This is a genomic window from Enterobacter sp. EGD-HP1 (assembly GCF_000733275.2).
Lineage (GTDB): Bacteria > Pseudomonadota > Gammaproteobacteria > Enterobacterales > Enterobacteriaceae > Enterobacter.
In genome coordinates this window covers 113,286-228,628 of record NZ_AVOP01000032.1, presented here as the reverse complement: position 1 = coordinate 228,628, position 115,343 = coordinate 113,286, and the positions used below count along the sequence as shown (strand labels likewise).

At 55.0% G+C, this 115,343-nt stretch carries 109 protein-coding genes, 2 tRNA genes and 2 pseudogenes (2 of these 113 cut by a window edge); 79 read left to right on the top strand and 34 right to left on the bottom strand.

All coding sequences use genetic code 11. The features are described from left to right. Window positions 1-600: the 3' portion of an MFS transporter gene (locus N037_RS16695; protein WP_023336046.1), read on the top strand. Its footprint begins 588 nt before the window's first position; the window shows 600 of its 1,188 coding nt (coding positions 589-1,188); its start codon lies beyond the left edge, outside the window; its stop codon occupies window positions 598-600. Window positions 601-746: 146 nt separating this feature from the next. On the opposite strand, the pseudogene N037_RS25425 reads toward N037_RS16695, so the two are convergent. The 5 genes and pseudogenes from N037_RS25425 to N037_RS16670 form a co-directional block, all read right to left on the bottom strand. Next, a pseudogene (locus N037_RS25425) lies at window positions 747-976 on the bottom strand (GlxA family transcriptional regulator); the annotation flags it as partial. Between the two features lie 188 nt (window positions 977-1,164). After that, the gene (locus N037_RS24225) at window positions 1,165-1,680 is read right to left on the bottom strand and encodes a YrhA family protein (RefSeq protein ID WP_156369739.1); all 516 of its coding nucleotides are present in this window, start codon (window positions 1,678-1,680) and stop codon (window positions 1,165-1,167) included. A gap of 233 nt (window positions 1,681-1,913) precedes the next feature. Continuing rightward, window positions 1,914-2,837, bottom strand: coding sequence for an HNH endonuclease (locus N037_RS24930; RefSeq protein WP_156369738.1), 924 nt, complete (start codon window positions 2,835-2,837; stop codon window positions 1,914-1,916). Window positions 2,838-3,475: 638 nt separating this feature from the next. Further along, window positions 3,476-4,486, bottom strand: a complete 1,011-nt coding sequence (gene gap, locus N037_RS16675) for a type I glyceraldehyde-3-phosphate dehydrogenase (protein WP_032642305.1) — start codon at window positions 4,484-4,486, stop codon at window positions 3,476-3,478. A 79-nt stretch (window positions 4,487-4,565) separates the two neighbouring features. Beyond that, on the bottom strand, window positions 4,566-5,546 hold the full coding sequence (locus N037_RS16670) for a GlxA family transcriptional regulator (protein ID WP_032642303.1): 981 nt from the start codon (window positions 5,544-5,546) through the stop codon (window positions 4,566-4,568). Window positions 5,547-5,695: 149 nt separating this feature from the next. Here N037_RS16670 and N037_RS16665 point away from each other — a divergent pair, with 149 nt between their 5' ends. Both N037_RS16665 and N037_RS16660 read left to right on the top strand, forming a co-directional pair. Beyond that, window positions 5,696-6,667: a fatty acid desaturase gene (locus tag N037_RS16665; protein ID WP_032642442.1), complete on the top strand. Its 972-nt coding sequence runs from the start codon at window positions 5,696-5,698 to the stop codon at window positions 6,665-6,667. Continuing rightward, window positions 6,660-7,418 (top strand): phosphate/phosphite/phosphonate ABC transporter substrate-binding protein, encoded by a 759-nt coding sequence (locus N037_RS16660; protein WP_032642301.1) that lies wholly within the window; start codon window positions 6,660-6,662, stop codon window positions 7,416-7,418. Before N037_RS16665 ends, N037_RS16660 begins: the two co-directional genes overlap by 8 nt. On the opposite strand, the gene N037_RS16655 is transcribed toward N037_RS16660, so the two are convergent. Both N037_RS16655 and N037_RS16650 read right to left on the bottom strand, forming a co-directional pair. Further along, window positions 7,397-8,293 (bottom strand): LysR family transcriptional regulator, encoded by an 897-nt coding sequence (locus N037_RS16655; RefSeq protein ID WP_032642440.1) that lies wholly within the window; start codon window positions 8,291-8,293, stop codon window positions 7,397-7,399. The genes N037_RS16660 and N037_RS16655 overlap by 22 nt on opposite strands. Before the next feature lie 22 nt (window positions 8,294-8,315). Continuing rightward, window positions 8,316-10,604, bottom strand: a complete 2,289-nt coding sequence (locus tag N037_RS16650; RefSeq protein WP_032642299.1) for an FdhF/YdeP family oxidoreductase — start codon at window positions 10,602-10,604, stop codon at window positions 8,316-8,318. Between the two features lie 1,001 nt (window positions 10,605-11,605). Here N037_RS16650 and N037_RS16645 point away from each other — a divergent pair. The 41 genes from N037_RS16645 (at window position 11,606) to N037_RS16455 (ending at window position 55,911) form a co-directional block, all read left to right on the top strand. Next, entirely contained in the window at window positions 11,606-12,100 is a 495-nt protein-coding gene (locus N037_RS16645) for a hypothetical protein (RefSeq protein WP_023336035.1), read from the top strand. 23 nt (window positions 12,101-12,123) lie between these two features. Next, complete coding sequence (tssJ, locus tag N037_RS16640; RefSeq protein WP_023336034.1) at window positions 12,124-12,627, top strand: type VI secretion system lipoprotein TssJ; 504 nt, start codon at window positions 12,124-12,126, stop codon at window positions 12,625-12,627. Window positions 12,628-12,655: 28 nt separating this feature from the next. Continuing rightward, window positions 12,656-13,999 carry a type VI secretion system baseplate subunit TssK gene (gene tssK / locus N037_RS16635; protein WP_023336033.1) on the top strand — a complete coding sequence of 448 codons (1,344 nt, stop codon included), beginning with the start codon at window positions 12,656-12,658 and terminating at the stop codon, window positions 13,997-13,999. 17 nt (window positions 14,000-14,016) lie between these two features. Beyond that, complete coding sequence (locus N037_RS16630; protein ID WP_023336032.1) at window positions 14,017-15,255, top strand: DotU family type VI secretion system protein; 1,239 nt, start codon at window positions 14,017-14,019, stop codon at window positions 15,253-15,255. Between the two features lie 3 nt (window positions 15,256-15,258). After that, window positions 15,259-18,879, top strand: coding sequence for a type VI secretion system membrane subunit TssM (gene tssM, locus N037_RS16625; protein WP_032642297.1), 3,621 nt, complete (start codon window positions 15,259-15,261; stop codon window positions 18,877-18,879). Between the two features lie 16 nt (window positions 18,880-18,895). Continuing rightward, a complete protein-coding gene (gene tagF / locus N037_RS16620) occupies window positions 18,896-19,612 on the top strand; it encodes a type VI secretion system-associated protein TagF (protein WP_032642295.1) in 717 nt (238 codons plus the stop codon). An 11-nt stretch (window positions 19,613-19,623) separates the two neighbouring features. Continuing rightward, a complete protein-coding gene (tssA, locus tag N037_RS16615) occupies window positions 19,624-20,640 on the top strand; it encodes a type VI secretion system protein TssA (RefSeq protein ID WP_023336029.1) in 1,017 nt (338 codons plus the stop codon). 75 nt (window positions 20,641-20,715) lie between these two features. Continuing rightward, window positions 20,716-21,240 (top strand): type VI secretion system contractile sheath small subunit, encoded by a 525-nt coding sequence (gene tssB / locus N037_RS16610; protein ID WP_008502644.1) that lies wholly within the window; start codon window positions 20,716-20,718, stop codon window positions 21,238-21,240. A 3-nt stretch (window positions 21,241-21,243) separates the two neighbouring features. Continuing rightward, entirely contained in the window at window positions 21,244-22,743 is a 1,500-nt protein-coding gene (gene tssC, locus N037_RS16605) for a type VI secretion system contractile sheath large subunit (protein ID WP_023336028.1), read from the top strand. 65 nt (window positions 22,744-22,808) lie between these two features. Then, entirely contained in the window at window positions 22,809-23,315 is a 507-nt protein-coding gene (locus N037_RS16600) for a type VI secretion system amidase effector protein Tae4 (RefSeq protein ID WP_032642293.1), read from the top strand. Further along, the gene (locus N037_RS16595) at window positions 23,312-23,737 is read left to right on the top strand and encodes a T6SS amidase immunity protein Tai4 family protein (RefSeq protein WP_032642291.1); all 426 of its coding nucleotides are present in this window, start codon (window positions 23,312-23,314) and stop codon (window positions 23,735-23,737) included. Before N037_RS16600 ends, N037_RS16595 begins: the two co-directional genes overlap by 4 nt. Before the next feature lie 180 nt (window positions 23,738-23,917). Continuing rightward, complete coding sequence (locus tag N037_RS16590) at window positions 23,918-24,400, top strand: Hcp family type VI secretion system effector (protein ID WP_010432842.1); 483 nt, start codon at window positions 23,918-23,920, stop codon at window positions 24,398-24,400. 67 nt (window positions 24,401-24,467) lie between these two features. After that, the gene (locus N037_RS16585) at window positions 24,468-24,875 is read left to right on the top strand and encodes a putative T6SS immunity periplasmic lipoprotein (RefSeq protein ID WP_032642289.1); all 408 of its coding nucleotides are present in this window, start codon (window positions 24,468-24,470) and stop codon (window positions 24,873-24,875) included. 80 nt (window positions 24,876-24,955) lie between these two features. Beyond that, a complete protein-coding gene (gene tagH, locus N037_RS16580) occupies window positions 24,956-26,719 on the top strand; it encodes a type VI secretion system-associated FHA domain protein TagH (RefSeq protein ID WP_032642286.1) in 1,764 nt (587 codons plus the stop codon). Further along, complete coding sequence (locus tag N037_RS16575; protein WP_023336024.1) at window positions 26,716-27,513, top strand: PP2C family protein-serine/threonine phosphatase; 798 nt, start codon at window positions 26,716-26,718, stop codon at window positions 27,511-27,513. Before tagH ends, N037_RS16575 begins: the two co-directional genes overlap by 4 nt. Window positions 27,514-27,529: 16 nt before the next feature. After that, on the top strand, window positions 27,530-28,528 hold the full coding sequence (locus N037_RS16570) for a hypothetical protein (RefSeq protein ID WP_023336023.1): 999 nt from the start codon (window positions 27,530-27,532) through the stop codon (window positions 28,526-28,528). A gap of 9 nt (window positions 28,529-28,537) precedes the next feature. After that, window positions 28,538-29,350 carry a type VI secretion system accessory protein TagJ gene (locus N037_RS16565; protein ID WP_032642284.1) on the top strand — a complete coding sequence of 271 codons (813 nt, stop codon included), beginning with the start codon at window positions 28,538-28,540 and terminating at the stop codon, window positions 29,348-29,350. Next, the gene (gene tssE, locus N037_RS16560; protein ID WP_010432861.1) at window positions 29,343-29,906 is read left to right on the top strand and encodes a type VI secretion system baseplate subunit TssE; all 564 of its coding nucleotides are present in this window, start codon (window positions 29,343-29,345) and stop codon (window positions 29,904-29,906) included. The genes N037_RS16565 and tssE overlap by 8 nt, the downstream gene beginning before the upstream one ends. A gap of 2 nt (window positions 29,907-29,908) precedes the next feature. Beyond that, a complete protein-coding gene (gene tssF / locus N037_RS16555; RefSeq protein ID WP_032642282.1) occupies window positions 29,909-31,780 on the top strand; it encodes a type VI secretion system baseplate subunit TssF in 1,872 nt (623 codons plus the stop codon). Next, entirely contained in the window at window positions 31,777-32,847 is a 1,071-nt protein-coding gene (gene tssG / locus N037_RS16550) for a type VI secretion system baseplate subunit TssG (RefSeq protein WP_032642280.1), read from the top strand. Before tssF ends, tssG begins: the two co-directional genes overlap by 4 nt. Window positions 32,848-32,858: 11 nt before the next feature. Next, the gene (gene tssH / locus N037_RS16545) at window positions 32,859-35,474 is read left to right on the top strand and encodes a type VI secretion system ATPase TssH (protein WP_032642279.1); all 2,616 of its coding nucleotides are present in this window, start codon (window positions 32,859-32,861) and stop codon (window positions 35,472-35,474) included. Between the two features lie 24 nt (window positions 35,475-35,498). Then, window positions 35,499-36,920, top strand: coding sequence for a serine/threonine protein kinase (locus N037_RS16540; protein WP_032642277.1), 1,422 nt, complete (start codon window positions 35,499-35,501; stop codon window positions 36,918-36,920). A 21-nt stretch (window positions 36,921-36,941) separates the two neighbouring features. Further along, a complete protein-coding gene (locus tag N037_RS16535) occupies window positions 36,942-37,745 on the top strand; it encodes a hypothetical protein (RefSeq protein WP_050511264.1) in 804 nt (267 codons plus the stop codon). Then, complete coding sequence (locus tag N037_RS24215; protein ID WP_071787465.1) at window positions 37,729-38,181, top strand: hypothetical protein; 453 nt, start codon at window positions 37,729-37,731, stop codon at window positions 38,179-38,181. The genes N037_RS16535 and N037_RS24215 overlap by 17 nt, the downstream gene beginning before the upstream one ends. A 71-nt stretch (window positions 38,182-38,252) precedes the next feature. Continuing rightward, complete coding sequence (locus N037_RS16530) at window positions 38,253-40,211, top strand: type VI secretion system Vgr family protein (protein WP_032642275.1); 1,959 nt, start codon at window positions 38,253-38,255, stop codon at window positions 40,209-40,211. Between the two features lie 21 nt (window positions 40,212-40,232). Further along, window positions 40,233-41,303 carry a PAAR domain-containing protein gene (locus tag N037_RS16525; protein ID WP_032642272.1) on the top strand — a complete coding sequence of 357 codons (1,071 nt, stop codon included), beginning with the start codon at window positions 40,233-40,235 and terminating at the stop codon, window positions 41,301-41,303. Window positions 41,304-41,327: 24 nt separating this feature from the next. Further along, a complete protein-coding gene (locus tag N037_RS16520) occupies window positions 41,328-41,774 on the top strand; it encodes a hypothetical protein (RefSeq protein WP_032642270.1) in 447 nt (148 codons plus the stop codon). Between the two features lie 14 nt (window positions 41,775-41,788). Continuing rightward, window positions 41,789-42,862, top strand: a complete 1,074-nt coding sequence (locus N037_RS16515) for a hypothetical protein (RefSeq protein ID WP_032642268.1) — start codon at window positions 41,789-41,791, stop codon at window positions 42,860-42,862. A 293-nt stretch (window positions 42,863-43,155) separates the two neighbouring features. Then, complete coding sequence (locus tag N037_RS16510; protein WP_032642266.1) at window positions 43,156-43,503, top strand: immunity protein Tsi6 family protein; 348 nt, start codon at window positions 43,156-43,158, stop codon at window positions 43,501-43,503. Window positions 43,504-43,613: 110 nt separating this feature from the next. Continuing rightward, window positions 43,614-44,048 (top strand): hypothetical protein, encoded by a 435-nt coding sequence (locus N037_RS16505; RefSeq protein WP_032642263.1) that lies wholly within the window; start codon window positions 43,614-43,616, stop codon window positions 44,046-44,048. 169 nt (window positions 44,049-44,217) lie between these two features. Continuing rightward, a complete protein-coding gene (locus N037_RS16500; protein WP_032642261.1) occupies window positions 44,218-46,140 on the top strand; it encodes a type VI secretion system Vgr family protein in 1,923 nt (640 codons plus the stop codon). Then, entirely contained in the window at window positions 46,133-46,627 is a 495-nt protein-coding gene (locus N037_RS16495) for a hypothetical protein (RefSeq protein ID WP_231686695.1), read from the top strand. Before N037_RS16500 ends, N037_RS16495 begins: the two co-directional genes overlap by 8 nt. A gap of 76 nt (window positions 46,628-46,703) precedes the next feature. Further along, on the top strand, window positions 46,704-47,258 hold the full coding sequence (locus tag N037_RS16490; protein ID WP_231686694.1) for a hypothetical protein: 555 nt from the start codon (window positions 46,704-46,706) through the stop codon (window positions 47,256-47,258). Between the two features lie 3 nt (window positions 47,259-47,261). After that, window positions 47,262-48,338 carry a hypothetical protein gene (locus N037_RS16485; RefSeq protein ID WP_032642254.1) on the top strand — a complete coding sequence of 359 codons (1,077 nt, stop codon included), beginning with the start codon at window positions 47,262-47,264 and terminating at the stop codon, window positions 48,336-48,338. A 74-nt stretch (window positions 48,339-48,412) separates the two neighbouring features. After that, entirely contained in the window at window positions 48,413-48,853 is a 441-nt protein-coding gene (locus N037_RS16480) for a DcrB-related protein (protein ID WP_023330599.1), read from the top strand. 3 nt (window positions 48,854-48,856) lie between these two features. Next, entirely contained in the window at window positions 48,857-53,311 is a 4,455-nt protein-coding gene (locus tag N037_RS16475; protein ID WP_032642251.1) for a glycohydrolase toxin TNT-related protein, read from the top strand. Further along, window positions 53,308-53,679: a hypothetical protein gene (locus N037_RS24205; protein ID WP_072164000.1), complete on the top strand. Its 372-nt coding sequence runs from the start codon at window positions 53,308-53,310 to the stop codon at window positions 53,677-53,679. Before N037_RS16475 ends, N037_RS24205 begins: the two co-directional genes overlap by 4 nt. Window positions 53,680-53,882: 203 nt before the next feature. Continuing rightward, window positions 53,883-54,155: a hypothetical protein gene (locus N037_RS16470; RefSeq protein ID WP_050511263.1), complete on the top strand. Its 273-nt coding sequence runs from the start codon at window positions 53,883-53,885 to the stop codon at window positions 54,153-54,155. Between the two features lie 488 nt (window positions 54,156-54,643). Next, window positions 54,644-54,871, top strand: coding sequence for a hypothetical protein (locus N037_RS16465; protein ID WP_032642249.1), 228 nt, complete (start codon window positions 54,644-54,646; stop codon window positions 54,869-54,871). 281 nt (window positions 54,872-55,152) lie between these two features. Beyond that, complete coding sequence (locus N037_RS16460; RefSeq protein WP_032642247.1) at window positions 55,153-55,518, top strand: hypothetical protein; 366 nt, start codon at window positions 55,153-55,155, stop codon at window positions 55,516-55,518. 99 nt (window positions 55,519-55,617) lie between these two features. After that, the gene (locus N037_RS16455) at window positions 55,618-55,911 is read left to right on the top strand and encodes a YciI family protein (RefSeq protein WP_032642245.1); all 294 of its coding nucleotides are present in this window, start codon (window positions 55,618-55,620) and stop codon (window positions 55,909-55,911) included. Window positions 55,912-55,965: 54 nt separating this feature from the next. Here the strand turns inward: N037_RS16455 and ychF are convergent, their stop codons facing one another. Both ychF and pth read right to left on the bottom strand, forming a co-directional pair. After that, the gene (gene ychF / locus N037_RS16450; RefSeq protein WP_010432886.1) at window positions 55,966-57,060 is read right to left on the bottom strand and encodes a redox-regulated ATPase YchF; all 1,095 of its coding nucleotides are present in this window, start codon (window positions 57,058-57,060) and stop codon (window positions 55,966-55,968) included. A 126-nt stretch (window positions 57,061-57,186) separates the two neighbouring features. After that, window positions 57,187-57,771, bottom strand: a complete 585-nt coding sequence (pth, locus tag N037_RS16445; RefSeq protein ID WP_023336005.1) for an aminoacyl-tRNA hydrolase — start codon at window positions 57,769-57,771, stop codon at window positions 57,187-57,189. Window positions 57,772-58,045: 274 nt separating this feature from the next. Here pth and ychH point away from each other — a divergent pair, with 274 nt between their 5' ends. After that, on the top strand, window positions 58,046-58,321 hold the full coding sequence (gene ychH / locus N037_RS16440; RefSeq protein WP_023336004.1) for a stress-induced protein YchH: 276 nt from the start codon (window positions 58,046-58,048) through the stop codon (window positions 58,319-58,321). 121 nt (window positions 58,322-58,442) lie between these two features. Beyond that, on the top strand, window positions 58,443-59,501 hold the full coding sequence (locus tag N037_RS16435) for a MerR family transcriptional regulator (RefSeq protein ID WP_032642243.1): 1,059 nt from the start codon (window positions 58,443-58,445) through the stop codon (window positions 59,499-59,501). Here the strand turns inward: N037_RS16435 and dauA are convergent. The 4 genes from dauA to lolB form a co-directional block, all read right to left on the bottom strand. Then, the gene (gene dauA / locus N037_RS16430; protein ID WP_032642242.1) at window positions 59,487-61,166 is read right to left on the bottom strand and encodes a C4-dicarboxylic acid transporter DauA; all 1,680 of its coding nucleotides are present in this window, start codon (window positions 61,164-61,166) and stop codon (window positions 59,487-59,489) included. The two genes, N037_RS16435 and dauA, sit on opposite strands and share 15 nt — an antisense overlap. 124 nt (window positions 61,167-61,290) lie before the next feature. Next, window positions 61,291-62,238, bottom strand: coding sequence for a ribose-phosphate diphosphokinase (prs, locus tag N037_RS16425; RefSeq protein ID WP_003856663.1), 948 nt, complete (start codon window positions 62,236-62,238; stop codon window positions 61,291-61,293). Between the two features lie 125 nt (window positions 62,239-62,363). Further along, window positions 62,364-63,233 carry a 4-(cytidine 5'-diphospho)-2-C-methyl-D-erythritol kinase gene (gene ispE, locus N037_RS16420; protein WP_023336001.1) on the bottom strand — a complete coding sequence of 290 codons (870 nt, stop codon included), beginning with the start codon at window positions 63,231-63,233 and terminating at the stop codon, window positions 62,364-62,366. Continuing rightward, the gene (lolB, locus tag N037_RS16415; RefSeq protein ID WP_023336000.1) at window positions 63,230-63,841 is read right to left on the bottom strand and encodes a lipoprotein insertase outer membrane protein LolB; all 612 of its coding nucleotides are present in this window, start codon (window positions 63,839-63,841) and stop codon (window positions 63,230-63,232) included. The genes ispE and lolB overlap by 4 nt, the downstream gene beginning before the upstream one ends. 201 nt (window positions 63,842-64,042) lie before the next feature. Here lolB and hemA point away from each other — a divergent pair, with 201 nt between their 5' ends. The 6 genes and pseudogenes from hemA to kdsA all read left to right on the top strand — a co-directional run bounded on the left by hemA (window position 64,043) and on the right by kdsA (window position 69,087). Next, entirely contained in the window at window positions 64,043-65,299 is a 1,257-nt protein-coding gene (gene hemA / locus N037_RS16410; protein ID WP_023335999.1) for a glutamyl-tRNA reductase, read from the top strand. Window positions 65,300-65,340: 41 nt separating this feature from the next. Further along, a complete protein-coding gene (gene prfA / locus N037_RS16405; RefSeq protein ID WP_023335998.1) occupies window positions 65,341-66,423 on the top strand; it encodes a peptide chain release factor 1 in 1,083 nt (360 codons plus the stop codon). Next, entirely contained in the window at window positions 66,423-67,253 is an 831-nt protein-coding gene (gene prmC, locus N037_RS16400; RefSeq protein ID WP_032642239.1) for a peptide chain release factor N(5)-glutamine methyltransferase, read from the top strand. Before prfA ends, prmC begins: the two co-directional genes overlap by 1 nt. Beyond that, a pseudogene (locus N037_RS25270) lies at window positions 67,235-67,345 on the top strand (siroheme synthase); the annotation flags it as partial. The gene prmC and the pseudogene N037_RS25270, both read left to right, overlap by 19 nt. 41 nt (window positions 67,346-67,386) lie before the next feature. Beyond that, window positions 67,387-68,196 (top strand): invasion regulator SirB1, encoded by an 810-nt coding sequence (gene sirB1 / locus N037_RS16395; RefSeq protein ID WP_023312124.1) that lies wholly within the window; start codon window positions 67,387-67,389, stop codon window positions 68,194-68,196. A gap of 36 nt (window positions 68,197-68,232) precedes the next feature. After that, the gene (kdsA, locus tag N037_RS16390) at window positions 68,233-69,087 is read left to right on the top strand and encodes a 3-deoxy-8-phosphooctulonate synthase (RefSeq protein WP_023335996.1); all 855 of its coding nucleotides are present in this window, start codon (window positions 68,233-68,235) and stop codon (window positions 69,085-69,087) included. Between the two features lie 114 nt (window positions 69,088-69,201). On the opposite strand, the gene chaA is transcribed toward kdsA, so the two are convergent. Beyond that, complete coding sequence (gene chaA / locus N037_RS16385; protein WP_023312122.1) at window positions 69,202-70,302, bottom strand: sodium-potassium/proton antiporter ChaA; 1,101 nt, start codon at window positions 70,300-70,302, stop codon at window positions 69,202-69,204. A 270-nt stretch (window positions 70,303-70,572) separates the two neighbouring features. Between chaA and chaB the strand changes: the two genes are divergently transcribed. Together chaB and N037_RS16375 are read left to right on the top strand one after the other, a co-directional pair. Next, the gene (gene chaB, locus N037_RS16380) at window positions 70,573-70,803 is read left to right on the top strand and encodes a putative cation transport regulator ChaB (RefSeq protein ID WP_008499518.1); all 231 of its coding nucleotides are present in this window, start codon (window positions 70,573-70,575) and stop codon (window positions 70,801-70,803) included. Between the two features lie 302 nt (window positions 70,804-71,105). Continuing rightward, window positions 71,106-71,801, top strand: coding sequence for a gamma-glutamylcyclotransferase (locus tag N037_RS16375; RefSeq protein WP_032642434.1), 696 nt, complete (start codon window positions 71,106-71,108; stop codon window positions 71,799-71,801). Window positions 71,802-71,831: 30 nt separating this feature from the next. Here the strand turns inward: N037_RS16375 and N037_RS16370 are convergent, their stop codons facing one another. From N037_RS16370 to N037_RS16360, 3 genes are all read right to left on the bottom strand, one after another. Further along, window positions 71,832-72,071, bottom strand: a complete 240-nt coding sequence (locus tag N037_RS16370) for a DUF1883 domain-containing protein (protein ID WP_013096243.1) — start codon at window positions 72,069-72,071, stop codon at window positions 71,832-71,834. A gap of 195 nt (window positions 72,072-72,266) precedes the next feature. After that, window positions 72,267-74,051 (bottom strand): methyl-accepting chemotaxis protein, encoded by a 1,785-nt coding sequence (locus N037_RS16365; RefSeq protein ID WP_023335994.1) that lies wholly within the window; start codon window positions 74,049-74,051, stop codon window positions 72,267-72,269. A 106-nt stretch (window positions 74,052-74,157) separates the two neighbouring features. Then, window positions 74,158-74,511, bottom strand: a complete 354-nt coding sequence (locus N037_RS16360; RefSeq protein ID WP_008499522.1) for a DsrE/DsrF/TusD sulfur relay family protein — start codon at window positions 74,509-74,511, stop codon at window positions 74,158-74,160. 177 nt (window positions 74,512-74,688) lie between these two features. Between N037_RS16360 and N037_RS16355 the strand changes: the two genes are divergently transcribed. Then, window positions 74,689-76,095: a YchO/YchP family invasin gene (locus N037_RS16355; RefSeq protein ID WP_050511262.1), complete on the top strand. Its 1,407-nt coding sequence runs from the start codon at window positions 74,689-74,691 to the stop codon at window positions 76,093-76,095. 3 nt (window positions 76,096-76,098) lie between these two features. Here N037_RS16355 and narL read toward each other — a convergent pair whose 3' ends face one another. After that, window positions 76,099-76,749, bottom strand: coding sequence for a two-component system response regulator NarL (narL, locus tag N037_RS16350; protein WP_008499531.1), 651 nt, complete (start codon window positions 76,747-76,749; stop codon window positions 76,099-76,101). Then, window positions 76,742-78,538 carry a nitrate/nitrite two-component system sensor histidine kinase NarX gene (narX, locus tag N037_RS16345; RefSeq protein ID WP_032642234.1) on the bottom strand — a complete coding sequence of 599 codons (1,797 nt, stop codon included), beginning with the start codon at window positions 78,536-78,538 and terminating at the stop codon, window positions 76,742-76,744. Before narX ends, narL begins: the two co-directional genes overlap by 8 nt. A gap of 309 nt (window positions 78,539-78,847) precedes the next feature. Here narX and N037_RS16340 point away from each other — a divergent pair, with 309 nt between their 5' ends. The 5 genes from N037_RS16340 to narI all read left to right on the top strand — a co-directional run bounded on the left by N037_RS16340 (window position 78,848) and on the right by narI (window position 87,286). After that, complete coding sequence (locus N037_RS16340) at window positions 78,848-80,245, top strand: NarK family nitrate/nitrite MFS transporter (RefSeq protein WP_032642232.1); 1,398 nt, start codon at window positions 78,848-78,850, stop codon at window positions 80,243-80,245. A gap of 381 nt (window positions 80,246-80,626) precedes the next feature. Continuing rightward, on the top strand, window positions 80,627-84,370 hold the full coding sequence (locus N037_RS16335; protein ID WP_032642230.1) for a nitrate reductase subunit alpha: 3,744 nt from the start codon (window positions 80,627-80,629) through the stop codon (window positions 84,368-84,370). Next, window positions 84,367-85,902: a nitrate reductase subunit beta gene (gene narH / locus N037_RS16330; protein ID WP_023335987.1), complete on the top strand. Its 1,536-nt coding sequence runs from the start codon at window positions 84,367-84,369 to the stop codon at window positions 85,900-85,902. Before N037_RS16335 ends, narH begins: the two co-directional genes overlap by 4 nt. Continuing rightward, window positions 85,899-86,609 carry a nitrate reductase molybdenum cofactor assembly chaperone gene (gene narJ / locus N037_RS16325; protein WP_032642228.1) on the top strand — a complete coding sequence of 237 codons (711 nt, stop codon included), beginning with the start codon at window positions 85,899-85,901 and terminating at the stop codon, window positions 86,607-86,609. Before narH ends, narJ begins: the two co-directional genes overlap by 4 nt. Continuing rightward, window positions 86,609-87,286, top strand: a complete 678-nt coding sequence (gene narI, locus N037_RS16320) for a respiratory nitrate reductase subunit gamma (protein WP_032642226.1) — start codon at window positions 86,609-86,611, stop codon at window positions 87,284-87,286. Before narJ ends, narI begins: the two co-directional genes overlap by 1 nt. On the opposite strand, the gene N037_RS16315 is transcribed toward narI, so the two are convergent. Beyond that, on the bottom strand, window positions 87,283-88,179 hold the full coding sequence (locus N037_RS16315; protein WP_032642223.1) for a DMT family transporter: 897 nt from the start codon (window positions 88,177-88,179) through the stop codon (window positions 87,283-87,285). The genes narI and N037_RS16315 overlap by 4 nt on opposite strands. Window positions 88,180-88,286: 107 nt before the next feature. On the opposite strand from N037_RS16315, the gene N037_RS16310 reads away from it, so the two are divergent. Then, complete coding sequence (locus N037_RS16310) at window positions 88,287-88,730, top strand: Lrp/AsnC family transcriptional regulator (RefSeq protein WP_032642432.1); 444 nt, start codon at window positions 88,287-88,289, stop codon at window positions 88,728-88,730. A gap of 102 nt (window positions 88,731-88,832) precedes the next feature. On the opposite strand, the gene N037_RS16305 is transcribed toward N037_RS16310, so the two are convergent. The 4 genes from N037_RS16305 to N037_RS16290 form a co-directional block, all read right to left on the bottom strand. Further along, window positions 88,833-88,917: transfer RNA gene (locus N037_RS16305), tRNA-Tyr, on the bottom strand. A gap of 35 nt (window positions 88,918-88,952) precedes the next feature. Next, window positions 88,953-89,037 (bottom strand) — tRNA-Tyr (locus tag N037_RS16300). A gap of 158 nt (window positions 89,038-89,195) precedes the next feature. After that, on the bottom strand, window positions 89,196-90,038 hold the full coding sequence (gene purU / locus N037_RS16295; RefSeq protein ID WP_023335983.1) for a formyltetrahydrofolate deformylase: 843 nt from the start codon (window positions 90,036-90,038) through the stop codon (window positions 89,196-89,198). 46 nt (window positions 90,039-90,084) lie between these two features. Beyond that, window positions 90,085-90,543 carry a YchJ family protein gene (locus N037_RS16290; RefSeq protein WP_032642221.1) on the bottom strand — a complete coding sequence of 153 codons (459 nt, stop codon included), beginning with the start codon at window positions 90,541-90,543 and terminating at the stop codon, window positions 90,085-90,087. Between the two features lie 114 nt (window positions 90,544-90,657). Here N037_RS16290 and rssA point away from each other — a divergent pair, with 114 nt between their 5' ends. The 4 genes from rssA (at window position 90,658) to N037_RS24925 (ending at window position 93,931) form a co-directional block, all read left to right on the top strand. Further along, window positions 90,658-91,560, top strand: coding sequence for a patatin-like phospholipase RssA (gene rssA, locus N037_RS16285; protein WP_032642219.1), 903 nt, complete (start codon window positions 90,658-90,660; stop codon window positions 91,558-91,560). A 91-nt stretch (window positions 91,561-91,651) separates the two neighbouring features. Then, complete coding sequence (gene rssB, locus N037_RS16280) at window positions 91,652-92,665, top strand: two-component system response regulator RssB (RefSeq protein ID WP_023335980.1); 1,014 nt, start codon at window positions 91,652-91,654, stop codon at window positions 92,663-92,665. Window positions 92,666-92,865: 200 nt separating this feature from the next. After that, entirely contained in the window at window positions 92,866-93,774 is a 909-nt protein-coding gene (galU, locus tag N037_RS16275) for a UTP--glucose-1-phosphate uridylyltransferase GalU (RefSeq protein WP_023335979.1), read from the top strand. 13 nt (window positions 93,775-93,787) lie between these two features. Beyond that, window positions 93,788-93,931: a hypothetical protein gene (locus N037_RS24925; protein ID WP_023335978.1), complete on the top strand. Its 144-nt coding sequence runs from the start codon at window positions 93,788-93,790 to the stop codon at window positions 93,929-93,931. 43 nt (window positions 93,932-93,974) lie between these two features. Here the strand turns inward: N037_RS24925 and hns are convergent, their stop codons facing one another. Next, entirely contained in the window at window positions 93,975-94,388 is a 414-nt protein-coding gene (gene hns, locus N037_RS16270) for a histone-like nucleoid-structuring protein H-NS (RefSeq protein WP_008502781.1), read from the bottom strand. 549 nt (window positions 94,389-94,937) lie between these two features. On the opposite strand from hns, the gene tdk reads away from it, so the two are divergent. After that, window positions 94,938-95,552 carry a thymidine kinase gene (tdk, locus tag N037_RS16265; protein ID WP_032642217.1) on the top strand — a complete coding sequence of 205 codons (615 nt, stop codon included), beginning with the start codon at window positions 94,938-94,940 and terminating at the stop codon, window positions 95,550-95,552. Between the two features lie 65 nt (window positions 95,553-95,617). Here the strand turns inward: tdk and adhE are convergent, their stop codons facing one another. Beyond that, window positions 95,618-98,296, bottom strand: coding sequence for a bifunctional acetaldehyde-CoA/alcohol dehydrogenase (gene adhE / locus N037_RS16260; RefSeq protein ID WP_032642215.1), 2,679 nt, complete (start codon window positions 98,294-98,296; stop codon window positions 95,618-95,620). 478 nt (window positions 98,297-98,774) lie between these two features. Here adhE and N037_RS16255 point away from each other — a divergent pair, with 478 nt between their 5' ends. The 7 genes from N037_RS16255 to N037_RS16225 all read left to right on the top strand — a co-directional run bounded on the left by N037_RS16255 (window position 98,775) and on the right by N037_RS16225 (window position 106,662). Then, window positions 98,775-99,422, top strand: coding sequence for a YchE family NAAT transporter (locus tag N037_RS16255; RefSeq protein ID WP_023335975.1), 648 nt, complete (start codon window positions 98,775-98,777; stop codon window positions 99,420-99,422). A 770-nt stretch (window positions 99,423-100,192) separates the two neighbouring features. Next, window positions 100,193-101,824, top strand: coding sequence for an oligopeptide ABC transporter substrate-binding protein OppA (oppA, locus tag N037_RS16250; RefSeq protein WP_023335974.1), 1,632 nt, complete (start codon window positions 100,193-100,195; stop codon window positions 101,822-101,824). Window positions 101,825-101,908: 84 nt separating this feature from the next. Further along, the gene (oppB, locus tag N037_RS16245) at window positions 101,909-102,829 is read left to right on the top strand and encodes an oligopeptide ABC transporter permease OppB (protein WP_008502786.1); all 921 of its coding nucleotides are present in this window, start codon (window positions 101,909-101,911) and stop codon (window positions 102,827-102,829) included. A 14-nt stretch (window positions 102,830-102,843) separates the two neighbouring features. Continuing rightward, window positions 102,844-103,752 (top strand): oligopeptide ABC transporter permease OppC, encoded by a 909-nt coding sequence (gene oppC, locus N037_RS16240; protein ID WP_032642213.1) that lies wholly within the window; start codon window positions 102,844-102,846, stop codon window positions 103,750-103,752. Window positions 103,753-103,763: 11 nt separating this feature from the next. Then, window positions 103,764-104,777, top strand: a complete 1,014-nt coding sequence (locus tag N037_RS16235; RefSeq protein WP_023335973.1) for an ABC transporter ATP-binding protein — start codon at window positions 103,764-103,766, stop codon at window positions 104,775-104,777. Further along, window positions 104,774-105,778 (top strand): murein tripeptide/oligopeptide ABC transporter ATP-binding protein OppF, encoded by a 1,005-nt coding sequence (oppF, locus tag N037_RS16230; RefSeq protein WP_032642210.1) that lies wholly within the window; start codon window positions 104,774-104,776, stop codon window positions 105,776-105,778. Before N037_RS16235 ends, oppF begins: the two co-directional genes overlap by 4 nt. A gap of 14 nt (window positions 105,779-105,792) precedes the next feature. Beyond that, the gene (locus tag N037_RS16225; RefSeq protein WP_032642208.1) at window positions 105,793-106,662 is read left to right on the top strand and encodes an ion transporter; all 870 of its coding nucleotides are present in this window, start codon (window positions 105,793-105,795) and stop codon (window positions 106,660-106,662) included. Window positions 106,663-106,693: 31 nt separating this feature from the next. Here N037_RS16225 and N037_RS16220 read toward each other — a convergent pair whose 3' ends face one another. Both N037_RS16220 and cls read right to left on the bottom strand, forming a co-directional pair. Continuing rightward, window positions 106,694-107,023, bottom strand: a complete 330-nt coding sequence (locus tag N037_RS16220) for an HI1450 family dsDNA-mimic protein (protein ID WP_006810881.1) — start codon at window positions 107,021-107,023, stop codon at window positions 106,694-106,696. 33 nt (window positions 107,024-107,056) lie between these two features. Continuing rightward, window positions 107,057-108,517: a cardiolipin synthase gene (gene cls, locus N037_RS16215; RefSeq protein WP_023335970.1), complete on the bottom strand. Its 1,461-nt coding sequence runs from the start codon at window positions 108,515-108,517 to the stop codon at window positions 107,057-107,059. 158 nt (window positions 108,518-108,675) lie between these two features. Here cls and N037_RS24920 point away from each other — a divergent pair, with 158 nt between their 5' ends. From N037_RS24920 to N037_RS16205, 3 genes are all read left to right on the top strand, one after another. Beyond that, complete coding sequence (locus N037_RS24920) at window positions 108,676-108,849, top strand: YciY family protein (RefSeq protein ID WP_086379783.1); 174 nt, start codon at window positions 108,676-108,678, stop codon at window positions 108,847-108,849. Between the two features lie 107 nt (window positions 108,850-108,956). Next, window positions 108,957-109,592 carry a leucine efflux protein LeuE gene (leuE, locus tag N037_RS16210; RefSeq protein ID WP_032642206.1) on the top strand — a complete coding sequence of 212 codons (636 nt, stop codon included), beginning with the start codon at window positions 108,957-108,959 and terminating at the stop codon, window positions 109,590-109,592. A 90-nt stretch (window positions 109,593-109,682) separates the two neighbouring features. Further along, a complete protein-coding gene (locus N037_RS16205) occupies window positions 109,683-110,636 on the top strand; it encodes a bifunctional helix-turn-helix transcriptional regulator/GNAT family N-acetyltransferase (protein ID WP_032642204.1) in 954 nt (317 codons plus the stop codon). 41 nt (window positions 110,637-110,677) lie between these two features. Here the strand turns inward: N037_RS16205 and N037_RS16200 are convergent, their stop codons facing one another. After that, a complete protein-coding gene (locus N037_RS16200) occupies window positions 110,678-110,974 on the bottom strand; it encodes a YciI family protein (RefSeq protein WP_023327637.1) in 297 nt (98 codons plus the stop codon). 220 nt (window positions 110,975-111,194) lie between these two features. On the opposite strand from N037_RS16200, the gene tonB reads away from it, so the two are divergent. Continuing rightward, complete coding sequence (gene tonB / locus N037_RS16195) at window positions 111,195-111,917, top strand: TonB system transport protein TonB (RefSeq protein ID WP_032642203.1); 723 nt, start codon at window positions 111,195-111,197, stop codon at window positions 111,915-111,917. Window positions 111,918-111,955: 38 nt separating this feature from the next. On the opposite strand, the gene yciA is transcribed toward tonB, so the two are convergent. From yciA to N037_RS24190, 4 genes are all read right to left on the bottom strand, one after another. After that, the gene (gene yciA / locus N037_RS16190; protein WP_023335966.1) at window positions 111,956-112,351 is read right to left on the bottom strand and encodes an acyl-CoA thioester hydrolase YciA; all 396 of its coding nucleotides are present in this window, start codon (window positions 112,349-112,351) and stop codon (window positions 111,956-111,958) included. 104 nt (window positions 112,352-112,455) lie between these two features. Beyond that, window positions 112,456-112,995: a septation protein A gene (locus N037_RS16185; RefSeq protein ID WP_023312088.1), complete on the bottom strand. Its 540-nt coding sequence runs from the start codon at window positions 112,993-112,995 to the stop codon at window positions 112,456-112,458. Window positions 112,996-113,051: 56 nt separating this feature from the next. Next, complete coding sequence (locus N037_RS16180) at window positions 113,052-113,795, bottom strand: YciC family protein (protein ID WP_032642202.1); 744 nt, start codon at window positions 113,793-113,795, stop codon at window positions 113,052-113,054. 25 nt (window positions 113,796-113,820) lie between these two features. After that, window positions 113,821-114,225, bottom strand: a complete 405-nt coding sequence (locus N037_RS24190) for a YkgJ family cysteine cluster protein (protein WP_032642201.1) — start codon at window positions 114,223-114,225, stop codon at window positions 113,821-113,823. On the opposite strand from N037_RS24190, the gene N037_RS25110 reads away from it, so the two are divergent. Beyond that, on the top strand, window positions 114,118-114,393 hold the full coding sequence (locus N037_RS25110; RefSeq protein WP_197278584.1) for a hypothetical protein: 276 nt from the start codon (window positions 114,118-114,120) through the stop codon (window positions 114,391-114,393). The two genes, N037_RS24190 and N037_RS25110, sit on opposite strands and share 108 nt — an antisense overlap. A 114-nt stretch (window positions 114,394-114,507) precedes the next feature. Continuing rightward, window positions 114,508-115,140, top strand: coding sequence for an outer membrane protein OmpW (ompW, locus tag N037_RS16175; protein WP_023335963.1), 633 nt, complete (start codon window positions 114,508-114,510; stop codon window positions 115,138-115,140). 46 nt (window positions 115,141-115,186) lie between these two features. On the opposite strand, the gene N037_RS16170 is transcribed toward ompW, so the two are convergent. Next, window positions 115,187-115,343, bottom strand: partial view of a hypothetical protein gene (locus N037_RS16170; RefSeq protein ID WP_032642200.1) — the final stretch only. The gene runs 182 nt beyond the window's last position; the window shows 157 of its 339 coding nt (coding positions 183-339); its start codon lies beyond the right edge, outside the window; the stop codon is at window positions 115,187-115,189.

The window sequence follows — 115,343 nt, the reverse complement described above, 5'->3', positions numbered from 1 at the left end:
ATGAAGCCCGAGAGCAGCGGCAGCCTGAGTACGCTGTTCCGCGTGCTGCGTCGTCCGGGGATGATCGGCGGCATGCTGGCGACCATCCTGATCTTCAGCGGCCATTTCGCCTTCTTTACCTACCTGCGTCCGTTCCTGGAAACGGTGGGGCAGGCGAGCGTTGAGACCATTTCGCTGATCCTGCTCGGCTTTGGGCTGGCCAACTTTGTCGGCACCTCCGTTGCCGGGCATCTGCTGGCACGCAATCTGCGCCTGACGCTGGCGCTGGTGCCGTTCGCGATGGGCGTTCTCGCGCTCACGATGGTGGCGTTTGGTCATCTGGCGATGCTGGACGGGTTCCTGGTCGCGCTGTGGGGCTTTGCATTTGGTCTGGTTCCGGTGGGCTGGTCAACCTGGCTTGCTACCACCGTTCCGGATGAAGCGGAAAGTGCAGGCGGGCTGCTGGTGGCCTCAATTCAGCTGGCCATCAGTGCCGGTGCGGCAGGTGGCGGGGCGGTATTTGACCTCAACGGCGCCAGCGGCGTATTCGCGGGAAGCGGTTTCCTGCTGGTGATGGCGATGGTGATTGTGTTTATGGGTGTGAAGGTTAAGGCGGAGTGATGCATTTGCCGGGTGAGCGTTAACGCCACCCGGCACAAGACTTACAGCCCTTTCTTATCCATAAATATAGCCAAATCCACCAGGCGGTTAGAGAAGCCCCACTCGTTGTCGTACCACGCCAGGATCTTCACTATGTTCCCGCTAATCACCAGCGTCGCGCCGCCGCAGATGGAGGCAATACGCCGCGCATGGGACGCAGCAGGATGCAGCCAGTCCACCACGGCGGTGCTCTCCAGCTCATTCATGCTGCGTGGATCACCTGATGGGGCTGCGTGGTGGCGATGATGATGCGGTAACACGCCTGAGGCAGACCTTCCGGGTGCAGCCGGTTGGCTTGCATCAGAATGTCGGCTATACCGGCGGCTTCAAACAGCATACTACCGTCAGGAACGATAATCAGGATTTCTTCATGTCCTGAAAAGTAGCTTCATTACAAAATAAGTCATGAGGAAACAGTTGCGTAAACGCAATTTCTGGTTCCAGTTATTCGCTTTAAGTAAGTAAGAGGATTGTTATAGAATAGGCAGTGTTTAGAAGAGGGGGCTGTTAAGCCCCAATGACAGACTATGCTACCGTATCAAGGATCTCCCTTAAGAAATCAGAGAAGTTATCAAACGAACCAAATATCTTTTCTGTACCTACATTGTCTCTAATTTGATACACATTTTCCTTGAGATCATATGTGAAAAAAGAAATGCTATCCTGACCAATAACAACGCGTTCAGATAAATCAGTATTAACAAAGATGTCATTATTTCTAAAGTTATCGTTGTAAAGGAAAATATTATTGACAGGTACATTATTTTCTTCAAGCTGAAGTGCAAAACTATAAAGTATTACTCCATCGAACTCAAAGCCATCCATTTTATTCAAAAAATAAAAATAATCCGGTTGCTTTTTCAAAAAAGACAAAATGTCATTATTTATATCCTCAAGAACAGGCGGTAAATCAGTGCTTGAAGAATTAGCTTTGGTCATTGATTCCAAAAAATTAGTGCTAACTGGCGGATAGATTCTATATCCATAATCTTCCATGAGTTTAGAAAGTTCATTCACCATCATGTCTATAACATTTTCCATAATATCACCCTCACTTTGGATAAATTGTACCTTGAGGTTTAACCCATGGGACTATTCTACTTTCACCGACAATCATGTCTCTTGTCATATTAAATTGATAATTAGTCAATGCTTGGTGATATGGAACATTTTTCATTAGTATTAAGTTATGAAAAGTATTTGTGCCGCTATCATCTAAAGGTAGCTTATGATGTACTTGCCATCCATCTGGATTTCTACCGATACTCATCCGTTCAAGCATTTCGGGGGGGGAATTTATTCATTGCCTCAGGGGTATTAGATAGATCTTTAAGAAAAGACTTCTTTACCGTGCCATTGAACTCCTTTCTTAATATTGCAGTTTCTTCTGCCGTTCTTTTAACATAATTAATTTGGGTTACTTCAACATTCTGTAGTAATACAGAATCCCCTCGAACTTTTCCTACAAATTTAGTTATATCTTGAACATCACCAAGCTTAATAGGTCGTTTAGATAACAGAATTGATGCCACTGCAATAGCTGTACCTGCTGTTTGTTCATTCAATACTTGATCATAGCCCTGTACAGCTTCACTACCTAATTGTTCTGCTGTTTTCCTGAGTCCTTCAATGTTTCCATTATAAATCCCGCCAGCGGCTAATAAACAACCTGCTGCTTTGCTATTGATGGTTTTAGCTGATTGAGCATGTTGTATAGGGGCGTTTGAATAATGAGTTTTTTGTGTAGGTGCTGGTTTTCTGCCCGGATGATCATTTAAACACTTTTCGTATGCTTCCCTAACTTCCATTTCAAACCATGAATGCCAATGTTCCATAAAGCAATCATAAACAAGATCACCGTTTTCATCAAAATAAAATGGATGCTTAAAATAATCCCATTGTTCAGATTCATCTATTCCAATAAACCAGCCAATGTCTATATTATGCTGCGTATGATCATAGGCACCGTCGTACATACCATTACATTTACGATCATACTTAGCTGAAAAGGGGTTGATAAATCCATTGTTTCTATTTGGCATTTGCTGGAGGCTAAAATAAGAATAGTTGTCAGAATCAAGATCGTAGTAAATTCTTGTTCTTTCAAAAGCGACTTCTGGGCTCAGTATGTATTGAAAATCTTCGGGGTTAAGCTCTCTTGCTGCATCCCATATCATTATCAATCTGAAATCGTGCATGTAGGTCCCTCACAATATAAAAGGTTTATGTTACCACTAAATATTACATAATTAATAATTTATGCAGCGAATAGTTCTTGAAAATTCATTCATTGGATTGATGTGAAACGCAAGCTATAAGTAATGATAAAAGAATTCAATATAATGGAAGAGCATAAAAAAACAATAACGGAAAAGATGATTATCTACTTCTAAATTTCTCCGAGCATGGAGCTGCAAAAGTGTAGCGCTATTCGGCACAGTTATTTAAATATTCTATGACACTATCCTTTACCCCCGCGGTGGCGCGATCAAGCCTCAACGCGGGTTCTTTATTGGAACCTGTTTTTTCTAAAATTGATTTGCTGTAATACATAGCATATCCCTGTGGTATCCTGGGCTTGTCATGGTTTTTGTCACCGCCTAAAGACAGTGACCGTACCCGCACTTTTAAAAAAGTAAAATAAAGAAGAACCACTAATTTATTATCTAAGTAAATCGGTGCTGTTATATAATTGACACGATGAATTTAAAGACGTTGAATAGAATTAAAATTATATTGAATTATATATTCTGCGAGGGGTGGGGAGATATTACTTAATGAAGACAAAATTTGTAGGCCGGGTAAGCGCAAGCGCCACCCGGCATCACGGTAAAACTTACAGCCCTTTCTTATCCATAAATACCGCCAAATCCACCAGGCGGTTAGAGAAGCCCCACTCGTTGTCGTACCACGCCAGGATCTTCACCATGTTCCCGCCAATCACCAGCGTGGAAAGCCCGTCGATAATCGAGGAGCGCGGGTCGCCCTGGTAATCGCTGGAGACCAGAGGTTCATCGCTATAGCCCAGAATACCTTTCAGGGGCCCGCTGGCGGCCGCGTTGCGGAACGCCTCGTTCACCTCTTCGGCGGTTACGTTACGGCTCAGCGTGACCGTTAAATCCACAATCGACACCACCGGCACCGGCACGCGCAGGGAGTACCCGGTCAGTTTGCCGTCCAGAGAGGGGATCACTTTCCCCAGCGCTTTCGCCGCGCCGCTGGAATAAGGCACAATCGACAGCGCCGCCGCGCGCGCGCCGCGCAGATCTTTCTCCGGCTGGTCATGCAGCGCCTGGCTGTTGGTGTAGGCATGAGTGGTATTCATCAGGCCATGCTCAATCCCGAACTGCTGATGCAGCACCTGAGCGGCCGGCGCCAGACCGTTCGTGGTGCAACTCCCGTTACTCACCACCGCGTGTCGGGCGGGATCGTACTGCTCATGGTTAACCCCCATCACAATCGTCAGGTCGTCGTTCTTCCCGGGGGCGGAAATGATGACGCGCTTAGCGCCGCCGTGGGTGATATGCACCGCCGCTTTTTCCCGTTCGGTAAAGAAGCCGGTGGCCTCAATCACCACGTCAACGCCGACGTCGCGCCACGGGATATTCGCCGGATCGCGTTCGCTAAATACGGCGATCCGCTGCCCGTCTACCTGCAGCGCGCCGTCTGCCGCTTCAACGGGTGCGGGCAGCTTGCCCAGAAGGGAGTCATGCTTCAGCAGGTGGGCGAGGGTTTTACTGTCCGTCAGATCGTTAATGGCCACAATCTGCAGATCCGGGTTACCCAGCGCCGCGCGCAGGAAATTACGTCCGATACGGCCGAAACCGTTAATACCGACCTTAACCATGGTGCACTCCTTATCTTTCGTTGTCTGGAGCCACTGTAGGCGTCAGGGAGAATGGCGTAAACGACAAAAAAGGATCAGATTACGCCATCTTGCGGCAGTGGAATCGCTGGCGGTACTCGCCGGGCGTGAGGTGAAGCTGTTTCTCGAACACGCGTCGCAAATTAATACTGGTGCCAAACCCGCTTTGCTCGGCAATGCGCTCAAGGGAATCGCTGGTCTGCTCAAGCAGCTGGCGAGCGGCGGCCAGACGCGCTTCGGTCACGTAGCGGGCAGGGGAGACGCCAGTTTCACGGGTAAACACGCGGGTAAAATTACGCGGGCTCATCGCCGCTTTCTCGGCCAGATTTTCCACGCACAGGTCGGCGGTGAGGTTCTGCAGGATCCAGGCTTGCAGCTCGCTTAACGGACCGGATGTGCCGGGCTGCTGCAGGCTGTAACGGCTGAACTGAAGCTGACCGCCGGGACGGCGCAGATACATCACCATATCCTGCGCCACGTCGCGGGAGAGGGTAAATCCGTAGTCGTCTTCCACCAGTGCCAGTGTCAGATCGAACCCGGAGCTCACGCCGCCGGAGGTCCAGATGGGGCCATCCTGAATATACAGCGGACCGCTTTCGACGCGGATAGCCGGATACTGGGTTTGCATCGTCTCCAGCAGCCGCCAGTGGGTGGTCGCACGGCGACCGTCCAGCAAGCCGGTCTGGGCCAGCAGCATCGCGCCGCCGCAGATAGAGGCTACCCGGCGGGCATGCGGCGCAGCGAGGTGCAGCCAGTCAACCACCGCCGTGCTCTCCTGCTCGTTCATGCCGCGTCCGGTGATTATAATGGTGTCCAGCGGTTCACGCGGATCCAGCTCCGGCAGGCGATAGTCCGCCAGCAGATTCAGGCCGGACTGGCCGTGGATCACCTGGTGAGGCTGCGTGGTGGCGATGATAATCCGGTAGCGCGGCTGCGCAAGCCCTTCCGGATGCAGCCGGTTGGCCTGCATCAGAATGTCGGCGATACCGGCGGCTTCAAACAGCATGCCGCCGTCGGGAACAATAATCAGGATCTTCTTCATGTCCTGAAAAGTACCTTTATCACAGAATAAGTCAAGCGGCGCGTGCGTCCCACGTTTCTGGCAAAGCAATGCGATTTAAGTTCTTTGTTATTTCAGGCGTTATCCCCGATCGTCAGAGAATTATCTCTGGCGAAACGGCGTCTGAAGGGATGAGTCAACGAAGCACCCTCTATTTACATCCGCAACAACGCGAACACATCCGCCATCTTGCATCGGGTTTTTTATGGCGAAGCGAATTGCCCACGTGGCTGTTGATTATCACTATTTATGCCGGCTGGTTTGCCACGCTGGCGTTCTGGCAAACGCTCGGCCTGCTGCCCGCCACGCTGCTGCTGATCGGGTTCACCGCCTGGTACATGTCCCTGCAGCATGAGCTTATCCACGGGCACCCCACGCGTTTTGCCTGGCTTAACCAGCTGTTTGGCACGCTCCCGCTGGCGGTCTGGTATCCGTATGGCCTGTACCGGGACTCCCATCTTGCCCATCATCGCCACCATAGCCTGACACATCCGGTAGATGACCCGGAGTCGTACTATTTTACCGACGAGAGCTGGGCGCGATTTTCGCCGTGGCAGAAACGCGCGATCCGCGCCCGGAATACCTTCGCCGGGCGGCTGATGCTGGCGCCGCTACTGGATATCCTGCAGACGCTGGGCAGCGCCGCGGCGGCGTTTCGTCACCTTCACCTGCGGGCAATGGCGATGTGGCTGGTTCACGCTTTGCTGCTGGTGGCACTCTTCGCCTGGATGACGCATGCCGGTTTTTCACCTATCTGGTTCGTGCTGGCGGTCAGCTATCCGGCGCTGGCGCTGACCAAGATCCGATCGTTTTTCGAACATCGGGCGGCGGACGATCCGCTGGCGCGCTCCGTTATTAATGAGGCGGGGCTGTTCTGGCGGGGGCTGTTTTTGAATCTCAACTACCATTCAGTACATCATGATTTGCCGGGCGTTCCCTGGTACGGGCTGAAGGCGATCTACGAGCAAAACCGGGAGGCGTACCAGCAGCGAAACCACGGTTTTCTCGTCAGGGGCTACGGTGAATGGCTGCGTCAGTTCTGGGTCAGGCCCGTTGACGTCACCGTTCACCCCACAAAACGACAGGGAGAAGGGTATGAGTAAGCTGCTCGCATTTCCCATGTATGCCGTGGATCGCGCCGACACGCGCGCGCTCTGGCTGGCGGTAAAGGGGCTGCTGGCCGCGCGCGGCGTGTTCGTCGATCGCGATCCCGGCTGGCCGGAGTCCGATCTGCTGACCCACTGGCAGCAGCCTGCGCTTATCCTTAGCCAGACATGCGGTTATCCGCTGGTCACGCAGCTCCCGGACGTGCAGGTGGTCGGCTGTTTTCACTACACGGCACCGGGCTGCGAAGGGAGCCAGTACCGCAGCTTTCTGGCGGTGCGCGAGGAGGATCGGCACCTCACGCTGGCGGATTTTCGCGGACGTCGCGTGGTCTGTAATTCACCGGACTCGCAGTCCGGCTACAATGCGCTGCGAAAAAAAGTGGCTCCCCTGTTGAGTGGCGGTCCATTTTTCGCGCAAACGTCCTTTAGCGGCAGCCATCGCCAGTCGCTGATTGATGTGAAACGCGGTGCAGGGGATATCGCAGCCATCGACTGCGTGACCTGGGCACTGCTGCAGCGCCATGAGCCTGAACGGCTTGCGGGGCTGGCGGTCATTGACCGTACCCCGCTGACGCCGGGACTGCCGCTGATTACCTCGCATAACACCTCACCCGAAACGCTTAACGCCATTCGCGATGCGCTCCGCGCGCTGGTCAGTTCACCGGAACATCGGGAGATTTGCGACGCGGTGCTGATCGACGGTTTTAGCGTGGTGACGCGCGAGGCCTACGCTTCATTGTCCGCGTGATAAATCTCCTGCGCGTCGGTAAAACAGCGCAGCGCCAGCGAGGAGACGGGCTTTTGCCTGCGCATAATCAGTCCGACGGGCGCTTCAATGTTCGCGTCGGCGATGGGGACAATCCTGAAATTGCCGTTCAGTGCCTCCAGCCCGTTGTTCAGCGGCATGACGGCGCAGCACACGCCGCTCTGAACGGCCTGAATGATCTGGAACGTGGAGTCGCTCTCGAAAACGGAAGTCGGTTGGATGCCGGCCGCGTTAAAACTGGCCTCCATATGCGCCCGGTAGTGCATCCCCTTGGTCAGGAACCCCAGCGGAAAATCCGTCAGTTCGTGCCAGGTCAGCGTTGCCTGGCCGAGCTGGAAGTGGCGGACGTCGTGCAGCAGGCCCATCTTCGTGGTTGGCAGCTGAATAATGTCAAACAGGCTGGTGTCGATGCTGTTGAGGTAGCAAATTCCCAGCTCAAGCTGGTTGCGGCCGACGCCGTCGGCAATCTGCGCTGAGGACATGGAATAGAGGCTATAGGTCAGCTCCGGGTATTTTTGCGTCAGCAGGCGAATAAAAATCATCGGATCCACGCTCGCCAGCGGCACCATCCCCAGACGTAATTCGCCCACCACCTGGCCTTTGCACAGCGCGGCTTCCGCCTGCAGCCCGTCGTGCGCGGCCAGCAGGGCGCGGGCCCACGCGAGGATGCGTTCACCCTCCGGCGTAAACCCTTCAAAGCGCTGTCCGCGGACAATCAGCACCAGCCCCAGCTCCTCTTCCAGGCTGCGGATGCGCATGGAGAGGGTCGGCTGGGTAACGTTGCACTGCGAGGCCGCTTTACTAAAGTGCCGGGTCTCGTCGAGTGCGATTAAATATTTTAACTGTTTAATATCCATCATATTCTCTGCGCGAGCAGCCTTACAGCATGCGGATCTCTTTTGAGCGCAGGGTGATGCGAACCGGAACGGATTTATACGACGGCGTTCCGCTGTCCTTGTCCAGATAGTCGAGCGGTACCAGCACGTTGGCCTCCGGGTAATAGGCGCCGACGGTGCCCGGCGCGATGTTGTACGCCACCACGGTGATATCTTCCAGACGCTGAACGCTGCCGGGGAGGGCGGTTTCGATATCCACGCGGTCGCCGTGTTCCAGGCCTGACTGCGCCATATCGTCTTCGTTCATAAACAGCACGTCGCGGCGGCCGAACACGCCGCGGTAGCGGTCATCCAGGGCGTAAATGGTGGTGTTGTACTGGTCGTGGCTGCGCAGGGTGATCAGGCGCAGAACGTGCTCACCTTCGCCGCTGGCGTTCTCGTGAACACCGTCGAACACCGAGAACATCGCTTTCCCCGTCGCCGTTGGCCAGATACGCTGCGTTGGCGGCAGCGGCATGCGGAAGCCGCCGGGAACGCGGATCCGCGCGTTGTAGTTCTCAAAGCCCGGAATGGTCTGCTCGATCAGATCGCGGATACGGTCGTAATCCTCAACCAGCGTCAGCCAGTCCACGCGGGTTTCCGGCAGCGTGGCTTTCGCCATGCCGGCGACGATAGCCGGTTCCGAGAGGAGTAACGGCGAGGCGGGCTTCAGCTTGCCGGATGAGGCATGCACCATCGACATGGAGTCTTCGACGGTAATGGACTGACGGCCGGTGGCCTGGAGATCCAGCTCCGTACGGCCGAGGCACGGAAAAATAAAGGTCTCTTTGCCCACCAGCAGATGGGTACGGTTGAGCTTGGTCCCGACGTGCACGCTCAAATCCAGGTTACCCATCGCCGGAAAACCCCGCTCGTGATCGGGCATCGCGACGGCAAAATTACCGCCGAGGCAGATGAGCGCTTTCGCACGACCGTCGATCATCGCCTGCGTGGCCTGCACCGCATCGTGTCCGTGGTGAGACGGCGGCTCAAAGCCGAATACGTCCTTCAGACGGTTCAGGAAGGCCGGCGTGGGTTTCTCGCTAATGCCGACGGTACGGTTCCCCTGCACGTTTGAGTGGCCGCGCAGGGGACATATTCCCGCGCCGGGCTTGCCGATATTCCCGCGCAGCAGCAGAAGGTCAGCAATCAGGCGGACGTTCGCCGTGCCTTTATTGTGCTGGGTAATGCCCATCCCGTAGGTAATGATGGTGGCATTTGATTTCGCATAGGCGTCGGCCACCTTCCCGAGCGCCGCCCGGTTCAGGCCCGACTCGCGCTCGATCTCGTCCCAGCGGGTTTGCGCGATATCGGCGGCGAAGTCCTCAATGCCCTGGGTGTGTTCGGCAATAAACGCGCGATCGAGCACGTCACCGCGTTCGGCCTCCATTTCCAGCAGGTGTTTAGCAATGCCTTTCAGCGCGGCGGCATCGCCCCCGGCCTTCACCTGGAAATAGGTCGAGGCGATATCCGTTGAGCCGTAGGTCGCCATTTCAATCACGCTTTGCGGGTCGGCGAAGCGTTCGAGGGCGCGCTCGCGCAGCGGGTTAAAGACGATAATCGGCACGTTGCGGCGGGCCAGCTCATGGAGAGTACCCATCATTCGCGGATGGTTGGTGCCTGGGTTGTGGCCGATGGAGATCACCAGCTCGGTCTTATCAAAGTCGTCCAGCGAGACGGTGCCCTTACCGATGCCAATCGAGCGGGGCAAACCGACGCTGGTGGCCTCGTGACACATATTGGAGCAGTCGGGGAAGTTATTGGTACCGTATTCGCGAGCGAACAGCTGGAACAGATACGCCGCTTCGTTAGAGGCGCGTCCGGAGGTATAAAACTCGACCTGGTCCGGTTCGAGCCCGCGCAATACTTCGCCGATGCGTCGAAATGCCTCGTCCCAGTCGACGGGGCGGAAGGTATCGCTTGCCTGGTCATAGCGCAGAGGATGCGTGAGTCGACCGTAGCCTTCCAGCTCAAAGTCTGATTTTGCCAGCAGCGAGGAGACGCTGTTTTCTGCCAGAAACGCGGGGGTAACGCGTTTGCTGGTCGCTTCCCAGGTTACCGCTTTGGCGCCGTTCTCGCAGAACTGGAACGTTGATTTGTGTTCTTTATCGGGCCACGCGCAGCCCGGGCAGTCAAAACCGTCAGGCTGGTTTGTGCGCAGCAGCGTCGCGGGGGCATCAAAGGTATCCATCTGGGTACGTACCGCGATGGCCGTGGCTTTTAACGCGCCCCAGCCTCCGGCAGGACCATCATAGTGTCTGATACCGGGCACTGCGCGTCTTTTACTGTTCATACCAACTCCTGATTCGTTCGGTCTTACGGCGCCTGAGCCAATAAATCCCTGAAGAAAACAATAAGCGAAAGCAATGACGGCCGGAGGGAGGCACCCATACGGCATAGCAAAATGCCTTATCTTAAATTGTTTTTATTACAGTGATTTATGATCTATGACGGGTAAATATTTAAAGAAATTATAACGAAATTTTATCATTTTAATAATAAATCTTATCTATCACACGGTAGGTGGGGTAGATGGTGGCAAGCACAGAAGGATGTAGCACCCGTTAAACTTCGAATGAAGCTTACGAGCGGCGAAAAAGACAATATCCGCGCCTGGCAGGCGGTCTGGCGCATTGGGCAACGCAAGAGTGACAGGAATGTTTACTCAGGCTTAATGATTAATGGATGTAATTTATGTCCTGGAAGGTAATTATCACAACGTGAAATATAAAGTTATTTTGTGGCGTGAAATTAACGCCGGGCTGCGTAAGTGAAATATTCCCATTTTGACTATTCATTGCGACGACTATTAAAGATAACCTGTTAGTGCAACAAATAATTCATCGTTGATATATTCTGCTGACCTCACCAATACGCGAATTCTACTAATTATGGTAGTGGCGATAATAGCGTTATTGCGTTAATGAAAGTGGTTCTCTTTTATGTTTTGTCCTTTTAAAACAGCGTGTTATACCTTGTTAGGGTGGGGAAATAAGAAGGTGTAGGCCGTGTCGGTTTTTTTTCATCAGATTAATCCTATAATTTTCCGAATGCTTCATTTACCATCAGTTGCGCAGCGGTAAATATTGAATTGATACGAAGCTCATGTAAACTTGTTTACCGTTTGTCAAAATATGTCAGGAAGACGCTGGGCCTTATTCTGAAGGGCTCGTGCGGTAGCTATGCCCTTAAAATAGTAACGCCCCGAAAATATCCTGGCTATTTTAACAATAGCACTTAAGTCAAACTTCACTCCCTTATCTTCATCATCGAAATATCGCTACGGAAAAGCATATGAAAATGCGCGTACTGTTTTCACTTCTGTTTGTAATGGCGGTGGCGGGCTGTAAAGCGCCGCAGAAACCTGTGATCAACGACGATACGATCGAGACCAGCCAGGTCAACGGCGTAACCTTGACCCACCGTCACGCCGTTACGCCGCCGGCGGAGTTCAACCCGGTCAACGAGCCGTATCGTGCCATGTATCCGGCCTCCCTGATGAGCCGTCCTGACTTCGGCGGCAAAGTTATCCGTAATCTCGACACCGGGAAAACGTACGTGGTGCTGGGTCAGGTTGAACACTACTGGATGGCGCTTGCCGATGAAGGTAACGATCAGCTGATTGGTTACGTCCCGATGCGCGCCGTGATCAAGGCCGACCAGTATGACGCCGCCGTGCGTAAACAGGCCATTCGTCCGAAGGCGCGTAAAAAAGCGACCTGTGTCGATGTCGATGGCAACAGCAAAGCCTGCAAAGACAGCGCTAACGGTACCTGGATCCTGAACTAAACGGCTTTCATGAGCGCATTTTTATGAATCATAAAAATTTTCATAAGCTGTGGTTATTCTTTTACGCGGTGGTTTTCGCCCTCGTCAGTGGTTGTACGTCGTCTTCACACAGCGACCCCTCCCGCTACAATCTGCAGTTTCAAGCTCATCCACAAATCAATGAATCTGCGCCGCTTAAGGTTCGGGTGCTGCTGCTGAAATCCGATGCGGATTTCATGTCCAGCGACTTCTACTCCCTGCAGAACAACGCGTCAGCCACGCTTGGCGCGAATCTGCTGAACAGCGACGTGTTCTTCCTGATGCCGGGACAGCTGTCCAAAACCCTCAGTGGGCAAAGCTCTCCGGAGGCCCGCTACATCGGTGTGATGGCGGAGTATCAGGTGCTGGATGGCAAAAAATGGCGCGTTTCACTCCCTCTGCCCGTGCCTGGCGAAAATCATATCTACCAGTTCTGGAAAGGGTCCGCAGATGAACTTCAGGCCAACGTTTTTCTCGACGTGAACGGCATTCGGGTCATCAGCCAGTAACGCGCTTTAACACAGGAAACACATCATCATGACGAAAGCAGAAAAGGTCGTCTGGACCGAAGGCATGTTCCTGCGTCCACACCATTTTCAGCGGACTGAAAGCTATCTGCTCAACCATGTTCGTGAATGGGGCGCGCTACAGCGATCGTATCTCTGGGGCTTTCTTGACGTTGAACTGGATGAAGCGATGCTTCGTCAGGGATGCATTGCCCTGAGCTACTGCAGCGGCTTGCTGCCGGACGGCACCTTTTTCCAGGTGCGTAACGGGCGCAACGGTCCTGCACCGCTGAAAATTCCTGACAATCTCACCAACGAAAAGGTGGTGCTCGCACTGCCGGTCCGTCGTGGCGAGAGAGAAGAGGTGATTTTTAGCGAAGAGCCGGCCTCGCTGGCGCGCTTCATCGCTTTCGAGCAAGAGGTGGAAGATGACAACGCCATGTCGGTGGGGGATGCCACCGTCCAGTTTGGCCGTCTGCGTCTGACCCTGATGCTGGAAAAAGACCTCACGGCAGAATGGACCGCTATCGGCGTGGCGTTTGTGACGGAGAAACGTAACGACAACCACGTGCGGCTCGACAACAGCTACATCCCGCCGATGCTCAACGCCAACAACAGCCCGCAGATCTACAGCATGATCAACGATCTGCACGGTCTGCTGGTGCAGCGCAGCCAGCAGATTGGCGGCCGTTTGCGCCAGCCCGGCCGCTTTAACACCTCCGAACTGATTGAGTTCACGCTGCTGTCGCTGGTTAACCGTCATCTGGGCGAGGTGTCTCATTTAAAAACCCTCCCGCTGCTGCATCCGGAAACGCTCTGGCGCAGCTGGCTGCCGTTTGCCACCGAGCTCGCCACCTGGACGTCGCAGCGTAACGCTGAGAGCGTGCTGCCGATTTACGATCATGACGATCTGGCAAACTGCTTTAGCAAGCTGATGCTGATGCTGCGCCAGGGGCTGTCGCTGGTGATGGAAGACCACGCGATCCAGCTGCCGCTTAACGAACGCTCTCACGGCCTGAACATCGCCACGGTGCCTGAAACCAGCATGGTACGTGAGTTCGGCTTCGTGCTGGCGGTCAAAGCCAATGTGCCAGGCGAACATCTGCAAACCCATTTCCCGGCGCAGATGAAGGTCGCGCCGGTCTCGAAAATCCGCGATCTGGTTCAGCTTCAGCTGCCGGGCATTATGCTGCGCGCCATGCCCGTTGCGCCGCCGCAGATCCCGTGGCATGCCGGCTACAGCTACTTTGAACTGGAGAAGGGCAGCGAGCTCTGGCACGAGATGGATAAGTCCGGCGCATTCGCCCTGCATCTTGCAGGGGAGTTCCCGGGGCTGGATATGGAGTTTTGGGCCATCCGTAGCCCGACAGAATAATAAAGCGAGCGCTTAATATGCAGGAACGACAGGACACCGGCAGCGATGCCGGGTTTACCGGAGCCAGTAGTAACAATCAGCTGGTGGCGGCCGCCAATCCGCTGCTCAACGCGATTCCGCAGATCCGTCATTCGGTCTCCCATGACGATCAGGTGGCGTTACGCCAGCGCCTGATCGATGAGATTCGCCGTTTCGAAGTCCGCTGCCAGCAGGCGGGGCTGCCTTACGAAGTGATCGTCGGGGCGCGTTACTGCCTGTGTACGGCGCTCGATGAGGCCGCCGCGCTCACCCCCTGGGGCAGCAGCGGCGTCTGGTCAAGCAACGGTCTGCTGGTGACGTTCCACAACGAAACCTGGGGCGGCGAGAAGTTCTTCCAGCTGCTGGCGCGCCTGTCGCAGAACCCGCGCGAGCACATTCTGCTGCTGGAGATGATCAACTACTGCCTGCTGCTGGGCTTCGAAGGACGCTATCGGGTGCTGGATAATGGCCGCACCCAGCTTGAAACCATCAAGCAGCGCCTGTGGCAGATGATCCGCGGGGTGCGCGGCAGCTATCCGCCACCGCTTTCTCCCCATCCGGAAGATCGTCCGGTGCTGCGCAAGCTCTGGCGGCCGATGGTTCCCCTGTGGGCCTGCGTGGCGCTGGCCGGGTTTATCGCCTGTCTGTTTTATATCGTACTTAACTGGCGTCTTGGCGATAACACCAGCCCGGTGCTGGCGAAGATTTATCAGTCCCAGCTGCCGGAAACCACTATTCAGCAACCGGCCCGTCAGCTACCGGCGGTGCTGAACCTGCGCGGCTTCCTGAAGCCTGAAATCGAGGCTGGCCTGGTCGCGGTTAAAGACGAAGCGGATCGCAGCGTCGTTATCCTGAAGGGCGACGGGCTGTTTGCCTCTGCCTCTACCGTCGTGCGCGACCGCTATGAACCGGTCATCAACCGCATTGCGCAGGCGATGAATAACGTCAGCGGCAAAATTCTGGTGGTGGGCTACAGCGACAACGTGCCAATTCGCAGCGCGCGCTTTGCCTCTAACTATGAACTCTCTCTGGAACGCGCCCGCTCGGTACAGAAAATGCTGCAGGGAAGCCTCTCTCAGCCTGGCCGCGTGAAAGCGGAAGGGCGGGGCGAGATTAACCCGGTGGCACCGAACACGACGCCTGAAAATCGCGCCCGTAACCGCCGTGTGGAAATTACTCTGCTGGTGTCGCCTGAAAACACTCAGGCCGAGCTGAACGGATTGCCGCAAGGAAACTAAGGAATGCTGACTACACTTCTTTCCATTTTGACCAACCGCATTCTGTGGAGCTTCCTCGGCGTAACGGCGCTTGCGGCGGTGATCTGGATGATTGGTCCCCTGTTGTCCATCGTGGACACCCGACCGCTTGAGTCTGAACAGAACCGTATTATCAGCATCGCCGTGGTCTATCTGCTCTGGGCACAGGGCCACATTCTGCCGCGCCTGTACAATGCCTGGCTGAACCGCAAGCTGATGGACAAGCTCAAAGAGAATACCGCCAGCCCGGAAGCCGCGGATCCGCAGAAGCGGCTGAACAGCGAGGAGCAGATCCTCGCCAGCCGCTTTGATGAAGCCGCGCAGATGCTTAAAAAAGCGCACTTCAGCAAAGCGGGTCAGGGCGCCCAGTGGACGCAGCGCTTCAGCACGCAATATCTCTATCAGCTGCCGTGGTACGTCATTATCGGCGCGCCGGGCTCCGGTAAAACCACGGCGCTGGTTAACTCCGGGCTGCAGTTCCCGCTGGCCGATCGCTTCGGTAAAACCGCGCTGCGGGGCATCGGCGGCACGCGCAACTGCGACTGGTGGTTCACCAATGAGGCGGTGCTGCTGGACACGGCGGGCCGCTATACCACCCAGGAGAGCGAGCAGGTGCAGGACGCCGGCGAATGGCTGGAGTTCATGGGGTTACTGCGTAAGTATCGCCGCCGCCAGCCGATCAACGGCGTTATCATCACCATCAGCATTTCTGACCTGCTCACCCAGTCCGCCGAGGCGTCCCGCCAGCAGGCGGTGAACCTGCGCCAGCGTCTGTCCGAGCTGCATGAACAGCTGGGTATCCGCTTCCCGGTGTACGTGATGGTGACCAAGGCCGACCTGCTTAAAGGCTTCCGCGCCTGGTTTGCCGACTACGATAAAGCGCAGCGCGAGCAGATCTGGGGCTTTACGCTGCCGTGGGAGCAAACAAAACATGCCGATTACGACCTGATGGGCAACTTCCAGCAGGAGTTTTCTCTGCTCCAGCAGCGCCTCGATGCCGGGCTGCCGGAAACCATGCTGAAAGAGCACGACGCGAAAACCCGCGCGGAAGCGTATCTTTTCCCGCAGGAGTTCGCCGCGCTGCGTCCGCTGCTGGCGGACTACCTGAGCACGGTCTTCGCCCGCTCTAACTTCGAAACCGAATTCTCTCCGCGCGGGATCTACTTCGCCAGCGGGACGCAGGAAGGCATGCCGTTCGACCGCGTAATGGGCGAACTGAACCGCGCGCTGTCGCTGCCGGAAGGGGGAGAGGCGGATAACTGGGATTCGGTCAGCAAAGAAGCGCCTATTCCGGGCGCTAAAGGTCAGAGTTTCTTCATTAAGAACCTGCTGCAAAACGTCATCTTCCAGGAAGCCGGGATCGCGGGTGAAAACCGCTGGTGGGAACTGCGCAACCGGGCGGTGATCTGGTCCGGCTACGCGGCGCTGCTGGCCCTGCTGGCGATCCTCGGCGGGCTGTGGTTGACCAGCTATGCCAAAAACAAGGCCTATCTGGAAGAGGTGGATGCGAAGGTGCCGCTGATCGACCAGCAGAGCAAGGCGTTGCAGAACCAGACCCAGCGTGACCTGTTCGATCTGCTGCCGCTGCTGAACGGTCTGGTTGACCTGCCGAAAAGCGACGCGTTTGATGTGAACGATCCGCCCGTAACCCGCCGTATGGGGCTCTATCGCGGGGATGACGTCAGCGATGCCTCGCAGTCGCTGTACCAGAAAGCGCTGGATCAGATGCTGCTGCCTGCCGTCGCCATGCACATTACCACCTGGCTTCGTAACGACAACGGTAGCGATGTGGAATACAGCTATGAAGCGCTGAAAGCCTATCAGATGCTGTATCAGCCGAAGCACTACGACGGTAAATTCCTGCATTCGTGGGTGATGCTCAACCTGCAGCGCAACCTGCCGCAGAACGTCACGAAGGCGCAGCTGGAGCAGCTTGAATGGCACCTGACGCAGCTTCTGGAGCCGAAAATTCAGGCCTCGCCGTATGCCCAGGATGAATCGCTGGTTGCCCGCGAAAGAGCGTTGATCGGCCAGCAGCCGCTCTCCACGCGCGTGTACGGTCGTCTCAAGCGCCTGCTGGAACATGATGACAACCTGAAGCCGGTCTCCCTTTCCGACCTGGGCGGACCGCAGAGCGAGCTGGTGTTTTCCCGCAAAAGCGGCAAGCCGGTGAGCGAAGGCGTGCCGGGGCTGTATACCCCGGACGGTTACTGGAAAAGCTTTAACGGCCAGATTGACAGCGTAACCACCGCCCTGCACGAGGACGACGCCTGGGTGCTGGGGGCAGCTACGGCGCAGGAGGATAAACAGCAGATCGATAACGCCGTGCGCCAGCTCTACATGCGCGACTTTATCGCTAACTGGGATCGCTTCCTCGCCGACATTCAGCTCAATAACAGCGCCGATCTTTCCCAGCGCATCAACACCGCCCGCCTGCTCTCCGGCGCAAACTCGCCGCTGCGCCGTCTGGTGCAGAACCTGAGCCAGGTCCTGACGCTGTCACGCAATACGCCAGCCCCGGAAGATGCGGATAAAGCGCAGGCGCAGAGCAACCGAGCCACCCGTACGCTGGAAGCGCTGTTCAGCAACAATGACGCTGCCCCGTCTCAGGCCGCCGTGGTCACCCAGGCGCCGGAGCAGCTGGTTACCGACCACTACGCGCCGATGATTGAGCTGGCGCAGCCGCTGGAGAAGGGCGGAAAGACCATCGTGTTTGATGATTTTCTCAAGCAGGTGGATGAGCTCTATCGCTACCTGACCGCCGTCCAGGACGCCGCCAACAGCGGCATGCCGGCACCGGGCGGCGAGGCGATCAGCCGTCTGCAGGCCAGCGCCGGTCGTCTGCCGGGCGGTCTGCAAACCATGTTCAGCAATATGGCGGTGGGCGCCAGCAGCGATACCCAGCGCCGTGACCTGGAAAACGTGCGTAAGCGGATTAACGTTGAGGTGGGCGGTTTCTGCCGTCAGGCGATTGCCGGTCGCTACCCGCTGGTGCGCAGCGCCAGCACCGAGGTCACCCCCGACGATCTCGCGCGTATGTTTGCGCCGGGGACCGGGCTGATGGACGCTTTCTTCCGCGACAATCTGACCAATAAAGTGGATACCACGCAGGCAAACTGGCGCTTTATGCCGGGCATCGACGGTAAAACGCTGCCGGGAAGTGAAGGACTGCTGAGACCGTTCCAGCAGGCCCAGTCGATTCGCGACGCCTTCTTTGCTAATGGCGCAACCACGCCGTCCTTCAAGGTGACGGTACGCACCGTGCGGATGGATAACACCATTCTGAACCTGACGCTGGACGTTGACGGCCAGATACTGCGCTACAGCCACGGTCCGCAGGCCGTACAGATCATGAACTGGCCGGGGCCGGGCGGCACCAACCAGGTACGCATGCAGCTGGGGCTGGCTAACGGCAGCACGGCGACGCTGGTCACCAACGGCGCCTGGGCGCTCAACCGCTTCTTCGATAAAGCGAGCACCAGCCCGGGCGCGGGGAGCCTGAGCCGTCAGGCCACCTTCAGCGTTGACGGACATCAGGTCACGCTGGAGTTTGCGCCGAACAGCATTCGTAACCCGTTCCAGCTTCCCCGTTTCTCATGCCCATAACCGCAAGGACAGCCGTATGACGAATACCCCTGCGATGAACCGCTACAGCTGGTATGGCAAATTACCCAGCGCCGGAGATTTTTTGCAGCGTCGCTTTCCTGACACTTTACAGCGCCAGTGGTCACACTGGTTCCAGGTTGGTCTGCTGGCCTGGCAGCAGGAAGAGCAGCGCAGCGGCGAGCGCCAGTTTCACAAAGCGCCAGTGTGGAATTTTGTGGTACCGCCGATGCTGGGCAGCCAGATGATCCAGATGGGCTGTCTGCTGCCTGGCCGCGACAGCGTTGGCCGACAATACCCGGTTTGCCTTCAGCTGAGCTTCACCCCGTCAGAGTGGTCGACCAGCCTGCTCAGCCAGGCCGAAAGCTGGTATCAGCAGATTGGGCGTCTGGGGCTGCACGCGGTGCGCAACAGTTTTTCCGCCTCGCAGCTCGATGAGATGCTGATGACCATTCCGGCGCCGCAGCCCGTCGAGCCGCAAAAGCGTTCCGACATCCTTGATGTAATTGGCTATGACGAGGATGGCCAGAGCACGCTGGGCTGGCCTCAGGCGGCGGAGTGTTTTGATCCGCTGCGTCAGACCAGCTACTGGTGGACCAACCGCTGCGACGGCTACCCGCTGTACACCCACGTGCACAGCGGTAACTTTACCGGGCAGCTTTTCACCCTGCTGTTCGACCCGGCAGGGGGCGCCCGTCCGGGGCGTCACGGTCTCTATCCGCCCATGTTTGATTAAGCAGGGATCTCATGAATATCGAAGAATTTCTTGCGCCAATAAGCCCCGAAAAACCCTGCGGCGAAAACCTGGAGTACGACGCCGACTTCCAGATCATGAATCAGGCCAGTCAGGGGAAAGCGGAACAGCAGTTTGGCGACACCATTATCCCGGCAGAGCCCGCTGACTGGAACACGGTAGAAAAATACGCCACCAGCCTGCTGACCCGCACCAAAGACCTTCGCGTACTGCTGGCGTTAACCCATGCCTGGACGCGCCGCCGCGGGCTTGCGGGCTACGCGGACGGATTATTGCTGGTTCAGGAGGCGATCGCCCGTTACTGGGAGCCGCTCTATCCGCTGCTGGAAGAGTATGGCGAAACCGACCCGTTCTATCGCATTAACGCTCTGGCAGGGCTGAGCGATAAATCTGACCTCACCGTCGCCGTGCGAAACGCCTCGCTTCTGCGTTCAAACGGCGATGAAATTTCGCTCCGGGATGCCCAGGCCCTGCTGGACGGCAGCAAGACGGAATGTCCGGACTATCCCGGCGGCCGTCCTCGGCTGATTGACGAGCTGGCCCGCGGCGACCAGCCGGGAACCGCAGCGGTTATCGTCATCAACGAACGTCTGCTGGCGATTCGCGAACTGCTCACCGGGCATCTCGGTGAAAGCGGCGTGCCCGAGATGGAACAGCTGCTGAAAACCGTGGGGCTGGTGGCCAGCGCCTGTCAGGTGACCGACATCAGCAAGCTGCTGCCGAACCGCGAGGCGCAGGCAGAACCACAGGCCGAGCAGCAGTCGGCGGCAGCGCAGCCCGTTCAGCCGGTCACCGACTGGCGCAGCGTGCAGGTCACCAGCCGCGCCGACGCGCAGCTGATGCTGGAAAAAGCGAAGCAGTATTTTGCGCAGTACGAACCGAGCCACCCCGCACCGCTGATGATTGAACGGGTGCAGCGGCTGTCAGAACTTAACTTTATGGACATTATTCGCGACCTGGCGCCAGACGGCGTTAACCAACTGGAAAACATCTTTGGGCGCCGCGAATAACGCGTCCAGGCATTATGACGACAGGCATGGAGCCTGCCGTTTCACCTTCACCGCGCATCTTTGATGGAGAACATCATGGCAATGAGTAACAGTGGGCAGAAATTCATCGCACGTAACCGTGCCCCCCGCGTGCAGATCGAGTACGACGTAGAGATCTACGGTGCAGAACGCAAGATTCAGCTGCCGTTTGTGATGGGCGTCATGGCCGATCTGGTCGGCAAACCGGTTGAAAACCTGCCGGCCGTCGACGAGCGTAAATTCCTCGAAATCGACATCGACAACTTTGACGAACGCATGAAGGCGCTGAAGCCGCGCGTGGCGTTCCAGGTGGATAACACCCTGACCGGCGAAGGTAAGCTCAACGTCGATCTGACCTTCGACAGCATGGACGACTTCCTGCCGGATGCGGTGGCCCGCAAGGTTGAGCCGCTGAACAAGCTGCTGGAGGCGCGTACCCAGCTTTCCAACCTGCTGACCTATATGGACGGCAAAAACGGTGCGGAAGAGCTGATCGCTAAAATTCTGCAGGATCCGACGCTGCTCAAATCCCTGAGCCAGTTGCCGAAAAATGACGAAAGTGCGAAAGGTAGCGAGGAATAATCAATGAGCAACCAGACTCAACAACATGAGCAGCAGGCGGGTCAGGCGTTCAGCCAGGATGAATTCAGCGCGCTGCTGAACAAAGAGTTCCGCCCGAAAACCGATCAGGCGCGTTCAGCCGTAGAGAGCGCGGTCAAAACGCTGGCGCAGCAGGCGCTGGAAAATACCGTCACTTTCTCCAACGACACCTACCGCACCATTCAGAACCTGATTGCCGGTATCGACGAGCAGCTGTCGCAGCAGGTGAACCAGATCATTCACCACGACGAGTTTCAGAAGCTGGAGAGCGCCTGGCGCGGTCTGAGCTACCTGGTGAACAACACTGAAACTGACGAGATGCTGAAGATCCGCTTTATGAGCATCTCCAAGCAGGAGCTGGGCCGCACCCTGAAGCGCTTCAAGGGCGTGGGCTGGGACCAGAGCCCGATCTTCAAGAAAATCTACGAGCAGGAGTACGGTCAGTTCGGCGGCGAGCCGTTTGGCTGCATCGTGGGCGACTACTACTTCGACCACAGCCCGCAGGACGTTGAGCTGCTGGGTGAAATGGCGCGCATCGGCTCTGCGGCGCACTGTCCGTTTATCACCGGTACCGCACCGGGCGTGATGCAGATGGAGTCATGGCAGGAGCTGGCTAACCCGCGCGACCTGACCAAGATCTTCCAGAACACCGAATACGCGGCCTGGCGTTCACTGCGTGAATCCGAAGATGCCCGCTATCTGGGTCTGGTGATGCCGCGCTTCCTGTCGCGTCTGCCGTACGGCATTCGCACCAACCCGGTGGACAGCTTTGATTTTGAAGAGCAGACCGACGGCGCAAACCACAACAGCTATTCCTGGGCGAACGCCGCCTATGCGATGGCCGCCAACATCAACCGCTCTTTCAAAGAGTACGGCTGGTGCACCTCGATTCGCGGCGTGGAGTCCGGCGGGGCGGTGGAAAACCTGCCGTGCCACACCTTCCCGAGCGATGACGGCGGCGTGGACATGAAGTGCCCGACCGAGATCGCCATCAGCGATCGTCGTGAAGCCGAGCTGGCGAAAAACGGCTTTATGCCGCTGGTTCACCGCAAAAACTCCGACTTTGCCGCCTTCATCGGCGCGCAGTCGCTGCAAAAACCGGCGGAGTATCACGACCCGGATGCGACCGCTAACGCGCGTCTGGCCTCTCGCCTGCCGTACCTGTTCGCCTGCTGCCGTTTTGCCCACTACCTGAAGTGCATCGTGCGCGACAAAATCGGCTCCTTCCGCGAGCGCGAAGAGATGGAGCGCTGGCTGAACGACTGGGTCATGAACTACGTCGACGGTGACCCGGCGAACTCCTCTCAGGAGACCAAGTCCCGCAAACCGCTCGCGGCTGCGGAAGTGCAGGTGCAGGAGATTGAAGATAACCCGGGCTACTACGCCGCGAAGTTCTTCCTGCGTCCACACTACCAGCTGGAAGGTCTGACCGTTTCCCTGCGTCTGGTTTCTAAACTACCGTCGCTGAAGACGAAAGACGCGTAATGATAATGGCTGCCGGGAAACCGTGCCCGGCGCTGGCTTTATAGCATGGAAATTTGAGAGGAAATATGACAGCGAGACCTTCGTTTGTTGCTGCCTGGGCGGCGGCAACACGTATTTACGATGCAAATGATTCTATCGGTAAAGTTAAGCAAGTTATCGGCGGCAAGGTTAAGCACAACTTCGAAATACCCGAAAATCAGGGCGGTTGGTCAAACAGTTGTGCCGTTCGCATGAGTTATGTTCTGAATTATACCGGGCATCCCGTTCCGCGTATTGCAAATCTCACAGTATCCGGTGCTGATAATAAATGGTACTTCTACCGCGTAAAAGATGTTATTGCCTGGTTGACGCGCCAGTGGGGTAAACCTGACATGATCGTGAGTTATCCTTCCATACCCGTACAGCAATTGGCCAACAAAAAGGGCGTAATTCTGTTTGAGGTACAGGGCTGGAATGATGCCGCCGGTCATGCCACATTCTGGAATGGTTTAACCTGTTCGGATCACTGTTATTTCAATGCGCCGGATACAAATTACACGACGACCAAAGCCAATTTTTGGGAGTTGCCATGAAAAAAATAATTGCTAGTCTACTGTTGCTCACCAGTTCCGCCTCTGTTTATGCAACTGACGATCCGGTGTCATTTGTCAAAAAATTGCCTTATAAGCAAGTTGTTAAAGACATTGTTCTTTCTCGCTGTCTGGCACAAGTGGCTGATGATAAAAGCCAGTTTTCTCTGGATGCAGCGCGTAGCAGTAATGCATTACTGGAGTGGGTGCCTTTCGATATTGAGAATGGTAATGACAAAATTAACGCTCTCATTAATAAATACAAGGGCGCAACCAATGCCTTCCATTCTGAGAGAAAACCAGAAGTACAAGGTGTGACCTTAAACTGCCTGCGACTTTATTATAGTGACGAACTTAATAAACTTGCTCCTCAATTAATCATCGGAAATCCTGATCGCACCTGGATTCAGGATAACCCGCAGTAGTAAAAGACTTCACATTCTTTCCATTTATTCCGGGAGAATGTAAGACTGTCAAATGACACGGGTCATTTGATGTGAGGCAGAGGTAAAATATGGACGGTTTTATTCAGCCCCATGCTTTCCTGTTTGCCATATAAGTGCTTTTTCGAAAGCAATATTGTTCATCCACGAAGAGTAGATATTATGGCTATTGATATGTTTCTGAAGGTCGAGGGTGTTACGGGCGAATCTAAAGATTCTAACCACACCGGCTGGACTGATATTACCTCCTTCTCCTGGGGCGCTTCCCAGCCGGGTAATATGAGCGTTGGCGGTGGCGGCGGTGCCGGTAAAGTTAACTTTAACGACCTGCACGTTAACGCGCTGATCGACAAATCCACCACCGCTGTCCTGAAACACTGCGCCAGCGGCAAACACCTGACTAAAGTTGAGCTGTCCGTCTGTAAAGCTGGCGGCCAGCAGGTGGAATATACCCGTATCACGCTGGAAGATGTGCTGGTCACTTCTGTTCAGTACACCGGTGCCGACAATGGCGATACCGTTGGTGTGACCTATGCCTTCCAGGCTGCGAAAGTGAAACAGCAGTACTGGGAGCAGACCACTGCGGGTGGTAAAGGTGCTGAAAGCAGCGCTGGCTGGAACATCAAAGAGAACAAAGAAGCGTAATAGCGTATATGGCCGGGGAATTTTCCCCGGTCTTTATCAACCTAAAGCGCCCTAAGGATTGGCGGGCATGGTTATGCAAAAGTTATTCGGTGTGTTTGCAGTCACGTTAATGGTCAGCACCTGTGTGTCGCATCCAGCACAATATCAGTCGCTTTCGGTTACGCTGAAAAACAATGAACCCTGCTTTGCTATCCCTGCTAATTCCGGGTTAGAAGCGCCGGTCATCAGCCATACACCCACCATTATGAAAAGAGCGGGAAAGGAATGGAAAACGATATCGCCGCCATCAACATATATCCCTGTAGTGACGTTAAATTCTCAGCAGTGCAACCAGTGGCGTGGTATCGCGTGGCAAACCGGAGAATATGATGTGGCACAGACAGTGTCGGCTAAAAACGATTCTATTCGCTATGCTGCCCGTTTCACCTTACAAGAAGGTCCTTCAGGCCAGTTTAAGCTTACGCAGACTGAATGAATGTGTTAACCCCAAACGCCGCCGTTTTCGCCCCGAGAGCGGCAGCGTTTGAGCGCTAATCATACCAGCAGGAATACGCCATGCGATTCACGATTATTTCTACGAAACCCGGTCATCAGCCGCCGCAGAGCAGCTGTGATTTTTACGCCCCGGGCGGCACCATTGGGCGCGGTACGGATAACAATCTGGTGTTGCCGGATAATGACCGCACCATCTCTCGGCTGCAGGCCATTGTTCACGTGGACGCCCAGGGCGAATGCCGCGTGACCAACCGTGGCAGCGTCACCCGCGTGGTATTAAATGATATTCCGCTGGAGCGAGGGCGTCAGGTTGAGCTGCAGGACGGCGACATTCTCGGTATTGATGATTACCGCATCGAAGTGACCGAACTGATCCACGACACCCAGCCCGTGAGCCGTATGGCCGCCAGCATGCATCAACAGGCGCGTCCGGCAGCCGCGCCTGCGGCCACTTCGCAACCCAAACCGGCGAGTGCTGCACCGCGCGGGAAAGCCGAGCCGACCGCCGTGCCAACTGAGATCTGGGATAGCCTGATGCAGGAGTTCTCCATCTCCGACAGCATCTCCAGCAACCGTACAAAACCGCAGCCTGCTGCATCGCACGACCCGTTCTCCCAGCCTGCGGCCCCGGAGCGTAACGCTGAAGACCCGCTGGCGATGTTCAACGACAGCGATCCAAAGCTCGAGCGTAAGAATGTTGACCCGGACACGCTGTTCAGCGACGAAGCCTTGTTCAAAAAAGAGAGTATTTTTGACGACGTTACCCCGTCAACGCTGGTGCCGCCGGGCGAGAATATCCCCGTCAAGCCAGAAGACGAGGCGACGGACGAGCTCGATCCGCTGGCCCTGTTTGGCGGTAAGGCCAGCGCGCCAGCCGCGCGTAATGACGACCCGCTCGGGCTGATGGGCGGCGCGCCATTAACCCATCCGGAAGACATGATTGATGAAAAGCCTGCGCCAGTGCCGGAACCTGAGCAGGAAGAGGACGTGCTGGCCGATTCTCCGCTGTTCGCCCCCGAGCCGCAGGAAGAACCGCGTGCTGAAGAAGAGCCCGCGCGACCGGATTACGCAGGCTTCACCATGCCTACGCCACAGGCCGTTGCGCGCAGCAGCGCTCAGGCCCCGAAGGGCCGCCTGCGCATCGACCCGGTCAATAACGCCGCCGCCCCAACCGCCACGGCGAACAGCGGTGAGAAGGGCGACGTGTTGCAGGGCGAGCTGCTGGAGGCGCTGCTGGAAGGCATGGGCCTGAGTGAAATGCAGCCCGTCCCGCAGTTTGACCGGGAAAATATGCGTCAGCTGGGGCAAATCCTCGGCATGTTCTCTCAGGGGACCGTGGCGCTGCTCTCCTCGCGCTCCATCCTCAAGCGTGGCGTAAAAGCCGATATGACCATGGTGCTGGATGATGCCAACAACCCGTTCAAGCTGTTGCCGACCGGTAAAACCGTGCTGATCCAGATGTTCGGCACCCCGATGCCGGGCTTTATGCCGCCAACAAAATCCGTGCGCGACGCGCTGATCGATCTGCAGGCGCACCAGCTGGGCATGATCTCCGGTATCCGCGCCATTATCGCCGCGATGCTGCAATCCTTTAACCCGGAACAGCTGGAAGAGCAGGCGAAGCAGAACGGGATGACCTCTCGTCTGGCGCTGCCGGGCAGCCGCAAAGCCGCCCTGTGGGACTATTTTGTTCGCAGCTATGGCGAGACGGCTGGCGAGATTGAGGATGACTTCCACACCCTCTTCGGCGAGGCCTTCCTTCATGCGTATGACATGGAGGTGAATCAGTACAAAGACTCACAGAGCGGATCGGAAGACAAATGAATATCGCAACGGCTTCTCTCTCCCGCCAGGGGACGCGCGCCAGCAACCAGGATCAGACGGGAGAAACCATAGGGGAACGTTCGGCCTGCTTTGTCGTCTGCGACGGCATCGCGGGCCTGCCGGGCGGTGAGGTGGCTGCAGAGCTGGCCCGCAACAGCATTATCTCCCGCTTCGATGGCGACAAACACCTTAATGCGCAGCACATCCGCGACTACGTGCAGACGGCGAACCGCACGATCCTCAGCGAACAGCAGGCCGTACAGGACTATCGCCGGATGGGCACGACGCTGGTCAGCCTGTTCATTGACCGTGATTACGGGCTGGCCTACTGGGCGCACGCCGGAGACAGCCGCCTGTACCTGTTTCGCCGGGGATGGCTGTGGCATGTGACCACCGACCACAGCCTGGTGCAGCAGATGAAAGACGCCGGACACCAGACCGACGATCTCAACAGCAACCTGCTGTACCTCGCGCTGGGGATTGAAAACGGCGGGCCGGAAGCGAGCTACAGCGACGTGGTGCAGGTTGAAGACGGCGATGCATTCTTACTTTGTACCGACGGGTTCTGGCACGGCGTCAGCGAAGAGCAAATGAAGCAGTCGCTGCATATGGTCAATACGCCGCAGGAGTGGCTGACCTTAATGAACCAAATCATTCAAAAGAATGGCGAACAGGAGGGGAATGCTCAGGATAACTATACTGCCCTGGCGGTATGGATGGGCAACCCTCAGGACACCACTTTGCTGCACACCCTCTCTGATGCAGCACAATTTCTTCCCTGCGGAACTGATTAGACACACAAGGAACGATATGAAACTTTGGCTATCGGGTTTGGCACTTCTGGCGGTCACCTCCACCGCGCAGGCTGAGAATTTCCGCATCGTGCAGTCTCCTGCGCAGAAGCTGGATATCTGGATCGACAACATCAAAGACAACACGCCGCAGAGCTGGTGTAAGCCTGAGGTGGCGCTGCGTATTGTGGCGAACGGCAAGAAAGACGTCTCCGTGCTGGAGAACTTTGTGCCGCGTCTTGGCTCCCTGCTGGAACACCAGTGCAGCAAAGTGAATAAGCTTAGCTGGACGCTCAACGATCCGGCGGGTACCACGCTGGCGCAGGGCACTGCAGGCAAAGCGCAGGACTGGGCGCTGGTGGTGAAGCAGGAGGAGGCGGCGCCTGCTGCGACCGTCACCGCAACTCCAGCCAGCGGCGCGTTACTGCCGCCGGACCAGAACGTGGCTTCCCGCACTGTCGCGGCTGACCGCACGCCGTGGCAGGAATTTACCCTGCAGGACGGCTGTCATCTTCGCACCTTCTGGGAAGGGGGCGCTTCCGCTCCGGCGCTCTTTATTCCGGATTCTGACACCACCCGCTGCGGTAACGGCAGCTGGCTGAGCGGACACACCGTTGTTTCGCAGTCCCGCAACGGTGAACAGAAAGAGATGGCGGTGACCTACATCCATGGCTTCCCGGTGACGGGGCTGAATCAAAGCGCCGATCCTGAAAACGCGCTGATCACCTCCGTCAACAAAGAGCGCATGGTATTCAGCACGCCAAACAGCGACCAGAGCTGGATGATCCTGCCTTACGATAACGCCCTGAACAGCTGGAAAAGCAACGGTACCGTAGCGGTGGAGATTTCCCGTGAAATCGCCAGCGATGACGCAAAACTGCAGGCGCGTATCGCGGCGGTGAAAAAAACGTGGAGCGCCTGGGTCGCACCCGGCACGCCGCTGAATATCGTTCTGATTGATACCCTGCGTCCTCAGCTGCGCGATCCGGCCGTCGGCGCATGGCGCGCGGCGAATTAAGGAGTGGCTATGAATACGCTCTATCAACACCTGGCGGGCGAGTCGCTCAACGACGCCCTGGCGCGCCTTGAAGCTGAAATCAAAGCCCGTCCGGCGGATGCCGACCTTCGCGCCGCGTTCGTGCAGTTTTTAACCCTCAGCGGCAACTGGACGCGTGCGCTGACCCAGCTGAAAAGCTGGCTGGCGCTCAAGCCCCAGGCGAAGCCCACCGTCACGCTGCTGGAGCAATCCATTCAGGGCGAGCTGCAGCGCGCGCAGGTGATGGCGGGACAGGCGCGTCCGTCCATGCCTGAAACCCAGTGGCCGTGGCTGACTGCCCTGGCCGCGGCGCTGGGCGAGGAGGGCGAGCGCGCGCAGGCGCTGCGTCTTGAAGCCCTTGAACAGGCTCACGCAAACCCAGGCCGCATCGCCCTCGAAAACGAGGAGACGCAGGCCTTTGACTGGCTGATGGATGGCGATGCCCGTCTCGGCCCGGTCTGCGAAACCATCGTCAACGGCCGCTATTTCTGGCTGCCGTTTAGCGCTATCGCGGAGATCCGTTTCCAGGCCCCTGCCAGCGTGACCGATCTGGTCTGGCGTCACGCGCTGGTGCGCCTGACCGACGGTACGGAGCAGGTGTGTCAGATCCCGGCGCGTTATCCGTTTGCTGCCGATGCCCCTGATGCGCTTAAATTGGGCCGCGTCACCGAATGGCAGCCGCTCGACGAAGACGGCACCCTTTACGAAGGTATGGGCCAGAAAGCCTGGCTGAGCGAGGAAAGCGAAAGCCCGCTTCTGTCCTTAAGCCTCGTGACGTTTGCGACGGATGGAGCCGATGAGTAATCCCGCTGGCGAAGGCGATCTGCTGCGCAGCGGCTGGCAAGCCCGCAGCAAGCAGGAGAAGGTGGGGGCGCGCGACAAAATGCAGCCCTCGCTGCTGGATCGCCTCACCGATAATGACCCGGAAAAAAAACGCGAGTCGGCCAACAGCAATCTGATCACCCACGCCGCCCTGCGCCGCAATGTGCTGCGCGATCTGCAGTGGCTGTTTAACACCATTAACCACGATGCCTCCGGCGATTTGAGCGCCTTGCCGCACGTGAACCGCTCGGTGGTCAACTTCGGCGTCGCGCCGCTGGCCGGGAAAAGAATGTCGGATATCGAATGGCACGATATTCAGCGCAAGCTCACCGAGGCCATCATCAATTTCGAACCACGCATTTTGCCGCAGGGGCTGCAGGTCCGCTGCGTCTCGGATACCTCCTCGCTGGATCTGCACAACGTGCTCTCCATCGAGATCAAAGGGCGTTTATGGTGCGTGCCGTACCCGCTGGAGTTTCTGTTTCGTACCGATGTCGATCTGGAAAACGGCCATTTTGAACTGAAAGATGCGGGGTAATCATGGAAAGTAAACTGCTCGAATACTACAACCGCGAGCTGGCCTACCTGCGCGAAATGGGGGCCGAGTTTGCCGAACGCTATCCTAAGGTCGCCGGACGGCTGGGCATGCGCGGCATCGAAGTAGCGGACCCGTATACCGAACGTCTGATGGAGGGCTTCGCCTTCCTGACCTCCCGCGTGCAGATGAAAATGGACGCGGAGTTTCCGCGCTTCTCCCAGCGTCTGCTGGAGATGATTGCGCCTAACTATCTCGCGCCCACCCCGTCGATGGCGATTGCCGAGATTGAGCCCGACAGCAGCCGGGGCGACCTGAGCAAGGGCTTTATCGTGCCGCGCGGCACCATGATGGACAGCCTGGCGCTGAAAAAAACCGGCGTGACCTGCAGCTATACCACGGCGCACGAGGTCAACCTGCTGCCGCTGAAAATCGACAAGGTCGAGCTGGGCGGCGTGCCCGCCGATCTGCCGCTGGCGCAGCTGGGGCTGAGCCAGCGTGGGATCGGCAGCGCCTTGCGGATCCGCATCGCCTGCGACGGCCCGCAAAACCTCGGGCACCTGGATTTCGACCGTCTGGAATTTTTCCTCGGTGGTCCGGACATTGAAGCGCTGAAGCTGCTGGAGCTGGTGATGGAGCACCACGCCGGGATCGTCTGTCAGACGGTCAGCCCGCAGCCGCAGCGACAGCTGCTGACGTCTGACGCGCTGCGCCAGGAGGGCTTTGAGCCAGACCAGGCCCTGCTTCCTGACGATCTGCGCAACTTTGACGGCTACCGCCTGCTGCAGGAGTATTTCGCGTTTCCGGCCCGCTTCCGCTTCATCAGCCTGAGCGGCCTGAGCACGCTTATCGAACGCTGTGAAGGCGAAAAAGCCTTCGACATCTTCATTCTGCTGGATAAGTCGGATGAACAGCTGGAGCGCGTGGTCGATGCCAGCCATCTGGCGCTGCACTGTACGCCGGTCATTAACCTGTTCCCTAAGGTCGCGGCGCGTCAGAAGCTGAATGAAGGCCAGCATGAATACCATCTGGTGGTGGATAACATCCGTCCGCTGGATTATGAAATTTACGCGGTCAAAAAAATCTATGGCAGCGCCGACGGCCAGCGTGATGACCAGACGTTTCGTCCATTCTGGAGCACCTGGAGCGGTGATGCGGGCAACTACGGGGCCTATTTTTCCCTGCGCCGCGAACAGCGCGTGCTGTCCGAACACGCCCTGCGCTACGGTACCCGCACCGGTTACATCGGTTCAGAGGTGTTTGTTTCGCTGGTGGATGAACAGCACGCCCCGTGGCAGGAAAACCTGCGCTATATCTCTGCCGAGGTGCTCTGCACCAGCCGCGACCTGCCGCTGATGCTGCAGCAGGAGCTCGGGCAGTTCATTATGGCCGACTCCATGCCGGTGAAATCCCTCACCCTGCGCAAAGGCCCGACGCCGCCGCGCCCGGCGCTGGCGGAAGGGTTCAGCACCTGGCGGCTCATCAGCCAGCTGCAGATGAACTACCTCAGCCTGATGGACAGCGAAAACGAAGACGGCGCGGCCGCGCTGCGCCAGCTGTTAGGGCTGTACGCCAACCTGGCAGAAACGCCCGTTGCGCGCCAGGTAGAGGGGGTACGCCACTGCGTGCTGGAGCCGGTTCACCGCCGCGTGCCTGAACCTGGCCCGGTCGTTTTCGCCCGTGGGATCGGCATTACCCTGACGGTCGATGAGCGAGCCTTTTCCGGCGCCAGTCCGTGGCTATTCGGCAGCGTGATGGAGCGTCTCTTTGCCCGTCTGGTGTCCATCAACAGCTTTACGGAGTTCACCCTGAAAAGTCAGCAGCGCGGCGAGATTGGCTACTGGGCGCCGCGGATGGGTAAAAGGGCGCTGATATGAGTGAGGCTGCCACTGCACCGCTGCGCGTGCATCGTCTGACCCGGCTGCCGGATACGTTCTGGAGCGGCGTCCGCGAGACGCCCTGGCGCTACGATCTGTTTCAGCTGTTAAGGCGCATTGATGCCCAGGGCGGCGAGCGCTACCCGCTGGGACGCGCGCCGCTGCCGAAATTCGAACCGCTGCGCATCGGCCAGCAGCCGTCGATGAGTTTTGCACCGTCGACGGTGGCTCAGGTCCGCCAGCGGGAGGAGAGCGGGCTTCATGAGGTGTCTATCCTCAGCTTTGGCCTGTTTGGCCCGAACGGCCCGCTGCCGGTCCACATGACCGAATACGCCCGCGAGCGTATTTATCATCATCAGGACACCAGCCTGAGCGCGTTTGCCGACCTGTTCCATCATCGCCTGGCGCTGCTGTTTTACCGCGCCTGGGCGGATGCGCAGCCGGCTGTCTCTCTGGATCGCGCCGATAACAGGCGCTTTGAGGGCTACCTGGCGTCGCTGATTGGCATGGGCCAGCCGGGGCAGATGAACAAAGGCAGCCTGAGCCCGCATGCCCGCTTTACCCACGCCGGACACCTGACCCGTCACGGGCGGGATCCGGAGGGCCTGGAGAAGATCCTGCGCAACTATTTTAAAGCACCGGTCAAACTGGTGAGCAACGTACCGCAGTGGATGCCGCTTTCCACGCGCGAGCAGGCGCAGCTTGGCGCAGGACGCCGCATGCCGCGCATGGGTGAGTCCGCTTTTCTCGGCGTTGCGGTGCGAGACGTGCAGCACAAGTTTCGCATCGAAATTGGCCCGCTGAGCGCGGAGGAGTACAACCGTTTTCTGCCGGGGGAAGCGTGGGTCACCGAGCTGCGCGACTGGGTGCGTCAGTACGCCGGGGTGGAGTTTGAATGGGAAACGCGGGTTATCCTGCGTGAAGACGCGGTGCAGGGCACCACGCTCGGCAGCAATGGGCGGTTAGGCTACAACACCTGGCTGGGCCTTCAGCCGCGGCCTGTCCCGCGTGGCGAACTGGTGTATCGCGCAGAGCGGCAATCCTTCCGTATATCGAATCATTGTTAATGGAAACTAACATGTCAGAAATTAGCCGTGCCGTGCTTTTCGGCAAACTGGATACGCTGTTATTTACCTCTCTGGAAAGCGCGACTGCGTTCTGCAAGCTGCGCGGCAACCCCTATGTTGAGCTGGTACACTGGCTGCATCAGCTGATGCAGCAGCAGGATGGCGATCTGCAGCAGGTCATCCGCCACTTTGCCCTTGATGAACAGCAGCTGACGCGCGATATCGTGGCCGCGCTGGATGTCCTTCCGCGCGGGGCGAGTTCCGTTTCCGATCTCTCCGAACACATTGACAGCGCCGTGGAGCGCGCCTGGGTCTTCGGCTCGCTGAAGTTTGGCGTTAGCCGTATTCGCGGCGGCCATTTACTGATCGGCATGCTGAAAACCTGGAACCTGGCTAACGTGCTGAAAAGTATCTCGTCGCAGTTCACCCGCCTTAACGTCGAGGTGCTGATTGAGCAGTTCGACGCGATTTGCGTCAACAGCAAAGAGACGCAGCAGGCCGCTGCCGCCGCAGACGCACCGGCGGGTACGGTACCGGCGGCGCAGGGGACGCTGGCCCAGTACGGCCAGGATCTGACCGCCCGAGCCCGCGAAGGGAAGATTGACCCGGTTGTCGGGCGCGACGAGGAGATCCGCCAGATGGTGGATATCCTGATGCGTCGCCGCCAGAACAACCCTCTGCTGACCGGAGAAGCCGGGGTCGGCAAAACGGCGGTGGTGGAAGGGCTGGCGCTGCGTATCGCCGACGGCGACGTCCCGGAGCCGCTGCAAAATATTCAGCTGTGGCTGCTGGATATCGGCATGCTGCAGGCTGGCGCAGGCATGAAAGGCGAGTTCGAGGCCCGGCTGCAGGCGCTCATTAATGAAGTCCAGTCCAGCGCCACGCCAATCATTCTGTTTATTGATGAGATCCACACCCTGATTGGCGCTGGCGGCCAGCAGGGGACCGGCGATGCGGCGAACCTGCTGAAGCCTGCGCTGGCGCGCGGACAGCTGCGCACCATTGGCGCTACCACCTGGGCGGAATACAAAAAGTACATCGAGAAAGACCCGGCGCTGACCCGTCGTTTCCAGACGGTGCAGGTGCACGAGCCGGACGAAGCGAAAGCCATTCTGATGCTGCGCAGCACCGTGTCGCCGCTGGAGGCGCACCACCAGGTGCTGCTGCTCGACGAAGCGGTCAGCGCGGCGGTGAAGCTGTCGCATCGCTACATTCCGGCGCGTCAGCTGCCGGACAAAGCCGTTGCGCTGCTCGACACCGCCTGCGCCCGCGTCGCGGTCAGCCAGAGCGCGCCGCCTGCGCAGCTGGAAGACTGCCTGCGTCACCTTGCCGCGCTGGACGTGGAAATTGAGATCGCTGAACGCGAAGCGCGCGTCGGCGCCGGTGATGCCGATCGCGTGACGGCCTTAATCGCCGAACGCGCCGCGTATGAAACAAAACGCGAAGCCCTGTCCCGGCGCTGGGAAGAAGAGCGCAGCCTGGTGCAGGAGATTATTCGCCTGCGCGCGGCGCTGTTCGCGGCGGGCGATGAAGATAGCGCCGAGCTGCGCGCCCAGCTGGCGGAACAGCAGCAGGCGCTGAACGCCTTACAGGGCGATGAACCGCTGCTGTTTGCGGCGGTGGATGAAAACGTGGTCGCCGCCGTGGTCTCTGACTGGACCGGGATCCCGCTGGGCCGGATGGTGAAAAACGAGATCGACGCGGTACTCAACCTCGCCGACACGCTGAACCAGCGCGTTATCGGCCAGCGTCACGGTCTGGATCTCATTGCCCGCCGGGTGAAAACCTCGCGAGCGAAGCTGGACGACCCGAACAAACCGGTGGGCGTCTTTATGCTGTGCGGCCCGTCCGGGGTCGGTAAAACCGAAACCGCGCTGGCGCTGGCGGAATCCCTGTACGGCGGCGAGCAGAACGTTATCACCATTAACATGAGCGAGTTCCAGGAAGCGCACACCGTTTCCACCTTAAAAGGTGCGCCTCCGGGATACGTAGGGTATGGTGAAGGCGGCGTGTTAACCGAGGCCGTGCGCCGCCGTCCGTACAGCGTGGTGCTGCTGGACGAAATTGAAAAAGCGCACCCGGACGTTCACGAGATCTTCTTCCAGGTCTTCGACAAAGGCTGGATGGAAGACGGCGAGGGGCGACACATTGATTTCCGTAACACCATCATTATTCTGACCTCCAACGTTGGCACCGACCTGATTAGCGCCATGTGCGCCGATCCGGAGCTGATGCCGGAGCCGGACGCCCTGAGCGGCGCCCTGCGCCAGCCGCTGCTGGAGGTATTCCCACCGGCGCTGCTGGGCCGTCTGCTGGTGGTGCCGTACTACCCGCTCAGCGACGAGATGCTGGGGCAGATAGTTCGCCTGCAGCTCAAGCGCATCCAGCGTCGTCTGGAAGAGAATCACAGCATCATTTCTGAGTTTGACGACAGCGTAGTGGAACAGATTGTTCAGCGCTGTACCGAGGTGGAGTCCGGCGGCCGCATGGTGGACGCTATTCTGACTAACACCTTGCTGCCTCAGATGAGCCAGATCTTACTTACCGCCAGCCGCAGCGACGAGCAGTACCGACGTCTGCACGTCACCTGCGAGCAGGGCGAGTTTCACTGTCAGTTTGCCGCGTAATAATCATCAAGAGAACTGTAAAAGATGACGGATAATGATAACAATCGGACTGTCCCAAACGCGCTCCCGGTCGGGTACCGCTTCAACGAGTTTGAAATCAAAGAGGTGATCGGCGGCGGCGGTTTTGGCATCGTCTATCGCGCGTGGGATCACCAGCTCGAACGCACTATCGCTATCAAAGAATTTATGCCTTCCTCGCTCGCCGTGCGCGGCGACGACATGACCCTGGTGCTGCGCAGCGAGCGCTTTGGCAAAGCGTTTTCCGCCGGTCTGAACAGCTTTATTCAGGAAGCCCGTCTGCTGGCGCGCTTTAACCACCCGAACCTGCTGCACGTCCTGCGTTTCTGGGTGCAAAACGACACGGCCTACATGGGGACGCTGTTCTACAGCGGAACCACGCTTTCGCGCCTGCGCGAAGAAAAGCCGGAGCTGATCAACGAAGCCTGGATCCGCCGCACGCTGCCGATGCTGTTTGGCGCGATCAAGACCATTCACGACGAAGGCTACCTGCACCGCGATATTTCTCTGGATAACATTCAGATCCAGGATAACGGCCTGCCGGTACTGCTCGATTTTGGCTCTGCGCGCCGCACCATCGGTAACCTCTCTGACGAAACGGAAACCATGCTGCGCCCGGGCTTTGCGCCGATTGAGCAGTACACCGACGACAACGAAAGCGAGCAGGGTCCGTGGACGGATATTTACGCCCTTGGCGCCGTGCTCCGTACCCTGATTGTGGGGTCGCCGCCGCCGGTCAGCGTGGTGCGCTCCATTCAGGACACCTGTAAACCGCTGGTCGAGCTGATGCCGCAGGGCTATTCCATTCCGCTGCTTCAGGCCATCGACCGCGCGCTGGCGCTGCACATGGAGGACCGTCCGCAGTCAATCGACGAGTTCGCCGCGCTGATAGAGATGCCGGTCGCCGGTATCAACGACGTGCTGACGGCGAAAAAGCCCGGCACGATGCTGGTTCCGGTTGAAGACGAGAAACCGGCTTCGCTGCTCGACTGGCGCCGCTACAAGATCCCGGGCATGGTTGCCGCAGGCGTGCTGGTGGGTATTGTCGCCGGGGCGATGCTGTTCAGCAGCGGTAATGATGCTCCCGAGCAGGCTGCACAAGCACCGGCAGAGACGCGTCCGACTGAAACCGCCGCGAACGCGCCAGACGTGAAGCCGGAAACGGCGAAGGTTAACGAGCAGGCGACGGCGGAACAGACTCCACCGCCTGTCGAGGCCAGCCCCGTTGCGTTGGTCTATATCCGCATCCTCGACGGCGAAACGCTGAAAGTGAACGGCGAGCCAAAAGCGCTGCGCCCGGCGACCAACGGCTATGCATCGCTCAAGCTGCCAGCCGGTGAAGTGAAGATTGAACTGCAGGGCAACGGAAGAACGCGTGGCCAGACGCTGGATATTGCCAAGCCGGGTACCTGGCTGGTGAATCCGTAAATACGATAAACAGGGATCCTTATGGAAGTGTACGATCTTCGAAGCCAAAGGCTTCAGCCAAAAGAATTTGAAAAGATTGTCGCTCCTGTTTATGCACGGAGCGATATAGGGCGTGAATTTGTCGTTGTGCGCGGAGCATCAAATCCGTTTCACAGCATCGATGGATTGACGTTACGACATCGCTTCGAATTTAACCCTAACGCGGTGTTTGATCCGCTTTACGCGCAGAATCTTAATAAGATTGAACGCTTAATTGATTCAGGCGAAGTTGTGTTAATCGATCGTCGCCAACGAACGAAAGCCATCTACCCCTTTTATATCTCTGAATCAGGAGAGTTATTTTGTGTAGATGAGGCTATGTATCGTCCGGCTTTTGTAAACTATGTCCTCGAAAGATACCGACATAATGTTGCGCTGTTTGGAAAACCCGCGCCAACGAGAGATGCTTTTGTCCCCTCCACGGGTAAATATGGCCCGGGATACTGGAAGACGGTGGATAATGATTATCATGGCACGAAAAATGTCGTGATTATGGCGATTAACCGGCTGACGAGTATGGGGGATGAGGGGCGAGTATTTGGTTCTGATGGTAAAGATTATATGAATACCTCGCGGGACAAAATCCAACACTGGACTCCTTTACCCGGCGATTTAGATGGCGATTCGCGCGCATTATTATCTGAAAAGTCGGTCATCAGGCGATTTGGGGAGCAGCGATCGATTTATCAAAAGTATCAGGAAGGGGATGATGCCTGGGCTGTAAGCGGTAAATCCTGGCAATGGATACCTGGAGTCAGAGAAGAGGATTATGAATTTAAAAAGTAAATTATGGTATTTCTGGGGATGCATGGATGTACTGGCTCTTTTGCTTTATTGTGTAAATTCGCTTCGCCAAGACAGGATTCCCTTCATTTCAGATATAATCGCGTTCACAGAAACCTCGGGTGTGGTTTCCGGAGGCGGTTACAACTTTATCGTAACACTCTTTTTTATATGTGATTTGCTCTTGTTGCTTTCACTTTTTGGTTCGTCCTGGCTCTTTTTTAAAAGAAAAGACGTTGCGATTAAATTTGCCCTTGTTCAGGAAATATTTCGTCTAATTTCGTTCAGATGTTCGGTTTCTATTTTCCCACTGCTGATAAGTGTATTTGGTATTTCAAGTGTCTGGGTAAGTTTAGGATTGTTTGTTATCTCGGAACTGCTGAAAGTATATTCTCTTGTTTACTTAATGGGCAAAAGAGAAAGAACTCATTCACTTTGATATATAAATGACGCTCATGCATAGATGCGAACCTCTTTTCTGAATCGCATAAGCTATATGGAATACAGATTATGCTCAACCGAATTACCGTTCAGCTCCCGGTCGAGGGGCTGCTCTTCTGGAAACTCTCCGGCCGTGAGGCGATGTCCGAGTCGTTCGCCCTGACGCTGACCCTGCTTGGCACCGACGCGCGCATCGACCGCAGCAAATTGCTCGGTCAGCCGGTCACGGTGACCATCCCGACGCAGAACCTGCTCACCTCCCGCTATATCAACGGCAAAGTCACGCGCGTGGCGGTGAGCGCCGTTGAGCTGACGGGCACCCGCTATGCGGTGTACCAGCTGACGGTGGAGCCGGACCTGTGGCCGATGAAGCGCGACCGTAACCTGCGTATCTTCCAGGGGCAGACGGTGCCGCAGATTGTAAAAACCCTGCTGGGTGAGCATCAGGTCAACGTTGAGGATAAACTCACCGGCAGCTACCGGGTGTGGGACTACTGCGTGCAGTATCAGGAATCGAGCCTGGACTTCATCAGCCGCCTGATGGAGCTGGAGGGGATTGCGTATCACTTCAGCCACGAGGCCGACAAACACACTCTGGTACTGACCGACGCCGCCACCCAGCACCAGCCGTTCAGCGGCTATGAGGTCATTCCTTACCATCAGACGCCGTCCGGCGGCAGTACGGATGAAGAGGGCATCAGCCAGTGGGCGCTGGAGGACAGCGTCACGCCGGGGATTTACAGCCTCGACGACTATGACTTCCGCAAGCCGAACGCGTGGCTGTTCCAGGCGCAGCAGAACCCGGCGTCACCGAAACCGGGCAGCATCGACGTGTACGACTGGCCGGGCCGCTTTGTGGAGACAGGCCATGCGGAGTTCTACGCCCGCATCCGTCAGGAGCGCTGGCAGGTGGAGCATCAGCAGATTCAGGCCACCGCCACGGCGGCGGGGATTGCGCCGGGGCACACCTTCACGTTAACCAACGCGCCGTTCTTCAGCGACAACGGGGAGTATCTGGTGACGGCGGCGGGCTATCACTTCGAAGAGAACCGCTACGCCAGCGGCGAGGGGGAGACCATTCACCGTACCGATTTTACGGTCATCCCGTCGGCGGTGGTCTACCGTCCGGCGCAGAGCACGGCGTGGCCGCGCACCTACGGCCCGCAGACGGCGAAAGTGGTGGGGCCGCAGGGGGAGAGTATCTGGACGGACAAATACGGCCGGGTGAAGGTGAAGTTCCACTGGGACCGCCTGGCGAAGGGCGATGACACCAGCTCTTGCTGGGTGCGCGTGTCGAGCGCGTGGGCGGGCCAGGGCTACGGCGGGGTGCAAATCCCGCGCGTCGGCGATGAGGTGGTGGTGGACTTTATCAACGGGGACCCGGACCGTCCGATTATTACCGGGCGCGTGTACAACGACGCAAGCATGCCGCCGTGGGCGCTGCCGGCTGCGGCGACGCAGATGGGCTTTATGAGCCGCAGTAAGGACGGCCACAAAGATAATGCCAATGCCCTACGATTCGAGGATAAGGCCGGGCAAGAGCAGATCTGGATTCATGCTGAAAAAAACATGGACACCGAGATCGAGAACTGCGAGACACATGACGTAGGGGTAGACCGTAAAAAAATTATCGGCCGGGATGAGCACGTAACGGTTAAGCGTAACCGCGACGTGAACGTTGGGGCGAATTCAACCAGCAACACGGGTAATCAGCACAAATTCAATGTAGGTAAAAACCAAACCGTGTTGACTATGGATAAAGAGGGAAATGCTCTGCTGGAAGCGACGACCTCGATTAAGTTAAAGGTGAATGATAACTACATTCTTATCACGCCATCGACAATTGAAATTATCGTTTCCGAAGGGACACTCAAGGCTGAGAGTATTACGGAGGCATCCTTCAAAGGGACGGAGTTGACGAAGTTAGGCGGCGGAATAAATGCCGAGATGAAAGCTAATGATACTCTTAATCTCAATGGTACAAACCTGACAGATATTAAAGGCGCTGTTGTTAAAATTAACAGCTAATATGTAGAAGGATTTTTGAACATGGGACAGCCTGCCGCCAGAGCGACCATAGATGTCAGCGCACATTCGGGGCCAATACAGTCGGGAAGCCTGGACGTCATCATCGGCGGTTTTCCCGCCGCTCGAAAGGGTGATACGTTATCCTGCTCGACGCACGGCAGCGGTATTATTGTGGGGGGCTCCGGTACTGTCTTCGTTAACGGTATGCCACTTGCACGTCAAGGAGACAAGACGAAGTGTGATGCTAGCGGCTCACCGGCACCTGCCATACCGAAAGCAGCAGCACCTCAATATTGGGGGGGCACGCTGGCGAAAAATGCCGGCGAAGATGGGATGATGCACGGCGAACATTTTGATGCTCGTGTTCTGGGTGCGTACGCCAGCCTCGAAGATAAAAACCTCAACGGTGATTTTGATACCGCTTCAGCTGGTTTTGCGTTGGCGGATATTACCATTGGGAATATGAAAAGTAAGGATCTGCTGCGGGCAGAAATGCGTAATAAACTCGCCGTCGCCAATGCGACGGGGTCTCTGTATGGTGGCGGCAACGATATTTATGGCTTGAATGCGAATGCCGCTGCGACAGGTGAGCAATACGGTGGTTCGGTTGCTGCGGGTAAAGAAGGAACGTTGTATGGTGGAGTATCAGGGGATGTAACTATCGGTACAGCAGAAGCTAAAGCCGTATTAGAAGTTTATACCGGCAATGATGGGAAGTATGGTTTGACTGCTGACGCCGGTGCGGAAGCGAAAGGAGTGAAAGGCGAAGTTTCGGGTAACCTTGATATTCTGGGCATCGTTTCCGGAGAAGCAAAAATCGACGGTAGCTTTGGGTCTGCTGGTCTCGCGGGAGGTGGAAGCGCTTTCTGGGACACTAAAGATTATTCCGTTAACGTCAGGGTGACTGGTGGAGCTGCAGGGCTTGTAGGGCTTAAGGGTGATGCAAGTCTGAAAGTGGCATTTAAGCCTATACTGGATTTCTTTGACTATTTGTATGGCGAAGAGGATGAGCCAGCCGTCACCTCTGTTCCGACAGAAAGCGGAGATGGGACAATTATTACCGGGTGTGTTACTGTTTTGATAGGCGATTAAAGGGTGTGAGAGGACAATGAAATAATGAAATGGGCTGGCTTAACGATTTTTAGTTTAATCACTTTGATCTATATCTGGAATGGAAAAGATCTGTATACAAAACAAGAATGGCGTGGTTTTGGAATAAAATTCATTTCAGTACTGATTGGTGCATTTGTATTGGTCATTGTTTTGGTTGGTCTTTCTAAGTTCATCCCGTTGCTTACCAGAGAAACTGCACGGTCATTATCAGTAATAATACCTGCTTCTTTTATGGCAGTGCTTCTATCGAAATTTTTTGTCGTGATGTTGAATAATATTTTCGATATTATTATGCGATTCCACAGGCGCTATAACACTGCAGCAAACTATTCAAAGTTATTATCACTATCTGGTAAGTATGGGGCAAAATCACGCCTGGTAGTAAAGTGTCTGGCATCGTTAGGCTGTATCTTAATGTTCTATGGCATCTGGTTTGGCAGCACGGTCTGAGTTGAAGAGGTTTTATGAACACTGATAATAATTATGCTTTTCCCGTCGTCTCAACCGCAAGCAATGAAGAGATTAAGGCGAACTACTGGAAATGCCTGTATACCTCTGCTGATAAAAAAATGCTTCAGTACTGGGTGATTTTGCCAAATCGTGTTAAGCCAGCTGAACTAACACCGCAACACCTTCCTGACGTTGGCTTGACGAACTTGGGTCGCTATGCCACCGATGATGCTCAGCCCTATATGGAAGTTTGGGCCGCTTATGAACGCTGTCAGTGGGAGATGAATCCCTCGGATTGGCTGTTTAATAAACTGGAACTGATGGGCGAGAAAGTGTTGAACCAGCGCTTGATTGCGCATCCTTCCGGTAGTGGCCTTTTTGCAGATGTGCTAACTCTCAAAACGCACTCGTCCGGCGACGAGGTCATTTCACGTTATACCGTACAGAAAGATTACAATCCGCAAGAAGGTGGCGGGAATTATTTCCTGATTAAAGCGGCCTGTGCCGCTCGTGACTACCCTGCGCTGGCGAATGATATTTACTTTACGGTAGTGAACTGGGATTTACTGCATCGTAGTAACCTGGCTCTGGCTGAACTGCTTAAGACCGTGAGCCTCAGCGCTAAAAACAGCAGTGGATTTAAAGTACCGGAATCCTGGCAGGTGAATCCCCTTACAGAAACGCGTCTGGTGGTCGAGCACTCGTTTGATGGCACTAACTACGGTGTCATTAATCTTTGCTTTTTTTCGCAGGAGATGTTGTTTATCGCGCAGGATGTTTTTAGCGTTTCGATTAAACGGTTTCACGATCGAGAACCTGCCGTTACGCTTAAGACTGAAGCACTTGCTACTATTCCAAATGAGTTTAATCCATCCCTGGGAAAAAAACTGTGGACATGCCGGGGGGAAATGTTCAGCGCAGAGGAAGAAATGCGCGCTGTTTACCAGTGCTATATTTTTAGCGTGGGCAAAGTCTGGTGCTATGCTGAACTGATTGGCAGACACCGTAACTATCATGATTACCACTTTGAGGCGAATAAGCGCTGCCTCGAAATCATTCTATCAACATTCCATATAGAAAATGTCTAATCTTTGACTCGGTATTCAGGGCAAATTCATGCGTAAGCGTAGCTTTTCTTTTTTAGATGATCGGTGACTTTGTCGATTTCCCTGCATTGTTAATATCATCTCCAGCATAAACCGTCACGATCAGGAGTCGAGTCTGGACTTTGTCAGCCGTCTGATGGCGCGGGAGGGATTGCTATGCCGGTATCCGTCAGGAGCGATCAGAAAATTCATACCACCACCACGGCAGCAGGGATTACGCCAATGCACGCTTTCACAGATGCGTTCAAGCGAAAAGGATATATTTAAGGTGGATCATGAGTAAAGGAAATTACACTGCGCTGGATTATATCAATGATGCTATTGATGCAATTAATCATCGATTAGAACAAAATCCTACATTTTCTTTATATGCTATGGCGAAGAATCAGTTAGACTATATTAAATCTATTCTCATTGGTATTGAAAAAGATAAAGGTAAATTACATACATTGAATCTTGGTGTACTGGCGTCCAAAGAATTTAATACAACAGATTCCGAGCTTGCTGAGCATTTATCTAATGCTAATTATATAGCTTCGCAGATGGGGCAAGGATTAAAGATCAGTCTTCCTCATGAACACGATGTGGAATATTTAAAAAGACAAAAAAGATATCGCAAGTGATTATGATTCTTTTGTTTTAATGTCTGATAAGCTTTGAGCATTCTAGCCCCGATTGGTTTATTTTTACTGTTTGCATTGTGATGAATAAAAATTGAGTGGAGAATGAAAAGATGAAATGGACTGGTTGTATATTTTTCATTCTTATCACTTTAGCACTTATCTGGAATGGAAAAGATTTGTTCAACAAAAAACAATGGTTCCTGGCCGGGTTGATGTTTGTTCTGGTGCTAGTGGCTACGGTTGTTATTGGTTTTACGTTGAAATGGTTCGCTCAGTCAATGTCATTATTCTCCGTCGCAACGGCGAAACAATATTCGATTATCTTTTCCATGTCTTTTCTGTGCGTATGGGGGCTAAAAATTACCGTTGTGCTGCTCTGCACGATCTTTTCCGGGATTATAGGGGGGCACAAAAAATACAATGCGGGAAATTATGAAAAAATATCGTCTATAACACGCGTCGTTGCGCCTGGCTTACTTATCGTTGCTAAATGCGTAGTTTCCCTGAGTAGCGTCCTTATGTTTTCAGGTTTATGGCTTAAATAAGCACGATATTAACTTAAAAATATCTCAATGAAAATTCAGGAAAAGTGGTTTTGCGGCAAGCGAAGTCAATCTTACAGCTACTCATTATCAAACCAGCAGCGTTTACGCTTTGCGTATTGAAATGAGTTAACTTCTGGCACTGAGATTAGTCCATAGTGGAATAAAGATTATGCTCAACCGAATTACCGTTCAGCTCCCGGTGGAGGGGCTTCTGTTCTGGAAACTGACGGGCCGCGAGGCGATGTCCGAGTCGTTTGCGCTGACGCTGACCGTGCTCGGCACGGATGCGCGCATTGACCGCAGCAAGCTGCTGGGCCAGCCGGTCACGGTGACCATCCCCACGCAGAACCTGCTCACCCCCCGCTATATCAACGGCAAGGTGACGCGCGTGGCGGTGAGCGCCGTGGAGCTGACGGGCACCCGCTACGCGGTGTACCAGCTGACGGTGGAGCCGGACCTGTGGCCGATGAAGCGCGACCGTAACCTGCGTATCTTCCAGGGCCAGACGGTACCGCAGATTGTCAAAACTCTGCTGGGTGAGCATCAGGTTAACCTCGAAGACAAACTTACCGGCAGCTACCGGGTGTGGGACTACTGCGTGCAGTATCAGGAATCGAGCCTGGACTTTATCAGCCGCCTGATGGAGCTGGAGGGGATTGCCTATCACTTCCGCCACGAGGCCGACAAACACACCCTGGTGCTGACCGACGCCGCGACGCAGCATCAGCCGTTCAGCGGCTATGAGGTCATTCCTTACCACCAGACGCCGTCCGGCGGCAGTACGGATGAGGAGGGCATCAGCCAGTGGGCGCTGGAGGACAGCGTGACGCCGGGGATTTACAGCCTCGACGACTATGACTTCCGCAAGCCGAACGCGTGGCTGTTCCAGGCACAGCAGAACCCGGCGTCGCCGAAGCCGGGGAGCATCGACGTGTACGACTGGCCGGGTCGCTTTGTGGACAAGGGGCACGGGGAGTTCTATGCCCGTATCCGTCAGGAGCGCTGGCAGGTGGAGCACCAGCAGATTCAGGCCACCGCGACGGCGGCGGGGATTGCGCCGGGGCACACCTTCACGTTAACCAACGCGCCGTTCTTCAGCGACAACGGCGAGTATCTGGTCACTGCTGCGGGCTATCACTTCGAAGAGAACCGCTACGCCAGCGGCGAGGGGGAGACCATTCACCGCACGGATTTCACGGTGATTCCGTCGGCGGTGGTGTACCGTCCGGCGCAGAGCACGGCGTGGCCGCGCACCTACGGCCCGCAGACCGCGAAAGTGGTGGGGCCACAGGGCGAAAGTATCTGGACGGACAAATACGGTCGGGTGAAGGTGAAGTTCCACTGGGACCGCCTGGCGAAGGGCGATGACACCAGCTCCTGCTGGGTGCGCGTGTCGAGCGCCTGGGCAGGACAGGGCTACGGCGGGGTGCAGATCCCGCGCGTCGGCGATGAGGTGGTGGTGGACTTTATCAACGGTGACCCGGACCGTCCGATTATTACGGGGCGCGTGTACAACGATGCGAGCATGCCGCCGTGGGCGCTGCCTGCCGCGGCGACGCAGATGGGCTTTATGAGCCGCACGAAAGACGGTTCCGTCGACAACGCCAACGCCCTGCGGTTTGAGGACAAGGCGGGCGCAGAGCAGGTGTGGATCCAGGCCGAGCGCAACATGGACACCAGCGTTAAGAATGATGAAACGCACAGCGTCGGCGGCGAGCGCAGCCATTACGTGAAGAAAAATGAACTGCATCGCGTGGAAGCGAATCAGACCCAGGCCGTGAAAGGCGGAACTGAGATCCTGACGGGGAAAGGCAAGCTGGATGCGGCGGTAGAGCAGTACGTTATTGCTTCCGGAACGAAGCTGCGGCTGGTCTCAGGGGAAAGCGCCATTGAGCTGAATGCTAACGGCAAGATTAATTTGATCGGCAAAGAGTTTAACTTCTTCGTGGAAGGGGATGGCTATATTACCACGGGCGGTAAGCTGCACCTGAATACCTCTGGCACCAAGCCGGGCACTACGGCACCGGGATCGGGGCATAAAGGGGATATTGATGCGGCGGTGCAGGCGAAATTTACGGCCAAAGATGAGTAAAGCAGGTGCGTTGCTTATCGCGTTACTAACGACGGGAATGGCTGGAGGAGACGCGCAGAAAAAGGATCTTTGGATGTTTATTTCCGGGATGAGTGCATCGCTTAAGACGTTATCCGTTACAACCCTTAGTAATGCGCCGTTATCGTTTAAGATGACCAGGCAAAATGAATATATCAATTTCTACAATGCCGACGATATCAAACTCGCTGATGGAACGAACATAAACGCAATTGGTTTACGTTTAAGCAAAGATAACGGCGGCATGGCGCCTTTACTGAATTTTTCACCGTCCGGCCAGTGCATCACTCTCGATACCGTTAAAAACCATTATCCGCAACTGACGTTAACTGATTATCCACAAGGCCGCTCTGAGAACGAAGTGACCAGCTATACAGCGCCAAAAGATATGAATGGACAAAAGGTGAGCTTCAGTTTCACCGTGAAAAATCCTGACTGTCTGAATTCAGTCGTCATAAGTGCCGAATAAGAAACGCTGCTTTCATCTCCTGGCGGTGTTTCCAGCGGTGAGAAGCGCAATAAATATTCATTAAATGACAATTAATGTGAGAAAACACACTCCGACATTTCTTTGTTCTGCCCTGATGTTTACCTGTCTGAGCAGCAATGTGGTTTTGGCGCGGGTTAGTCCGCCTGTTCTGACAAAACAGGATTTTTCCGTCAAGGTTAAAGGCCAGCCCGTCGCATTAGGCGACAGATGGACGCCTGATATTGCCCGTAAAATTGCCGTGCCGCTTGAAGGCCATTTTGTCGGTAAGGTTCCTTTTGACGGTACGAACTATAAATTCTACCAGCATCAAAAGGATGGTTTAGCAATATTCACTTCAAATCTCTGGTGGGATAAAGCAGAAAGAAGCGTTGATGATTATATCGTCTCCCAGATTACGCTGACTGCCTCAGATATTTTAACGCCGCGTGGAGTTCATGTGGGTTCAACAATCAGAGCACTGAACAATGCATACGGCGATGGCCAGATTGAAAATGATTCCGGGGAGCAGTGGATTTCCTATGAATTGGGTAAGAAATTGCTCTCTTTTGAGGTTAAAGACAGTAAGGTTGTGAAAATTACAATGAATTACGAAAATGGTTCTGCAGAATAATTTATGACCAAAAAGTATCTGGCAGCCGTATTGTTCACCGCTTTATTGGCTGGCGTCGTTGAAGCGTCATCGGCGCTTGAATTATCGCAATACAATAAGCTCGATACGGTTAGCCGCATCGTTAACGACAGCGAAGTGACAGACAATCTCAAGGCGTTGCTGGGAAATCATTACCAGACCTTTATTGATAACTTTGATGTCTTAGGTGAACCGCATACCACCGCAGGTGGCGGATTGTTTGTTGAAGGCTGGCTAAAGGATCTCTATCTGGAGAACGCGTCAGCGCTGGTCATCGATCCTGACGGCAAAATCTTTGCGGCCTGGGTGGTTCCGGAGTCGGACGTTATACAATATCGGTCATCTGATAATAGCCCAGTTATTAATGCCGATATTCAGCAATGGGCCGCCAGATTCAATGCGATGCATTTTGCAACGAACAGCCAATCAGAACTTGCGTTTGACGGGGAGTGGACTGGCGAATTCGGGAACGACTCGACGTTAACCCTGCGGTTAGCTGAATCAGGCAACCGTATCACCGGGTCTTATTGCTATATATCCCAGAAAGGAAACCGCATAGATTGCCCGGAAGATGATGAGCGTAATCTTACCGGTACGATCGCTGGCAATCGTGCCAGCGTTGAGTTCAACTCATCGTTTGGCGGCCCAGGCGGACGTGCTGTTCTGGAAATAAAGGGGAGTGAAATGGAATGGCGTTTAGCTACTCCTCCTCAAAATGGAAATTATTATGCCCCGCAGCGTTATACGTTACGTAAAGCCGCTTCGGTTCATAACGCTGAAATCAGAAAACTGGACACCGAAAAGTTCGCTATTTCGCTGATAAACAGGTGCGGTCATTTCGATAGCGAATGTGGCCAGATGGTTTATCTCGGCGTGCGCAAAAGTGATAACAGTACGATCTCCTTAAAGGGAAAAACATTGCACGACTCCGCAGGTAAAATAATCGGCTCAACGTACAAGAATGGCGAGATCGTTTATACCGTGACGTATGCCCCCGCGAAATTGGTTGTCAGCAAAGGCAACCATGTTTTAGTCGAACAGTCAGGTCAATGGCGTAAATAATAAAACAGCCAGCCAGAGGGCCAGCATGGATTGGCTTTTTGTTTCTCACAATATTAATCATCCCGAGTTTACTTATGAAATACACCCTCCAGGAAGGTTCGTTTTCCCTTTTTCCTGCTGCCTGGCAGGATAACAGCATGAATATTATTCGCGATGACGAAAGCGGGCTGTCCGTGGTGGTCAGCCGCGGCGTTATCCCCGATGGCAGCGACTATGAACAAGAGTTCCATCGCCAGTGGGATGTGCTGCGTCCTCAGATGGGCGAAATTGCCCAGAGCGAGTTCCGGAACGTAAAAGCCGGGCCTGACGGAAAAATTAACGGGCTGGAAGTTGAGACCACCTTTGACCGTAACGGGCAGCGCCTGTGGCAAAAACAGCTGGCCGTGCAGACGCCGGGCAAACCGGTTTTGATGATTTTTACCCTCTCGGCGCTCAGGGCATTCACCGAAGAGGACGAGGTGCGCTGGAGCGCGCTTAAGCAGAGTCTGACGCTAAACGACAACCGGAATGTGTAAGGCATGAGCGATAACAACGCGGCCCGTAAGGGCGACGAGATTATTCACTCCAGCATTTTTGCTGACATCACCAGCATTGTGGCGGAAGGTGCCGCCTATGCGGTGATCGGCGCGGCGGTAGGCGCAGCTGCAACCGTAGCGGCGCCATTGCTGGGGGCGGGTGCCGCGGCAGCAGGCGTGGCGGCAATTGGATCCAGCTGTTTGTTAAGCGGGATTATCGGTGGCGTGCTGGCAAACGTGGCGGGGATCACCGACGATATCAGCAACGCCGCTGAGGGGTTAGGCAATGCGCTTTTCCCGCCGTCGCCTGCGGGTAAAATCACTACCGGTTCCAGTAACGTTCTCACCAACGCAATCCCCGCCGCGCGCGCGGCAGGCACGCTGACGCCCGCCGATCCGCCGTCTCCTGAGCCGCAGTCGCCGGGCAGCTTTGCCGATTACGCGGGCATGCTGCTATCCGCTGCCGGTCAGTTTGGCAGCGAAATGTGGCAGCCGAGCGTGGCCTCTGCCGCCGCGGGAACCTCGCCGCTGGAAGAAGACAAGGTGGCGTGCGAAAAGCACTCCGGGCCGCAGTATCTGGCGGAAGGCTCTAAAAGCGTCTTTATCAACGGACAGCCAGCGGTGCGTGCGAAAGATCGCACCACCTGCGAAGGCACCGTTTCCGACGATGTCTCCCCGAACGTGATCATCGGCGGCGACACGCTCACGGTCCGCGATATCAAAAGCGGTAAAACGCCGGGGCTGGCGCTGGGGATGATTGCGCTCTCCCTGCTGCGCGGGCGTCCGGGCAAGATCCTGAAAAACATGCCCTGTGCGCTGGCGGCGGCCGGCGGCGGGATGCTGGCCGATATGGCGGTAAATGCGGTGTTTGGCTCCTCGCACCCGGTGCACGCCGCTACCGGCGTGAAGGTGCTGAATGACGACGACGAACTCGACTTCTCGCTGCCGGGGCGATTCCCGCTTCGCTGGCAGCGTAGCTACAACAGCCTGACCACCCGTGAAGGGCTGTTTGGTCTGGGCTGGGCAACCACCTTTGACAGCTATCTGACGCTGGAAGAAAACAACGCCACCTGGTTCGACGAAACCGGGCGCGAGCTGAGCTTCGAGCTGCCGCCTGTCGACCGCGCGTTTTACAGCATCAGCGAAGGCATTATCATCCGCCGCAATGAGAGCGGCGACGTGGCGATTGCCGACGATGACGGCGCGGTGTGGCGTCTGTATAAACCAACCCGGATGAATCCCTCCATTCTGCGTCTGGCCTCCCTCAGCGACGAATACGGCAACGCGCTGCTGACGGAGTGGGATGAGCACGGCAGGCTGGTTGGTCTTCACGACGAGCCGCGGGCGATCGACGTCACTCTGCGCTATGACGATGAACGTTTCCCGCATCGCGTTACCGCTGCCAGCCATTTCGACGGCAGCCAGACATGGCCGCTGATGCAGTGGGGCTACGACGCGCGCGGCCAGCTGGCGAGCGCGACGGATGCCTCCGGCGTGGTGACGCGTGAATACCGCTATAACGAGCACGGGCTGATGGTCTGGCACCGGTTGCCGGGTGGTCTGGAGAGCGAATACCGCTGGAAAAAATTCGACCACTGGCGCGTGGTGGAAAACCGCACCAGCACCGGCGACGGGTGCCGCTTTAGCTACGATTTAGCCGCCGGGCTGACGACCGTTGAGCATTACGAAGGCCAGACGCGCCACCACTACTGGAACGCGCAAAATCTGATTGTCCGCTACGTTGACGAGCGCGGTGAAAACTGGCGCTACGAGTGGGACGAGAACGAGCTTCTGACGCGCCGCATCGATCCGCTCGGCAATGCCGTTACCTTCGTCTACGACGACATGGGCAACCGGGTTCAGGAGATCGACGCCGACGGCAATACCCGCACCACCGCCTGGCTGGAGCACCGCGCGCTCCCCGCGGCCATTATCGAAGCCGACGGCAGCGCCACCCGGTTCTGGTACGACGAACATCACGGGCTTAAGCGCGTGGTGGACCCGATGGGGCGGACCACGCAGCTGCGCCGGGACGCGTTCGGCCAGGTCGTTGAAGAGGTTGATGCCGCAGGAAACAGCCGCTACCAGGAGTACAACGAGGCCGGGCAGATTGTTCGTTCGACGGACTGTTCAGGGCGTATTACCCGCTACCGCTATCACCCGCTGGGCTGGCTGGTGGCCGAGACTGGCGCCGACGGGGAAGAGACGCGATATCGCTACGATGCCGCAGGGCGTCCGGTGCAGCTCGATCGCCCGGAAGGCTGGACGGAATCGCTCAAATGGAACGAACGCGGTCTGCCGGTGAAGCATGCGGGCGCCGACGGGAAAGAAAGTGAGTTCAGATACGACGAGGCGGGACGCTTAACCGCCACCCGTAATACGCAGGGTGAAGAGGTTCGTCGCCGCTGGGACAGCCGCGGGCGTTTGATTGTCCTGGAAAACGAAAACGGCGAAGCGTATCAGTTCAGTTGGGGCGCGGACTCGCTGCTGCTGGAAGAGGTGGGGCTGGATGGCGTAGCCTCGCAATATCGCTATGACGCCTGCGGACGCACGATAGCACGCACGTTTGCCGCCGGTCATCCGGAGGCCATCACCCACGCCTTCGCCTGGAGCGCGAGCGGCCAGCTGGTCGCCCGCACCACGCCGGAGGGGCAGACCCGCTATCACTACACGCCGTCCGGACTGTTAAGCCGGATAGGGCTGCATCCCGCGCTTTCAGCCGACGCGTGGACCACCGAGGCAGAGCAGGAGCTTGCCTTTGAGTATGACGCGCTTGGTCGCGTGACCCGCGAGGCGGGCGAGCACGGCGAGCTGGCGTGGGAGTATGACGAGCTGGGAAACCGCACCTCTATTACGCTGCCCGACGGCCGCGAGCTGAAGCAGTTTTACTACGGCAGCGGGCATCTGCTCAGCATTGCTCTCGATAAGCTGTCGGTCTCCGATTTTACCCGCGACGAACTCCACCGGGAGACCAGCCGCACTCAGGGGCTGCTGACCACCCGCAGCGAATACGATCGTCTTGGCCGACTGCATCGCCGGGATGTCTTCACCGGCAACGCCCAGCGCCCGTCGCCGCGCCGCTGGTCCCGCCGCTGGGATTACGACTACCGCAATAACCTGGTGAGGGAAGAGCGGGACGATAATCCGTTCAGCTGGTACCGCTGGCAGTACGACAGCGCCGGGCGTCTGCTGGTCCAGGACGGTACGCTGCCCGGCCAGGAGCAGTGGCGCTGGGACGCAGCCGGTAACCCGCTGGAAGGGGCTGCTGAGAAGGTCACGCACAACCGCCTGACGCAGCTGAACGGCATTCGCTGGCGTTATGACATCCACGGCCGCACCGTGGAGAAAGATAACGGCCAGACCCGCTGGCACTACCGCTACGACGGAGAGCACCGCCTGACGGAGGTCATCAGCCAGCCGCGGGACCGCAACAAGCCGCAGACGCAGGTCAGCTTCCGCTACGATCCGCTCGGGCGACGCATCAGCAAAACGCGACGCCAGATGCTGGGCGGACAGCCAACCGGCAAGCCGGTCACCACCCGGTTTGTCTGGGAAGGGTTCCGCCTGCTGCAGGAGGTGCACGGAGATGTGCCGCTGACCTACGTCTACAGCGATCAGGACAGCTACGATCCGCTGGCGCGTATTGATGGCGTGGATGCCCCGGAGATTTTCTGGTTCCACTGCCAGCCGAACGGCATGCCGGAGCGGATGACGGATATCGAAGGGCAGGTGCGCTGGGAAGGGGTGAACAGCGCCTGGGGCAAGCTGCTGCGGGAAAGCGAGACGCAGGTATCAGGATATTCTCAGAACCTGCGCATGCAGGGGCAATACCTGGACCGTGAGACAGGGCTGCACTACAATCTGTTCCGGTATTATGACCCGGACTGCGGACGGTTTACGCAGCAGGACCCGATAGGGCTGGCGGGGGGGATAAACCTTTACCAGTATGCGCCGAATGCGCTGGGGTGGGTGGATCCGTGGGGGTTGAGTCGTTGTAAAAATGATTGGAATGAGTTTCAGAAAAAATCTAATAAACGGCAGTTCTCTTCAAGAACACAAGCATCTAAAGCATATGCGTTATGGAAGAAACAAGATTGGACGGCATTAGAGAAATTTATGGGCGATGGTGCTTGGCCTCCTAATCGTGGATTTATTACCGCAACGAAAACGACTCTTAAGCCTGGCACAAAAGTTGACCGCTACGGTGGTTGGACTGATGCAGATGGTTTCCACGATAGTGGTACGTTTATATCCCCTGCGGGATCTTCATTCGAGGGGAGAGCCCTCCAACAAAATACTCTAAACAAACCATATTCAGTTTATGAAGTTGTAAAACCGTTGCCTGTAGATAGTGGTCCTGCTATACCATGGTTTGGACAACCGGGCAGAGGAACTCAATACGAAACATCCGAAGCGATTGAAACACTAATTGAAAATGGTTTTTTGAGGAAAATATGACATTAATTAATTTTCAGAAGAAAAAAGAACTTATCCATGATGGGCTTGAAGATGACTTCTTAAGGAACGAAAAAGAAATATCCTGTCCATGTTGTGATGCTGTCGTTCGTTTCGGGTTATATAACTCTAAAAGTTTTGATAAGCTTGAGTACTGCAAAAAAATAAAAATGGTAGGTAAAATGCGAGGCGTAAAGTTATCAGATGGTTTAATTTCTGGTTATAGATACAAAGAGAGCCCCCTAAGGATATCAGAAAGAAAATGTTCGAAAGGGATTCATGATATTTCTGTTGTCTTTACTTATAAAGAAATACAACCAGCTCGTTATGAATCTTATTTAATAGGTGTTTTTAATAGTAGTGATATTTAGCATCTGGATATATTTGCTTTTTGTCCCACATGCCTTTTGAATTGAGATTGCAAGTTTTAGTGTTTATAGTGAATATAAGGGAACTTGTGTGAGTGAAGGACCTGCAGCAGCTTAAGGGCTAGGATATCCTGGGATGGATACCAAGCTGTGGTGTCAAATCTTCCAGGAGCATGAGTGGTTAAAACTTTGAGGGTTCCCTGGTAATGAATTTAAATAACTTAAAAAAAGTGCTTGAACAAATAATCTTTGAACTTAATGCCAATGGCAAACATGAATCAGCAAATTTTTTTCAAACTCGTTATGATCTGATAATAAAATCAGAAGATAAAATTCCATTTGAAATAGTTGAAAGTCTGTCAACGTGCAGGGCAATGTCTCAATACGCAAATTTTTCCCTCAGGGAAGAAAAACTATTAGATGATGTTGTTAATTACGCACTTGATACCAAAAAAACATGCTATGACCTTAAAAAATAGAAGGAATAATTTTTCGAGACTGTAATTAATCATATGTCTGTTTTTGAAACTCTCACGCCAACAACAAAGGCAGATAATTCTTAATAAAAGAACTCAAAAGGATTACTATTTACAGGCTAAATGTATTAAACCGAAGCCAGCTTCAATCAATCCACCTGTGTGCTGACGAAATTAACCGTCGAAGCAGTCTTGTCCCATTTTTTAACAACTTCCTACACTAAACCATGATGTTAGACGCTGTCCTTTTGAGGCTTTGTTGCCCTTGTTGTTCTTAATTTAGATTAGGTACTAAAACTGTCTGCTCATGGCCATTGCAGTCACTATAGTCTATAACTGATTCTAAAAATTTATCTGTTCACTCATCTTGCTATTCTTAATTTGGTATGAAACTTTAAAATATTCAGATCATTGTAAGATTATATTTTGCTAGTTTATGAAGATGGTAAACATAGTCATTTACTCCATTGAAATGTCACGGGATATACATTATGTATTTCTTAGAAAGAAAAGATGCTGAAAAACTTCTCCATAAAGTTTTAAAGAGCACTTTAAAAAAACAGTCTGATATTGATGCATTAATGGTTCTGGCAGTTAATCATGAATCTGGTATTCCTATGAAAGGAATAATTAATGAATATGATAAAATGGAGAAAAATAAACCAACTAAACAAGATTTAGATGATCTTAACACATTGATGCATTTTTATGGGCCGTAATTAGAGATATGAAATCCTTTCTTCTGAAAAGATATAACTACAGAGTGAGCAAAATAATCTATGAGGAAAGATGAATATTTGTTATTATTCAGACAAAATTCTTATCCCTAAATTAAACTTCGGGGTCATTTTCAAAAATAAAGATATCAAACCTCTTCAGCATCTCCACAACACTTTGGTAAGTGAAGCTTTATATAATATTTCGGGATTCAAACTATAACATAGCGAGATGATCTGAAACTTTCTTATAAACGTGATAAAAATATTTATTAAGAGCTAAGATGATCGCTGACTTCAATTTTATTAAAGAAAAAGAGGTGCTCAAGTGGATGTGCTGTACAAGAAGCGTACGCATAAGTATATCTTGCTTAGATCTCGCAATGGTTGATCCTACACGCCAGTTAGTCTTTGCGTTAAGCGAGCCAAAGCCATTACCAACCGTTTTGACCATCTTCAATGCGCAGGGTGAAAAACTATTTTGGTCTGCGCCTCCTGAAGGTGCAGCTTTCTATTTCTTAACTTTCAACCTGTCAAAGGAAGTGGTTGTGGTCTGTAGCTATGCGGAAAAGCAAAACGGCTGGCATGATTGGTTTTATTCCTGGGATATGAAGCGTAACGCGTTGTCTCTATCGGGCCCTGCGTATTAACATCAAAAGCACCAAAAAATCATAACAATAACCGGTGGCAAAAGAGGGCTGCATAAGCAGTTCCAACAAGCGGTTTAAAACAGAGCTAAGAGGCAAAGGATGAGCACGGTTTACATTGTCATTTTAACCTATATCAAACCACTCGAAGAGATTGACGCAGCGATACCTGCTCATGTTGAGTGGCTTAAAAAAGGGTACGCAGAGGGGATTTTCCTGGCGTCCGGTAGACGGATCCCAAGAAACGGTGGGGTCATTCTCGCTAAGTGTGAGAGTCTTGCCTCTCTTGAGGAGCGCTTGCGCGAGGATCCTTTTCAGGTGTTAAAGCTTGCGACTGTTGAAATCATTCCCTTTGAACCCAGCATGAAAACAGAACTATTAGAAAATGTGTTTTAACCCCGCAATAAAAAAATCCACGCCTTGGCGTGGATTTTTTTCATTCAAGGCGAATCAGACGTTAAACAGGAAGTTCATTACGTCGCCATCTTTAACGATATAATCTTTCCCTTCCGCACGCATCTTGCCTGCTTCTTTCGCGCCTTGCTCACCCTTGTAGGTGATGAAGTCTTCAAACGCGATGGTCTGCGCACGAATAAAGCCTTTCTCGAAGTCAGTGTGGATTTTACCAGCCGCCTGAGGCGCAGTTGCACCTACAGGGATGGTCCACGCACGCACTTCTTTCACGCCAGCGGTGAAGTAGGTCTGCAGGTTCAGCAGCTCATAGCCTGCGCGAATTACGCGGTTCAGGCCCGGCTCTTCCAGACCCAGCTCGGCCATGAACTCTTCACGGTCGGCGTCGTCCAGCTCGGCGATGTCGGATTCAACGGCAGCGCAAACTGCCACAACCACAGAACCTTCAGCTGCTGCGATTTCGCGCACTTTGTCCAGGTACGGGTTGTTCTCGAAACCGTCTTCGTTAACGTTGGCGATGTACATGGTTGGCTTCAGGGTCAGGAAGCTCAGGTATTTGATCGCCGCTTTGTCTTCTTCAGTCAGGTTTTTCAGCGCGCGCAGCATGCCCGCGTTTTCCAACTGTGGCAGACATTTTTCCAGCGCAGCCAGTTCCGCTTTCGCGTCCTTGTCGCCGCCTTTGGCTTTCTTCTGCACGCGGTGAATCGCGCGTTCGCAGGTGTCGAGGTCAGAGAGCGCCAGCTCGGTGTTGATGACGTCGATGTCGTCAGCCGGATCCACTTTGTTGTTAACGTGGATAATGTTGTCGTTCTCGAAGCAGCGCACAACGTGGCCGATCGCTTCGGTTTCACGAATGTTGGTCAGGAACTGGTTACCCAGGCCTTCACCTTTGGACGCGCCTTTTACCAGGCCCGCGATGTCCACGAATTCCATGGTGGTTGGCAGAATGCGCTGCGGCTTCACGATTTCCGCGAGCTGGTCCAGACGCGGGTCCGGCATTGGCACAACGCCGGTGTTAGGTTCGATGGTACAGAACGGGAAGTTCGCCGCTTCGATACCCGCTTTGGTAAGCGCGTTAAACAGGGTGGATTTGCCCACGTTTGGCAGACCGACGATACCGCATTTGAATCCCATTTCTAAATCACCTTAATATCTTGATAATCAATCCGTTAACGATAACCGACTGATGAAAAGTAAATAACTACGCCTATTATACACGTAACCCGCATGACGCGCGGTAAAAATGCCGTACCGGGCGGATTATTGCGCTTTGAAAGCGTGTAAGCGGTTTGTCGCTTTGGTTAACCCATCTTTCAGCCAGATTTCGGTGCAGCGCGCCGCTTCGTCTACCGCCTCGTCAATCAGTTTCTGCTCAGAAACCGGGGGCTTACCGAGTACGAAACCGACAACTTTGTTTTTATCGCCCGGATGGCCGATTCCCACGCGCAAACGGTGAAAATTCGGGTTATTGCCCAGCTTGCTGATGATGTCTTTAAGACCGTTGTGACCACCGTGCCCGCCGCCCAGCTTGAATTTAGCCACGCCTGGTGGGAGATCCAGCTCATCGTGGGCGACCAGAATTTCATCTGGATTGATGCGATAAAACGTTGCCATCGCCGCCACGGCTTTACCGCTCAGGTTCATAAAGGTGGTGGGCACCAGTAAGCGAACATCCGCGCCTGCAAGATTGATACGTGAGGTATATCCGAAGAATTTAGGTTCTTCACGCAGGGGAGCACGTAAGCGCTCGGCCAGCAGATCGACGTACCATGCCCCAGCGTTGTGGCGGGTGGCTGCATACTCTGCGCCCGGGTTGGCGAGGCCGACAATCAGTTTAATCGTCACGATTCAATTCCTAATGGGTTCCAGATCTGGCGCGTAGTTTACTGTCTGGCGCGCCGCTTGACAAAATTCTGCGATCTTCTCGGCGAAATACGAATAATTTCTGATTTGAACAATTAGAATTTCAAGCTGTTCAAAGCCTTATTTGTAAACTTTTGTTTGGGACTTATCTGTAATTGTGATCATTCACGCAACTCATAAAAGTGGCGTTGTCTATACTTTACACACAAGGATTAGGGGCTTTTCCCCTGACAACCCAAAGTTCCGGAGGTGACACATGAAACGCAAAAACGCTTCGTTACTCGGTAACGTGCTGATGGGATTGGGGCTGTTCGTGATGGTAGCCGGCGTGGGTTATTCAATTTTAAACCAGTTGCCGCAGCTTGATCTTCCGCAATACTTCGCCCATGGCGCGATACTGAGCATCTTCCTCGGTGCGGTATTGTGGCTCGCCGGGGCGCGCATGAGCGGACATGAGGAAGTGTGCGATAAATACTGGTGGGTGCGCCACTACGACAAACGCTGTCGTCGCGACCAGCATAAGCACAGCTAGTGCTACGATAAAGAACACCGAAACGGCTCCCGAGGGAGTCGTTTTTTTTTGCATCAAGGGTTGACCCTCACGTAACGTAAGGCTCCAGAGTGATGCCACTGGCAAAGAAAAAGGAGCAGTTATGTTGATTCAGGTGGGTGAGCTGGCGAAACGTGCCGGGATCACCGTGCGGACATTGCATCACTATGAGCAAACAGGGTTGTTACTGCCTTCTGCCAGAAGCGCGGCAGGTTACCGGCTTTACAACCTGGCGGATGTTCAGCGTCTGCATATGATTCAGGCGCTGGCAAAAGCGGGGCTGGAACTTGCTGAAATCAGGGATTTTCTGGAACAGGAGTCGCTGTCGTTAACGGAGCTCCTCGATGCGCAAATCAGCCTGCTGGATAAGCAGCTGCGCAGCATAAATACGCTGCGCGACCGGCTGATGGATTTACGCACCGGGCTTCTCGACGATGCGACGCCAGATCTGGAATCCTGGCTACAGACTCTGGAGTTAATGAATATGTACGATCGCTGGTTTAGCAAAGAAGAGTTACAGCAGCTGCCGTTTGCGGTGCAGAAGGATGCGCTGGCGGCTATCTGGTCAGGGCTGGTTGCAGAGGCCAACACGCTGCTGGAGCACCATATATCCGTTACGGACGCGCGGGCGATGGACCTGGCGACGCGCTGGATGGAACGCCTGGAGCAGGACACGGCGGGCAAGCCGGAGTTTCTCACCCGGCTGAACGAGATGCACAGCGTTGAACCGCAGATGCAGGCGCAGACAGGCATCACGCCGGAGATGACGGATTACATCACGCGCGCGTTTGCTGAATCTAAGCTCAGCATATGGGAGAACTATCTCACTGCCGAAGAGATGGCTTTTACCCGTAAACACTACTTTGACCGCATGATGGAGTGGCCGCCGCTGGTGGCGAAGCTGCACCAGGCGCAGCGGGAAAATCTCGATCCCGCCTCTGACGACGCGCAAAAGCTGGCCGAAAACTGGCTGGCGCTGTTCCAGTCTTACGCGGGCACCAGCCCGGAAACGCAGCAAAAGTTTCGCGTGGCCATGCAGCAGGAGCCGCACCTGATGAAAGGAACATGGATGACGCCTGCCGTGCTTGCATGGCTCCAGCAGGCGATCGGGGTGATGATGCAGAGACGTTTCTCTGCATCAGGTCACTCACAGATCCGCTAACGCGGCCTCACGGTTAGGGTAGAAGGAAAGTCGGCCAGGGATAGGCTGCACGCCCGCGCGCGCCATGGTGCGCAGGGGCTGAAATTCCAGGTTACTCACCCGCAGCTCGCAGCCTTCCGGCAGACGTTTCACAAAGCGCTGGAAGGCATCCAGGCCGCCTGCATCCAGTACAGGTACGGCATCCCACTTCAGTACCACAACCCGTTTGCCCGCGATGCGGGATTCCAGATCGCTGAAGAGACCTTCCGCCGCAGCGAAGAACAGCGGGCCAATCACGCGCAGCACCAGCACATCGTCAGGCACCTCCACGTTAACCGGGGAGAGGCGCGTCATCTGCGCAATACGGCGCATAAACAGCAGGGACGCCAGCACGATCCCGACGCTGATGGCGATAACCATATCGAACAGCACGGTCAGCGACATGCAGATCAGCATCACGATGATGTCGTCTTTCGGCGCGCGACGCAGCAGGTTCACCACCTTATGCGCCTCACTCATGTTCCAGGCCACCATTAGCAGCAGGGCGGCCATGGCGGAAAGCGGCAGCCAGGAGAGCAGCGGAGCGAGGATCAGCAGGGCGAGGATCACCAGCAGGGAGTGGATGACCGCCGAAACCGGTGACGTCGCCCCTGCGCGGACGTTTGCCGCAGAACGGGCGATGGCTGCCGTTGCGGTAATACCGCCGAAGAATGGCGCCACGAGGTTGCCCAATCCCTGACCGACCAGTTCGCTGTTGGCTTTATGTTTGGTGCCGGTCATGCCGTCGAGCACCACGGCACAGAGCAGGGACTCAATCGCCCCCAGCATCGCCATAGAGAACGCGGCGGGAAGCAGGGCACGCAGGGAATCCCAGCTTAGCGTAAAGCTGGAGCCGGGCATGTCCCACGGCAGCACCAGCTGCGGTAGCAGTTGCGGAATGCCTCTACCCTGTGAACCGTCCGCCAGAACATAGTGGAACTGCGAGCCGATAGTCGCGACGTGACCACCGAGCATATTGACGATCGCCATCACCGCGCAGCCCAGCAGCAGCGCGGGCAGATGGCCCGGCAGACGAATACCGAGGCGAGGCCAGACGATCAGCGTGCCCAGCGTCACAATCCCGATGGCGGCGTCGCCCAGATTGGCCGTAGGCAGCGCCATAAACAGCGCCCCCACTTTTTGCAGGTAGTGCTCCGGTACGTGGGGCATCTGCAGGCCGAGGAAGTCCTTGATCTGCATGGTTCCGATGGTAATACCAATCCCCGAGGTGAACCCCAGCGTCACGGAAAGGGGAATATATTCAATCAGGCGACCAAAGCGGGCCAGACCAAACAGAATCAAAAAGACGCCGGACATCAGGGTAGCGACCAGCAGTCCTGCCAGACCAAACTGCTGCGAAACCGGGTAGAGAATCACCACGAAGGCGGCGGTCGGGCCGGAGACGCTGAAGCGCGAGCCGCCCGTCAGGGCAATGACAATCCCGGCAACGGCCGAGGTGTACAGGCCGTACTGTGGCGCAACGCCGCTGCCAATTGCCAGCGCCATCGCCAGCGGGATGGCGATAATGCCGACGGTGATCCCGGCAATCAGGTCACGGACAAAGCGTGACGAGGTGTACTTCTCTTTCCAGCAGGCGTCGATGAGGGCGCGAAAGGGCAGAAAATGTGAGGAGGCTACGTTTTTCACAATTATCTATCATCCGTATGCGCATCATCTGTCATGTGAATGGCAGGTGAAGGAGGCATTAATCATACAAATAAAACCCGGAGACAAAAAAACCCGCCGCAGCGGGTTTTTCGGCCGTGTTCGATTAGTGTTCGAACATTGCTGAGATAGATTCTTCGTTGCTGATACGACGAATCGCTTCGGCCAGCATCCCGGACAGGGTCAACGTACGCACGTTTGGCAGTGCTTTGATCTCGTCGCTCAGTGGGATGGTATCGCATACCACAACTTCGTCAATGACGGAGTTGCGCAGGTTGTTTACCGCGTTACCGGAGAAGATCGGGTGGGTCGCGTAAGCGAACACGCGCTTGGCACCACGCTCTTTCAACGCTTCAGCGGCTTTACACAGCGTACCGCCGGTATCGATCATGTCGTCAACCAGCACGCAGTCGCGGCCAGCCACGTCACCGATGATGTGCATCACCTGAGAAACGTTAGCGCGCGGACGGCGTTTGTCGATGATCGCCATGTCGGTATCGTTCAGCAGCTTAGCGATAGCGCGGGCACGTACCACGCCGCCGATGTCCGGAGAAACCACGATTGGGTTATCCAGGTTCAGCTGCAGCATGTCTTCCAGCAGAATTGGGCTGCCGAATACGTTATCAACCGGAACGTCGAAGAAGCCCTGGATCTGCTCTGCGTGCAGGTCAACGGTCAGTACGCGGTCAACGCCGACGCTGGACAGGAAGTCAGCGACAACTTTAGCGGTAATTGGCACACGCGCGGAACGGACGCGACGGTCCTGGCGGGCATAGCCGAAGTAAGGGATTACAGCAGTGATACGGCCTGCGGAAGCGCGACGCAGGGCGTCGACCATAACAACCAGTTCCATCAGGTTGTCGTTCGTTGGAGCACAGGTGGACTGGATGATGAAAATATCACCACCGCGTACATTTTCGTTAATTTGTACGCTGACTTCGCCGTCGCTAAAGCGACCTACGGCGGCGTCGCCGAGGGAAGTGTACAGGCGGTTGGCAATACGTTGTGCTAGTTCCGGGGTGGCGTTACCAGCAAAAAGCTTCATATCAGGCACGAGAAGAACCTCAGGCATGCGTCCAGTGGTGGATAGCGTTCGCCGCAAACTGTGCGGGCCAGGCGAAGGCTATCCAGGCGGTGTATTAAAGAGCGCGATGCAACGTCTGGAACAGGGTGACGTTGTCACCGAAACTCAGTCTGCGCCAGAATGGCCTGCTGTAGGGGGGAGGTGTTCATCCCGCGCGCTACAAAACCATGCAGCCAAACCGGCGCTTGCTCAAGCACCTGACGAGCGGCGGATTCGGTGTCAAATTCAGCAAAGACACAGGCCCCTGTACCAGTCAGGCGCGACGGCGCGTATTCTAACAGCCAGGAAAGCACCGCATCAACCTCGCGAAAACGTTTTCTTGCGATATCCTCGCAATCGTTGCTGAATTCACAATTTAATAACGTTTCTATTGACCGAACCGGGGTATTCCTTTTCAGGTCAGGATCTTTAAAGATGACCGGGGTCGGAATGCTCACGCCAGGATGGGCAACCAGATACCATTTCTCCGGCGGTTCAGCCGGGGAGAGGATCTCACCCACGCCCTCGGCGAAGGCCGCATGACCGCGCACAAACACCGGGACATCCGCGCCCAGCGTCAAGCCTAAAGCGGCCAGTTCGTCCTGCGACAGCCCGCAGCCCCAGAGGTGGTTCAGCGCAACCAGTACCGTGGCGGCGTTGGATGAGCCACCACCCAGACCGCCGCCCATCGGCAGGCGCTTCTCAATACGGATGTCCGCACCGCTTCCTGCCGGCAATCGTCCGGCGTCTGCCGCGGCTTTCATCAGCAGACGCGCGGCGCGTACGATCAGGTTGTCCTCATGCGCCACGCCGTCGACCGGCGTGAGCAGGCAAATCTGCCCGTCCTGGCGCAGCTCGATAGAGATCGTATCGCCATAGTCAATAAACTGAAACAGCGTCTGCAGGGTGTGATACCCGTCAGCACGCTGGCCGGTAATGTATAAAAACAGGTTCAGCTTTGCCGGAGAGGGCCAGTGGGTCATCATTTAACGATCCAGTTGTCCATTTTCAGCTTGATACGCTGGCTGCCCTGGGTCAGTTCCATATTCGACGGCAGCGAGGGTTTACTCTTACTGTCATAGGCGCTGTACACCACTTTCCAGGTTTTGCCGTTCTGGGTGTAGTTCACCTGGCTCAGACGGTACTGGTCGTCAAGGCTGTAGTCAGTTGCCTCTCCCGGCAGGCCAAGGATCCACTGGCGCAGGCTGTTGAGCGGGATAGGCATCCCGGTCAGCTTGCCAATCATCTCTTCGGCATCGGTCGCGGTATAGTGCTGGCCCTTGTTATCGGTGATCTGCGCTTCACCCGGTTTCGCGATAAGCTCCAGCTCGGTGCTGCCCAGAGGGTTCAGCAGCAGCAGGCGATAGTTGTCCTGACCCGTCTGCTGCCAGAAGAAGCGGGCATAAACCTTTTGTTCGTCAGAGAGATAAGCGAAAGCGCCGCGGGTCTGGTACTGGTTCAAATTACGGACGTCCTGCTGGTGCTGACGCCACTGTGGTGAATCAGGGCTTTTGCCCGGGCCTTTTGGTTGGGTGACGGTACAGGCGGTCAGAACCAGTGCTGCCAGCGGCAGCAGGCGAATCAGTCGGGTCATAATGAGGACAAATCCTTGAGATACGTTGCAGTTATAACTGTTAATGCTAGCGTCGAAGGGGGCTACCGTCTACGTTCAAATTATCTCAAAGGGTTGTGTAACCTATTACTCCGAAAGGAGGCAGTCCCTTTTATTGATCTCGCGCATCCTGTATGATGCGTTCTGCTAACCTTATTAACGCTGGTACTACTCCCGCTCAACATGACCCTATTAGCACTCGGCATCAACCACAAAACGGCCCCGGTTTCGCTGCGAGAACGCGTAACGTTTTCGCCGGATACGCTTGACCTGGCGCTGGACAGCCTGCTTGCACAGCCGATGGTGCAAGGTGGCGTGGTGCTCTCGACGTGCAACCGTACTGAGCTGTATTTAAGCGTGGAAGAGCAGGACAACCTGCACGAAGCGCTGATCCGCTGGCTATGTGACTACCACAACCTCAATGAAGACGAGCTGCGCAACAGCCTGTACTGGCATCAGGACAACGATGCGGTCAGCCATCTGATGCGCGTCGCCAGCGGGCTGGATTCGCTGGTGCTGGGCGAGCCGCAGATCCTGGGTCAGGTTAAAAAAGCCTTTGCGGACTCGCAAAAAGGGCATCTTAAAGCCAGCGAGCTGGAGCGCATGTTCCAGAAGTCGTTCTCCGTGGCGAAGCGTGTGCGAACCGAAACCGACATTGGCGCCAGTGCGGTTTCAGTTGCTTTCGCGGCCTGCACCCTTGCGCGCCAAATCTTTGAATCCCTGTCTACCGTCACCGTGATGCTGGTGGGTGCGGGCGAAACCATCGAACTTGTGGCGCGCCATCTGCGCGAGCATAAGGTGAAAAAGATGATCATCGCCAACCGCACCCGCGAACGCGCGCAGGTGCTGGCGGATGAAGTGGGCGCAGAGGTGGTTGCCCTGAGCGACATCGATGAACGCCTGAAAGAGGCGGACATTATTATTAGCTCTACCGCCAGCCCGCTGCCGATTATCGGAAAAGGGATGGTGGAGCGTGCGCTGAAGTCCCGCCGTAATCAGCCGATGCTGCTGGTGGATATCGCCGTCCCGCGCGATGTTGAGCCGGAAGTGGGCAAGCTGCCTAACGCCTACCTCTACAGCGTGGATGACCTGCAAAGCATCATTTCGCACAACCTCGCCCAGCGTAAAGCGGCGGCGGTTCAGGCGGAAACCATCGTTGAGCAGGAAACCAGCGAGTTTATGGCCTGGCTGCGCGCGCAAAGCGTCAGCGAGACCATCCGCGAGTACCGCGGGCAGGCGGAGCAGGTGCGTGATGACCTGACTGCCAAAGCGTTAGCCGCCCTTGAACAGGGCGGCGACGCAAATGCGATTATGCAGGATCTGGCATGGAAACTGACCAACCGCCTGATCCATGCGCCAACCAAATCTCTTCAGCAGGCCGCCCGTGACGGGGATGATGAACGCCTGACTATTCTGCGCAACAGCCTCGGGCTGGAATAGCGCCCTCTACCCATTTTCTAAGACAAGGTGCACTTACGCCTATGAAGCCTTCTATCGTCGCTAAACTGGAAGCTCTGCACGAGCGCCATGAAGAAGTACAGGCGCTGCTCGGGGATGCCGGGACCATTGCGGACCAGGAACGTTTTCGCGCGCTCTCGCGTGAATACGCGCAGTTAAGTGATGTTTCTAAATGCTTTACCGACTGGCGACAGGTTCAGGAAGATATCGAAACCGCGCAGATGATGCTCGACGATCCTGAAATGCGCGAGATGGCGCAGGAAGAGTTGCAGGATGCGAAAGCGCGTTCTGAAGAGATGGAGCAGCAGCTTCAGGTGCTTCTGCTGCCGAAAGATCCGGACGATGAGCGTAACGCGTTTGTAGAAGTGCGCGCCGGTACCGGCGGTGACGAAGCGGCCCTGTTTGCCGGGGATCTTTTCCGCATGTACAGCCGCTACGCCGAATCGCGTCGCTGGCGCGTGGAGATCATGAGCGCCAACGAAGGCGAACATGGCGGCTACAAAGAGGTTATCGCCAAGATCAGCGGCGACGGCGTGTACGGTCGTCTCAAGTTTGAATCCGGCGGCCATCGCGTGCAGCGCGTACCGGCCACCGAATCTCAGGGGCGTATTCACACCTCAGCCTGTACTGTAGCGGTGATGCCGGAGCTGCCGGAAGCAGAACTGCCGGACATCAATCCGGCGGACCTGCGTATTGATACATTCCGCTCCTCTGGCGCGGGCGGTCAGCACGTTAACACCACCGACTCCGCCATCCGTATTACCCACCTGCCAACCGGCATCGTCGTCGAATGTCAGGACGAGCGTTCACAGCACAAAAACAAAGCCAAAGCGTTGTCCGTGCTGGGCGCGCGTATCCACGCAGCGGAAATGGCGAAACGCCAGCAGGCGGAAGCGTCTACGCGTCGTAACCTGCTGGGCAGCGGCGATCGCAGCGACCGTAACCGCACCTATAACTTCCCGCAGGGCCGCGTGACCGACCACCGCATCAACCTGACGCTGTACCGTCTGGACGAGGTGATGGAAGGAAAGCTGGATATGCTGATTGAGCCTATCGTGCAGGAATACCAGGCCGACCAGCTGGCGGCGCTGTCCGAGCAGGACTAATGGATTTTCAGCGCTGGTTACGTGAGGCGGCCGGAGAGCTTTCAGAAAGCGAAAGCCCGAAGCGCGATGCCGAAATTTTGCTTGGGTACGTGACGGGCAAAGCCCGCACGTATCTGCTGGCCTTCGGTGAAACCGAACTGACTGCGGACCAGGAAACGCAGCTCGCCGCGCTGCTTGTCCGTCGTAAAAGCGGCGAGCCGGTGGCGCACCTTGTCGGTGAGCGTGAGTTCTGGTCGTTACCGCTGTACGTCTCGGCGGCGACGCTGATCCCGCGTCCGGACACCGAGTGTCTGGTCGAGCAGGCGCTGACGCGTTTACCGGCGGCGGCCTGCAGCATTCTCGATCTCGGGACGGGGACAGGTGCTATCGCGCTGGCGCTGGCCACCGAGCGGCCCGACTGCACGGTAACGGCGGTGGATGTTATGCCCGATGCGGTAGCGCTGGCGCAGCGTAACGTGGAACGACTGGGCGTAACTAACGTGACGGTGCTGCAGAGCAGCTGGTTTTCCGCGCTTGGGAATCGCACGTACGCAATGATTGTCAGCAACCCTCCTTATATTGACGAGCATGACCCGCACCTTGCACAGGGAGATGTTCGCTTCGAACCGCTGACGGCGCTCGTGGCCGCCAACGCGGGATTAGCCGATCTTGATCACATTGTGACAACGTCACGGAAACATTTACTTCCCGGCGGCTGGCTGCTCGTGGAGCATGGCTGGACGCAGGGAGAAGCCGTGCGGGCGCTGTTTACGCAAGCAGGATACGCCGCAGTCGAAACCTGCCGCGACTACGGCGGCAACGACCGCCTGACGCTGGGGCAATGGTCTTGAGTTCCGGGTATCTGCCATTTACTGATAAAGGCGTAAGGCTGACTGAAAGGCAGTTTGGCGTTATCATCTACATCGTTTTGAGTTTTATCGCGCCTGAGCGTCATTGTTCGCTCAGTCGTTACTGGGGTAAGTCATGAGGTCCTTAGCCGATTTCGAATTTAACAAAGTGCCGCTTTGCGATGGCATGATCCTGATTTCTGAGATGATTCGCGACGATTTTACGTCGCAGTTTGTCTACGATGAGCTGGAGAATCTGGTCAGCCTGGCGCGTGAAGAGATTAATCAGGCTCGCCCGCAAGACTGGCAATTAGAGAAGCTGCTGGAGCTTTTCTACGGCGAATGGGGTTTCTGCGACACGCGGGGCGTATATCGCCTGTCTGACGCGTTATGGCTGGACCAGGTCTTAAAAAATCGTCAGGGCAGCGCCGTGGCGCTGGGTTCTATTTTGCTGTGGGTTGCGCATCGTCTGGATATTCCTCTGGTGCCGGTCATTTTCCCGACGCAGATGATTCTGCGTGCAGAGTGGCTGGACGGCGAAATGTGGCTCATCAATCCCTTCAACGGCGACACGCTGGATGAACATACGCTGGACGTGTGGCTAAAAGGCAATATCAGTCCGGTGGCTGAACTCTTCAACGAAGATCTCGACGAGGCGGATAACGCAGAGGTCATTCGCAAGCTGCTGGATACGCTGAAATCCGCGTTAATGGAAGAGCGTCAGATGGAGCTGGCGTTGCGCGCCAGTGAAGTGCTGCTGCAGTTCAACCCGGAAGACCCGTACGAAATTCGCGATCGCGGGCTCATCTATGCGCAGCTCGACTGTGAGCACGTGGCGCTGAATGATCTGAATTATTTCGTCGAGCAGTGCCCGGAAGACCCGATTAGCGAAATGATTCGTGCTCAGATCAACGCGATCTCGCACAAACAAATTACACTGCATTAATCTTAATTCCGATTCACACCTGAATAAGGCGATCCTATGAAACAAAAAGTGGTTAGCATTGGTGATATCAAGGTAGCAAACGACCTGCCGTTCGTACTGTTCGGCGGCATGAACGTGCTGGAATCCCGCGACCTCGCCATGCGTATCTGCGAACACTACGTGACCGTGACCCAGAAGCTGGGCATCCCGTACGTGTTTAAGGCCTCTTTTGACAAAGCCAACCGCTCCTCCATCAACTCTTACCGTGGCCCGGGCCTGGAAGAGGGGATGAAGATTTTCCAGGAGCTGAAGCAGACCTTTGGCGTGAAAGTGATCACCGACGTGCATGAAGCCTCACAGGCGCAGCCGGTGGCAGACGTGGTGGACGTGATTCAGCTCCCGGCGTTCCTGGCGCGCCAGACCGACCTGGTTGCGGCGATGGCGAAAACCGGTGCCGTGATTAACGTGAAAAAACCGCAGTTCGTCAGCCCAGGCCAGATGGGTAACATCGTCGATAAGTTCATCGAAGGCGGCAACGATCAGGTGATCCTGTGCGACCGTGGCGCTAACTTCGGTTACGACAACCTGGTTGTCGATATGCTGGGCTTCAGCGTGATGAAAAATGTCTCCGGCCAGTCCCCGGTGATTTTCGACGTGACCCACGCCCTGCAGTGCCGCGACCCGTTCGGTGCCGCGTCCGGTGGCCGTCGCGCTCAGGTGACCGAGCTGGCGCGTGCCGGCATGGCGACCGGTCTGGCAGGTCTGTTTATTGAAGCGCACCCGGATCCGGCTAACGCGAAATGCGACGGCCCATCTGCGCTGCCGCTGGATAAACTGGAGCCGTTCCTGAAACAGATCAAAGCGATTGACGATCTGGTGAAGAGCTTCGACGAGCTGGATACCAGCAACTAATAAAAAAACCCGCTTCGGCGGGTTTTTTTATGGGGCATTTTGCCGGGTGGCGCTGCGCTTACCCGGCCTAGAAACCCGTAGGCCCTGCAAGCGAAGCGCCGCTGGGCAAAAAGGCTACGCAAATATCGTCATCAAATAAGCAATAAACAACGCCATATGCGCCGCGCCGTTCAGCACGTTGGTGCGTCCGGTTGAGAACGAAATCTGGCACAGCAGCAACGAGGCAACCATCACGATCATCTCCGGCGCACCCAGCGCAAACTGCAGCTCGTTGCCGGTCATAAAGGCAATCAGCGTCACCACCGGTACGGTAAGTGAAATGGTCGCCAGTACGGAGCCGAAGAACAGGTTCATTGCGCGCTGCACCTGATTATTCAACACCGCTTTCAGCGCGCCCAGCCCTTCAGGGGACAGGATCAGCAGCGCCACCAGGAAGCCGGTAAACGCTACCGGCGCGTTCAGCTCGGTTAACAGCGTCTCCAGCGGGTTGGCATTCATCTTGGTGACCGCGATAACCGCAATCAGATGCACGATCAGCCAAACCGTATGCCACGCGCTGCTGTGGGCCGACGGCTTGCCGTGGTGCGGGTCATCGTCGTCGCCGTCATCTTCATGCTCGTAAACAAACAGGCTCTGGTGCGTTTTGGTCTGAATCAACAGGAATACGCCGTACATGGCGGCGGAAATCAGAGCGACCAGCAGCGCCTGCCCGGTGGAAAAGTTTGCACCCGGCAGCGCCATCGGGAAGACCAGCACGATAATCGCCAGCGGGAAGAGGGCAATCAGATACTGTTTAATGCCGAACAGGTTCATATACTGGGTCGCGAACTTGCGGCCGCCCAGCAGTAAAGAGAAGCCCACCAGGCCCCCCGTCACAATCATAATGATCGAGTAGAGCGTGTCGCGCATCAGCGTCGGCGCGGCATCGCCGGTCGCCATGAGCGCGGATATCAGGCTGACTTCGAGAATCACGACGGAAAGGCTGAGAATTAACGATCCGTACGGCTCGCCGAGACGGTGGGCCAGGACGTCCGCATGGCGAACGACGCTAAACGCGCTGGTTAAGATGCCGACCAGGGCCAGAATATTGATACCAACCACCACTGGCAGTGACTGACTGCTTCCCCAGAAGAGCAGCACAGCCAGTGCCAGAACCGGGAAAATGAGAGACGTCTCCTTGTGGCGGGTCTTTACCGCCTCGTGTGTTGCTGTCATGTGCTTCTCCATCAATGCAGGTGCTTGTAATTATAGATAGATTTTTGAGGTCATTAAATTAACAGATCTCTGTTAAATACCCTTTATTTTTTACTTAATTTTACCCTTTGTCATTATTTTCATTGATGATGGGTATAATGCAGATTCTTTGTTGATTACTCATTAAATAACAATAAATTAAAAATGTAATTTATTCATAAATTATTGCCGGGTGGCACCATGGTGTATCGTCGTCCACACTTATCTCTTTAACCAAAAGAGAGGTCAGTGATGCCCTATAAAACGAAACGCGAATTACCCGATAACGTGCAAAACGTGCTGCCCGCCCACGCGCAGGATATCTACAAAGAGGCGTTTAACAGCGCCTGGGATCAGTACAAAGACAAGGACGATCGCCGGGATGATGCCAGCCGTGAAGAGACGGCGCACAAAGTCGCCTGGGCCGCCGTAAAACATGAATATGAGAAAGGAGACGACGATAAATGGCATAAAAAGAAATAGCCGTGAAATAATTCGCTGCCTTCATTTTGACTTTTCAGGCGGTTGAACTTCCGCTGTATTGCAACTGGTCCGCTAATTGCTTATCGTTATTTGACTGCTGGCAAAATGACCAGCACATATACCCGTCATACTTCAAGTTGCAGATGCGTTGGCTGCGCTCGTTCACCCCAGTCACTTACTTATGTAAGCTCCTGGGGATTCGCTCTCTTGCCGCCTTCCTGCAACTCGAATTATTTAGGGTAAAATGCCGGGAAGGCGAATTACAGATGTCGCAAGGAAGCATGCAGTGGCGGAGGTGGAAAGTGTTAACGCGTGATTTCTTAATGAAGGCAGATTGTAAGACGGCATTTGGTGCTATTGAGGAATCGCTTCTCTGGTCAGCTGAACAACGTGCGGCGTCGCTCGCTGCCACGCTTGCCTGCCGCCCGGATGATGGCCCGGTATGGATTTTTGGCTACGGCTCCCTGATGTGGAACCCGGCTCTGGAATTTGTCGAATCGGCAACGGGAACGCTGCCCGGCTGGCATCGCGCATTTTGCCTGCGACTGACGGCCGGACGCGGCAGCGCGTGCCAGCCGGGGCGCATGCTTGCACTGAAAGAGGGCGGGCGCACCACGGGCGTGGCGTATCGGCTTCCGGATGCCACGCTGGAAGAGGAGCTCACGCTGCTCTGGAAGCGCGAGATGATCACCGGCTGCTATATGCCGAGCTGGTGCAAGCTGGAACTGGACGACGGTCGTACCGTCAACGCGCTGGTGTTTATTATGGACCCGCGCCATCCGCTGTATGAAGCGGATACCCGTACGCAGGTGATTGCCCCGTTGATTGCCGCCGCGAGCGGGCCGCTGGGCACCAACGCGCAGTATCTCTTCTCCCTCGACCAGGAGCTAACCCGCCTCGGCATGAAGGACGACTGTCTGAATGAGCTGGTGGTGAAGGTGAAGGCGCTGCTGGAAGGGAACCCGCTCAACGGCACGCTGCGAGCAGGCTTTGCCTGATAATACGCCCGGCTTGCCGGGCGTTTAATTTTATGCGGCCACGTAGCTGACGGAATGCTCCAGCGACTGACTGTGGCTGTCGATCAGCACATCCCACGTGCCGGTATACGGCACGGTAAGCCATGCTTTATCATCCTGCACGGTCAGAATATCCGCCTGGGATTGTTTTTGTGCTTTCGCACTCATCAGATGAATACGACAGCGCTCTGAGCAACGCACCACTACCGTATCCCCGCCAAACAGTTTCAAACTTGTTTTTACCAGTGCCATTTTTTTACCCCGTCGATTTTGCCCATCCCGAGCGTGATATTGTTCACAAATTACTCATTGCATAACACCAAAGCGGGGGGCGAGGGATGATGATTTTGATCAAAAAATGGCATAACGTTTAAACAAAAATGACAAAATGCCTGAAAGCATTCAGCTGGCGCGGGTTTTAGCCAGTAAACCCGCACCTGAATAAAATTAAATGCGGAAATGGCCGGCAGTTTCAGCAAGGTCGCCCGCCTGGCTCTGCAGAGCGCCCGCGGCGGCGGCGGATTCCACCACCAGCTCGGCGTTCTGCTGCACCATGCGGTCGAGATGGGTTACCGCGTGGTTGATCTCATGAATCCCTTTCATCTGCTCGCTGGTGGCGATGGAGATTTCGCGCATGATGCCAGAGACGCTGCCGATGCTGGAGCGGATCTCATCCATGCTTTCCCCCGCCAGATGCACGTAGCGGGAGCCGGTTGCCACGCTGTTGGTGGTGGAATCAATCAGCGATTTGATCTCTTTCGCCGCCTGGGCGCTGCGGCTCGCCAGGTTACGCACTTCGCCTGCGACGACGGCAAACCCGCGCCCCTGCTCACCGGCACGCGCCGCTTCGACGGAGGCGTTCAGCGCCAGAATGTTGGTCTGGAAAGCAATGCCGTCAATCACGCTGGTGATATCGCCAATTTTAGCCGACGCGACTTCAATGGACTGCATAGTGCTGATCGCCTGCGATACCACCTCGCCGCCGCGCGCCGCGGCCGCCGAGGCTTTGCTCGCCTGATCGTTGGCTTCTGCCGCCGATTCATTCGACTGTGTCACGGAGGCGGTGATCTGCTCCACGGCGCTGGCCGTCTCGCGCAGGCTGGATGCCGCCTGCTCGGTACGTCCGGAAAGATCCTGGTTACCTGCGGCAATCTCCTGCGCGGCGTTTTTTACCGATTCGCTGGCGTCGCGGAGCTGCACCATCACCACCGACAGCTTATCGCTGAAGGCGTTAAAGGCCTGGGCAATCTGCGCGACCTCGTCCTCGCCGCTGTCCGGCAGGCGCTGGGAGAGATCGTTAGTGCCGTTAGCAATGTTGTGCATCGCGTCGCGAATGTCGGACAAGCGCTTGAGCAGGCGGGCAATCAGGAAGTGAACAATGGCCGCGCTCAGGAGAGCCAGGATCACCAGCGAAATTGCGGATGCTTTGAGCATGGAACGCATCCCGGAGGTGGCGTCGCCGCTGTCGAGCGCCACGACTAATAGCCAGTTAGTGCCCGGCACGGCTGTCGCCACGAAGGTTTTTTCAGCGTCGTTCAGCGTTCCGTCGACGAGGTTACCGCTTTTCAGCGCAGCAAAATCAATGCCTTTGATCGTCTCACCAAACGGTTTTAGCGTCAGAGCCGGATCGTTAGCGGCAATCACGCTGCCGTCGCTGTTCAGAAGCAACCCGCTGCTGGCCGGGGTTGGATGGATCCCGCGCACGTTAGCCACCACGCTGTCCATCGCCACATCGCCCGCCACGACCGCTTTGAGCGTGCCATTTTCTTTCACCGGCACGGCGAAGGTTACCACCAGTTTACCGGTACCCGCGTCAACGTAGGGCGCGGTGACAACCGGACCGTCCGTGCTGACCACCTGCTGATACCACGGGCGAATAGTCGGGTCATAGTCCGCCGGAACGCCCGCCGGTTCAGAGAATTTCGCCGTTTTGCTGGCGTAGCCAACATAGACGTTGGTGAATCCACCCGCCTGCGCAAGCTGTTTAAACACCGGAACCGGGTCGTCGCTCAGCGCAACGGTCTGCGCGGAGGCGATCACCGCCATCTTGCTTTTTACCCAGTCGGCAATCGCCATGTTATGGCTGGCGCTGGTGCTGGTCAGAATATCGCGCTGGGACTGCTGGTTATCCTGGCGCGTGACCTGGAAGTTGATAACGGTGTTAAGGAGAAGGGCGACGACCAGACAGCCTGCCGTCGCCACGATGATGCGTGCACGAATCGATCTGAACATAAGTGAAATACCTGCTGTGTTGTTTCCATGCCTATCGGCAACCCCGCAGGTAAACTTGATGCTGAAACCGCGTCCATAAGAAAATAATATTTTTACGGGTTTATTATTAAAAAGTTAATACTTTATCGGCGGACAGCGTCCACTCGGCCAGCTCAACCAGCGTACCAATCTCTACGCCATCAATCAGCGGCAGACCGGTAATGCCGCGGCCGTCGGTGCAGGTCTTGCACAGCTTCACCGGCACGTTTTGCGCGGTCAGAATTTCAAGCATCTGCTGAATGTTATAGCCCTCTGCCGGTTTTTGACCCTTCAGCCCCGCGGTGACCGCGTCCGACATTAAAAAGAGCCGTAACGCCAGGTCGCTCTCTTTTTCACGCAGCGCAATCGCCAGGCGCAGGCTGTTAAAAAGGGATTCGCTGCCGTAGGCCGCACCGTTGGCGACGATCACAATCTTTTGCATGTTGACTCCTGTTCTTATAAAGGCACGAATAATATAGGGTTTACCGAGTTTACGCTGCTTGCAGCCGACAATAAACTTCAGGATATTCCTGAAATGTCCCGTAAGGCTGCAATTCTTTCCTAATGACGTTAAGGTAAGAGAGTCTTTTACAAAACTCAGGCGCAAATCCCGACGTTGATGGCTGTATCGTCCCGCATTCTTTTTCTGTTATTACTCCCCCTTCTTGCGGCCGGAGCCGTTCACGGTGCGCCGAATTCCTTTATGCATCAGGCACAGAATCCCTTCGACAATAATGGGGACAGTCTGCCCGACCTCGGCATGGCGGCGCCAACGGGCGAGGGGGAAAAACACCTGGCCGAAATGGCGAAAGCGTTTGGTGAAGCCAGCATGACCGACAACGGTCTGACAACGGGCGAGCAGGCGCGTCAGTTTGCGTTTGGTCAGGTGCGCGACGCGTTGAGCGGCGAAGTGAACCAGCAGATAGAATCCTGGCTGTCGCCCTGGGGTAACGCCAGCGTGAACTTGCTGGTCGATAACGATGGCAAATTTAACGGCAGCAGTGGGAGCTGGTTTATCCCCTGGAACGATAACAACCGCTATCTGAGCTGGAGCCAGCTTGGCCTGACCCAGCAGACGGATGGCCTGGTGAGTAACGCTGGGCTCGGTCAGCGCTGGGTCGCCGGAAAATGGCTGCTGGGTTACAACACGTTTTACGATAACCTTCTGGATGAAAACCTGCAGCGTGCCGGGCTGGGCGCGGAAGCGTGGGGGGAAAATCTGCGCCTGTCGGCCAACTATTATCAGCCCTTTGCCGGCTGGCGCGATCGCTCTGACGTCCAGGAGCAGCGCATGGCGCGCGGATATGACGTCACCGCTAAAGCCTGGCTGCCGTGGTTCCATCATCTCAATACCAGCGTCAGCTTCGAGCAATACTTTGGCGATAACGTCGACCTCTTCAACAGCGGAACCGGCTATCACAACCCGGTGGCGGTGAACCTGGGGCTTAACTATACCCCCGTTCCGCTGGTCACCCTGACCGCCGCGCATAAGCAGGGAGAAAGTGGCGCGAGTCAGAATAACCTCGGACTGAAGCTCAACTACCGCTTTGGCGTGCCGCTGGTTAAGCAGATTTCCGCCGGTGAAGTTGCCGCCACGCGCTCCCTGCGCGGAAGCCGCTACGACTCTCCGGAGCGCAATAGCCTGCCGGTGATAGAGTTCCGCCAGCGGAAAACGCTGTCCGTGTGGCTGGCCACGCCGCCGTGGGATCTGAAAGGAGGCGAGACCGTTATGCTGAAGCTTCAGGTTCGCAGTACACACGGCATTCGTCAGATCCACTGGCAGGGGGATACGCAGGCGCTGAGCCTGACGTCGCCGGCGAAAAGCAACAGCAGCGACGGCTGGAGCGTGATTATGCCTGCCTGGGATGACCGTGAAGGGGCGACAAACCGCTGGCACCTGTCGGCGGTGGTGGAAGATGAGAAGGGCCAGCGCGTCTCGTCCAATGAGATCGTGCTGACCGTCGTGCAGCCGCTGGTCGCATTGCCTGACGACGATCCGCGCTGGAAGCTTCTGCCGGAGGAGTAATCCTTAAAAAATGCGTTCCTGATGCACCCACACCGCGGCTTCAACGCGGGATTTTAGCTTCATTTTCTTCAGCATATGCTTCACGTGTACTTTGACCGTGCTTTCGGTGATGTCCAGACGGCGGGCAATCATTTTGTTCGGCAGGCCCTGAGCAATCAGCTTCAGAATATCGCGCTCGCGCGGAGTTAACTGGCTGACGTCACGGTCAGAGGTGGCGCGGTTGGCGCGCAGGCTGGCGGCCAGCACCGGCGTTAAGGCTTCGCTGAGCACCATCTCGCCCGCCGCGGCCTGCTGCAGCGCCTTAAGCAAGTCTTCCGGCTCCATATCCTTCAGCAGATAACCATCCGCCCCGCGCTTCAGCGCCGTGACCACATCCTCTTCATGGTTTGACACGCTAAAGACGACGATGCGCCCGGAAAGCGATTTTTCCCGCAGCTTGTCGAGGGTTTCCAGCCCGTTCATGCCGGGCATATTCAGATCGAGCAGGATCAGATCGGGATCGAGGGATTCGGCAAGCTCAATGCCCTGTTCACCGTTGCTGGCTTCGCCAACCACGGTGATATCGGGTGCCATGCTGACCAGCTGTTTCACGCCAGTACGCAGCATCGGATGGTCGTCGATCAACAGGATAGATGCCGGTTCCTGATTAGTCATGGGTTTCTCCTTGAGCAGTTGTAAGCGGTTTTTCGGGAACAAAGGTGACGACTACTTCCGTGCCGCCCGTCTCTCTCCGGCGAACCTGGCAATCACCGCGCAGGCTTTGGGCGCGGTCTCGCATAATAATTAAACCATAGTGGTTAGTGCGTTCGGCATTTTCCGGCACGCCGCGGCCGTTGTCGTGAACCGTGAGCTTCACCTGACTGCCGTGCTGGCTGACGGTGACCGTTACCGCCGTCGCGCCGGAATGCTTGAGCACGTTACTCAACGCTTCACGGGCGATCTGCAGTAAATGGATGGCCTGGTGGGAGGGGACAAACCGCGGCGGCAGCTGGTAGTCCAGCTTCACCGGGAAACCCAGCCGGGCGCTAAATTCCTGGCAGCTGGCTTCCAGCGCCGGGCGCAGGCCCGGCTCGGTCAGCTGCAGACGGAAGGTGGTCAGCAGCTCGCGAAGCTGTATCCAGGAGGTGTTCAGCTCGTTGCGGATCTGGCTGAGCAGCTGCTTGTTGCTTTCCGGCATCTCCGCATCCTGCATCTGCAGGCAACTCACCTGCATTTTCATACAGGAGAGCGACTGGGCGATAGAGTCGTGAAGCTCGCGGGCGATGGTTGCGCGCTCTTCCATGACGATCAGCTGCTGCTGCTTTTCCTGATGCCTGTCGAGCGCCAGCGTGGCCGTTAGCTGTTCGACCAGCGTGTCAACCAGCTGCTGCTGGTCGTGGCTCAGGTGGCGCCCGGCAGGCAGCGTTGCCAGCAGAATACCGTACTGGGTGTGGCTGTCGGTCAGGCGCCACTTCAGGGTGGTGCCGCCGGACGTCAGCGGCGGCAGGCCGCGAGGGCAAAGATGGCAGCCTTTGTCATCGCAGGACATATCGGACTGGCAGGTAAATTCCTGATGGTTATCTTCGTCTTCCACATCGTAGACCCGCAGCTCAAGGTCGTGAAGCAGGGTCAGATTTTGCAGACCGTTCAGCACCGGCGAGAGGCGTTCGCATAGCGGCACCTGCATGTGCAGACGACGGTTGGCCTGCCACAGAAAGGAGAGGATCTCGTTTTTCTGCTCCAGCCCGGCCGTTTTTTCCTGCACGCGCTGCTCCAGCACCGCGTAGCTTTCGGACAGCTCTGCCGACATGGTATTCAGCGCCTGACCGAGCATGGCCATCTCGTTGCGCCCGCTGATGTGCGTGCGCTGGGTAAAATCGCGTGCGGTGACCGCGCGGGCCATTGCCAGCAGCTGTTTCCACGGATTCAGCAGCCGCGCGCGGAGCCAGACGATGGTGAAGATCAGCAGCAGACCCATAAACAGCGCCATCGCGCGGTGCACCATCACCACCCGGTCAATGCGTAATTCGGTGGTTTGGTCAAAAGAGGAGACCAGCGCATCAATGCGCGAGACGAACCCCGCGACGTCCTGCGCAACGGTTTCTGTGCTGCGCGCCTGCTTCAGCCCGGGCGCCAGCTGGGTGTGCCAGTAGCCCTGAAGGGCGTTAAGCTGGGACTGCTGACCGGCGCGGATGGCGGCGTTTTGCAGCTCGGGGCTGGAGACCGTGCGCTCCATTTCATCAATCAGAGGACGATCGTCCTGCGTCAGGGGAACCGATGCCAGCAGGCGATAACTCTGCATGCGTAGCGAGCCTGCCTCGTTGATGGCATGCGCATTACCCTGTACTCCCTGTACCAGCCAGCCGGAGATCGCCATGCCGGTCACGCCGATGGCGGTGGACAGCAAAACAATCAGAGCGAGCTGATTCACGAGCGTCAGCGGAGATAAACATCTTTTTAACATAGAGGTGGCGTGCTCCTGACGTGGCCTGCTTGCAGGAATGGCGCTATTCTGGTGCATACCCTGGAGTATACCCATACCAATAAAGGATTACCCCTAAATTGCCAACGGAGTAGGGGGAAGGAGGTGGGGGTAGCCAGGAACCGTCAGTGCCGTGAAAAACCACGTCTTTTTTACCGAATTAGCCTACTCACTAAGGGTAAGGCCTTATTTTGCGCCGCAAATCCTCCCACTTTTCCTTTGATTTATATCAACTTACCGCCGCCCTAAAACCCTAATGTTTGCAGCATCATTCGAGAATCAGAGGTGTCTATGAGTCACTCATCCGCTCCCGAAAGGGAAAATGGTGCCGTTATTACAGACTGGCGTCCAGAGGAGCCGGCGTTCTGGCAACAGCGCGGCCATCGTGTAGCAAGCCGGAATCTATGGATTTCCGTGCCGTGTTTGTTATTAGCGTTTTGCGTATGGATGTTGTTTAGCGCGGTGGCGGTCAATCTGCCGAAAGTTGGGTTTACGTTTACGACCGATCAGCTGTTCATGCTGACCGCGCTGCCGTCGCTGTCAGGCGCGCTGCTGCGGGTCCCTTACGCGTTTATGGTGCCGGTGTTTGGCGGTCGTCGCTGGACGGCGTTCAGTACGGGTATCATGATCGTCCCTTGCGTGTGGCTCGGCTTCGCGGTGCAGGATACCTCCACGCCGTTTAACGTGTTCGTGATTATCTCCCTGCTGTGCGGTTTTGCGGGTGCGAACTTCGCCTCCAGCATGGCGAACATCAGCTTCTTCTTCCCGAAAGCCAAGCAGGGCGGCGCGCTGGGGATTAACGGCGGTCTGGGGAACATGGGCGTGAGCGTGATGCAGTTGATTGCCCCGCTGGCGATCTCGGTCTCCATTTTTGCGGCCTTTGGCGGCGGTGGCGTTGAGCAGGCGGATGGTTCGTCCCTCTATCTGCAAAACGCCGCCTGGATCTGGGTCCCTTTCCTGGTGGTCTTTACCCTCGCAGCCTGGTTCTTTATGAATGATCTGTCCGCGTCGAAGGCATCGCTGAGCGAACAGCTGCCGGTGCTGAAGCGTGGGCATCTCTGGGTGATGGCCCTGCTGTATCTGGCCACCTTCGGCTCGTTTATCGGCTTCTCTGCAGGCTTCGCGATGCTGTCGAAAACGCAGTTTCCGGAGATTCAGATCCTGCAATTTGCCTTCTTCGGGCCGTTCATTGGTGCTCTGGCGCGTTCGCTGGGCGGCATGGTGTCTGACCGCCTCGGCGGTACCCGCGTGACGCTGGTTAACTTCGTCGTGATGGCGGTCTTCTGCGCGCTGCTGTTCCTTACGCTGCCAGCCGACGGGCAGGGCGGTAACTTCATCGCCTTCTTCGGCGTGTTTATGGTGCTGTTCCTGACGGCCGGGCTGGGGAGTGCGTCTACCTTCCAGATGATATCCGTGATCTTCCGCAAGCTGACCATGGACCGCGTGAAAGCGCAGGGCGGGAGCGAAGAGCAGGCAATGCGTGAAGCGGCGACGGATACGGCGGCGGCGCTGGGCTTTATCTCTGCCATCGGTGCGATTGGCGGCTTCTTTATCCCGAAAGCGTTCGGTATCTCTCTGGACCTGACCGGCTCTCCGGCCGGTGCCATGAAAGTCTTCCTCGTCTTCTATATCGCCTGCGTTGTGATTACGTGGCTGGTATATGGCCGTAATACCAAGAAAAATAAGTAAGTGTGATTATCCGTTTACGCGGCCTTCGGGCCGCGTTTTTTTTAGCCTGAATAATAGTTACAACATACTTACGGCTTTTACGGCTAACGCCCGCGGCGGCACTGCGATCGCCATCGCTTTACAGGTCGCTCTACCCCTTAATACCTGAGATGTTAAATGTTGACTGGTTTTTTGTGCGACAAAATAAAAATAGTCATATATTTCATATTGATATGAATTTTTCTTAGATACCGCTTTGGTGGTATTCGGTATAACCCCTCGCCTGAAAGTCCCTTCTCGTCTTGATCGTTATCAATTCTCCCCCTCTTTCAGGGCGTTACCTTCGCTGCAAATCAGCAATGTCGATTTAGAGAGCCACAGGCTCCACACAGGAGATACCCGATGAGCAAATTTTTGGACCGGTTTCGCTACTTCAAACAGAAGGGTGAAACTTTTGCCGATGGGCACGGCCAGGTTCTGGATACCAACCGGGACTGGGAAGACGGTTACCGCCAGCGCTGGCAGCATGACAAAGTCGTCCGTTCGACCCACGGCGTGAACTGTACTGGCTCATGTAGCTGGAAGATTTTCGTTAAAAACGGTCTGGTGACCTGGGAAATGCAGCAGACCGACTATCCGCGCACCCGCCCGGATATGCCAAACCACGAACCGCGCGGCTGCCCGCGTGGCGCCAGCTACTCCTGGTATCTCTACAGCGCTAACCGTCTAAAATACCCGCTGATGCGCAAGCGCCTGATGAAGATGTGGCGTGAAGCGAAAGTGCAGCACAGCGATCCGGTGGATGCCTGGGCGTCCATTATCGAAGACGCGGACAAAGCAAAAAGCTTCAAGCAGGCTCGCGGTCGCGGTGGTTTCGTTCGCTCCTCATGGAAAGAAGTGAACGAGCTGATTGCCGCTTCCAACGTCTACACCGTCAAAACCTACGGTCCTGACCGCGTGGCGGGCTTTTCACCCATCCCGGCGATGTCGATGGTCTCTTACGCCTCCGGCGCGCGTTACCTGTCTCTTATCGGCGGTACCTGCCTGAGCTTCTACGACTGGTACTGCGACCTGCCGCCTGCATCTCCGCAGACCTGGGGCGAGCAGACCGACGTGCCGGAATCCGCCGACTGGTACAACTCCAGCTACATCATCGCCTGGGGCTCAAACGTTCCTCAGACCCGTACGCCGGACGCGCACTTCTTTACTGAAGTCCGTTACAAAGGCACCAAAACCGTGGCGGTGACCCCTGACTACGCGGAAATCGCCAAGCTTTGCGATCTGTGGCTGGCGCCGAAACAGGGTACCGACGCCGCGATGGCAATGGCGATGGGCCACGTCATGCTGCGTGAATTCCACCTTGATAAGCCAAGCCAGTACTTCACCGACTACGTTCGCCGCTACACCGACATGCCGATGCTGGTCATGCTGGAAGCGCGTGAGGGCTACTATGCTGCGGGCCGCACGCTGCGCGCCGCCGATCTGGTGGATTCGCTGGGCCAGGAAAACAACCCTGAGTGGAAAACCGTTGCGTATAACAGCAACGGCGAGCTGGTGGCGCCAAACGGCTCTATCGGCTTCCGCTGGGGCGAGAAGGGCAAGTGGAACCTGGAGCAACGCAACGGCACCACCGGCGAAGAGACGGAGCTGCGCCTGAGCATGCTGGGCAGCCAGGACGAGATCGCTGAAGTCGGGTTCCCGTACTTCGGCGGTGAAGGTTCAGAGCACTTCAACAAGGTTGAACTGAAAAACGTTCTGATGCACAAACTGCCGGTTAAACGCCTGCAGCTGGCCGACGGTTCTACCGCACTGGTCACCACCGTTTATGACCTGACCATGGCGAACTACGGTCTGGAACGCGGTCTGGGCGATGAAAACTGCGCAACCGGCTATGACGACGTGAAAGCCTACACCCCGGCCTGGGCGGAACAGATCACTGGCGTGCCACGCGCGCACATTACCCGTATCGCACGTGAGTTTGCAGAAAACGCGGACAAAACGCACGGTCGTTCGATGATCATCGTCGGCGCGGGTCTGAACCACTGGTATCACCTCGATATGAACTATCGCGGTCTGATCAACATGCTGATCTTCTGCGGCTGCGTTGGCCAGAGCGGTGGCGGCTGGGCGCACTACGTCGGCCAGGAAAAACTGCGTCCGCAGACCGGCTGGCAGCCTCTGGCGTTTGCCCTCGACTGGCAGCGTCCGGCACGCCACATGAACAGCACCTCCTACTTCTATAACCACTCCAGCCAGTGGCGCTACGAAACGGTTACCGCGCAGGAGCTGCTTTCGCCAATGGCGGATAAATCCCGCTACAGCGGCCACCTGATTGACTTCAACGTGCGTGCTGAACGCATGGGCTGGCTGCCGTCTGCGCCACAGCTGGGCACTAACCCGCTGCGCATTGCGGAAGCGGCGAAGCAGGCGGGTATGTCACCGGTGGATTACACCGTGAAATCCCTCAAAGACGGCTCTATCCGCTTCGCGGCAGAACAGCCGGAGAACGGTAAAAACCACCCGCGTAACCTGTTCATCTGGCGCTCCAACCTGCTGGGCTCGTCCGGTAAAGGCCACGAGTACATGCTGAAATACCTGCTCGGTACCGAAAACGGTATTCAGGGGAAAGATCTCGGCAAGCAGGGCGGCGTGAAGCCGGAAGAGGTGGAGTGGAAAGACAACGGTCTCGACGGCAAGCTGGATCTGGTGGTGACGCTGGACTTCCGTCTGTCCAGCACCTGCCTGTACTCCGACATCGTGCTGCCTACTGCCACCTGGTACGAAAAAGACGACATGAATACCTCGGATATGCATCCGTTTATTCATCCGCTGTCTGCGGCCGTTGACCCGGCGTGGGAATCAAAAAGCGACTGGGATATCTACAAGGACATCGCGAAGAAATTCTCCGAAGTCTGCGTAGGCCACCTGGGCAAAGAGACCGACGTGGTGACGCTGCCAATCCAGCACGACTCCGCTGCCGAACTGGCGCAGCCGCTGGACGTGAAGGACTGGAAAAAAGGCGAGTGCGACCTGATCCCGGGCGTGACCGCACCGCACATCATTCCGGTTGAACGCGACTACCCGGCAACCTATGAGCGCTTTACCTCTATCGGCCCGCTGATGGAGAAGATCGGTAACGGCGGAAAAGGGATCGCCTGGAACACCCAGAGCGAAATGGATCTGCTGCGCAAGCTCAACTACACCAAAGCGGACGGCCCGGCCAAGGGCCAGCCGATGCTGAACACGGCAATTGATGCCGCAGAGATGATCCTGACCCTGGCACCGGAAACCAACGGCCACGTGGCGGTGAAAGCCTGGGCGGCACTGAGCGAGTTTACCGGTCGCGACCATACGCACCTGGCGACCAATAAAGAGGAAGAGAAAATCCGCTTCCGCGATATTCAGGCCCAGCCGCGCAAGATTATCTCCAGCCCGACCTGGTCTGGCCTCGAAGATGAACACGTCTCTTATAACGCGGGCTACACCAACGTTCATGAGCTGATCCCATGGCGCACCCTGTCCGGTCGTCAGTCGCTGTATCAGGATCACCAGTGGATGCGTGACTTCGGTGAAAGCCTGCTGGTTTACCGTCCGCCAATCGACACCCGCTCCGTGAAAGCAGTGATGGGCGCGAAATCGAACGGCAACCCTGAGAAGGCGCTGAACTTCCTGACGCCGCACCAGAAGTGGGGTATCCACTCCACCTACAGCGACAACCTGCTGATGCTGACCCTGTCGCGCGGCGGTCCGATTGTCTGGATGAGCGAAACGGACGCCAAAGATCTGGGTATCGAAGATAACGACTGGATCGAAGTGTTCAACAGCAACGGTGCCCTGACGGCGCGTGCGGTGGTGAGCCAGCGCGTACCGGCCGGGATGACCATGATGTACCACGCGCAGGAACGTATCGTTAACCTGCCGGGGTCAGAAATTACCGAGCAGCGCGGTGGGATCCACAACTCCGTGACCCGTATTACGCCGAAGCCGACCCACATGATCGGTGGCTATGCGCAGCTGGCCTACGGCTTTAACTACTACGGCACCGTAGGATCGAACCGCGATGAGTTCGTGGTGGTACGTAAGATGAAGAACATTAACTGGTTAGACGGCGAAGGCAATGACCAGGTACAGGAGAGCGTAAAATGAAAATTCGTTCACAAGTCGGCATGGTGCTGAATCTGGATAAATGCATCGGCTGTCATACCTGCTCAGTCACCTGTAAAAACGTCTGGACCAGCCGCGAAGGTATGGAGTACGCCTGGTTCAACAACGTGGAAAGCAAGCCGGGCACCGGCTTCCCGACCGACTGGGAAAACCAGGAGAAGTGGAAGGGCGGCTGGATCCGTAAAATCAACGGCAAGCTGCAGCCGCGCATGGGTAACCGCGCGATGCTGCTGGGTAAAATTTTCGCTAACCCGCACCTGCCGGGCATCGACGATTACTACGAGCCGTTTGACTACGACTACCAGAACCTGCACAACGCGCCGGAAAGCAAACACCAGCCGATCGCCCGTCCGCGCTCGCTGATCACCGGTCAGCGCATGGACAAGATTACCAGCGGTCCAAACTGGGAAGAGATTCTGGGCGGCGAGTTCGAGAAACGCGCCAAAGACCAGAACTTCGAGAACATGCAGAAGGCGATGTACGGCCAGTTCGAAAATACCTTCATGATGTATCTGCCGCGCCTGTGCGAGCACTGCCTCAACCCGGCGTGCGTGGCGACCTGCCCAAGCGGCGCCATCTACAAGCGTGAAGAAGACGGCATCGTGCTGATCGACCAGGACAAGTGCCGCGGCTGGCGCATGTGTATTACCGGCTGCCCGTACAAAAAAATCTACTTCAACTGGAAGAGCGGCAAGTCTGAGAAGTGCATCTTCTGCTACCCGCGTATCGAAGCCGGGATGCCGACCGTCTGCTCAGAAAGCTGCGTAGGCCGTATTCGCTACCTCGGCGTGCTGCTGTACGACGCGGACGCGATTGAAAATGCCGCGAGCACCGAGCACGAGAAAGATCTGTATCAGCGTCAGCTGGACGTGTTCCTCGATCCGAACGATCCGAAGGTGATTGAGCAGGCGCTGAAGGATGGCATTCCGCAGAGCGTGATTGACGCGGCGCAGCAGTCTCCGGTGTACAAAATGGCGATGGACTGGAAGCTGGCCCTGCCGCTGCATCCGGAATACCGCACGCTGCCGATGGTCTGGTACGTGCCGCCGCTGTCGCCGATTCAGTCTGCCGCGGATGCGGGTGAGCTGGGCAGCAACGGCATTCTGCCGGACGTGGAAAGCCTGAGAATCCCGGTTCAGTACCTGGCTAACCTGCTGACCGCCGGGGATACCCAGCCGGTGCTGCTGGCGCTGAAGCGTATGCTGGCGATGCGTCACTTCAAACGTGCGGAAACCGTAGACGGTGTTACCGATACCCGCGCGCTGGAAGAGGTCGGTCTGACCGAAGCCCAGGCGCAGGAAATGTACCGCTATCTGGCGATTGCCAATTACGAAGACCGTTTCGTGGTGCCGAGCAGCCACCGTGAGCTGGCCCGCGAAGCCTTCCCGGAGAAAAACGGCTGTGGCTTTACCTTTGGCGACGGCTGCCACGGGTCAGACAGCAAATTCAACCTGTTCAACAGCCGCCGCATCGACGCCATGGATGTGACCAGTAAAACGGAGCCGCACTCATGATTGAACTCGTCATTGTTTCGCGTCTGCTCGAGTACCCGGATGCTGCGCTTACGCAGCATCAGCAGGAACTCTTTGATGCACTCGCGTCATCTGAAAACCTGGATAAAGAGGATGCCCACAAGCTGGGCGTTTTCCTCCGCGATCTGCTTGCGCGCGATCTTCTGGACGCGCAGTCGGACTACAGCCAGCTGTTTGACCGTGGTCGTGCGACCTCGCTGCTGCTGTTCGAACACGTGCACGGTGAATCCCGCGACCGCGGTCAGGCGATGGTTGACCTGATGGCGCAGTACGAGCAGCACGGCCTGCAGCTCGACAGCCGCGAGCTGCCGGACCATCTGCCGCTCTATCTGGAATATCTGGCGCAGCTGCCAAAAGAGGAGGCGCTGGGCGGTCTGCAGGACATCGCGCCGATCCTGGCGCTGCTCGGCGCGCGTCTTCAGCAGCGCGAGAGCCGCTACGCGGTACTTTTCGATCTGCTGGTGAAGCTGGCCAACGCGTCAGTCGACAGTGAAAAAGTGGCGGAGAAAATTGCGGATGAAGCCCGCGATGACACGCCACAGGCGTTGGATGCGGTCTGGGAAGAAGAGCAGGTGAAATTCTTTGCTGACCAGAACTGCGGCGAGTCTGAAATCTCCGCTCACCAGCGTCGTTTTGCCGGCGCGGTTGCCCCGCAATATTTGAATATCTCTAACGGAGGACGGCACTAATGCACTTCCTGAATATGTTCTTCTTTGACATTTACCCGTATATCGCGGGCACCGTGTTCCTGGTGGGAAGCTGGCTGCGTTACGACTACGGCCAGTACACCTGGCGTGCTGCCTCCAGCCAGATGCTGGATCGTAAAGGGATGCATGTGGGCTCTAACCTGTTCCACATCGGTATTCTGGGGATTTTTGCCGGTCACTTCCTGGGGATGCTGACGCCGCACTGGATGTATGAAGCGTGGCTGCCGATCGAGGTGAAGCAGAAGATGGCGATGATCGCTGGCGGTGCCTGCGGCGTGATGACCCTGGTAGGCGGTCTGCTGCTGCTAAAACGTCGTCTGTTCAGCCCGCGCGTGCGTGCGACCACGACCGCAGCGGATATTCTGATCCTCTCCCTGCTGATGGTGCAGTGCGCGCTGGGCCTGCTGACCATTCCGTTCTCGGCGCAGCATATGGACGGCAGCGAAATGATGAAGCTGGTCGGCTGGGCGCAGTCCGTGGTGACCTTCCACGGCGGCGCGTCCGTGCACCTGGACGGCGTGGCGTTTATCTTCCGCGTTCACCTGGTGCTGGGGATGACGCTGTTTGTGCTGTTCCCGTTCTCTCGTCTGGTGCATATCTGGAGCGCGCCGGTAGAGTACCTGACGCGCAAATACCAGATTGTGCGCGCCCGTCGCTAATTCGCCGTTTTGATACCAACCCCGCACTCGCGGGGTTTTTTTTCGCCCCAGCCCAGGTTGTTGCCCGCGGCAGCAAACAGGATCAGCGCGCCGCCCGCCAGCTGCGTCAGGTTCAGGGAGTGTCCAAACACCAGATTATCGACAACGATCGCCACTACCGGATAGATAAACGACAGGGAGCCGGTAATGGGCGTAGGCAGCTTCTGAATCGCGCTGTAGAGCAGCTGGTACATAATGCCGGTATGGACGATGCCCAGCGTCAGCAGGATCGGCCAGGGGAAATCACCGGAAAAAGACGGCATGCTGGCAAACGGTAAAAGCATCACGACGCCCGTCAGCACCTGGATAAAGGCAATATGCTGCGGCGCAACGGATCTGAGTTTGCGGGCAATAATGGCCGTGACCGCGTAGAAGAAGGCCGCGGCCATCGCCAGACCGATCCCGGCGAGCCATTCACTGCCGTGTGCGCCGGTCAGCTCGCTGGAGAGCAAGATCACCACGCCGCCAAAGGCGAGAAACAGCCAGCCCCATTTCACTACGCTGACGCGTTCACCTAAAAACATCCCCATCAGGACCAGCATAAACGGCTGGGTGTTATAGACCACGGTCGAAAGACCAATCGAGATCCGCTCATAGGCTGCGAAGAGCAGCAGCCAGTTCAACACTAATGCCACGCCGCCGAGAATGGCCAGCAGCAGCGTGGTGCGGGTGAGGGGACTAAAGGGCTTTGGACTTACCCGGATAAAAATAAAAAGCGCTATTGCCCCGATAAGACAGCGCCAGAACACCACTTCCGTTACCGGCAGACCGCTGAGTAAAACAAACGCACCGATAGAGCCGGAAATTAACATCGCCAGGCTCATTTGCCAGACGCCTTTATGTAAATCACGCATCACCCACCTCCTGATTAATGACGCTATTGTCGAAAATTGCTGTCGGGTTTTACAGGGGTGATATAAGGTTGAATACGTTAATGACTTTTTAAAATTAGGTGAAAGCGATGGAATACCTTCTCGATGATATAGACCGACACATTTTAGCCTGTCTGGTCGAGGATGCGCGCATGTCTTTGAAGGTGCTCAGCGGGCGTATCGGTCTGACGTCACCCAGCGCGGCAGAACGCCTGAAAAGGCTGGAAGAGCGCGGTGTGATTCAGGGGTATGGCGCACGGGTGAATCTGGCGGCGCTGGGGTATACGCTGCAGGCGCTGGTGCGCGTGCGGCCTTTGCCCGGGTTGTTGCATAAGGTGGACAAGTACATTCAGGCGATGCCGGAGTGTATTGAGAGCGACAAGGTGACCGGGGAAGACTGTTTTGTTATCCGGCTGGTGGTGCGGTCAATTGAGCAGCTGGATGTGCTGCTGGACGGCCTGGCGGAACATGCCCAGTGCAATACGTCGATTGTGAAGAGCTCGCCGGTGAAGAGACGGTTGCCACCGATGTAGGGTTCTGGCTTCTGTCGCCGGGTGGCGGCTGCGCCTTACCCGGCCTACAACGGCGGATTCGGTTCAGTTTTATAATGATTTTTTGGATTATTCTGGAAGTGATGGTGGTGGGGGAAGGATTCGAACCTTCGAAGTCGATGACGGCAGATTTACAGTCTGCTCCCTTTGGCCGCTCGGGAACCCCACCAGGGGTAATTCAAATTTTGAGGTGATGCTGAGAGATGGTGGTGGGGGAAGGATTCGAACCTTCGAAGTCGATGACGGCAGATTTACAGTCTGCTCCCTTTGGCCGCTCGGGAACCCCACCACGGGGTAATGCTTTTTTACTGGCCTGCTTCCTGCTGGAAGCGGGGCGCATCATATCAAATGAGACGCCCCTGTAAAGCATTCCTTTAGGTAAATGAAGCTGTTTGCCTGCTTTTTATCCGTAAAGGCGCAAAGCTAATCAATTCATTTTCCGAAAGATTAAAGAATGATGGTTCTGTTGCCGTACACGAAGACCCGCTGCGCCAGCACCTGATACAGCGCACGGCTAAGCACGTTCTTCTCGACGTCACGCCCGGCGCGCATCATATCCTCGGCGGTGTAGGTGTGGTCCACATGAATCACGTCCTGCATGATGATTGGGCCTTCATCCAGGTTATCGTTCACGTAGTGTGCGGTCGCACCGATGATCTTCACGCCGCGCTCGTACGCCTGATGATATGGGCGAGCACCGATAAAGGCCGGCAGGAACGAGTGGTGAATGTTGATAATTTTGTTCGGGAAACGCGCCACGAAGGATGGCGTTAACACGCGCATGTATTTCGCGAGCACCACGTAGTCCGGGTTATGCGCTTCAATGGCCTGTGCCATCAGATCGTCGTGTTCTTCGCGGGTATGGCCTTCGTGGCTCACCAGCTCGAATGGAATATCAAAACGTTCGACCAGCGTGCGCAGCGTCTCATGGTTGCCAATAACGGCAGCAATTTCAACGTCCAGACCGCCATAGTTGGCTTTCATCAGCAGGTCGCCCAGACAGTGTGCTTCTTTGGTCACCAGAATCACAACACGGCGTCGACCCGCTGGGGTCAGTTCACGCACGGAACCTTCCGGAAGCGCGCTGTCCAGATCGGCAAGCAGGGTGGTGTCGTTGAAAATACCTTCCAGTTCGGTACGCATAAAGAAGCGGCCGGTTCGGTGGTCAACGAACTCGTTGTTCTGCACGATATTCAGTTCATGTTTGTAGCAAATGTTGGTAATTCGTGCGATCAGCCCTTTTTGATCGGGGCAGATAGTGCGCAGAACTTTACGTTGTAATGATTGCATCGCCGGGAAATCCTGTTTGTATTTGCGAAGTCTGGGTTGTCAGGCGTTACTGCCCGCAACACTTTTTAAATTTTTTACCTGAACCACAAGGGCAGGGATCGTTACGACCAAACTGTGGGCGCGTACCGTCAATATAATACCACTGCCCGCTTTCCTTTAAGAACCGGGAACGCTCGATAATGGCACCAGGTTTATTATTCTCGGTAAAGCGGGCAACGAAGCTGACGTAACCCTCATCGACATGACTGCCTGTTGAGGATTCATAGACGGTAAGGCCGAGCCATTGCGTGTTCGTAAACCCGGCTTCGATGTCCTGTCTGAATTCGGCAGCGCGGCAGGAGGGATGCCAGGTTTTAATCAGATAGTCTGCGTCTTTGATCACAAAAGCAGTGTACCGTGAACGCATAAGGTGTGACGGGTCTGGTGCAACCTGATCGCCAGACAGATATCGCTGGCAACATAGGCTATACTCCAGAGCGCTACCACAAGGGCAGAGTTGAGACACGATTCTCTTCCTGGAACAAAATATAAAGGCGTAAAACGCTTCGGGTAGCACTATGTTAACTGAGGCGTTGCGTTGACGCTATGTCAGGAATCCAGGGGAAGTAAAACAGGACTAATGAGAAAGGTTAAAATTGGGCTGGCGCTGGGTTCAGGTGCCGCCCGGGGATGGTCACACATCGGCGTAATTAATGCCTTAAACAAGATGGGCATTGACGTTGATATCGTCGCAGGGTGTTCAATCGGATCGCTTGTCGGCTCCGCTTACGCGTGCGGGAAGCTTCCGGAACTCGAGACCTGGGTGCGCTCCTTCAGCTACTGGGACGTCCTGCGTCTGATGGACCTTTCATGGCAGCGTGGCGGGCTGTTGCGCGGGGAACGTGTCTTTAACCAGTTCCGCCAGGTTATGCCTCTCGAAGACTTCATTGATTGTCAGATGCCTTTCGGCGCCGTCGCGACGAACCTCAGCACAGGACGCGAACTCTGGCTAACCGAAGGGGATATTCACCTTGCGGTGCGCGCCTCCTGCAGTATGCCGGGGCTCATGGCGCCTGTCCCACACAACGGTTACTGGCTTGTCGATGGTGGCGTCGTGAATCCGGTTCCCATCTCTCTGACTCGTGCTATGGGGGCGGATATCGTGATTGCCGTTGACCTGCAGCACGACGCCCACCTGATGCAACAGGACCTCATGCCGGTCAATCTTCAGAGTGAAGAGGCCGAGGGCGAGAAGCTGGCCTGGCATGAACGCCTGCGAGGACGAATCGGGCGTATGGCTGCACGTCGCTCGGTTGCCGCGCCGACGGCGATAGAAATCATGACCACGTCAATCCAGGTGCTGGAGAATCGCCTTAAGCGCAATCGTATGGCAGGCGACCCGCCAGATATTCTTATTCAGCCTTACTGTCCGCAAATATCTACCCTTGATTTCCATCGGGCTGAGGCCGCCATCGCAGCGGGCTCGTTAGCCGTCGAAAAGAAAATGGACGAATTGTTGCCTTTTGTGCAAACAGCACGTTAAGCACCTTTTTTTGATTACTTCAGCAAAATCTGACAGGCGATAGTGCCGATCGCATGCCACTATTTAGTTACTGTCAGCCAGGGGAGGAACCATGACGCAGCCATTGGCCGGAAAACACATTTTGATTGTTGAAGACGAGCCCGTTTTCCGATCGCTACTGGATTCGTGGTTATCCTCGCTGGGAGCAATCACTTCACTGGCCGAAGATGGCATCGACGCTCTGGAGAAAATGATCAGCATTACCCCCGATTTGATGATTTGCGACATTGCGATGCCGCGCATGAATGGGCTGAAGCTGGTTGAACATCTGCGCAACGAAGGCAATCAGACGCCGATTCTGGTGATTTCTGCCACAGAGAATATGGCGGATATCGCCAAAGCATTACGCCTTGGGGTACAGGATATTCTGCTTAAACCGGTCAAGGATCTGAACCGGCTACGAGAAACGGTTTTAGCATGCCTATATCCGAATATGTTTAATTCCCGGGTGGAGGAAGAGGAGCGTCTTTTCCAGGACTGGGACGCTCTGGTGAGTAATCCACCTGCCGCAGCGAAACTGTTGCAAGAACTCCAGCCGCCCGTACAGCAAACTATTTCGCACTGTCGTGTAAATTATCGCCAGCTGGTGGCGGCCGATCAGCCAGGACTGGTGCTGGATATTGCACCACTGTCTGATTCCGACCTTGCGTTTTATTCTCTGGATGTCACCCGAGCGGGGGATAATGGCGTATTAGCCGCGTTACTTCTTCGCGCGCTATTTAATGGTTTGCTGCAGGAACAGTTATCGCATCAGGGGCAACGGCTGCCGGAGTTGGGCAGTCTACTCAAACAGGTAAACCAGCTTTTTCGCCAGGCCAATTTGCCCGGACAGTTTCCGCTGCTGGTCGGCTATTACCACAGCGGTTTAAAGAATTTGATTCTGGTCTCAGCAGGTCTCAACGCTTCACTGAATACCGGTGAACACCATATTGAGGTGAGTAACGGTGTGCCGCTTGGCACATTGGGAACGGCGTATCTTAATCAAATTAGCCACCGCTGTTCCTCCTGGCAGTGCCAAATTTGGGGCGCCGGGGGACGGCTACGCCTAATGTTGTCCACAGAATAAGCAATCGGATCTTAATTTTAAGATTGCTTTACCTGTGTTTTACGGGGAGTGCTACTATCGCTGCCCAGTTTCATGCGTATTTATCCTAATTGATCGGCAACGCGTTCTTTTCAGACCCGGACTGCGGGGCGAGACTGATATACTCAACGCGTTATTTATTGCATAAAAGTTCAAAACTTGAACAGCTCAGGAGAATTTGAATGGCTGCCCTAAATTCGAAAGTCAGAAAGGCCGTCATCCCGGTAGCGGGATTGGGGACCAGGATGTTACCAGCAACTAAGGCAATTCCTAAAGAGATGCTGCCTCTGGTTGATAAGCCATTAATCCAGTATGTCGTTAATGAATGTATCGCTGCCGGCATCACTGAAATTGTGCTGGTTACGCATTCATCAAAGAACTCTATCGAAAACCATTTCGATACAAGCTTTGAACTTGAAGCCATGCTGGAAAAACGTGTTAAGCGCCAGCTGTTAGAAGAAGTTCAGTCTATTTGTCCTCCACACGTCACCATTATGCAGGTTCGTCAGGGCCTGGCTAAAGGTCTGGGTCATGCGGTCATGTGTGCACATCCTGTTGTGGGTGACGAGCCTGTAGCGGTAATTCTGCCAGACGTTATTCTGGACGAATACGAATCCGATCTTTCTCAGGATAACCTTGCTGAGATGATCAAACGTTTTGACGAAACCGGCAGCAGCCAGATCATGGTTGAGCCTGTTGAAGACGTGACGGCATACGGTGTGGTTGACTGCAAAGGTGTTAACCTTGAGCCGGGCGAAAGCGTGCCAATGGTTGGCGTGGTAGAGAAGCCTAAAGCCGACGTAGCGCCTTCAAACCTGGCCGTTGTGGGTCGCTATGTCCTGAGCGCTGAAATCTGGCCTCTGCTGGCGAAAACGCCTCCAGGAGCGGGGGATGAGATCCAGCTGACGGATGCCATCGATATGCTGATCGAGAAAGAGACCGTTGAGGCTTACCATATGAAAGGTAAGAGCCACGACTGCGGTAATAAGCTTGGTTATATGCAGGCGTTTGTTGAATATGGTATTCGCCACAATACCCTTGGTGAAGAATTTAAAGCCTGGCTCAAAGAGAGCGCAGGTATTAAGAAATAAGCCAGGGCTGCAAATGTTCGAAACCGGTGAGGCGCTGCCCACCGGTTTTTTTTATGCCCAAACCCCCCGCAACGAGCAGGGTTGTAAGCGTGGTGAAATAGCCCAGCAACGCTTTATGACAGAATGTAAGGGGATGTTTGCGACAAATTTTGGTTAAAAAAAATCCCGCATTACGCGGGATTTTTCTGAATGTGGCGGGATTAATCCTTGATCAGGAAATCATCCAGCTGTTTACCTTGCTCATCCATGGCTTTCTTGATAACAGCAGGAGTACGACCCTGGCCAGTCCAGGTTTTAGTTTCGCCGTTCTCGTCAACGTAGCTATATTTAGCAGGACGAGCAGCACGCTTGGCTTTGGTACCGGTTTTAGCAGCAGCCATGCTGTTCAGCAATTCATTTGGATCGATACCATCAGCAATCAGCATTTCACGATATTGCTGCAGTTTACGAGTGCGCTCTTCGATTTCAGCAGCTGCAGCGCTTTCTTCTTCGCGACGTTCATTAACTACAACTTCTAATTTTTCCAGCATTTCTTCAAGCGTTTCGAGGGTGCATTCTCTTGCCTGCGCACGAAGAGTACGGATGTTGTTCAGAATTTTAAGTGCTTCGCTCATTGTAGTAATCTCAAACTTATAATGGGGGGTGGTTTGTTGTCCTAATAATAGAGCCATAAATTCAGATGTGCAATAGCCAGGAATGTAAGGAATTCAAAAAATACTAAATAATGCCGCTATTATTAATTACGCTAACTTAAATTTCATCACCCGACAGTCTCGCTTGTTATCACGTAAACCTGTTTAACCCGGCCGATTGCATCTTTTTTTTGTGACATTTACCGCAGGAATTATAGTTGCGGCGGATAAATATCAGCCTTTTGTATTAGTTCCCACCCGTGATGTTAAGACTGAAATAGTTAATAAATAGTGAATTTTAATGAACGGTGATTCCACTATAAAAAGAAGTGTTATGTTTGGCTGAGCTTATAACATATTGGCTTTGCTGAATGCGTTTACTTCATGTTTTAACGGGTTATTTTCGAAAACAGAAGGTTCTGAACTCAGCGTTGAACCGCGTCCTCTGTGCGCTGTATCGCTGATGACCAGACAAAATATGGTACAATGACTCATCGGGAATATTACACATTGATTAGGGTTTTACGGCCAATGGCACAACTTTATTTCTACTATTCGGCGATGAATGCCGGTAAATCCACCGCGTTGCTGCAGTCCTCGTACAATTACCAGGAGCGTGGGATGCGTACCGTTGTTTATACGGCTGAAATTGACGATCGCTTTGGCGCAGGGAAGGTAAGCTCCAGAATAGGGCTCTCGTCGCCTGCCAGACTGTTTAACCCGAAAACCGATCTGTTTGAAGACATTCGCACAGAACATGCTGCTCAGCCCATTCACTGCGTCCTGGTAGATGAGAGCCAGTTTCTGACGCGTGAACAGGTTCACGCCCTTTCAGAGGTGGTTGATGAGCTCGATATCCCGGTGCTTTGTTACGGGCTGCGCACGGATTTCCGTGGGGAGCTCTTTGCAGGGAGTCAGTATTTGCTTGCCTGGTCGGATAAACTCGTCGAGCTAAAAACTATCTGCTTCTGCGGTCGCAAAGCCAGCATGGTGCTTCGTCTCGACCAGTCTGGAAAACCTTATGCGGATGGTGAGCAGGTAGTGATAGGCGGTAATGAACGCTATGTATCGGTCTGCCGTAAGCATTATAAAGAAGCGTTGTCTGTCGGCTCGCTGACGGCGATTCAGCACGACAACAGGAAATAACGTAAGCCTTGTTATCCAGACATAAAAAAACCCGCCATAAAGGCGGGTTTTTCATTTGCTGTCAGTTAAGCGCTTTTCTTTGCTTTCTTGTCAGCTTTGATGACAGGAACGTCTGTTTTCACAGCAGTAACGTCATTTTCTTTGAACTCACGACCGTAGAAGGTATCCAGCAGAATCTGTTTCAGCTCGGAGATCAGTGGGTAGCGCGGGTTAGCACCAGTACACTGGTCATCAAATGCGTCTTCAGACAGCTTATCTACGTGAGCGAGGAAGTCAGCTTCCTGAACGCCCGCTTCACGGATGGATTTAGGAATACCCAGTTCAGCTTTCAGGCTTTCCAGCCATGCCAGCAGTTTCTCAATCTTCGCAGCAGTACGGTCGCCCGGTGCGCTCAGACCAAGGTGGTCTGCAATTTCAGCATAACGACGACGTGCTTGCGGACGGTCGTACTGGCTGAAAGCAGTCTGCTTGGTTGGGTTGTCGTTAGCGTTATAACGGATAACGTTGCTGATCAACAGGGCGTTCGCCAGACCGTGAGGAATGTGGAACTGAGAACCCAGCTTGTGCGCCATAGAGTGGCAAACACCCAGGAAGGCGTTCGCAAACGCGATACCGGCGATGGTTGCTGCACTGTGAACGCGTTCACGTGCTACCGGGTTTTTAGACCCTTCGTTGTAGGACGCTGGCAGGTTTTCTTTCAGCAGTTTCAGAGCCTGCAGAGCCTGACCGTCAGAGAACTCAGACGCCAGTACAGAAACGTAGGCTTCCAGGGCGTGAGTTACCGCATCCAGACCACCGAACGCACACAGTGACTTCGGCATTTCCATGACCAGGTTCGCATCAACGATAGCCATGTCTGGGGTCAGAGCATAGTCAGCCAGTGGGTATTTCTGACCTGTTGCATCGTCTGTTACAACCGCGAATGGTGTTACTTCTGAACCGGTACCGGAAGTGGTGGTGACCGCGATCATTTTCGCTTTTACGCCCATTTTCGGGAACTTGTAGATACGTTTACGGATGTCCATAAAGCGCAGCGCCAGTTCTTCGAAGTGGGTTTCAGGATGCTCGTACATGACCCACATGATTTTCGCGGCGTCCATTGGGGAACCACCACCCAGTGCGATAATCACATCTGGTTTGAAGGAGTTAGCCAGCTCAGCACCTTTACGCACAACGCTCAGGGTAGGGTCAGCTTCAACTTCAAAGAACACTTCAGTCTCAACGCCAGCCGCTTTCAGCACAGAGGTGATCTGGTCAGCGTAGCCGTTGTTGAACAGGAAACGGTCAGTCACGATGAGCGCACGTTTGTGGCCATCAATAATCACTTCATCCAGCGCGATTGGCAGTGAGCCACGGCGGAAGTAGATAGATTTCGGAAGTTTGTGCCACAACATGTTTTCAGCTCGCTTAGCAACGGTTTTCTTGTTGATCAGGTGTTTTGGACCAACGTTTTCAGAGATGGAGTTACCACCCCAGGAACCACAACCCAGAGTCAGGGAAGGTGCGAGTTTAAAGTTGTACAGGTCACCGATACCACCCTGAGAAGCAGGGGTGTTAATCAGGATACGTGCAGTTTTCATCATCTGACCGAAGTGAGCAACACGCTCTGGCTGGTTATCCTGGTCGGTGTACAGACAAGAGGTGTGACCGATACCGCCCATAGCAACCAGCTTCTCGGCTTTCTCTACTGCGTCTTCGAAATCTTTCGCACGGTACATGGCAAGCGTTGGAGACAGTTTTTCGTGTGCAAACGGCTCGCTTTCGTCGACAACTTTTACTTCACCGATCAGAATTTTGGTTGTTGCCGGAACGGTAAAGCCTGCGAGTTCAGCAATTTTGTACGCTGGCTGACCCACGATAGCGGCGTTCAGCGCGCCATTTTTCAGGATGATGTCCTGAACCGCTTTCAGCTCTTTGCCCTGCAGCAGGTAGCCGCCGTGGCTGGCGAAACGTTCGCGAACCGCATCGTACACGGAATCGACAACAACAACAGACTGTTCAGATGCACAGATCACGCCGTTATCGAAGGTTTTAGACATCAGTACAGACGCAACGGCACGTTTGATGTCAGCGGTTTCGTCGATAACAACAGGGGTGTTACCCGCACCCACACCGATAGCTGGTTTACCGGAGCTGTATGCGGCTTTAACCATGCCAGGACCACCGGTCGCCAGGATCAGGTTAATGTCTGGGTGATGCATCAGCGCATTGGAAAGCTCAACGGAAGGTTGGTCGATCCAGCCAATCAGATCTTTTGGTGCGCCAGCCGCGATCGCCGCCTGCAGGACAATATCCGCAGCTTTGTTAGTCGCGTCTTTCGCACGTGGATGTGGAGAGAAGATGATTGCGTTACGGGTCTTCAGGCTAATCAGTGATTTGAAGATAGCAGTAGACGTTGGGTTAGTGGTCGGAACAATACCGCAGATGATGCCGATAGGTTCAGCGATGGTGATGGTACCGAAGGTGTCGTCTTCGGACAGCACGCCACAGGTTTTCTCATCTTTATAGGCGTTGTAGATATACTCAGAAGCGAAGTGGTTTTTAATCACTTTATCTTCCACGATACCCATGCCGGATTCGGCAACGGCCATTTTAGCGAGAGGGATTCGAGCATCTGCAGCAGCCAGTGCGGCCGCGCGGAAGATTTTATCAACCTGTTCTTGGGTGAAATTGGCATATTCACGCTGGGCTTTTTTAACGCGCTCGACGAGGGCGTTCAGTTCAGCGATATTAGTAACAGCCATAATGCTCTCCTGATAATGTTTAAACTCTTTTAGTAAACCAGCGCTCGATACGTCAGACAGTATAGACAGAGCCAATACGACTTGCGTAACACAAAGTAAAACAAAGAGTTACTTTCTGCGTCAGCACACTAATTTACTAAAAGAGCCTTACCTTAGCATCATCCCTTTTTGTCAGGCGATCTCCCTGGGGGCGTAACCAAGATTACTCACTTCTGAGTACGGAAATCATGATCTGTGTCAATTTTCTCCCAAGCTGATACCTTTCAGCAGGGTTATTTTGTGCTGATTTTTCCAGTGTTAAATAATTACGTAAGTATTAGAAGCGACGCTATCATTGATTATACATATGTTTAACATCCTGAAATGATAACGTTTTGGTACAGATTTCAAGTGAAGTATGCTGATAAAAAGGGTATCTTCAGCGCGAATTCTCATGACAAATTGTCAGTCCCGGGCATGTGTATAAGCGGAGCAAAACGTGATCCAAACGCTCTTTGATTTTCCAACGTATTTTAAATTTTTTATTGGTTTGTTTGCCCTGGTCAACCCGGTGGGGATCATTCCTGTCTTCATTAGTATGACGAGTTACCAGACGGCGGCGGCCAGGAATAAGACCAACCTCACCGCTAACCTGTCAGTGGCTATCATATTGCTCACCTCCCTTTTTTTGGGTGATGCCATTCTCCAGCTCTTCGGAATTTCGATTGACTCTTTCCGCATTGCGGGTGGGATCCTGGTCGTGACCATCGCGATGTCCATGATCAGCGGTAAGCTGGGCGAGGATAAACAGAACAAGCAGGAGAAGTCAGAAACCGCCATCCGCGAAAGTATTGGCGTAGTACCGCTGGCCTTACCGCTGATGGCTGGCCCCGGTGCCATCAGTTCAACGATTGTCTGGGGCACGCGTTACCATAGCCTGATGCACCTGATTGGTTTTTCCATCGCCATTGCGCTTTTCGCGCTCTGCTGTTGGGGCGTATTCCGCATGGCACCCTGGCTGGTGCGCCTGTTGGGGCAGACGGGCATTAACGTCATAACGCGTATCATGGGCCTGCTGTTGATGGCGTTGGGGATTGAATTCATCGTCACGGGTATTAAAAGCATTTTCCCCGGTTTGCTGCATTGAAATTTCGTATGAAAGAACGGAGCAACGGCTCCGTTTTTTTACATCATTATCAGTAAATCCTATAACTAAAGTTGAAATGCTCACATATCATAATAAATTCTACTAATAATGTTCATTGCTTGTATTTCAACAAGTTATTAATTCCCGCCAAACCCGCCTGCGCAGAAAACCTTCGATCGAACTGTTATTTTACTCACATGATACTCTGGGGCTTGCTGAGAGATAACCGAAATGATATTAGTAAATTCAACATTCCCCTAGATGAATGTGCTAAATAATAACCAGTTGTTAAATTTTTGTACAAAATCACTCGATGATAGCGCAGCGACGCGCTTGTAGAGAAAAAATTCTCTATCTTATTGAATATCATGTTTTTTTATTGATATTCGATGTCCGGCAGGGCTGCCCTCAACGATACGATACTCACCGTAAAAGAGAATTGCTTAACAAATTTGCAAAATGTATTGGCGCGGGTTTACGCCATTTGATACTTTCCGGCCTAATATTTTGCAGCATAAAACAATCAGATGAGAATTATTTTCATATGGTTCTCTTCTCAGATATCCAGCGCAGGTCTCAAACAGGGGAGGCCTGTAAAGAATCGACGCAAGACGGCCATACGAGCGGTCAGTAATAAAAAAGTCGGTGATAGCAAGCAGTAAAAGAAGAACCTGACAGCAGCAAAAAAAACTCCTGCGCTGTACAGGCCCCAACAGGGGATTACACAGCTGGCGAAGGCCAGTCATTATAATGAGTGGAGTACCAACACAATGTCCATCATCACAAAAAAAAATCTGGTAGCGGCGGGGATTTTAACTGCGCTAATCGCGGGAAACGCTGCAATGGCTGCGGACGTTCCTGCAGGTGTTCAACTGGCGGAGAAGCAGACGCTGGTGCGTAACAACGGTGCGGAAGTTCAGTCTCTTGACCCGCACAAAATTGAAGGTGTTCCTGAGTCTAACGTTAACCGCGACCTGTTCGAAGGCCTGCTGGTGACAGACGTAGACGGCCACCCGGCGCCGGGTGTGGCAGAAAAATGGGAAAACAAAGATTTCAAAGTCTGGACCTTCCATCTGCGTAAAGATGCGAAATGGTCCGACGGTACGCCGGTCACGGCCGAAGATTTCGTTTATAGCTGGCAGCGTCTTGCGAATCCAACGACCGCCTCTCCGTATGCGAGCTACCTGCAATATGGCCACATCGCCAATATTGATGACATCATCGCGGGCAAAAAACCGATCACTGATCTGGGCGTTAAAGCGATCGATGCCAATACCTTCGAAGTCACGTTGAGCGAACCTGTTCCGTACTTCTATAAGCTGCTGGTTCACCCGTCCGTCTCCCCGGTACCAAAATCTGCCGTGGAAAAATTTGGTGAGAAATGGACGCAGCCTGCCAATATCGTCACCAACGGTGCCTATAAGCTGAAAGACTGGGTGGTCAACGAACGTATGGTGCTTGACCGTAACCCACAGTATTGGGATAACGCGAAAACCGTCATTGACCAGGTGACCTACCTGCCAATTTCGTCCGAAGTGACGGATGTTAACCGCTACCGCAGCGGTGAAATCGACATGACCTATAACAACATGCCGATTGAACTGTTCCAGAAACTGAAAAAAGAGATCCCTAAAGAAGTTCACGTCGATCCGTACCTGTGCACCTATTACTATGAAATCAACAACCAGAAAGCACCGTTCACCGACGTACGTGTCCGTACCGCGCTGAAGCTGGCACTGGATCGCGATATCATCGTGAACAAAGTGAAAAACCAGGGCGATCTGCCGGCGTACAGCTATACCCCGCCGTACACCGATGGCGCAAAACTGACCGAGCCAGACTGGTTCAAACAGACTCAAGAACAGCGTAACGCAGAAGCGAAGAAACTGCTGGCCGAAGCGGGCTACACCGCTGATAAGCCGCTGACCTTCAGCCTGCTGTACAACACTTCCGATCTGCACAAAAAACTGGCTATCGCCGTCGCCTCCATCTGGAAAAAGAACCTGGGCGCGAATGTGAAGCTGGAGAACCAGGAGTGGAAAACCTTCCTCGACAGCCGCCATCAGGGCACCTTTGACGTGGCGCGTGCAGGCTGGTGTGCGGACTATAACGAACCGACCTCCTTCCTGAACACCATGCTGAGCGACAGCTCGAACAACACCGCGCACTACAAGAGCCCGGCGTTCGACAAGCTGATTGGCGACACGCTGAAAACCACTGACGAAGCGCAGCGTACAGAACTGTACTCTAAGGCCGAGCAGCAGCTGGATAAAGATTCCGCGATCGTTCCGGTTTACTACTACGTTAACGCCCGTCTGGTGAAACCGTGGGTAGGTGGATATACCGGTAAAGACCCGATGGATAATATCTACGTTAAAAACTTGTATATTATCAAGCATTAATGGCAATGAGTGGGGCGGGCGAGCTCGCCCCACGGTGTCTAACCAACGTCACATAATATAGGCACACGCCAGAAGGTACGGGCAATGTTGAAATTTATCCTACGTCGCTGTCTTGAAGCGATTCCAACGCTATTTATTCTCATCACGATTTCCTTCTTCATGATGCGCCTTGCGCCGGGAAGTCCATTTACCGGTGAGCGTACGCTGCCGCCTGAAGTCATGGCGAATATCGAAGCGAAATACCACTTAAACGATCCTATCTCCACCCAGTACTTCAATTATCTGAAGCAGTTGGCTCACGGCGATTTTGGACCGTCATTTAAATATAAAGACTATTCCGTTAACGACCTGGTTGCGTCCAGCTTCCCGGTTTCGGCTAAGTTGGGTGCTGCGGCATTCATTCTGGCCATCGTTTTCGGCGTCACCGCAGGCGTTATCGCCGCGCTCAGACAAAATACCAAATGGGATTATGCCGTAATGGGGGTGGCAATGACCGGGGTAGTCATACCCAGCTTCGTTGTCGCGCCATTACTGGTGATGATATTTGCCATCACGCTGAAGTGGCTGCCTGGCGGCGGCTGGAACGGCGGGGCATTGAAGTTCATGATTTTGCCGATGGTGGCATTATCTCTGGCGTACATCGCAAGTATCGCGCGTATCACCCGTGGTTCAATGATCGAAGTGCTGCACTCAAACTTCATTCGTACCGCGCGCGCTAAAGGGCTGCCGATGCGTCGGATTATCTTCCGCCATGCGCTCAAACCGGCGCTGTTGCCTGTGCTCTCCTATATGGGACCGGCTTTTGTCGGGATCATCACCGGCTCTATGGTTATCGAAACAATCTACGGCCTGCCTGGCATTGGTCAGCTGTTCGTTAACGGCGCGCTCAACCGCGACTATTCGCTGGTACTGAGCCTGACGATTCTCGTCGGTGCGCTGACCATTCTCTTTAACGCTATCGTCGATGTGCTGTATGCCGTCATCGATCCGAAAATCCGTTACTAACGCTGGAGCACGCCATGATGTTGAGTAAGAAAAACAGCGAGGCGCTGGAAAACTTCAGTGAAAAACTGGAAGTAGAAGGTCGTAGCCTCTGGCAGTATGCGCGCCGTCGCTTTATGCACAACCGTGCAGCGGTTGCCAGTCTGGTTGTTCTGGTGATCATCGCGCTGTTTGTGACCCTGGCGCCGATGCTGTCGCAATTTACCTATTTCGACACCGACTGGGGCATGATGTCCAGCGCGCCGGATATGGAATCAGGCCACTATTTTGGCACGGACTCCTCAGGACGCGATCTGCTGGTGCGTGTCGCTATCGGTGGCCGTATCTCGCTGATGGTTGGTATTGCTGCCGCGCTGGTGGCGGTGATCGTGGGTACGCTCTACGGTTCACTTTCCGGCTATCTTGGCGGCAAAATTGATTCGGTAATGATGCGTCTGCTGGAAATCCTGAACTCCTTCCCGTTCATGTTCTTCGTCATCCTGCTGGTGACCTTCTTCGGCCAGAATATCCTGTTGATCTTCGTGGCCATCGGGATGGTTTCCTGGCTGGATATGGCGCGTATTGTTCGCGGCCAGACGCTGAGCCTTAAACGCAAAGAGTTTATCGAAGCCGCGCAGGTAGGCGGTGTATCCACCGGGAATATCGTGGTTCGCCATATTGTTCCTAACGTGCTGGGCGTGGTGGTGGTCTATGCCTCACTGCTGGTGCCAAGCATGATCCTCTTTGAATCTTTCCTGAGCTTCCTGGGGCTGGGTACACAAGAGCCACTGAGCAGCTGGGGCGCACTGCTGAGCGATGGCGCAAACTCGATGGAAGTTTCACCGTGGCTGCTGCTTTATCCGGCGGGTTTCCTGGTCGTCACCCTGTTTTGTTTTAACTTTATCGGCGATGGCCTGCGTGATGCCCTCGATCCGAAAGACCGTTAAGGAGCGCCGTCATGACAATTATTGAAACGGCCACTGCGCCACAGGTTCAACAGCAGAACAATCTTCTGCTGGATGTAAAAGACCTCCGCGTGACCTTTAAAACGCCGGACGGGGATGTTACCGCCGTCAACGATCTCAACTTCAACCTGCGCGCGGGTGAAACGCTGGGGATCGTTGGGGAATCCGGTTCCGGAAAATCCCAGACGGCCTTTGCGCTGATGGGGCTGCTGGCCGCTAACGGCGTGATTGGCGGCTCCGCTAAATTCAACGGTCGCGAAATCCTCAACCTGCCGGAGCACGAGCTGAACAAGCTGCGTGCCGAGCAGATCTCGATGATTTTCCAGGATCCGATGACCTCGCTGAACCCGTACATGCGCGTCGGCGAGCAGCTGATGGAAGTCCTGATGCTGCATAAAGGCCTGGGCAAAGCGGAAGCCTTTGAAGAGTCGGTCAAAATGCTGGATGCGGTGAAAATGCCGGAGGCGCGTAAGCGTATGCGCATGTTCCCGCACGAGTTTTCTGGCGGTATGCGTCAGCGCGTGATGATTGCGATGGCGCTGCTGTGCCGGCCAAAGCTGCTGATTGCCGATGAACCTACCACCGCGCTGGACGTTACCGTGCAGGCGCAAATCATGACCCTGTTGAACGAGCTGAAGCGTGAGTTCAACACGGCGATTATCATGATCACCCACGACCTGGGCGTGGTGGCGGGCATCTGTGACAAAGTGCTGGTGATGTACGCCGGTCGTACCATGGAATACGGCAAAGCGCGCGATGTCTTCTATCAGCCTGCGCACCCGTACTCCATTGGTCTGTTGAATGCGGTGCCGCGTCTGGATGCGGAAGGGGAATCTCTTCTCACCATTCCGGGCAACCCGCCAAACCTGCTGCGTCTGCCGAAAGGCTGTCCGTTCCAGCCGCGCTGCCCGCACGCGATGGAAATCTGCAACAGCGCTCCGCCGCTGGAAGAGTTTGCACCAGGCCGTCTGCGCGCCTGCTTTAAGCCGCAGGAGGAGCTGGTATGAACGCATTAGATGAAAAACGCAACGTGCTGCTCGAAATCGCTGACCTTAAAGTGCATTTCGACATCAAAGACGGCAAACAGTGGTTCTGGCAGCCGCCAAAGACCCTCAAAGCGGTGGACGGCGTCACGCTGCGCCTGTACGAAGGGGAAACCCTGGGCGTGGTGGGAGAGTCCGGCTGCGGTAAATCGACCTTCGCGCGAGCCATTATTGGTCTGGTAAAAGCTACCGACGGAAAAGTGGCCTGGCTGGGCAAAAATCTGCTGGGCATGAAACCCGACGAGTGGCGTGCGGTGCGCAGCAATATCCAGATGATTTTCCAGGATCCGCTGGCGTCACTTAACCCCCGTATGACCATCGGCGAGATTATTGCCGAGCCGCTGCGGACCTATCATCCGAAGATGTCTCGTCAGGAAGTGCGCGATCGCGTTAAGGCGATGATGATGAAAGTCGGTCTGTTGCCTAACCTCATCAACCGCTATCCGCATGAATTCTCAGGCGGTCAGTGCCAGCGTATTGGTATTGCCCGTGCGCTGATCCTCGAACCGAAGCTGATTATCTGCGATGAGCCGGTTTCCGCGCTGGACGTCTCCATTCAGGCGCAGGTGGTTAACCTGCTGCAGAAGCTGCAGCGCGAAATGGGGCTGTCGCTGATCTTCATCGCGCATGACCTGGCCGTGGTGAAACACATCTCTGACCGCGTGCTGGTGATGTACCTGGGTCATGCGGTGGAGCTGGGCACCTATGACGAGGTGTACCACAATCCATTGCACCCATACACCAGAGCGCTGATGTCCGCAGTGCCGATCCCCGATCCCGATCTGGAGAAAAATAAAACCATCCAGCTTCTGGAAGGGGAATTACCCTCACCGATTAACCCGCCGTCGGGCTGCGTCTTCCGCACCCGCTGCCCAATGGCCGGGCCGGAATGTGCAAAAACGCGACCGGTTCTTGAAGGTAGTTTCCGACATGCGGTTTCCTGCCTGAAAGTAGACCCGTTATAATCGCAAGGGCTGACATGATGTCAGCCCTTATTTTTTGCGAGGTTACTGTGTCGCGTGTATTCACGTTAGCCCGTCGGCGGCTATATCATTTTTTATTCGATCCTGAAACGGTATCCGGGCGACGCTTCGAAGGTCTTTGCGGTTTATTTGCGCTCCTCAGCGTGGTTGTCATCTTTATTGAATCCGGTGCCGGGACGCAATACCACCTGACGTTTGACGAATGGCATATCTTTGTCTGGCTTGAACTGGCGATTACCCTGGTCTTTACCGCCGAATATCTCCTCAGAGTAATAGCCTGGCCCAACCCGGCCAGATATGTTTTCAGCTTCTGGGGATGTATTGATTTAGCCACCATCCTGCCGCTCTACGTGATGTGGCTGTGGCCGGAGATCAGCCTGAGCTATGTCTTTGCCTGGCGAGCGATGCGCGTGATTCGGGTATTACGTATTCTGAAATTACTGCGCTTTATGCCGTCATTACGCGTGTTCTGGAGTGCGATCGTCAGCGCGCGGCATCAGCTTATTTTGTTCTACTCGTTTATTGCCATCGTCATGATCGTTTTTGGCGCGCTGATGTATTTAATAGAAGGGCCTAAATATGGCTTCACGACGCTGAATGCCTCCGTTTACTGGGCGATAGTGACCGTGACGACCGTGGGGTATGGCGATATCACGCCCCACACGCCGCTGGGACGCATAGTTGCATCAGTATTGATTCTGATTGGTTATTCGGTGATTGCGATCCCGACGGGGCTGATAACCACGCACATGAGCAGTGCCTTTCAGAGTCGCAAGCAGCAGCGCAAATGTCCTCATTGCCAGCAGGGCGAGCATGAACATAGCGCGCGGTTTTGTTACCGCTGCGGCAGTGAATTGCCGGAGTAAATAAAAAAGGCTGCAATTGCAGCCTTTTTTATTATTCGCGCCAGAGTATATGGCACAGCTTGTGGTCTTTCTCACGACACAGCAGGACGCGAGCGAAGATATCGTTAATTTCGCCGCCGTCTTCATCAGCCAGCCCAATCACCACTTCGGCAAAGAAGTCCGGATTCAGGTCGAAATCCACATGCTCAGCCCAGTCTTCTGAAGGGTCGAACAGTTCAGCGCCGCCGCGCTCTTCGAACTGCAGATTGAAGAGGATCACGTCTGCGGGATCGAGGTTATCAACCGCCAGTTCGAGAAAAATGTCATAGGCCTGCTCGAGCGTTTCGTCTTCGGTCAGGCGATTGTTCAGATCCATTTCCATGATGACTACCTGTTTAACATCGTTGGGCACGTTTTACAGCAACGGACTAAAGAAGTAAAACAGTCGTTCGGCAATTCTCTGCCACAGCGGACGTTTTACCCACAGTCTGGCATCCAGCAGCCGCGAGCGGGAGATATAGTCATCCTGCACCGCGGCGAGATCGCCGCCAAAGCCAGCATCGTCAATGACCAGCGTAATTTCAAAGTTTAGCCACAGGCTGCGCATATCCAGGTTGACCGTTCCCACAAGGCTCAGTTCACCGTCGACGAGAACGCTCTTGGTGTGGAGCAATCCGCCCTCAAACTGGTAAATTTTCACCCCGGCGGCCAGCAGTTCGCTAAAGAATGCCCGGCTGGCCCAGCCTACCAGTAGGGAGTCATTTTTGCGCGGCAAAATGATGCTCACATCGACACCGCGCTGTGCTGCGGTACAGATCGCATGCAGGAGGTCGTCGCTGGGGACAAAGTAGGGCGTCGTCATGATCAAATATTCACGCGCTGAGTAGGTTGCCGTCAGCAGCGCCTGATGAATTAAGTCCTCCGGGAAGCCCGGCCCGGAAGCAATGGTATGAATGGTGTGACCGCTGGCCTCTTCAAACGGCATTATATTGCCGTCCGGTGGAGGCGGCAGGATACGCTTGCCGGTTTCAATCTCCCAGTCGCAGGAATACACGATGCCCATCGAGGTGGCAATCGGCCCCTCCATTCGCGCCATCAAATCAACCCATTGACCTACCCCCGAGTCCTGTTTAAAGAAGCGCGGGTCAACCATATTCATGCTGCCGGTGTAGGCAATATAGTTATCGATCATGATCATTTTGCGGTGCTGGCGGAGATCCATTCGGCGCAGAAACACGCGGAGGAGATTTACCTTCAATGCCTCAACCACCTCAATACCGGCATTGCGCATCATGCCCGCCCAGGGGCTGCGGAAAAATGCCACGCTGCCTGCAGAATCAAGCATCAGGCGGCAATGTATACCGCGACGCGCGGCGGCCATCAGCGACTCAGCGACCTGGTCAGCCATCCCGCCGGGCTGCCAGATATAAAAAACCATCTCGATATTATGACGCGCCAGCTGGATATCGCGGATTAACGCCTGCATAACGTCGTCCGACGAGGTCAGCAGCTGCAGCTGGTTGCCCTTAACGCCGCCAATTCCCTGGCGGCGCTCGCACAGCTTAAACAGGGATGAGGCGACGCTGCTGTTCTCCTCGGCAAAGATATGTTTGCAGGCTTTAAGGTCGTGGAGCCACTTCGCGGTAGAGGGCCACATGGCACGGGCCCGTTCGGCGCGGCGTTTACCCAGATGTAGCTCGCCGAAAGAGAGATAGGCAATAATTCCCACCAGAGGGAGGATATAGATTATCAGAAGCCAGGCCATGGCAGAGGGTACGGCTCTGCGCTTCATCAGGATGCGTAATGTCACACCCGCGATTAACAGCCAGTATCCCAAAATGACCAGCCAACTCACCACGGTGTAGAAGGTTGTCATAGGTAAAAAAATCCTTTTGAAAGCGTATTGTTATGAGTGTACGCATCAGGATTCATCTGGCAAATAAAAACGCCAGGTAAAAGCGCTGGTTTGCTGCCGGGTTGGGTTTATAATGGCCTTTCTTTTAGAGAAAAAGTATTAGAGAAAGAGTTGTAGACATGAAGCGCAGTAGAACTGAAGTAGGGCGCTGGCGCATGTTGCGACAGGTGAGTCGTCGCAAAGCTCGTTGGCTGGAAGCACAATCCCGCCGCAATATGCGTATTCACGCCATCAGAAAATGTGGATTGACCAGGCACCGCAATGCGTTGCTGTTCGCAGTCCAGGATATCTGAAACCATGAGGGCACCGTAATGGTGCCCGCTGATTTTATAGCGTCTGATTTTTGGGAATAGCGTATTTGCAGCGTTGTTCCAGTTGCGTTTAGCAAAAGGAGGGAGAAGTGTTTGCGGAGTTTGGCGTACTGAATTTCTGGACGTATGTTGTTGGCGCATTTTTTATCGTGCTGGTGCCAGGACCGAATACCCTGTTTGTGTTAAAAACCGGGATCGGACACGGCGTTAAAAAAGGGTATCTCGCCGCCACGGGTGTATTCATCGGCGATGCGGTGCTGATGTTTCTGGCCTGGGCGGGCGTCGCGGCATTAATTCAGACTACGCCGGTACTGTTTAATATCGTGCGCTATCTCGGGGCCTTCTATCTGCTCTGGCTGGGGGGCAAAATGCTCTGGTCGGTGGTGAACCGCCAGAAAAATGCCCATGAGAGCGGCCCTGAACCTGCCAGTATGATCATGAAACGTTCGCTGGTGTTAAGCCTGACCAACCCCAAAGCGATTCTTTTCTACGTATCGTTTTTCGTTCAGTTCATCGACGTGAATGCACAAAGTACCGGCACTTCTTTCCTGATCCTCGCGACGACGCTGGAGTTAATAAGCTTTACGTACATGAGCTTCCTGATTTTCTCAGGCGCCTTTGTCACACGTTATCTGAAAACCAAAAAGAAACTGGCAAAGCTGGGGAACGGTCTGATTGGGCTACTGTTTGTCGGGTTTGCGGCGAGGTTAGCGTCGCTGCATTGATGGTTAAAAAAGGCTCCTGAGGGAGCTTTTTTTGTTTGACAACCCCTGATCATTTGGTTGTATAGTACAACTAAATGATGAGGGCAGAACATGCACAGCGAAACCCCGGTAGTCAGTGTTATTCGACGTTCCTCGCGCCTGATGGTGCGAGAGTTAGGTTTTATGGCCTCGACCCTGGCCTCAACGAACTATTCGCCTTCGGCCGTCCATACCCTGGTCGAGATAGCCCTGCGCAAAGAGATGACGGCAAGCCAGCTGGTGCAGCTGCTGGGCCTGGAAAAGTCCAGCGTCAGCCGGATGCTGGCTCGCCTGATTGCCGCGGGTGAACTCGAGGAGGTGACTTCACCTGAAGATGCGAGAGCGAAGAGCCTCAGGCTGACCGCGAAAGGTCATGAGACGGTCAGTAAAATCAATACCTTTAGCAACGAGCGCGTGGTCTCAGCAATAAAGAGTCTTGCTCCTGCCCAACAGCAGACCATTTCTGAGGGACTCTCTCTTTACGCCAACGCGCTGCTGGCGTGCCGTGAAAAGGCCAACGACACGCGCCCCGACGAGCTCACGATAGTACAGGGGTACATTCCTGGGATGATTGGCCGTATCGCGGAGATGCACGGGGTCTATTACGCGCGCGAGCATCATTTTGGCCGTTTTTTTGAGGCCAAAGTGGCTACAGGGGTTGCAGAATTTAGTGAGCGGTTGGATAAACCGTGCAATCAGATCTGGCTGGCGGTGATGAACGGCAGGATAGTGGGGTCGGTGGCGATAGATGGCGAGGATTTAGCGCCGGGTGAAGCCCATCTTCGCTGGTTTATTCTTGACGATGGCTGCCGGGGACACGGGGTGGGGAAAAAACTGCTGACCGAAGCGATGCGCTTTTGTGACAGCGTGGGTTTCTCTGCCGTGCATCTCTGGACATTCAATAAGCTGACCGCCGCCCGGCGTCTGTACGAGTCGTTTGGGTTTAGGTTGGTAAAAGAGTGGGAAGGTGACCAGTGGGGAAGCCTGATTACAGAGCAGCAGTTTACCCGGCATAGAGACGCATAACCGCCGCAATAAAAAAGGCTCCTTTCGGAGCCGCTTTGGTATCAGAACACTTTCTTATACGGTCTGACCGTCACTTTTGCATACACCCCCGCTGCAACGTAAGGGTCTGCGTCAGCCCAGGCCTGAGCGGCTTCCTGGGATTCAAACTCAGCAATCACAGTGGAACCGGCAAAACCGGCGGCGCCCGGATCGTTGCTGTCTACTGCTGGCATTGGGCCGGCGGTCAGTAAACGGCCTTCATCCTGGAGTAGCTGCAAACGTGCCAGATGCGCAGGGCGCACAGACTGGCGTTTTTCGAGCGAATCAGCAACATCTTCAGAGTAAATCACGTAAAACACGGCGAAGCTCCTTAACCGGTAAAAGTGTCAGTTACGTTATGTGAAAGGTCAAATGACTGCAATGTAAAATAAAAACAATGTTAATACCCTGATCTGACTGCGCCTTTTTTGGCCTCTCATGTGCGAAAGTTGCGCCAGAACAAAGTGTCTTATTGAATATGATTGCTATTTGCATTTAAAATCAGTGTTCGGTTTTTTAACGTTGATGATTATGACTTCGATGACCCTTGATTTACCTCGCCGCTTTCCCTGGCCGACGCTGCTTTCCGTCGTGATTCACGGTGCTGTTGTGGCGGGCTTGCTGTATACCTCGGTTCATCAGGTTATTGAAATGCCCGCGCCCGCGCAGCCGATTTCGGTGACGATGGTCTCGCCAGCGGATCTCGAGCCGCCGCAGGCTGCACCTCCGCCACCGCAGCCGGTAGCTGAACCTGAGCCAGAGCCCGAGCCCGTTCCGGCGCCACCGAAGGAAGCGCCGGTGGTGATCCACAAGCCTGAACCGAAGCCAAAACCTAAGCCGAAGCCAAAGCCGGTGAAGAAGGTCGAGGAGCGTCCAAAACGCGAAGAACGTCCGGTTGAACCGCGCGCGACCCAGACGGTGGAGAATGCGGCTCCTTCGCGTCCGGTGATGAATAACACCGCGACAGCGCCTAAGCCGACAGTCAGTGCCCCTGCGGGCCCGCGCGCGCTGAGTCGCAATCAGCCTCAGTATCCGGCGCGAGCTCAGGCCTTGCGTATTGAAGGCCGCGTAAGGGTGAAATTTGACGTGACCGTGGATGGCCGCGTGGATAACGTGGAGATCTTGTCCGCTCAGCCTTCGAATATGTTTGAACGCGAAGTGAAATCGGCGATGCGCAGATGGCGCTATGAAGCCGGAAAACCGGGCAGTGGTCTGATTGTGAATATTGTTTTCCGCCTGAATGGCGGGGCGCAGATGGAATAAAAAAAGCCTCCTGATGGAGGCTTTTTTTTGCCTGTCGATCAGGCCTGCGGAAGTTGACGAGGTTTACCCTCGCTGTCCACGGCGACATAAATAAACAGCGCTTCGGTGGCCTTATAACGCTGTCCAATAGGTTCAGAAGAGACTTTCTTAACCCATACTTCGATGTTGATTGAAATAGAGGTGTTGCCGCGCTTTACGCAGCGCGCGTAACAGCAAACCACATCTCCCACCGCAACCGGGCGCAGGAAGGTCATGCCGTCAACCCTCACGGTGACCACGCGCCCGTGGGCAATCTCTTTTGCCAGAATTGCGCCGCCCATATCCATTTGCGACATCAGCCAGCCGCCAAAAATATCGCCATTGGCATTGGTGTCAGCGGGCATTGCCAGTGTGCGTAAAACCAGTTCGCCCTGAGGGGCGTTATTTGTTGTCATTGTTTTAACTCGTAACGGAAGACTTCAGGCGGGATGCTACTATGATTTCACAGCGGAGAGAATAGACCAGAACGCCTGTCGTTGACGTTCTGGTCAGTCATTAATCAGTGCTTGTCGTCCTGCGGCATGTGGCGATAGATGTATACGCCGCTTAACAGCGTGAAGATAAGCGTCAGCGCGGTCAGGCCGAAGACCTTAAAATTGACCCAGATATTCTGCGGCAGCCAGAAGGCAATATAGATATTGGCAAGACCACAGAGAATAAAGAAGACCGCCCAGGCGATATTCAGACGGGACCAGACTTCCTGAGGCAGCGTCAGCTCTTTGCCCAGCATGCGCTGGATAAGCGGCTTCTTCATGACCCACTGGCTAATTAACAATGCGCCCGCAAACAGCGCGTAAATAACCGTCACTTTCCACTTAATAAATTCATCATTGTGGAAGAACAGCGTAAGCCCGCCGAATACGGCGACCAGGACAAACGTTATCAGCGCCATTTTTTCGACTTTACGGTAGCGAACCCAGCTGTAGATCAGGACTACGGCGGTCGCAACGATCAGCGCAGTGGTCGCGGCATAAATGTCATACAGCTTATAAAAAGCAAAAAAGACCACGAGCGGTAAAAAATCAAGAAACTGCTTCATTCTGTGATTCCATCTTCTGAGCGGGGCGGGAGACGGTGAAGTCCTCCGCCTCAGGATTACTGACGAATTAACATAAACAGGCGGAACAGATAGACCAGCAGTACCGCTGAAATTAGATTGCTCAGCGTATTCGCTACCACCGCGCCAACATTAGGCGTTAATACCGCAAAATTCGGTGCAAACAACAGCAGGAGCGTTTTGGCGAGCAGCCAGCCGATCACGGCGGGCGCTACCAGACGCATATTAGCCCATGCCAGTCTGATGCTGCTGCGCATCGCGGTAAAAATCCCCATCTTATCCTGTACAACCATAACAGGCGCAAATGAGAGCACGATAGCCAGTAATACGCCCGGCACCACGACCAGCATAATCCCCATTTGCACCAGCAGGGTGGTTAAAAAGATCAGGATAAACAGCTTAGGTAGGACTGGCGCACTGGCACCAATCGCCCGTAAGGCGCTGACCCGGTGACCCGCCGAGACCAGTTGAATCATCAGCAAAACGCCGCCCGCCAGAACCGCATTACCAATCAGGCCTGAGAACGTTGACGCGGCAGACGCCCGCAGCAGAATTTGCTGCTGCTCCGGCGTCATGTTTTGCACCAGTTCAAATAGCCCCACGCTACCCGCAAGATGATCGCCCTGGCTCAGGCTGGCAATCTGTTCATCACTCGGTGAGAAGGCATGGCCCAGCACCACCGTGATAAAGGCACATAGCAACGCGATCAGTAAAAAGGTTATGAACTGATTGCGGAAAAAGTTTCCCGTGTCACGGTAGACAGACTTCGCCGTGATAGACATGCACTCTCCTTGAGTATTGCAGGTGTTAATTAGCCGGCAATTGTACACCGGATGCGCCTGCTGTGGCAGCATCAAGGCTTGTATGGAAAAGCATATCTTTGTAAAGCGGCGGTAATCCAACGCGTGCCCGGGCGCGATTGCAGGCTTCGTTGACATGCCCATCTTCCCCGGACATGGCAAATTCCCGGCACGGGCTGGGCCGGTCCTCATAGATGGAACATCGGGTAGAGACCCCGGGCTCACCCTGTAGCGCCACGCAGCGAGCCTGTTTTTGGTTCGTGCCGCTCATGCAACGCAAAAAGGGGGTTAACGGCTCAGTAAGATGAACCGGAACGGTACCGCCGCCATCGCTGGCTTCGGCCCAGTAGAAAGAGACTCGAAAATACGCACAACAGGCTCCGCACGTCATGCACGGGTTCATATCACTCATGGCACACCTGCAAAAGAAGAACGCATCAAATCAACTTGTGAGAGCGATAAATTATCCAGCCGCCAGAGGAAGAGCAAGAGGGGGAAAACGGAAAATTTTGTAACCGTGAAATGCCAAAAATTGACATGGAAACAACTTATCGCTTTTGAATGCGTAACAAAAAATTAATCCAGATCAATGAATGTTAAGTTACTGGTTTTAATGTGATCTGTGGCAGATCACTTATTACTCTTTTGTGAGTATATTCTCACCCGCGATTAAAACCACAACGATGGAGCGGATATGAAAAAATTAGCGGTGGCAGCCCTTGTATTAAGCAGTCTCTCTGGCGGCGCGTATGCGCATGAAGCAGGCGAATTCTTTATTCGTGCCGGTTCGGCTACGGTTCGCCCAACTGAAGGATCGGATAACGTGCTGGGAATGGGCGGGTTTAACGTCAGTAATAACACCCAGTTAGGTTTAACCTTTACCTATATGGCGACGGATAACGTTGGTGTTGAGCTTCTGGCTGCAACGCCGTTCCGTCATCGTGTCGGTTTAGGGCCAACCGGCGATATCGCCACGGTTCACCATTTACCGCCAACGCTGATGGCGCAATGGTACTTTGGCGACTCAAGCAGCAAGGTGCGTCCTTATATTGGCGCCGGTGTGAACTACACCACCTTCTTTGACGAGAAGTTTAACGATACCGGTAAAGAGGCCGGTCTGACTGACCTCAGCCTGAAAGATTCGTGGGGTATGGCGGGGCAGGTCGGTCTGGATTATCTGATTAACCGCGACTGGTTGATTAACGCCTCGGTCTGGTACATGGATATTGATACGGACGTACGCTTCAAGGCGGGCGGTCAGCAGCAAAGTATCAATACTCGCCTGGATCCGTGGGTGTTTATGTTCTCTGCGGGTTATCGCTTCTGATCCGCCGTCAAACTGGCCACAGGGTGGCCAGTTTGCTTTGCTCACTTCAAAACGACGGATAAACCGGCCGCTCATCAAGCTTTACGCAGTGCCTCAGGACCTTTTCCCCATCATATAAATAGCTGAAAGCGTCGCTGGACAGGGAATGGAAGAGAATATCGCCGTTGGCAAACGGGATAATTTCGGTATCACCCGCACGTTTA

Bases quoted from the DNA above. Each gene is read 5' to 3' on its own strand.
- N037_RS24225 (WP_156369739.1), bottom strand. From the start codon at position 1,680: ATGGAAAATGTTATAGACATGATGGTGAATGAACTTTCTAAACTCATG.
- N037_RS24930 (WP_156369738.1), bottom strand. From the start codon at position 2,837: ATGCACGATTTCAGATTGATAATGATATGGGATGCAGCAAGAGAGCTT.
- gap (WP_032642305.1), bottom strand. From the start codon at position 4,486: ATGGTTAAGGTCGGTATTAACGGTTTCGGCCGTATCGGACGTAATTTC.
- N037_RS16670 (WP_032642303.1), bottom strand. From the start codon at position 5,546: ATGAAGAAGATCCTGATTATTGTTCCCGACGGCGGCATGCTGTTTGAA.
- N037_RS16665 (WP_032642442.1), top strand. From the start codon at position 5,696: ATGAGTCAACGAAGCACCCTCTATTTACATCCGCAACAACGCGAACAC.
- N037_RS16660 (WP_032642301.1), top strand. From the start codon at position 6,660: ATGAGTAAGCTGCTCGCATTTCCCATGTATGCCGTGGATCGCGCCGAC.
- N037_RS16655 (WP_032642440.1), bottom strand. From the start codon at position 8,293: ATGGATATTAAACAGTTAAAATATTTAATCGCACTCGACGAGACCCGG.
- N037_RS16650 (WP_032642299.1), bottom strand. From the start codon at position 10,604: ATGAACAGTAAAAGACGCGCAGTGCCCGGTATCAGACACTATGATGGT.
- N037_RS16645 (WP_023336035.1), top strand. From the start codon at position 11,606: ATGAAAATGCGCGTACTGTTTTCACTTCTGTTTGTAATGGCGGTGGCG.
- tssJ (WP_023336034.1), top strand. From the start codon at position 12,124: ATGAATCATAAAAATTTTCATAAGCTGTGGTTATTCTTTTACGCGGTG.
- tssK (WP_023336033.1), top strand. From the start codon at position 12,656: ATGACGAAAGCAGAAAAGGTCGTCTGGACCGAAGGCATGTTCCTGCGT.
- N037_RS16630 (WP_023336032.1), top strand. From the start codon at position 14,017: ATGCAGGAACGACAGGACACCGGCAGCGATGCCGGGTTTACCGGAGCC.
- tssM (WP_032642297.1), top strand. From the start codon at position 15,259: ATGCTGACTACACTTCTTTCCATTTTGACCAACCGCATTCTGTGGAGC.
- tagF (WP_032642295.1), top strand. From the start codon at position 18,896: ATGACGAATACCCCTGCGATGAACCGCTACAGCTGGTATGGCAAATTA.
- tssA (WP_023336029.1), top strand. From the start codon at position 19,624: ATGAATATCGAAGAATTTCTTGCGCCAATAAGCCCCGAAAAACCCTGC.
- tssB (WP_008502644.1), top strand. From the start codon at position 20,716: ATGGCAATGAGTAACAGTGGGCAGAAATTCATCGCACGTAACCGTGCC.
- tssC (WP_023336028.1), top strand. From the start codon at position 21,244: ATGAGCAACCAGACTCAACAACATGAGCAGCAGGCGGGTCAGGCGTTC.
- N037_RS16600 (WP_032642293.1), top strand. From the start codon at position 22,809: ATGACAGCGAGACCTTCGTTTGTTGCTGCCTGGGCGGCGGCAACACGT.
- N037_RS16595 (WP_032642291.1), top strand. From the start codon at position 23,312: ATGAAAAAAATAATTGCTAGTCTACTGTTGCTCACCAGTTCCGCCTCT.
- N037_RS16590 (WP_010432842.1), top strand. From the start codon at position 23,918: ATGGCTATTGATATGTTTCTGAAGGTCGAGGGTGTTACGGGCGAATCT.
- N037_RS16585 (WP_032642289.1), top strand. From the start codon at position 24,468: ATGGTTATGCAAAAGTTATTCGGTGTGTTTGCAGTCACGTTAATGGTC.
- tagH (WP_032642286.1), top strand. From the start codon at position 24,956: ATGCGATTCACGATTATTTCTACGAAACCCGGTCATCAGCCGCCGCAG.
- N037_RS16575 (WP_023336024.1), top strand. From the start codon at position 26,716: ATGAATATCGCAACGGCTTCTCTCTCCCGCCAGGGGACGCGCGCCAGC.
- N037_RS16570 (WP_023336023.1), top strand. From the start codon at position 27,530: ATGAAACTTTGGCTATCGGGTTTGGCACTTCTGGCGGTCACCTCCACC.
- N037_RS16565 (WP_032642284.1), top strand. From the start codon at position 28,538: ATGAATACGCTCTATCAACACCTGGCGGGCGAGTCGCTCAACGACGCC.
- tssE (WP_010432861.1), top strand. From the start codon at position 29,343: ATGAGTAATCCCGCTGGCGAAGGCGATCTGCTGCGCAGCGGCTGGCAA.
- tssF (WP_032642282.1), top strand. From the start codon at position 29,909: ATGGAAAGTAAACTGCTCGAATACTACAACCGCGAGCTGGCCTACCTG.
- tssG (WP_032642280.1), top strand. From the start codon at position 31,777: ATGAGTGAGGCTGCCACTGCACCGCTGCGCGTGCATCGTCTGACCCGG.
- tssH (WP_032642279.1), top strand. From the start codon at position 32,859: ATGTCAGAAATTAGCCGTGCCGTGCTTTTCGGCAAACTGGATACGCTG.
- N037_RS16540 (WP_032642277.1), top strand. From the start codon at position 35,499: ATGACGGATAATGATAACAATCGGACTGTCCCAAACGCGCTCCCGGTC.
- N037_RS16535 (WP_050511264.1), top strand. From the start codon at position 36,942: ATGGAAGTGTACGATCTTCGAAGCCAAAGGCTTCAGCCAAAAGAATTT.
- N037_RS24215 (WP_071787465.1), top strand. From the start codon at position 37,729: ATGAATTTAAAAAGTAAATTATGGTATTTCTGGGGATGCATGGATGTA.
- N037_RS16530 (WP_032642275.1), top strand. From the start codon at position 38,253: ATGCTCAACCGAATTACCGTTCAGCTCCCGGTCGAGGGGCTGCTCTTC.
- N037_RS16525 (WP_032642272.1), top strand. From the start codon at position 40,233: ATGGGACAGCCTGCCGCCAGAGCGACCATAGATGTCAGCGCACATTCG.
- N037_RS16520 (WP_032642270.1), top strand. From the start codon at position 41,328: ATGAAATGGGCTGGCTTAACGATTTTTAGTTTAATCACTTTGATCTAT.
- N037_RS16515 (WP_032642268.1), top strand. From the start codon at position 41,789: ATGAACACTGATAATAATTATGCTTTTCCCGTCGTCTCAACCGCAAGC.
- N037_RS16510 (WP_032642266.1), top strand. From the start codon at position 43,156: ATGAGTAAAGGAAATTACACTGCGCTGGATTATATCAATGATGCTATT.
- N037_RS16505 (WP_032642263.1), top strand. From the start codon at position 43,614: ATGAAATGGACTGGTTGTATATTTTTCATTCTTATCACTTTAGCACTT.
- N037_RS16500 (WP_032642261.1), top strand. From the start codon at position 44,218: ATGCTCAACCGAATTACCGTTCAGCTCCCGGTGGAGGGGCTTCTGTTC.
- N037_RS16495 (WP_231686695.1), top strand. From the start codon at position 46,133: ATGAGTAAAGCAGGTGCGTTGCTTATCGCGTTACTAACGACGGGAATG.
- N037_RS16485 (WP_032642254.1), top strand. From the start codon at position 47,262: ATGACCAAAAAGTATCTGGCAGCCGTATTGTTCACCGCTTTATTGGCT.
- N037_RS16480 (WP_023330599.1), top strand. From the start codon at position 48,413: ATGAAATACACCCTCCAGGAAGGTTCGTTTTCCCTTTTTCCTGCTGCC.
- N037_RS16475 (WP_032642251.1), top strand. From the start codon at position 48,857: ATGAGCGATAACAACGCGGCCCGTAAGGGCGACGAGATTATTCACTCC.
- N037_RS24205 (WP_072164000.1), top strand. From the start codon at position 53,308: ATGACATTAATTAATTTTCAGAAGAAAAAAGAACTTATCCATGATGGG.
- N037_RS16470 (WP_050511263.1), top strand. From the start codon at position 53,883: ATGAATTTAAATAACTTAAAAAAAGTGCTTGAACAAATAATCTTTGAA.
- N037_RS16465 (WP_032642249.1), top strand. From the start codon at position 54,644: ATGTATTTCTTAGAAAGAAAAGATGCTGAAAAACTTCTCCATAAAGTT.
- N037_RS16460 (WP_032642247.1), top strand. From the start codon at position 55,153: ATGATCGCTGACTTCAATTTTATTAAAGAAAAAGAGGTGCTCAAGTGG.
- N037_RS16455 (WP_032642245.1), top strand. From the start codon at position 55,618: ATGAGCACGGTTTACATTGTCATTTTAACCTATATCAAACCACTCGAA.
- ychF (WP_010432886.1), bottom strand. From the start codon at position 57,060: ATGGGATTCAAATGCGGTATCGTCGGTCTGCCAAACGTGGGCAAATCC.
- ychH (WP_023336004.1), top strand. From the start codon at position 58,046: ATGAAACGCAAAAACGCTTCGTTACTCGGTAACGTGCTGATGGGATTG.
- N037_RS16435 (WP_032642243.1), top strand. From the start codon at position 58,443: ATGTTGATTCAGGTGGGTGAGCTGGCGAAACGTGCCGGGATCACCGTG.
- ispE (WP_023336001.1), bottom strand. From the start codon at position 63,233: ATGATGACCCACTGGCCCTCTCCGGCAAAGCTGAACCTGTTTTTATAC.
- lolB (WP_023336000.1), bottom strand. From the start codon at position 63,841: ATGACCCGACTGATTCGCCTGCTGCCGCTGGCAGCACTGGTTCTGACC.
- hemA (WP_023335999.1), top strand. From the start codon at position 64,043: ATGACCCTATTAGCACTCGGCATCAACCACAAAACGGCCCCGGTTTCG.
- prfA (WP_023335998.1), top strand. From the start codon at position 65,341: ATGAAGCCTTCTATCGTCGCTAAACTGGAAGCTCTGCACGAGCGCCAT.
- prmC (WP_032642239.1), top strand. From the start codon at position 66,423: ATGGATTTTCAGCGCTGGTTACGTGAGGCGGCCGGAGAGCTTTCAGAA.
- sirB1 (WP_023312124.1), top strand. From the start codon at position 67,387: ATGAGGTCCTTAGCCGATTTCGAATTTAACAAAGTGCCGCTTTGCGAT.
- kdsA (WP_023335996.1), top strand. From the start codon at position 68,233: ATGAAACAAAAAGTGGTTAGCATTGGTGATATCAAGGTAGCAAACGAC.
- chaA (WP_023312122.1), bottom strand. From the start codon at position 70,302: ATGACAGCAACACACGAGGCGGTAAAGACCCGCCACAAGGAGACGTCT.
- chaB (WP_008499518.1), top strand. From the start codon at position 70,573: ATGCCCTATAAAACGAAACGCGAATTACCCGATAACGTGCAAAACGTG.
- N037_RS16370 (WP_013096243.1), bottom strand. From the start codon at position 72,071: ATGGCACTGGTAAAAACAAGTTTGAAACTGTTTGGCGGGGATACGGTA.
- N037_RS16365 (WP_023335994.1), bottom strand. From the start codon at position 74,051: ATGTTCAGATCGATTCGTGCACGCATCATCGTGGCGACGGCAGGCTGT.
- N037_RS16360 (WP_008499522.1), bottom strand. From the start codon at position 74,511: ATGCAAAAGATTGTGATCGTCGCCAACGGTGCGGCCTACGGCAGCGAA.
- N037_RS16355 (WP_050511262.1), top strand. From the start codon at position 74,689: ATGGCTGTATCGTCCCGCATTCTTTTTCTGTTATTACTCCCCCTTCTT.
- narL (WP_008499531.1), bottom strand. From the start codon at position 76,749: ATGACTAATCAGGAACCGGCATCTATCCTGTTGATCGACGACCATCCG.
- narX (WP_032642234.1), bottom strand. From the start codon at position 78,538: ATGTTAAAAAGATGTTTATCTCCGCTGACGCTCGTGAATCAGCTCGCT.
- N037_RS16340 (WP_032642232.1), top strand. From the start codon at position 78,848: ATGAGTCACTCATCCGCTCCCGAAAGGGAAAATGGTGCCGTTATTACA.
- N037_RS16335 (WP_032642230.1), top strand. From the start codon at position 80,627: ATGAGCAAATTTTTGGACCGGTTTCGCTACTTCAAACAGAAGGGTGAA.
- narH (WP_023335987.1), top strand. From the start codon at position 84,367: ATGAAAATTCGTTCACAAGTCGGCATGGTGCTGAATCTGGATAAATGC.
- narJ (WP_032642228.1), top strand. From the start codon at position 85,899: ATGATTGAACTCGTCATTGTTTCGCGTCTGCTCGAGTACCCGGATGCT.
- narI (WP_032642226.1), top strand. From the start codon at position 86,609: ATGCACTTCCTGAATATGTTCTTCTTTGACATTTACCCGTATATCGCG.
- N037_RS16315 (WP_032642223.1), bottom strand. From the start codon at position 88,179: ATGCGTGATTTACATAAAGGCGTCTGGCAAATGAGCCTGGCGATGTTA.
- N037_RS16310 (WP_032642432.1), top strand. From the start codon at position 88,287: ATGGAATACCTTCTCGATGATATAGACCGACACATTTTAGCCTGTCTG.
- purU (WP_023335983.1), bottom strand. From the start codon at position 90,038: ATGCAATCATTACAACGTAAAGTTCTGCGCACTATCTGCCCCGATCAA.
- rssA (WP_032642219.1), top strand. From the start codon at position 90,658: ATGAGAAAGGTTAAAATTGGGCTGGCGCTGGGTTCAGGTGCCGCCCGG.
- rssB (WP_023335980.1), top strand. From the start codon at position 91,652: ATGACGCAGCCATTGGCCGGAAAACACATTTTGATTGTTGAAGACGAG.
- galU (WP_023335979.1), top strand. From the start codon at position 92,866: ATGGCTGCCCTAAATTCGAAAGTCAGAAAGGCCGTCATCCCGGTAGCG.
- N037_RS24925 (WP_023335978.1), top strand. From the start codon at position 93,788: ATGTTCGAAACCGGTGAGGCGCTGCCCACCGGTTTTTTTTATGCCCAA.
- hns (WP_008502781.1), bottom strand. From the start codon at position 94,388: ATGAGCGAAGCACTTAAAATTCTGAACAACATCCGTACTCTTCGTGCG.
- tdk (WP_032642217.1), top strand. From the start codon at position 94,938: ATGGCACAACTTTATTTCTACTATTCGGCGATGAATGCCGGTAAATCC.
- adhE (WP_032642215.1), bottom strand. From the start codon at position 98,296: ATGGCTGTTACTAATATCGCTGAACTGAACGCCCTCGTCGAGCGCGTT.
- oppA (WP_023335974.1), top strand. From the start codon at position 100,193: ATGTCCATCATCACAAAAAAAAATCTGGTAGCGGCGGGGATTTTAACT.
- oppB (WP_008502786.1), top strand. From the start codon at position 101,909: ATGTTGAAATTTATCCTACGTCGCTGTCTTGAAGCGATTCCAACGCTA.
- oppC (WP_032642213.1), top strand. From the start codon at position 102,844: ATGATGTTGAGTAAGAAAAACAGCGAGGCGCTGGAAAACTTCAGTGAA.
- N037_RS16235 (WP_023335973.1), top strand. From the start codon at position 103,764: ATGACAATTATTGAAACGGCCACTGCGCCACAGGTTCAACAGCAGAAC.
- oppF (WP_032642210.1), top strand. From the start codon at position 104,774: ATGAACGCATTAGATGAAAAACGCAACGTGCTGCTCGAAATCGCTGAC.
- N037_RS16225 (WP_032642208.1), top strand. From the start codon at position 105,793: ATGATGTCAGCCCTTATTTTTTGCGAGGTTACTGTGTCGCGTGTATTC.
- N037_RS16220 (WP_006810881.1), bottom strand. From the start codon at position 107,023: ATGGAAATGGATCTGAACAATCGCCTGACCGAAGACGAAACGCTCGAG.
- cls (WP_023335970.1), bottom strand. From the start codon at position 108,517: ATGACAACCTTCTACACCGTGGTGAGTTGGCTGGTCATTTTGGGATAC.
- N037_RS24920 (WP_086379783.1), top strand. From the start codon at position 108,676: ATGAAGCGCAGTAGAACTGAAGTAGGGCGCTGGCGCATGTTGCGACAG.
- N037_RS16205 (WP_032642204.1), top strand. From the start codon at position 109,683: ATGCACAGCGAAACCCCGGTAGTCAGTGTTATTCGACGTTCCTCGCGC.
- tonB (WP_032642203.1), top strand. From the start codon at position 111,195: ATGACCCTTGATTTACCTCGCCGCTTTCCCTGGCCGACGCTGCTTTCC.
- yciA (WP_023335966.1), bottom strand. From the start codon at position 112,351: ATGACAACAAATAACGCCCCTCAGGGCGAACTGGTTTTACGCACACTG.
- N037_RS16185 (WP_023312088.1), bottom strand. From the start codon at position 112,995: ATGAAGCAGTTTCTTGATTTTTTACCGCTCGTGGTCTTTTTTGCTTTT.
- N037_RS16180 (WP_032642202.1), bottom strand. From the start codon at position 113,795: ATGTCTATCACGGCGAAGTCTGTCTACCGTGACACGGGAAACTTTTTC.
- N037_RS25110 (WP_197278584.1), top strand. From the start codon at position 114,118: ATGAACCGGAACGGTACCGCCGCCATCGCTGGCTTCGGCCCAGTAGAA.
- N037_RS24190 (WP_032642201.1), bottom strand. From the start codon at position 114,225: ATGAGTGATATGAACCCGTGCATGACGTGCGGAGCCTGTTGTGCGTAT.
- ompW (WP_023335963.1), top strand. From the start codon at position 114,508: ATGAAAAAATTAGCGGTGGCAGCCCTTGTATTAAGCAGTCTCTCTGGC.